Consider the following 115,343-nt stretch of genomic DNA (forward strand, 5'->3'; position numbering starts at 1 on the left):
TACTGGAACTTGTTGCAACCCGACTCTCGAAGTACGATACAGTCGACCTGGACATTCGCCCAGCTTTTCGCCGAATTGGTCGCCAATCAGTTAACAACAGGCAATCAAGGTCGAAAAAGTCCTCTCAATTCGGACTTTTCCGTAAATTCTGCCGAACTGACACATAGGCAAGCGTCCGATAAGTTTCAATGGTTACCACGGCGCAACCTTTGAAGAGTCATCCCCATCGCCGTCAGCGTGAACCCCTCGAACGGAGAATTTCATGTCACGTTTCTCAATGCGCAAAACACTCACCGGAGTAGCAATCGCTGCGCTTGCAACCAGCGGGCTCGTAATGACCGCAGGCACCGCGAGCGCCGATGCCACCCACCCGTCCTCGGCAACGGTCAACTCCTCCAACGTCCGGATCACCAAGAGCATCGTCGGCGACGGCGAAGTTGCACCCGGCGGCAAAGTCACCGTGCGCACGGTCATCTCCACGACCGGCCACCCCGAGCGTTATGTCGACCAGTTCGTCGATCGCTACCCCGCCACGTTCAAATACGTCCAGGGCACGGCGACGGTCAACGCTTGGCATTTGATCGGCGGTCAGAAGACCGAATCCGTCACGCCTTCGGTTGACACTGCCGCCCGAACCGTGAATGTGCCCAGCACCGGTTGGCTGATCTCGCCCACAGGCAGCAAGACCGTGACGATCGAGGCGCAGTACCTCGTCGCCGACGATGCACCGATCGGTTCGTACCAGGAAATATCGAGCTCGATCGGCATCTCGACGTTCAACACCGAGCAGAACATCAGCGGCGTCTACGCCAAGATCCGCGCCAAGAACCCCGGTGAGGCTGCCGCATCGGGCTCGGCAGATCTGGGCTTCGGCTCTTCTGACGGCGAGGGCGGAACCGGTTCGGCCGGCTCCTCCATCCTGGACAACCCGGCCGGCTTCATCTCCGACATCATCAGCGGTGTCCTGGCCAACGGCAGCTGATTCACCTGCTCCACCTGTAAACACTCCGTCGGGGAATGTGATCGAGGGTGGCATCGAGTCTTCGGACTCGGTGCCACCCTCGGTCTTTTGTCGCGACCGCACTCCGTCGTGCCCTGCGCCAAAGAACCAAATAGGAAAGCATTACCTAAGTCATTCGCGGTATGATCCACCGATGAGTTCCACAGGATTTCCGTACTGGGCTGTGCCGGCAGGCCGGTACGTTCCGCTCCCCTTCGCCATGACGACGTCCACCATCGGGCGCGATCAGAAGCGCGCGTGGCGTGAGATCCGCCATCCCGAGCACGAACTCCTGTGGGGCGCTTCCGGCGAGATGAGCGCGTACATCGACGACGTTCGTTGGCAGATCCCACCGACGGTCGGCATGTGGATTCCGGCTGGAACTCCACGGCGCATCACGCTCGGCGCATCCACCGAGGCTCGCTTCACCTATTTCCGGCCCGAGTCGTTCCCCCACCCGTGGACGAAGCCCGCGATCATCGGCATCGACGACGTGGTCAAGACGATGCTCATCCATCTGCACCAGCGAAACATGCCTACCGAGGCTCGCTTGCGGGCGGAATCCGTGGTCTTCGACACGCTCGCGCCCATCGAGGCGGCTGATGTCGCAGTGCCGATGCCCGCCGATCCCCGGGCCCTCGCCGTTGCACGCCGCTTGATCGCCGACCCCGCCGATCAACGCGGGCTTGCCGATTGGGCCTATGTGGTCGGAGGAAGCCCCCGTACCCTGAGCCGCGTGTTCTCTCAGGGAACGGGGATGTCCTTCACCGAGTGGAGGATTCAAGTTCGCGTCCGCGCCGCGATGTCCTATCTCGCTGCGGGCGTTCCTGTTTCGACGGTTAGCCGTCGCGTCGGATACGAAACCCCCAGCGCCTTCACCAGCGTGTTCCGCAAGGTCACCGGACGAACACCGAAGAACTATTACTCGGACGCGTGCGAATTGTCAGCCTAGCTGGTCAGAAGCCGTTCATCTTCGAGACCAGTTCGGCGAAGGCATATTTGACGCTCAGCGACGTGGGCGAAGCCAGTGCCATGACTCGGGCCAGACCGAGCTGCTGAATCAGCCTGCCGTCCTTGACTGCAGGCAGGTCGGCAAACAACTTGTCCCCCATCAATCCGGGGAGCCCCTGACCACTCGCGTCGTTGAGCACGATCACGTCCGCGTCCAGTTCGTTGTACTGTTCGCGCGATGCAGTCACCGACCCCTGGGTGTCCCCGCACAGCTCTGCGCTTCCGGCCGACTGCTTCAGTCCGAGCTGGGACATCAGGATGACTCTGCCGTCGTCGGCGCAGTAATTGGTGAGGCCGTCGATGTTTCCCGAGAGGAAGGTCAAGGTTTTCCCGTTCAGATTCGGGGACCCAGCAGCCAGGTCGGCTATGGAATCGTCAGTTTCCTCGATCAGCTCAGCCGCCCGCTTCGGTTGTCCGAGTACTGAACCGATGGTCGACATCTGCTCTTGCCACGTAGTCGCCCATGCGGTCTCCTTGAACGGAATCGTGGGTGCGATCTGAGAAAGACGTGCATAGTCGTCTTCGGTGATTCCCGAGACCACCGCGATGATCACGTCCGGCTCCAACGCCAGGATCTGCTCGAAAGGCACACCGGAAGTGCTGTCGAGCAACGTGGGTTCGACGTCGCCCAACAATTCTTCGTCCCACGGCAGGATTCCGTTCTCCAAGCCTGCCCCGCTGAACGACTCCATGGCGACGGGCGTCTTGCCCAGTGCCAGGACCGAATCCTGGCTGTTCCAGCCGATGGTCACGATCCGCTGAGGTTCGGTCTCGATGGTGGTCGAGCCGTACGCGTGATCTACGGTGACCGGCAGCGCACCGGTCTCGGCCAACTGCGTCGTGTCCTCCGACGCTGTTGACTCGGTGCTGCTCTGGCAGCCTGCGAGCAGGGCAATCGCGGCCAACGCAGCCACTATTCGGGTAGTGCTTTTCATCTTCTGTCAGCTCTCTTCGCAAACGTACTTGTTTCGACCAGGCAGGTATATCGAGACCTGATCCCGGTAATGGGGTGTCGATACTCCATCTGTCCGCTGCCGCGTAGCCCTTGGCATCTGCGAGCACTTTCCGCACCCGCTCCGGCTCTACCGTAGAACTGCACAACGAGTGTTCAGATCTGGGCGAGGAGTTTCACGAGTGTCAGCGCTGCCCGAAACTCGTTCCGGTCCGATGGAGATGATCAGAGTCGGATCGTTCTCCTCCGGACGCGGCCCGCGACTGGTTGCAGCCGTCACCGGCCAGGCGTCGTATCAGGTAGCTCAAGCCCTCATTCCGGTGCTGATCGGTACCGTCGTCGACCGTGCAATCGGAAAGTCCGACAGCACAGCACTTCTCGTGTGGCTTGCTGTGTTGTGTGCTCTGTTCGTGGGACTTGCTCTGTCGTGGCGCATCGCGGTTCGCCTGAACACGCAGGTCTTCGTCTACGGCGAACACGACCTACGATTGAACGCTGCCAGACGGGTCCTCGATGCCAGAGGCATGCAAGCTCAGCGCTCGACGGGTGAAGTTCTCACCATCTCCACCTCGGACGCCTCACACGTCTCGGGCTTCTCCTGGGTTGTCGCCGAACAGGGCTCAGCTTTTGCGGGGCTCGCCGCGGCAGTGATTTCGCTTGCCTTCGTCTCGTGGCCGCTCGCACTGATCGTCGTACTCATCACTGCTGCGCAGCTCGTATTCATCCACAAGATCAGCGGTCCACTGGACGAGCGTGTGTATGCAGAGCAGAAGAAGGCAGCCGAGGCAGGCATGCTTGCAACTGATTTCACGCTGGGTCTGCGGGTACTGAAGGGTTTCGGGGCTGAGCCCACGGCCCTGTCGCGATACGTCAACGCGAGCCGGGAGTCGATGAAGGCAGCGATCCGGACGGTCAGAGCAATGTCCAGCCTGACCGCGCTCAATTCCGGGGTCTCCGCGTTGGTGCTGGCTTCGGTCGCGCTTGGAGCCGCGTGGATGGCGCATCAAGGCACGATCACCGTGGGCAACTTCGTCACCGTTGTCGGCTTGAGCAGGGTCATTGCCGGTCCGATGGAAACTCTGGGGTTCTTCGGTGCAGAACTCGCTGCCAAGCGAGGCTCCGCACGCAGACTGTCCGAACTCCTGGCCGAGCCGCACCTGATCGAACTGCCGCCTTCCACCGCCCCGATCAGCGCTGTCAGAAGTGAAGACGCCCTGCTGATTTCGACGGACAACGGAACTGTCGTCTCAGCTCGCCGCGGCGAGGTGGTGGGCGTGCGCGCGGACGATTCCGCTCACCGACTGGCACGCCAACTCGCCTTTCAGACTCCGCTGGACCCCGACTGCTACTTCGTATTCGGCACCGATGCAACCGAACTCGGTCCGGACGGAGTTCGCGATCAGGTGTTCGTCTCCACTCATGAAGGGACCGTGTTCACCGGCACCGTCTTCGACAATCTGGCTGCACCGAACGTCGACTCGTCGGCAATGACGTCATCTGCGCTCGACGACGTGTTGACGCATCTGCCCGACGGCCACCTCTCCGAGGTAGGTGAGCAAGGAAAGAAACTCTCCGGAGGTCAGCGCCAACGACTTCTGCTCGCCCGCGCTTTGCATCAACCCCAGCCGATCCTGGTCCTCCACGAACCCACCACTTCCGTGGACTCTGTCACCGAGCATCGAATTGCACACTCACTGAGAAACTTTCCCGACAAGGCCATTGTGGTGATCACCTCGAGTCCGACCTTGCTCCATTCGTGTGACCGTGTCGTCACGATCGACCACGCCGCTCGGGACGGAGACTCGCTGTGACCGACACCCTTCCGGATACATCTGCTGTTCCGGCTGCATCTGCCTTGCCGATCGCGTCGACCACACAGACGGTCCACGCATTGATCGCACTGCTTCGGCCACGGGGGCGAGCGCTCGCACTCACGACCGTCGTACTTCTCTCCGCTACGGCCTGCGGCCTGTCCACCCCGGCGCTGCTCGGGCTCATGGTCGATGCGGTTACGGAGGGCAAACCGTTTGTCTCACTTCTGCGTATCACCGCATTCATGCTCGGTGCAGCGGCAGCAGGAGTTGCGCTGACCTGGTGGAGCACACAGCTTCTCGCGAATGTCGCGCAGAACGTGCTGGCCGATCTTCGTGAGGACGTGTTCGCCGCCACGCTCGCGCAGCCGTCGTCACTGGTCGAGGATGCCGGAACCGGTGATCTGATTTCCCGGGTCTCGGGTGACGTCGAAGCGGTCAACACCGTTATCGCACGGGTGCTGCCCGCAACGGTGTCCGCCCTGTTCATGATTTCACTGACGCTTGTCGGTGTGGGAGTGATCGATTGGCGATTCACCGTGGCAATCGTTGCCGTTGCACCAATTCACTATTTCGCTCTTCGCCATTTCCTCCGACGCTCCGGACCCGTCTACCGACGCTCTCGCGCTGCGCAGGCCAGGCGGGGACAGCAGCTCATCGAAACCCTGGGTGGTGCAGGTACTGTCACTGCCCTGCGTCGAACCGACGAGCACATCGGCCGAATCGCCGAGACCTCCGAGCATGCCATCAGCTTCGACATGCAGGCAGTTCGACTGCGCACCAACTTCTTCGCTCAACTCAACGGCGCCGAACTGCTCGGACTGGCCGCGGTCCTGAGCGTCGGCTACTGGCTCGTGACCACGGGATCGGTGTCCATCGGGGCCGCTACCGCCGCTGCGCTCTACTTCCACAGTCTGTTCAGCCCCATCGCGGTATTTCTCTCGAACATCGACGAATTGCAGGATGCGGGTGCCAGCCTGGCTCGCCTGATCGGTGTCACCGCGATGCCCGGGCGTCCCGCGAGCATTCCTGCCTCGGCTCGGTCCGCACCCATCGGAGTCGACGTGAAGCGGGTTTCTTACTCGTACGACAACTCCACCCCGGTGATCGATTCGATCTCGATCTCGATCGCACCGGGGGAACGAATCGCCGTCGTCGGCAGCAGTGGTGCCGGAAAGACCACACTCGCCAAACTGATTGCCGGCATCATTCCCGTCGGGGACGGGCGAATCACCGTCGACGGCACACCGATTGACGACCTGAGTGATGCCGAACTTCGGCACAAAGTCGTCCTGGTCAGCCAGGAAGTTCACGTGTTCGTCGGGACGATCGCCGACGATCTCCGGTTGTGCGCACCAGATTCGGACGATGCGAAGATCACCGAAGCCGTCGAAACGATGAAAGCTCAATGGATCCATGAGCTTCCGGACGGGCTCGAGACCAGGGTCGGGGCGGGCGGGTACCAGTTGACGGCGGCACAGGCACAGCACATAGCCCTCGTCCGGCTGGCTCTGCTCGACCCGCCCGTCGTCATCCTCGACGAGGCGACTGCCGAAGCCGGAACCACTGCAGCCGGTCTACTCGATCAGGCAGCCGAGCTCGCAGTCACCGGCAGGACTGCCGTGGTGATCGCACACCGCCTGAGCCAAGCAGTCCGCGCCGATCGCATACTCGTCATGAGCGGTGGCCGCGTGGTCGAGAGCGGGACACATGACGAACTGATCGGCGCGGACGGTTCCTACGCTGCACTGTGGGAAGCCTGGTCGGTACGGAGCTAGAACCCCGCCAGGCTCACCTGAAAGCCGTTACAACTCAGCTGCTACGACGCCTGCGGGCGATGTCCGCCAGGACGACTCCGGCGGCAACCGAGGCGTTGAGCGACTCGACCGGACCCGCCATCGGAATCGACAGGATCGCATCGCAGTTCTCGCGGACGAGGCGCGAAAGGCCCTTGCCCTCGGAACCGACCACGATCACCACGGGACCGCTGCCGTCGAAATCGTCGAGAGTGGTGTCACCTTCGGCGTCGAGACCGACGACCTGAACACCCTTCGACGCCCAGTCCTTGAGCGTGCGGGTGAGGTTGGTTGCCCGAGCAATCGGCAGACGAGCGGCAGCACCGGCGCTGGTACGCCAAGCGACAGCACTCACGCTCGCGCTACGACGCTCCGGAATCACGACGCCGTGTCCACCGAAAGCTGCGACCGAGCGCACAACGGCACCCAGGTTGCGGGGATCGGTGATGTTGTCCAGCGCGACGAGCAGTGGCGGCTCGGCGTGCTTACGTGCCTCGGACAGAAGATCGTCCGGGTGCGCGTAGCGGTACGGCGGAACCTGCAGAGCGATGCCCTGGTGAAGACCGTTGGCGCTGAGGCGATCCAGATCCGAGCGCGGCACCTCGAGAATGGAAATACCGGCGTCGGCAGCCCGCTGAACGGATTCCTTCAACCGGTCGTCGCTCTCGGTACCGACAGCCACCCACAGCGCCGTCGCCGGAACACCCGCGCGCAGGCACTCCACCACCGGGTTGCGACCGAGCACAGTCTCGGGACCGTCGAGAACCTTGCGGCCCGGCCCCGGACGGCCACCGCGGCCCTGGTTCTGCTTATCGTCGGCCCGGGCGGCGCGCGCTGCACGCTTCGCCGCTGGGTGCTTGGTGCGTGCCTCGGCGGGAGGCGTAGCACCGCGGCCGGCGAGACCACGCTTGTGCTGGCCACCGGAACCGGCAACCTGGCCCTTCTTGGTGCCGCCCTTACGGACTGCGCCGCGCCTGCTCGAGTTTCCAGCCATTGTTACTGCCCTGCCTTAAGGGACCATTCGGGTCCGTCGGGAGTATCGGTTACTTCGATACCCGCCTTGATGAGGCGATCGCGGACCTCGTCCGCCACCGCCCAGTTCTTTTCCGTACGTGCCTGCTGCCGACGATCGAGATCGGCCCGCACCAACACGTCCAAAGCTTCCATTGCCGTCTCGGTGTCGCCACCGGACTGCGTCCAATGCTCGTCGAGTGGGTCGACGCCCAGGATCGCGAGCATGGCCCGCACCTGACCGGCAGCCACCCGAGCCGCGTCGAGATCACCGGCAGCGAGCGCGGAATTACCCTCGCTCGCCTTGCCGTGAATCTCGGCCAACGCGATCGGCACCGACAAGTCGTTGTCGAGAGCCGCCGCGAAACCTTCGGTCCACGTACCGAGTTCGACGCCGCCCGCACGCTTGTGTGTGCGCAGGACGAACGACTCGAGCCCCTGGTAGGACTTCGCGCTTTCGTCCAACGCCTCGTCCGAGTACTCGAGATTGGAACGGTAGTGCGCACTACCGAGGTAGTACCGAAGTTCTTGCGGACGAACCTTCTTGAGCACGTTCGGCACCGAGAGAACGTTGCCCAACGACTTGGACATCTTCTCGCCACTCATCGTGACCCAGCCGTTGTGCAACCAGTACTGAGCGAAATCGTCGCCGGCGCACTTGGCCTGCGCAATTTCGTTCTCGTGGTGTGGGAAGACGAGATCGCGTCCACCACAATGGATGTCGAATGCGGCCCCGAGGTAGAACTCCGCCATGGCCGAGCACTCGAGGTGCCAGCCCGGACGGCCAGGTCCCCACGGCGTCGGCCACGAGGGCTCACCGGGCTTGACGGCCTTCCAGAGCGTGAAGTCGCGAGGATCGCGCTTGCCCTCGGCCGCACTCTCGCCCTGATGAACGTCGTCGAGTTTGTGGCCGGACAGTGCGCCGTACTCGGGGTAGCTCTGCACGTCGAAGTAGACGTCGCCGCCCGCCGCGTACGCGTGGCCGTTCTCGATCAGGCGTTCCATCATCTCGACCATCTGCGTCACGTGACCGGTGGCCCGCGGCTCGATGGACGGCGGCAGCACACCCAGTTGGTCGTAGGCCCACGTGAACGACCGCTCGAACGTCGCCGCCCACTCCCACCAAGGTCGACCGGCGCCGGCGGCCTTGTTGAGAATCTTGTCGTCGATGTCCGTCACGTTGCGCACGAAGGCAACGTCGTTGCCGTGCGCCAACAGCCAGCGTCGCAGCACGTCGAAAGCGACGCCGCTACGAACGTGTCCGATGTGAGGATCGCCCTGAACTGTCGCCCCACACAGGTACACCGATGCATGTCCGGGGGCCAACGGAACAAAATCCCGAAGGGCCCGCGTACCGGTGTCGTATAGGCGCAGGGTCACGACCAGCGATCTTACCTGTCGTGTTCGGTTGTCATGACCAACGCGGTGGCCATGGCGGCGATCCCCTCGCCGCGACCGGTCAAGCCGAGCCCGTCCGTGGTGGTCGCGGACACCGAAACAGGCGCGCCGAGAATGTCCGAGAGCACCTTCTGTGCCTCGCCGCGTCGCGGCCCGATCTTCGGTCGGTTGCCGATGACCTGCACCGCGGCGTTGCCGACGGTGAACTGGTTCTCTTCGAGCAGTCGACGAACCTCGGCAAGCATTCGAGCGCCGCTCACGCCGTCCCATTCGGGCCTGCCGGTGCCGAAAACCGAACCGAGGTCGCCAAGACCTGCGGCGGAGAGCAACGCGTCACAGAGCGCGTGGACGGCGACGTCGCCGTCCGAATGCCCCGAGCACCCGTCTGCTTCCTCGAACAGCAACCCGGCCATCCAGCAAGGTCGGCCGACCTCGATGGGATGAACATCCGTGCCGAGACCGACGCGCATCTATTTTCCGTCCTGTGAGTCCGCGCTCAACTCTGTCTCCGAGATCAGGAGCGCCCGTGCAAGGACGAGGTCGAGCGGAGTGGTGATCTTGAAGGCGAGAGCGTCGCCGGGAATCGTCTGCACCGAAACACCGAGACGCTCCACCAGAGCGGCGTCGTCGGTCGCGGCGACGTCACCGGCGTCGTACGCACTGCGCAGGACGTCGGTGGAGAAGCCTTGAGGAGTTTGAACCGCACGCAACTCCGAACGCAGAGGCGTTCCGGTGACTGCGCCGAGTACGTCGACCGACTTGATCGTGTCGGTAACCGGGAGTACCGGGATGACAGCGGAGCTGCCGGCTCGGAGAGCGTCGACGACGCGCGCGATCAACGCCGGCGGTGTCAATGCCCGCGCGGCGTCGTGCACGAGTACAAAATCTGCATCGCCGGCAGCACTGAGACCGGCTCGAACCGAATCGGTTCTTTCGGCACCACCACCGACGACGTCGACGTCCGATGCACGACCGAGGTCGGCTACGACGGATTCGACCAGTTCAGGCGGCACAATGACAACAACGCGGTCGATCGCTCCGGATTTCCGGAGTCCATCGACCGCGCGTGCAAGCATGGTGCACCCACCGAGTTCGACAAATGCCTTGGGCAATTTCTCGCCCAATCGCACTCCCCGACCTGCGGCAGGTACCAGGGCTACTACTGCCACTGTCAGCTTTGTTGTGTTGCAGTCAGGACGCGGCCGCGAGGACCTCGTCGAGAATGGTCTCTGCCTTCTCGGTGTCAGTGCCCTCGGCGAGCGCGAGCTCTCCGACGAGAATCTGACGAGCCTTGGCGAGCATGCGCTTCTCACCAGCGGAAAGCCCGCGGTCCTGCTCACGACGCCACAGGTCACGAACAACTTCTGCAACCTTGTTCACGTCACCTGAGGCAAGCTTCTCGAGATTTGCCTTGTATCGACGAGACCAGTTGGTGGGCTCCTCGGTGTGCGGTGCTCGCAGAACCTGGAAAACCTTGTCGAGGCCTTCTTGGCCGACCACGTCACGAACTCCGACGTACTCTGCGTTGTCTGCAGGAACCCGTACTGTGAGATCGCCTTGAGCGACCTTCAGAACCAGGTACTCCTTCTGCTCACCCTTGATGGTGCGGGTTTCGATAGCTTCGATCAGCGCCGCACCGTGATGGGGGTATACGACGGTGTCTCCGACCTTGAAAATCATGTGTCCCGTGCCCCTTTCGATTCCACTAGTTTAACACGTGAAAGAACCGACCACTCATCAACTGTGCAGGTCAGGGGCATCCTTGCTCAAGCGTAGGGGTTGACAGGGCTTGTTGTACGTGCATTCAACTGGTCTGGAGCACCCCTGCATAACCGACTGAAAGCCCACGCAGACAACCGTTGTGGCGACCCGACGGCCAGCCCGCGGGACCTTATCTACTACTCTGCCTAGTGGAGTGCGAACCTGACGCCGTGGAGGACAAATCGTGACTGCTATCCGTAAGCCGACTCGTCGAGTCGCTACCGCCATTGCACTGGCTGCAGGCGCAGCCATCGCGCTGTCCGCTTGCGGTTCCGGACAGGTGAGCCAGACCGCCGTCCAGCAGGCCGCCGTGAACGGCAACAGCGCCGACCTCGGTGAGATCGCACTGCGCAACGTGCACATCGCCTACCCCTCGTCCGAGGAATACAGCATCGAGCCGGGCGGCAACGCCGTGCTCGCGTTCACCGTCGTGAACGACAGCGCCGAGACCACGGACAAGCTCGTCAGCATCACCACCGATTACGCAGCACGCGTCATCGCAGGTGAAGAGGTAGGTGGCTTGACGATCAAGCCGCAGACGTCGCTGCAGGCCGGCCAGTTGCCCGCAGGCGAAGGTGCCGCGACCGAGGCAGAGACCCAGATCAAGAACAACGAAGAGAACGACGACGCACCCGCTGCGCTCACTCTCGTCGTTCTGCAGGACATCAAGGCAGGCGTTCGCCCCGGCTTGACCGTCCCGATCACCTTCAAGTTCGAGAAGGCCGGCTCGGTCACCGTCGACGTACCGGTCGACGCAGGCCCGCAGCTCGAGCGCAACGAGTCGGACAAGTCGCCCGACGTTGCAGAAGCCGGGCACTGAGCCCCGAATCACCAAGGCGCACACTGCGCTTCGCAGAACAACTTCAGAATCACACTAGAGGCGGGGTCCATGTCGGACCCCGCCTCTAGTCTGTCCCGGTGGCCAAAGTGAAATCGAACTACCGCTGCTCCGAATGCCAGTCGGTAGTGCCCAAGTGGGTCGGTAGATGTCCGGACTGCGATTCGTGGGGCTCGATGACCGAGGTCGCGGTAGTGGCACCCGTCGCCAGTCGCGCCGGCGCATCACTCGCCAAAGCGGGATCGAGCGCCGTGCTCCCTACGACGCCGGCCACGCCGCTGACACAGATCGACAGCACCTCGACGCAGGCCAAGCCCACCGGGATCGGCGAGTTGGACCGCGTCCTCGGCGGTGGCGTCGTACCTGGTTCGGTGGTGCTGCTCGCGGGCGAGCCCGGAGTCGGAAAATCGACGCTACTTCTCGAGGTCGTCTACCGCTGGGCGATGCGCAGCGCGGATGATCGAGCGTTGTACGTCACCGGCGAGGAGTCCGCCGGTCAGGTTCGACTTCGGGCAGATCGCACCAACTCTGTCCACGAACGGATGTATCTGGCGGCCGAATCCGATCTCGCGACCATCCTCGGCCACATCGAGCAGGTCAAGCCGACCCTGGTCATCGTCGACTCGGTGCAGACCATGCTTGCTGCCGACGTCGACGGAGTCGTCGGCGGCGTGACTCAGGTCAAAGCCGTCACCAGTGCCCTGACCTCCCTGGCCAAGGCCAGTGGAATCCCGGTGCTTCTGATCGGCCACGTCACCAAGGACGGCGCCGTCGCCGGACCGCGCTCGCTCGAGCATCTCGTGGACGTGGTTCTGCACTTCGAGGGTGACAAGCACTCCACGCTGCGCATGGTCCGCGGCGTCAAGAACAGATTCGGTGCGGCCGACGAGGTGGGATGCTTCGAGCTGAGCGAGCAGGGCATCAACGAGATCAGCGATCCGTCCGGCCTGTTCCTGCATCACCGCGAAGAAGCTGTGGAAGGCACGGCCGTCACCGTAATGATGGACGGTAAGCGACCGCTACTCGGTGAAGTTCAGGCCCTCGTCGCCGCCACGCCTCTACCGACACCTCGTCGAGCCGTCAGTGGGCTCGACACCGCCCGCGTGGCCATGGTTCTGGCCGTGTTGGAGCGCCGCGTCGGGGTGTCGATCTCGAAGGCCGACGTCTACGCGGCGACCGTCGGCGGTATGCGGATGACCGAGCCGGGTGCCGATCTGGCTCTTGCCATAGCGGTCGCTTCCGCTGTGAAAGCCAAACCTGTCCCCAAGGGGCTCGTCATCCTCGGCGAGGTCGGACTCGCCGGAGAGGTTCGACGAGTTGCCGGCGTGAACCGACGGCTGATCGAAGCTGCCAGATTGGGATTCACCAGCGCCATCGTGCCGGTCGATTCCGGCCCGAACATTCCCGGCATGCGCGTCAACGAAGTAGCGAACCTGGCCGAGGCACTCGCCTATGCCGGATTGATGGGCGGCAAACAAGCCCCGTCTCGCCCCAAGCTCACTCCGGTGAAGTGACCGGCCTGCGGCCGACTACCGCGTCAGACCGACGAGGTGCCGAACGGGGAAGTCGGTTCGCCGTCCACGAACTCCTTGGTCTTGGCGAAGTGTTCCGACGTGATGGTCAGGAACAGTCCGCGGGACGTTCCCACCACCGTGTCCGGATCCGCTGTCGGACCTTCGACGATCACCGCTTCCGCACTGGTGTAGACCTTGCGGCGCACAACGCCGTCGATGCGAGCCCGAAATTCGAGCACCGATCCCAACGGGATGGGCCGGGCGAAGTCGATCTCGAGGTGCCCGGTCACCACCGGCGAGCCGAGAGCCATGCATGCCATGCCTTGCGCCTCGTCGAAAGCCGTCGACAAAATACCGCCGTGAATGACCCCCGGACCGCCCTGATACTTCTTGGCGACCTCCAGACGGCCCGTCACTTCCAACCCGTCACCAGCCCTGAAACTCATCGCCATTCCCGCAGGCTGGTCGTCGCCGCAGCCGAAGCATTTCGACCAGTGCTGAGGCAACTTCTCGCCGGCGGCCGGAAAGAATTCGACCGGCTCCGGGACAGTCAGGTCATCAGGCAGGGTCCAGGTACTACTCATGGATAGGTAATCTAAACGGGGATCAGTCCGGTGCAGGCATCGGACCCGACCGAAGTGACATCGACCTCAGCAGGGAGTTTCTCAATGATCAGTGCGATGGCGGACACACAGTCGTCGTCGGCATTGCGAGAGACCATCGCCAGGTTGGCGCCGGGTACCGCTTTGCGAGACGGGCTCGAACGAATTCTGCGCGGCCGTACCGGCGCGCTGATCGTCCTCGGATACGACGAGGAGATGGAAGCGCTGTGTGACGGCGGATTCAACCTCGACGTGGAGTTCGCACCGACCCGATTGCGCGAGCTCTCGAAGATGGACGGCGCGGTAGTCCTCTCGACGGACGGCACACGCATCGTGCGCGCCAATGTCCAACTGGTTCCCGATCACAAGATTCCCACCGTCGAATCCGGCACCAGGCACCGTGCCGCCGAGCGCACGGCAATTCAAACCGGCTATCCCGTGGTCTCGGTCAGTCAGTCGATGTCGATCGTCAGTGTGTACGTCGGTGGTATCCGGCACGTCATCGACGGCTCGGCCACCATACTTTCGCGCGCCAACCAGGCCGTCGCGACGCTCGAACGATACAAGGCGCGACTCGACGAAGTGACACGGCAACTGTCGGTGGTCGAGATCGAGGATTTCGTGACTCTGCGCGACGCGTTGACCGTCGTACAGCGACTCGAAATGGTTCGCCGTGTGTCGATCGAAATCGAGCAGGATGTCCTCGAGCTCGGCACCGACGGTCGCCAGCTGGCATTGCAGCTCGAAGAACTGGTCGGCGACAACGACATTGCACGTCAACTGATCGTTCGGGATTACCTTGCCGGCCCCGAACCCATCGGCACCGCGGCGATGGACAACGTCCTCGTCGCACTCGATCGCGTCACCGACGCCGACCTACTCGATCTCACGACTCTTGCGCGTGTTCTCGGTTATCCGGGCACGATCGAAGCCCTCGACACTCCGATGACTCCTCGCGGATATCGCGTACTGATGCGTGTACCTCGATTGCAGTTCCATCAGATCCACCGGTTGGTCGGATCATTCGGCACTCTCCAGTCGCTGCTGGCCGCTACGGCTGCCGATCTGCAGTCGGTCGAGGGCATCGGCGGGCTGTGGGCCCGTCACATACGTGAGGGACTTTCCCGGCTCGCGGAGACGTCGATCACCGGATCGTTCAACTAGCGGGCCTGTTCGGGCTTGCCCGCTCTCACGCGATGTTGAACGGCTCCGGGGAGCTTCGCAGTGCGCCGAGCTGACCGACAACCGTGTACGCGCCTGCGCCCACCGGATTGCGCTCGGGGTTCTGCGCGGTCGCGCACTCGGGGGTCGACGTCGTGGCCGACCAGGCGACCTTGAACGCAGCTTGCTCGCCGGGAGCGAGATTGCGTACGTCGGCTGCGGGCTGGGGATAGCAGTCGACGTTGGACCACAAACGGGTCTTGCCGTCGATGCTGTAGACGAGCACCTGCTGCAGGCCGCCCGCCAGATCTCGATCACAGGGTGCCGAACCGATGTTGGTGATGACGATCGTGAAGGACGGCTCTTCACCGGGAGCGAAGGTCGCCTTGTCTGCGGTCGCCTTGACTGCCAACGACGAGTCCGCGCACTGACCAGCCGGGACCGGAGCGCCGGTGGTCGACGAGGACGATGCCGACGTCGACGATCCCGAAGCCTGCGTGCCCGAGCCACCTGATCCACCCGCAGCACCGCCACCCGAACCACCGTTACCGTCCGGCGCGTTGGAGCCGGAAGGGTTGGGGGTGAAGGAGACGTCCGTCGTCAGCGAGGAACTCGCAGCGGCCGAATTGGCCTCAGGAGTATCGCTTCCACCGCCGAAGAGGGCGGACGCCGCCCAGATGATCAACGCCAGTGCAATGACGGCGGCACCAATGGCCAGCGCCCGGCGACGCCAGTAGATCTCGGGGGGCAGTGGTCCATTCGGTTCCAACACGGACTCAACGGTAGTTGGCGCAGGGTCCACTAACCGTCAGCTGAGGCGGCGTGTCGGTACCCATTGTCTGCTACCGGGTATCACTGCCCCGGAAGATCTAACCCTCGACGGTCTCGACGCTCTCGCCGATGTCGCCGACCGCGCCCTGAACTCGCATGTGACCGTCGGACAATGTGTACGTGACGCCGACGATCGCGCACGCACCGTTGTCCACCTTGTCTGCGATGATCCGCGACCTCTGCATGATCAACGAGCCGGTCTCCACGACGTGTCGACCTTCGAGTTCGTCGACGGTGGACAAGCCCTCGTTGCGACCCATCAGGATGGAGGGAGCAACGCGCTCGACCACGCTGCGAATGAAGCCGTCGGGAACCGCACCCTTGTCCAGGGCGTCGAGCGTTGCCTTCACCGCACCGCAACCGTCGTGACCGAGGACGACGATGAGCGGCACGTTGAGCACGTGAACGGCGTACTCGATCGAACCGAGCACCGAATCGTCGAGCACGTGGCCCGCCGTACGCACGACGAACATGTCGCCGAGGCCCTGATCGAAGATGATCTCGGCGGCTACGCGCGAATCACCGCAACCGAACAGCACCGCGGTGGGGTGCTGCCCATCGACGAGCTTCGCGCGATCGGCGATTCCCTGGCTGGGGTGAATGGACGCGTCGTTGACAAATCGCTCGTTGCCTTCGCGAAGGGACTTCCAAGCGGAAATGGGGCTTGATCGTGGCATTCACTCATTGTGCACCCGTCGCATTTCGGACTCTCGCCGGGAAGGTTGCGTAGACGCAAACGGAAGCTCCGCGTCCACATTCACGCCTTGTGATGGCGTGCCCGAATTGGAACTTACTTCAGAGTCAGTTTCCTGATACCGTCTCCGAACGTGACCTGGAGCACTTCGACCTTCCGAGTGTGATCGAAGAAACCCGACCAGAACGATTCGGACGGAAAGGGGGATGGCGTGAGCACTGAAGTTGGAACAACCGGGGACGCAACGCCTGCCTCCCCCGCCAAGACGAACATGTTCTCGAACCTGCTGTCCGAGATCGGACTGCTGTTCACCTTCACCGTTCGCGTATGCGTCGCCGCTTTCACAACTCTGCGACACAAGCGCCTCGCCTGGCGTGAAGCGCTCGACCAGATGTGGTTTCTCGCCCACGTCACCTCGGTCGCTTCGGCACTGGTGATGATTCCCCTCGGCGTGGGCGTAGCTCTCCAGATCGGTTCGCTCGCAGACCAAATCGGCGCGGGTTCATACAGCGGTGCAGTCGTCGCGTTCCTCATCATCGGACAGGCCGGACCGCTGGTCTGCGCCCTGATCATCGCCGGCGTCGGCGGTTCCGCAATCTGCGCAGATTTGGGAGCGCGCACGATCCGCGAAGAGATCGATGCGCTCGAAGTACTGGGCCTGCCGGTGTTGGAACGCCTGGTCGTGCCGCGGATGATCGCAATTGCCGTCGTCTGCCTCCTGCTGAATTCGATAGTTCTCGTGATCGGTTTGGGCGCAAGCCTCTTCGTTCACGTCCTGATACTCGACGGCAACGCACAGAGCTTCCTGCGCAATCTCGTTCAATTCAGTCAACCGAGCGACTTCGCCGTCTCCGGTATCAAAGCCGTTGCCTTTGCTCTCATCTCGGGAATCGTGGCCTGCTACAAGGGCCTGACCGTCAAGCGCGGAGCTCAAGGCGTCGGCGACGCAGTCAACGAGACCGTCGTGCTCTCGTTTGTCCTCGTGTTCGTCGCCAACCTCGCAATTACCCAGTTCTACCCGCTGTTCGTCTCGGTGAAGGGTGCCTACTGATGCACCTGCCCATCGCAATTCGTGCCAAGCGGGCCAGTTCGCGCACCGTCGACGGTCTGAGTCGACTCGGCGATCAGTTCACGTTCCACGCGCGCGTCATCATCTCGATTCCGGCAACCCTCAAGCGATATTGGCGTGAAGTCGCCCGTCTCGTCGCCCAGGTGGCATTCGGTTCGGGCACCCTGCTCGCCGGCGGCGGCAGCGTCGTCGTGATCTTCGCGATCTCGTTCTTCGCAGGTTCCCAGATCGGACTCGAGGGCTACCGCGGACTCAACCTCGTCGGCCTCGCACCGCTGTCCGGCGTGATGTCCGCCATCGCGAATACTCGTGAGGTCGCACCACTCGTTGCCGCAATCACCTTGGCTGCCAAGGTCGGAACTGGATTCACCGCGCAGCTCGGAGCCATGCGGATCTCCGAGGAAATCGACGCACTCGAAGTCATGGCGATTCCCTCGCTGCGATACCTGGTCACCACCCGAATGATCGCGGCGCTCATCGCGGTGGTCCCGCTGTACCTGGTCGGACTGTTTGCTTCGTACATGGCAACGGCGCTCGCGGTGATCCGGGTCAAAGGCCAGTCGGAGGGAACATACGGCTACTACTTCAGTCTTTTCCTCTCTCCCAACGACATCTGGTTGTCGTTGATCAAAGTCATGGTGTTCGCGGTCGTCGTGACCCTCGTGCACTGCTACTACGGTTACACCGCGACGGGTGGACCTGAAGGCGTCGGGCGAGCAGCCGGGCGAGCGCTGCGCACCAGCATCGTCTTCCTGGCCTTCACCGACGTCGCCATGACCATCGCGCTCTGGGGACTCAAACCTCAGGTGCCCGGGTTGACCGGATGATCGTCACGGGCACCAGTCGAATTGCACTGGCACTGCGTGGTTTACTTGCGATTGTCCTGCTGATCGTCGCCTACGTCTTCTTGTTCAGCAGGGGCACGGACACGTTCAGTTCCACACCGCAGGTCAGTGCTGTCGTCCCCGCCAGCGCCGGCGCGCTGCGAGTCGGATCCTCGGTTCAGTACCGCGGCGTCGTCGTCGGTTCGGTCGCCGACATCGAGCCTGGCACCACCGCTTCCACCATCTCACTCGCAATCGACGAGGGTGCATTCGAGGACATACCGTCGACAAGTCAGGTGCGGCTGATGCCCCGCAACATCTTCGGCGACTTCTTCGTGGACTTGATTCAACCTGACGGTCTCTCGCGCGGTCCTGCTCTCGCGCCGGGTACCGAGTTGGTATCAGATCAGTCCGAAGTCGCGGTCCAGCTCTACCAATCGATCTCACGGATCTACTCGCTCGTTTCTTCCCTCGACCCCGCCGACATCAACGTGGCGCTTACGGCAGTCTCGGATGCGATGAGTGGCAAGGGAAACCAGATCGGTGAGTCTCTCGATTCAGTCCACCAAGCGTTGGTCGGTGCGCAGCCCGTCATCGACGGACTCGGTGACGACCTCGACGACATAGCCACGCTCGCCGACAGTCTCTCGACGAGTGCGCCCGACATGCTCGCCGCATTCGAGAACTCCATCACCACATCCAAGACCGTCGTCGAGAAATCCGACGGATTGGCGGGGCTTCTGCGAGCAGGCACCAGCACGGGATCTGCTGCCACGAGTCTGATCGGCGACAATCGCGACCGCCTGATCACCTTGGTCGACGACGCCGATTCCCTCACCGGTGCAATCACTTCGCGGCCGGACCACATCACCACCTTCTACAACGGCCTGCGCAATCTCACGATCAAACTCCCGCCCGCATTGGCGCACGGCCCGTGGCTCAGCACTGACCTGCGCCTGTCTGTCACAGATCTGTATCCGTACGGAAAGACCGACTGCCCACAATACGACGGGACCCGCGGCCCCAACTGTCCTGCCGCCGCGACCGCGTTCGGCGGAACCGTCGGCCCGGTCGGCAGCCCTGCCGAACAATCCCTGATCTCAGCTATCACCCAGGGCGGTACAGCTTTGGACACTCTCGTGGCGGGGCCGGTCTTTCGCGGCACGACGGTGGTGGGCGGATGAGCGTGAAGAAATCTCTGATCAGGTTCGGACTGTTTGCCGCGCTGTCGATTCTCGCCACCGTGGTTGTGGTGAGCACTCTGATCAACCCAGTCTCCGGGTCTAGTTCGCAGTACCGGGCCGTCTTCGTCAATGCCTCCGGCCTGGTCACCGGCAGCGATGTTCAGATCGCCGGGGTGCGAGTAGGGCGCGTCGACAGCGTCGAGTTGGTGAACAACCAAGCCGTCGTCGGCTTCGAACTCGAATCTACACAACGTATTCCGACCGACGGTCGGGCTGTGGTGAGGTATGCAGATCTGCTGGGGGCACGGACGATCTCGATCGAACCCGGACAGGGCGAACTCGTAGCCGGCAACTACCTCTCCCCCGGAGCCACAATTCCCGTGGAACAGACTCAGCCGGCGATCGACCTCACCGACATCCTCGGCGGTTTCCGTCCCCTGTTCGACGCACTTGACCCCGCAGAAGTCAACAAGCTTGCCGCACAAGTCGTCCAGGTATTCCAAGGACAAGGTTCCACCATCGAAAGCCTGCTGGAGCGCACAGTTGCCGTCACCGAGAACTTGACGTCCCGAGACGCGATCTTGGACCAACTACTGACCAACCTCGACCGGGTACTCACCGTCACGACGACGAATCGACCCAACTTCGTCGAGATGATCAACACGCTCGACACGCTGGTAGGCGGTTTGGCACAGGATCGCCAACAGATCTCGGCCGCAGTTGATTCCGCAGGTGCCCTGACTTCTTCCCTTCAGGACTTGGTGACGCGCGTGGAACCGGACTTGGCTGGCGCGCTGACTTCGATCGATCAGTCGGCCAGCGTCGTCGTCGACAATCGTGAGTCGCTGGCGACCGGTATCACCGCTTTCGATCAACTGTTCACCCAATTGGGAATCGCAATGAGCTACGGCAGTTGGGCGAACATCTACATCTGTAACTTCCGGCTCAGCGCGCTGGACCAATCGGTGACTCTCGGCGGCCCCGAGCGTTCGGCGGTGTGCCGATGAACTGGCTCACCGTCAAGAACCCGGTCCGCAACGGAATGATCTGCATTCTCGTCGGAGTCTGTGTCGTTCTGGCCGCACTCGTTGTCCCTCAATTGATCTTGAAGGTCAAGACCAACGAGTACAACGCCGTGTTTGCCAACGCCACCGGATTGACGCAGGACGATCCGGTCAACGTCGCGGGAGTCCCGAGCGGGGTGGTCACCTCGTTGGCGGTCAGCGGCAACTCTGTTGAAGTCACCTTCCGACTCGACGACGGCGTCACTCTCGGCGAAAACTCGCGCGCGGACATCAAGATCTCGACTCTGCTCGGCCGACGCTCGCTCGACATCACTCCGAACGGATCGCGCTCGTTACCCGGAGGTTCGACCATTCCCATCGAGAACACGAGTGTTCCGTTCACTCTCGACGATCTCGGACGAGGAGCACAATCCACTTCGGAAAACCTTGATCTGCAACAACTGCGAAACATGCTGACCGTGGTGTCCGACAACTCACCGGACGATCCCGAGCTCGTTCGCCGCTCGCTCGAGGGAATCGACGCACTCTCCGGAGTAGTCAACGACAACGACGTTGCGCTCCGTTCCCTTCTCACCGGAGCGCAGCAGACGACCGCAACACTGATCGAGCAGAAGGACACTCTGGAAACCCTTCTGGGAAATGCGGACCTGGTGATGGCCACGATCGCCGACCGGCGAGATGTGCTGAATGCGCTTGTACAAGACCTCAATCAGTTGAGCACCACACTTGCCCAGTTCCTGGGTGACAACCAGGCATTGGTCGACTCGGTCATGGGAGACATCCACGAGGTGACGGGAGTTCTTTCCGAGAACGAACAATCACTGACCACGTTGCTCGACAACTTCGCCCCCAGCGTTCGGTACGTCACCAATGCGACCGGTAACGGCAACTGGCTCGACCTCAACTCGCCCTCCACCCTCATCCCGGACAACTGGTTGTGCGTCGTCGGGCTCGTTCAGGGGTGTCGATGACCACGACCGTCAAGAAGCTCGCCGTGCTGGCAGCGATAATGATCTGCGCGATCGGTGCGGTCCTGTTCGTCACGCGTGACGAACACCAACTCACTCTCACTGCCGAATTCACCTCGACCGACGCCATCTTCACCGGCAACACGGTGACTATTCTGGGAGTTCCCAGCGGGAGGGTCGAGAGCGTCACGCCGGAAGGGTCCCGGGTACGAGTGGCGATGAGCCTGCCGTCCGGAACACGCATACCGGCCGACGCGCAGGCCTGGGTCCTTTCTCCTTCGGTCATCAGTGACCGCACGATCGAACTCGGCCCCGGCTACGAGGACGGTGAGTTCCTCGTGGACGGCGCAGTGATCCCTCTCGAACGAACTCACTCCCCTCTGACATGGGACCAGCTCACCGCATCGGTGAACGAACTGACGGTGGCGCTCGGCCCTGGCGCGGACGGCGGTGGGATCGGTGACCTCATCGGAGAAGGCGCCCACGCGTTGGACGGCAACGGGCAAGCATTCAACGATGCCGTTCGGTCCATCTCACAGGCTAGTTCGGTACTGGCGGGTGCAAGTCCCGACATCTCCGAACTCGTGAAGAACCTGAACACCCTCGTGCAGTTGATCGCGGACAACCAGACCAAGGTCGACTCGCTGTCGAATTCGGTGACAGTCACCGCCCGCGCGTTCAGTACCCAGCGAGAAGACATCAGCGGGGCGCTCGATTCCCTGACCACGTTGCTCGGACAGGTCTCAGCGCTACTCGCCGAACACGGCGAGGCGGTCACCGCCGATCTGGGTGCGCTCGCACAGTTGGCCGGTGCAGTCGCGACCAAACAGGACCAACTGCGCGAGATCATCGAAACGGCACCAACGGGATTCGAGAACGTCGCCAACCTCGTCACCGAAGAAGGCCGAGCCAGAGCGCGATTGAACGTCGCCACCGATCTCTCACAGTTCGACACGACGCGAGAACTGTGCGAGAAGATGCCGATTCCGCTGTGCACCGGGCCTGGGATCGTCAATCCCATCGAATTTCCTTCGGCAGGCAGCTCCGACCTGGCACGCATCCTCGGTGGGGGCAACTGATGGCGTCGAACAAGTCCGTGGTGAGCGTTGTCGTGGCACTTGTCATCGCGGCGCCGTTGACCGGCTGCAGTCTCAACTTCCAGCACCTCCCCCTCGGGCGCGGTCTGCCAGGAGCGTCGTACCCGCTGAACATGGAATTCGTCGATGCGTCATTACTCCCCGTCGGCGGCGAGGTGCGGATCGGCCAGGCAGTGGTCGGCAGAGTCACGTCGATGAGCGCGGAAACCTTTGCAGCCGTGGTACATACCGAAATCGAATCGAACATCGAACTACCCGTCGGCACTCGCGCTCGGATCGAGCTGTCCACTCCGATCGGCGACGCATTTGTCAACCTCGAAGTTCCGGTCGATCCAACGGGCCCCATGCTCGAACCAGGTTCCACCATCGCGCGATCGGAGACCGTGCGCGGACCCGATGTCGCACAACTGCTCGGCGCCGTCGGAACTCTGTTGAACGGCAGTGGGTTGGCGCAGGTCAAGAACATCGTCAGTGAGGCTGATCAGATTCTCGACGGCAGGGAGGAGACGATCCGCGATCTGCTTGCGCGCCTTGACACTTTTCTCGGAACACTTGACGACCGAAAGGAATCGATCAATTCGGCACTGAATTCCCTGAACCGGCTCAGCGCTCTGATCGGTGACGAGAGCGCCACCATCGACGAAGGCTTGCGAACACTCACACCCGCATTGGGCGTGATCGCCGACCAACGACAACCGCTCCTCGATCTTCTCGACGAAACCGATCGGCTCAGTACCGCAACCAATTCCGTGCTCGACCAGTCGGCCGACCAGATTTCCGAGATCACCGGACGACTGTCACCCATCCTCGACCAGTTCTCGGCAATGGGCCCGACACTGAGTGAGACCATGTCCAACCTGGACAACGCAAGAGTGCTCCTCGAGCGCGCCAGCCCAGGTGATTACGTGAACATCGACCTCGACGTCGATGTCGATGGCACCGTGACCGGGGTGCTCAACGAGATAATTCCGGGCGCCGCACCGCCACTGCCACCTCTGCCCGCCTCCGATCGGGAACTGCCGATCACGACACCCCTGCAAGGAGGAACGCGATGAAGAACCGAACCGTCTATTTCGAGATCGTCGCCTTTCTCCTCATCGCGGTGGTCAGCACGACGTACGTGCTCCGACAAGTAGGTGCTGGAGATCCTTTCACCGGAACATTCTCGGTCACCGTCGAATTGGAGAACGCGGCCGGAATCGCTCCGGGTTCGGAAGTGGCCTATCGCGGAGTCACCGTCGGCGACGTCGAGTCGGTGGAGGTGGACTCTGCCCAGGACCTCGTCGTGATGACGTTGAGCATCGCCGCCGACAAACAGATACCCAACGATTCGCATGTGGCCATCAGCCAGGACACCGCCGTTCCGGTATTGAAAGTTCAGTTGTCTTCGCAGACCGACGGCGGCCCGTATCTGGTTGAAGGTTCGGTTGTTCCGACTGAGCGCACTTCGATCCCGGTCGCGTTGGGAACCGTGATTGCGAATTTCAACGCTGCTGCCGACACCGTCGATCCGGCAGATCTGCGTACCCTCTCGCACGAACTCGGTGAGGGATTGAACGGATTGGGTCCGGATCTGCAGGCGCTCGTCGACAACTTCGACGTGCTTGCGCGCACTGTCCAAGCCGATCAACCGCGTGTCAACACACTCGTCGAGAACTCGCGCTCACTGTTCACTGCGAACGAGGAAAATGTTGACGCTCTTCCCGAAGTTGCACTCACACTTCGCCAATTGACAGATCAGGTACGAAACTCCGATCCGCAACTGCGCACACTCCTCGATCGAAGCCCGAGTGTTCTCGACAATCAGATACTGCCTCTCATCGAACAGAGTCGTGAGCCGTTCAGCCTGCTGTTGGCCAATTCTCTCGTCTCCACTCAGATCGTCACTGCACGGATGCCCGCCGTCGATGCCTTGTTGGTGGTGGTGCCCAAAGGATTCGAGAAGTTCGGAAGTATCGTCAAAGACGGACGGGCACAGCTTGATCTGATCACAGCACTCGGCCCGGTCTGTATCTACGACACGCCCCGGCGATCGGTACAGGACACCTCACCGACCACGCTCGACAAGAACCAACACTGCGCGGACCAGTCGGGCCGGATCCAGAATCGCGGTTCGCAGAACGTCCCCACCGGAACCGGAACGATCGACGGGGTTGCCGAATACGATCCTGCTCTCGGCACAGTTGCGGCCGGTGACGGAACGTCGATTCGTCTGGGCCTCAACGGTGGTCAGAACACCGTTCTCGGTGACAACTCGTTTGCCGCACTACTAGTACAAGGAACGCAATGACCGAGACACCCCAGTCCGAGACACCTCAACCCCAGACTCCCGAGAGTCCGACACCCACAATCGCCGAAAAGCCCAAGCGGCTTCGCAAGCAGACCTTGTTGATCGTTGCCGGCGTCCTGGTCGTGGTCGCGGCGCTCGGATGGGGCGCATTCGCGACCTGGCAGAAATCGGCCGACGAAGACGCGCGTACCAGCGCACTGGACAGCGGACGGCAATTCGCCACTGATCTTGCGACGTACAACTTCCAGAACCTCGATCAGAATCTTTCCGTGGTGCGTGACAACTCTGTCGGTGAGTTCGCCGGTCAGTACGCCCAGGTGGCAGCCAACCTGCAGAACATGATCGTGCAGTATCAGGCGACCTCGTCCGCTCAGATCATTTCAGCCGGGCTGGCGAGCAGTGATCGCGACAACGCCGAGGTGCTCGTGTTCCTCGATCAGACGATCACCAATACCAACTCCCCCGATCCGAGGATCGACCGTAACCGCATGCAACTTTCTCTGGTCCGCGAGGACGGCGAGTGGAAACTGAGTAACGTGCAGTTGTTGTGACTTCGTCGCGGCGTAGTATCTCCCCGAGCATTATCGAGCGATAGCTAGGGGACCACGTATGGCCACGAAAGATTCGGCGAAGGACGCCACAGCCAGTTGGCGACGGATCGAGCCGCTCGAGCTGACTCCTATCCTGGAAGCCGCCCTCGAAGGATTCTACGACAACGGGTTCCACGGTACTTCGATACGCGAGATCGCACGCCGCGTCGGCGTGACGATCCCCGCCCTCTACTACCATCACCAGAGCAAAGAGGGGATCCTCCTTGCTCTGCTGGAGATTTCGACCAGTGACGTCCTCGCTCGTGCCCACAGCGCGTACTCCGACGGCGGAGACGACCCTCGACAACAGCTCACCAACGTCGTCGAAGCGATCGTGCTTCGTATGACGACCCGCTCTCGGTTGGCAGCCCTCGAGGGGGAAGTGCGCTACCTCAGCCCCGAACACCGACAGCGATATCGTGTCGTACGCAAGGGCGTCGAAGAATTGGTGCTCGGCATAGTCACCGAGGGTTCGGAACGAGGTCTCTTCTCAGTAGCAGACGTGCCCGAGACCACCCGCGCACTTCTCGCGATGTGCCAGTCGATTCCGCGCTGGTATCACGCCGAGGGAGAACTCACCCCGGAAGAGGTAGCTCAGAAGTACGCCGTGATCGCACTGAATACGGTTGGATGCAAACCCGGCCGCAAGCGTGCACGTTGATTCTCATACTGTCCTGTATCGCGCCCGAAGTTCGCGCTTGAGGATCTTGCCCGTAGCACCCAACGGAAGTTCCGTAACTATCTCGATGGACTTGGGGCACTTGTAGCCGGCAAGTCGGCTTCGAACGAAACCTGAAATCGAGTCGGTATCGAGTTGATGCCCTGCAGCAGCAACTACGACGGCTTTGACCGCCTCGCCCCACAGTGGATCCTCCACTCCGATGACGGCAACTTGGGATACTCCCGGATAGTCGGCGATGACCGATTCGACTTCGATGGGATAGACGTTCTCTCCACCCGTGATGATCATGTCCTTCATCCGATCGGTGATGTAGACGTAGCCCTCGCTGTCGACCCGTCCCACGTCGCCGGTGTGGAACCACCCGTCGGTATCTATCGCAGCGGCAGTCTCTTCCGGCCGTCGGTAGTAACCTTCGGTCGTTTGCGGAGACCTGACATAGATCTCGCCGGCCTCGCCGACCGCAACTTCCTCGCCTGCCGGTGACATCACCTTCAAGTCCACCCAGGGGTAGGGTTTTCCGACCGAGCGCAGCAGTCCGACCTTCTCGCCGTCCACCGCATGGTCACAAGAATCAAGTTGTGTTACTGCTCCATGCGTTTCGGTCAGCCCGTAGACCTGGAACAGGGGCTTGCGGAACGTCTCGAGAGCTCGCTTCAAGACCCATGGTGTGATCGGGGATGAACCGTAAGCGATGGATCGGAGAGTTGCGAAATTGCGCTCTCGCGCGCCTGGTACGTCGACCAGCATCCCGATGACGGAAGGCACGAGAAAGGTATTGGTGATACTCATCCCTTCCAGTACTTCCAACAGACCGGCAGGTGTGAATTCTGGGAGAACGACGTTATGGGCGCCATTCGCAAGCCCCACGAGCGCCCAACCCAATCCACCGATGTGGAACAGTGGCATCGCACACAAGCTGACCGAGGATTCGTCGAATCCCCATGGCCCGCCGGTTCGCGTGCATGCCTCCAGGTTCCTGTTGGACGTGAGAACACCTTTGGGTTTTGCCGTCGTTCCGGATGTATACAGTTGCAGTACAACGTCGTCCAGGCTCCCGCTCCATCCCGGATCGACCGAACTTGCGCCTGCCGATCGCGCTTCGTAGTCGAACTCCTCGGAACCGTCGATCCTCACGACACGCAGCTTCGTCCCTCCCGATGCCTGCACCGCCGAGACCACACCCTCGAATTCACTGTGGAAGAACAACACACGAGCGTCCGCGTCGGCTAGCACCTCGGCAACCTCGGCGCCGGACAACCTCCAATTGATCGGGATTGCCACTGCCCCGATCTTCGCTGCCGCAAGTACGATCTCGACGACTTGAGTCGAGCCTCTGTCCACCACGGCCACCCTGGTTCCAGATCTACAACCCAGGTCGAGAAGAACGTTGGCCAGCCGACTGGTGCGGAGGTCGAGCTCGGCAAACGTCATCGACCCGTCTCGACCTGTCAACGCGAGGGCGTCTGGTCGTGCAGCAGCGTGGCGTCGAGACTCATCGGCAAGGCGATATTGCGAGCACATCGTGAAAAGCCCTTTCTGGATTGGACGTAACTTCCGGCCCGGGCGCGTGGACGACACCCGGGCGCTATCAGAACCGACGAACTCTCGACGAGCTATTGCATCGCCCCGATGTGTTTCATCACGTCCGGGTACCGACGTAAGTGGGCACCCCCGTTGACATCGAGAACCTCGCCCGTGATCCACGAAGAAGCATCGGAAGCGAGGAAGACCACCGCTTCGGCAACGTCGCGTGGCAACCCATTACGTCCGAGCGGAGTGTTCTCGGTGAAGTCCGCCTGAATAGCCGGCACACCGGTGAGACCCTCGACAAGTGGCGTTTCGACAAGACCTGGCGAAACCGCGTTGACGCGTATCCCCCGGTCTCCGAGTTCGAGTGCCGCAACCTCGGTGAGCATGGCGAGGCCAGCTTTGGCGGAGCAGTATCCTGCAAAACCTGCAGCCGCCTGCCGTGCGTTCAATGAGGTGATCGAGACGATCGATCCACCGGCAGTCATGGCACGCGCCGCGTGCTTGATCACGAAGAAACCTCCGGTGAGACAGATGTCAACGGTGCGCCGCCAAGTCTGCGCCTCCAAATCCGTTATGTAGCCCGGCAGATTCACCCCGGCACAATTGACCGCGATATCCAACCGACCATGCTGCGCCTCGGCCCCCTCGAATATCCCCTTGACCGATTCTTCGTCGACGACGTCGACCCGGACTGCTTCAGCTCGCCCACCGAGTTCTACGGCGCGTTTCCGCCCGCCTTCGATGTCGATGTCGCCTATCACGACGCTCACACCTTCGGCAGCCAGCAATTGCGCTGTTGCCCAACCGATACCGGATGCTCCGCCGATCACGACGGCTACTGCACCTTCCATTCGCCCCGGCATCAGCGAGGAATGTTCTCGTAGTACGGGACAACGATTTCGTCCGTACTCGTGACGTCACCGAGCATCATCGTCGTGATGGGGTGGACTACGTGCGGGTCCACCTCGACGTTGATACATGCGGGAACCCCTGCGTCGAACGCGCGTTTCATAGCGTCGGCGATGGAGGCGACATCCTTAACACGCTCTCCGTATCCACCGAAGGCCTCGGCAACCTTCTCGTATGCGCTGTCTGCGAGTTCGGATACGACAATTCCTTCGTCCCCGTACACCGCTTCCTGACCGTGGATCGACATCCCCCACACTGCATTGTTGAATATCACTGTCACAACAGGTATTCCATGACGGGCCATCGTGTCGAATTCCTGGATGTGGAATCCTGCCGCGCCGTCACCGGTAATGAGCACGACGGGTGATTCCGGTCGTGCTCGATGTGCGCCGATTGCGAAACCGGGCCCCACACCCAGACATCCGAGGTAGCCGAGCCTCAAGACACCACCAACCTCTTCGGCGGTAGTGAAGAACTCGCCCCACGACGGGGCCTCGGCACCGTCCATCACGAAAGTAGTACCGGGCGGGCAGGCTTCGACGATCGCGCGCGCTGCAAAGTACGGATGCGCCTTACCGCTTTCCGTCGCTTCGTCCTCGAAACCATGCCGGTGCGCATGTTTCGCACTGGTGGCGGCATCGACCCAGGCACTCCAATCGGGCCATTGACGTTGATCAGCAGCAGTTTTCAAAGCGATGAGCGCTTCTCGACAGTCGGCAAGTATCGGAACGTCCACGTCCTGCATACGCCCGATTTCGGACGCGTCGACGTCGATCTGCACCAACCGCGCACCGGGGAACAAGCTGGTGCGTCCGCCGGTGAACATCCCGGCTCGGGCACCGACAACGAACACCACGTCGGGGGTCGGATACCCAAGGGCAGGCAACGAGCCGATCGCCAACAGTCCGCCGCCGGCCAGTCGATGGCTTGCGGGTACCGCTCCATCGGACTTCCCGGGGTAGAACACCGGCACGTCCACCGTTTCCGCGAACGCCACCAGCGCCGCGCTCGCATGGGAGAAAGTGACGCCACCCCCGATCACAATGGCGGGGTTCGTCGCTTCACCGAGCAGATCGAGAGCGGCCTCGACCGCTGCAGCAGTCGGACCCGACCTCGCACTCACGGTGTAGTTCACCGGAAATCTCACGGTGTCTTCGTCGGCTTCACCGAACATCACGTCGATCGGCACTTCGAGCAGCACCGGACCCGGAATTCCGGTCGTCGCCTTACGAATTGCCAGAGCAACTATCTCGGGGACGCGTGCCGGATCGGTGATGCGGTATGCCCACTTGGTCACCGGAACAGCTGCGGCAATCTGATCGAAACCACCCTGAAGCGGATTCGTCTCGGTCTCACGCATCGGCGGAGCACCGACGACGAAGATAGTCGGCGTGCGATCGAGGAGTGCATTGGTCAGCGCGGTGTAGACATTGGTGAAGCCCGGGCCGGAGGTGACCACACAAACGCCGTAATTGCCCGTCACTCGCGCGTACGCATCCGCAGCGTGTCCCGCAGTGGCTTCGTGTCGGGTGTCGGTGAGCCGGATGCCGTGACGTCGACAGGCTACGAGGAAAGCATCCAAGTGCCCTCCGTGCAGGGTGAAGACCTCGGTTGTGCCCGCTTCAGCTAGTGCCCTGGCAAGTAATTCGCCACCGTTGACAATCATGTATTTCCTTCCGGAGTTTGCCGCTTGATTAACGATCGCTAAGTCATTTCACTGTATCGTGGGTCACAGTGCGACGCCAGAGTGGCATTATGCGAACACATGGCACGAAATTCCCCTCAAACCGATCGAATCGTCATGCTGACCGAACTGCTGGCATCCGACCCCACGGCGGGGCGGAGCCTCGCCGACATCGCACGACACCTCGGCGTCGCAAAGGCGACCTGCTACCCCATGGTCGTCGCTCTCGCCGAGGCCGGCTGGCTCGTCCGTCACCCGATCCGCAAGACCTACCAACTCGGCCCGGCGCTAGTCCCCATCGGCCAAGCCGCTTCCCGCGCAATCGATGTCGTCGATCTTTCACGCACCGTCATGCAAGAACTGGCCGACACATCCGAACTGGCCTGTCTCGGATTCATCCGATCCGGCGCCGACCTCGTTGTCGCCGAGGCAATTCAACCGATCTCCAAGCGCAGCGGAACTCTCGGCTTGCGCATCGGCGACAATGTGCTGATGGCACCTCCACTGGGTGCAGGCCTTGCCGCATGGTTCGACGAGAACGACCTTCACGAATGGTTTCTCCTCGGCAAGGAGGCATTGGACACGGAGGCCGCACTTCTACGGTCGGAGTACGAGCCAATCCTCACGGCCATTCGAGAGCGCGGGTTCGCCGTGGAATGCCTTCGCCAACAAGAACGTTCAATTTCCGACGCCGTCGCCGAGATGCGCGGCCCGGGAGTCGGCGGCCAGAGGGCAGCACTCGCACTGAGAGAAGCGCGACGTCTTCTGTCCGCGGATGTCGCGGTCGGAACACTCGACCTCGACGCCAATTATCAATTGCTGTCCGTCAATGCCGTCGCCTTCGCCCAGGACTCGACACCGGCGCTGATCCTCTGCTTGGTCGATGCCCCGTCCTCACTGACCGGGGAGCGGATCGCCGCACTGGGCAAACTTGTGCGTGAAGCCGCCGATCAGGTCACCACTCTCATGCACGGCCGGACACCTCGACCATTGACATCCACAGGCGGAGCAACATAGCTTGTGAGTCAAATGACTTATATAACGATCGCTAAGTCAATGAGTGTGGCGGTTTGCCTACGTCCACGTGAGCGCCCCGATCCCCGCACACCCACCCACCGCAAGGAGCCTGCATGATTCTCACTCACTCCGCCCTTTACATAGACGGAACCTGGCAATCACCGACGACTTCGGACGCCATCTCGGTGCACTCGGCCAGCACAGAAGAGAAGATCGGCAGCGTGCCGGGCAGCGCACCAAACGACGTCGATTCTGCCGTCGCGGCGGCGGGCCGGGCCTTCCGGACGTGGTCGCGACTCGAGCCTGCCGACCGAGCCGACGCCTTGGATCGATTTGCCGCAGCCTTGGGGCGTCGCGCCGACCTCACAGCCCGATTGGTCAGCCAGCAGAACGGAATGCCCGTATCGATCTCCACTGTCGCTGAAGGACAGGGACCTTCAGGGCTTTTGAGCTATTACGCCGCGCTTGCCCGCACGACCGAGCTCGAAGAACCCCGTCACGCGCTGGCCGGAACGGGAACCACCATCGTTCGGAAAGAACCGATCGGTGTTGTTGCCGCGATTGCACCGTGGAACTTCCCATCTCTTCTCGCAATGATGAAAATCGCCCCCGCGCTCGCATCGGGATGCACTGTCGTACTGAAGCCGTCACCCGAGACCTTGCTCGACGCGTTCGTCCTGGCGGAGGCCGCAATGGAGGCCGGTCTTCCTGCCGGTGTTCTCAACATCATCACCGGCGGACCCGAAATCGGCAAATACCTCGTCGCTCATCCGGGTGTACACAAGGTCGCGTTCACTGGCTCTACACCGGCAGGCCGACACATCGGAGCAACCTGCGGACAACTTCTGCGTCCGGTATCGCTCGAACTCGGCGGCAAGTCCGCCGCAGTCATTCTCGACGATGCGGACCTCGACGCGACGATGGCAGGTTTGGCGACGGCATCGTTGATCAACACCGGACAAACCTGCTACGCCTCGACAAGAATTCTCGCGCCCGTCGGACGCTACGAGGAAGTGCTCGATGCCGTCACCACAATGGTCGAGTCGCTGCCGGTGGGCGACCCGTTGGATCCCACCACCTTCATCGGCCCTCTCGTGAGCGCCGGGCAGCGCGAACGTGTCGAGTCCTTCATCGCCGCAGGCACTGCGGAAGGCGCACGGATCACGACCGGCGGATCACGACCGCGCACACTCGAACGCGGATGGTTCCTGGAGCCAACCGTTTTCGGTAACGTCTCCGCAAACCACACGATTGCAACCGAAGAGATCTTCGGCCCCGTACTCTCTGTCATTCCATACACCGACGAGGCACAGGCCATCGCAATCGCCAACGATTCCGAGTACGGCCTCGGTGGAACCGTGTGGACTGCCGACTTCGACCGCGGGATGGAAATAGCCCGCTCAGTCGATACTGGTTCGTTCGGGATCAACGGCTACACACTCGATTTCGGAGCACCGTTCGGAGGCACCAAGGCGAGCGGCATCGGTCGCGAGCTTGGACCGGAAGGCCTGGCCGCATACTTCCAGACCAAATCGATCTTCACCACGGCCTGATTCGTCACCTGCGCCATGAGTGGCCGGAAATCGTCGAGCACATGATGATTGCACACTTACTTAACGATCGTTAAGCTAGGTTCAATGCAGTAACCGCTACAGAAGATCAAGGAAGTATCCAGTGGCCGTGCGATCCAGTGACCAGTACCGAAAAGGGCTCAGCGACGATCGCCGAGTCTTCTACCGAGGCAAGAAGATTTCCGATGTCTACGCCGAACCCGAACTGACTCTCGCAGTGGACCATTCGGCACTGTGCTACGACATCGCCGACGATCGCCCCGACCTCGCGGTCACCGATGTCGACGGTGACCCAGTCAGCGCGTTCTACGTGGCGCCGACATCTGCGGACGATCTGATTCGTCGCGGCGCCCTGATCGAGGAAGTATCGCGGCGCGGCGGCGGAACCATCGTCCTCAAAGAGGTGGGCAGCGATGCGCTGTTCGCCCTTCTTCGTGCAACCAGCGGTGAAGGTCTCGAGAATGCGCGCGCTTTCTACAAGCGGGTCTGCGACGGCGATCTCGCACTCGCCGTCGCGCAAACCGACGTCAAGGGTGACCGGTCACTTGGACCGCGCCAACAGGCAGACCCAGACCTCTACCTGCACATCGTCGACGAGGACGCCGACTCCATCACCGTGCGCGGCGCGAAGTGCCACACTTCGTTCTCGGCGAACGCCGACGAGTTGATCGTGCTGCCCACCCGCGCGATGGGCCCCGAAGACGCCGATTACGCAGTGTCCTTCGCCATCCCGATCGACACACCGGGTCTCGAGCTGTACGTCTCTCCCTACGCAGCCGGAGAACGCAACTCCTTCGAATTTCCGATCTCCACGAAACACAAACTCCTCGAATCGCTCACCGTCTTCAACGATGTCCGAGTACCGAAGAATCGAGTCTTCCTCAACCGTCAACCCGAACTTGCCGGACCACTCGCGTTGGCGTTTGTCGATTACCACCGGTTCACCGCCATCAACTACAAGTTGCCCCTACTCGACATCATGGTCGGAGCAGCTTCACTGATCGCCGAGGCCAACGGCATCAGCAAAGCAGGCCATGTGAAGGGCAAGATCACCGAACTGATCACCTGGAGCGAGACCGTGCGCGGACTGGCTCAACTCGCCGCCGTTCGATCAAAGCCAGGAGCACACGGTGTCAGGCAACCAGATCCGCTTGCCGTCAACATGGCCAAATACCACTTCGCACATGGATTCCACAACGCGGTCGCCATCCTCACCGATCTCTCAGGTGGCCTCCTCGCCACCGGCCCCGGCGGTGAAGACTGGGACAATCCCGAAATTCGTGTAGTTCTCGAAAAATACTACGCTGCAGCAGTTCCTGCCGAAAAGCGTCTCCGTCTGCTGAACTTCATTGCGGATCTGACCGCCCGCGACTACGGCGGATATCAGTCAGTCCTGGCCACGCACGCAGAAGGATCACTCGAGGCCGAGAAACTGCAGATCTCACGCTCCTTCGATCCGACGAGGGCACGCGAATACGTCAGTGACCTCGCCGGAATATCCCACCTCTGACCATTCGTCCCGAGAGAACAACAAGGATTTTCATGATCTCGACAGCATTCACGGAAACGTTCGGCGTTCGCCACCCCATCGTCCAAGGTGGAATGCAGTGGGTCGGCAGAGCAGAACTCGTTGCAGCCGTTGCCAATGCCGGCGCATTGGGATTCATCACTGCACTCACGCAGCCGACGCCGGCCGACCTGGCGAACGAAATCGCCCGATGCCGCGACCTGACCGACCAACCGTTCGGCGTCAACCTCACAATTCTGCCGTCGATCACGCCACCGCCGTACGACGAGTACCGCCAGGTGATCGTCGACTCAGGCGTGAAGATCGTCGAGACCGCAGGTTCCAATCCCGGTCCTCACCTGCCGATCTTCCATGACGCCGGAATCAAAGTGCTCCACAAGTGCACAACAGTCCGGCATGCGGTCAAGGCACAGGATCTCGGTGTCGACGGAATCAGTATCGACGGATTCGAGTGCGCCGGCCATCCAGGGGAAGACGATGTCGCAGGCTTGGTCTTGATTCCAGCGGCCGCAGACAAGATTTCGATACCCATGATCGCTTCCGGCGGCTTCGCTGATGCACGTGGTCTGGTCGCCGCGCTGGCGCTCGGAGCAGACGGCATCAACATGGGTACGCGATTCATGTGCACCACCGAGTCTCCGATCCACCAGAACATCAAAGAAGCCATCGTCGCTGCAGACGAAACACAGACCGAACTGATCTTCCGACCACTCCGCAATACTGCACGCGTGGCAAGCAACATCGTCAGCCGAGAGGTTGTCGACATACTCTCCCGCGGCGGACAATTCGAGGATGTGCGCGACCTGGTAGCAGGAGCGCGTGGGCGAAGCGTCTACGAAACCGGTGATCCCGACGCCGGCATCTGGACGGTCGGCACATCACAGGGGCTGATCCACGACATCCCCACCGTCGACGAGTTGGTCCAGCGCATGGTGTCCGAAGCAGAGGTCATCATCGGGGCACGCTTGCGTTCGATGACCGAACGCGTTTCCGTCTAGGACAGGAGAGCAACCCATGCGTCGAACACTGTTCACAGCCGACCACGAGGCCTACCGAGAGACTGTGCGCGAGTTCATTGCCCGCGAGATCACGCCTCACTACGACAGCTGGGAAGAAGCCAGGCTCGTCGACCGATCAGCGTGGCTCGCGGCCGGCAAGATGGGTATCGTCGGCCTGGCCGTCCCCGAACAATACGGAGGCTCGGGTGAACTCGACTACCGGTACCGGTACGTGGTCGCCGAAGAGATCGCCCGTACCGGTACCACCTCGTTCGGCGCCGGACTCGGCCTTCAGGACGACATCGTCATTCCGTACATCGCCGACCTCGGCACAGACGAGCAGAAAGCACGTTGGCTACCGGGTATGGCTGCCGGTGAACTCATCTGCGCCATCGCGATGACCGAACCGGGTACCGGCAGTGATCTGCAAGGCATCAAGACCTCCGCCGTTCGAGATGGCGACGACTGGATCTTGAACGGGCAGAAGACATTCATCACCAGCGGAATTCACGCCGACATCGTCATCGTTGCGGCCCGCACCGATCTGAAAGCGGGGTCGCGGGGATTCAGCCTCCTCGTGGTCGAACGTGGGATGGACGGATTCACCCGCGGTCGCAAACTCCACAAGGTGGGGTTGGCGGGTCAAGACACAGCCGAGCTGTCGTTCGACAACGTAAGAGTCCCGGTAGGCAACCTCCTGGGCGAGGAGGGCGGAGGCCTCATTCATCTCATGGAGCGTCTTCCCCGTGAGCGTCTGTCGATCGCCGCGAGCGCAATCAGTTCCGCGCGTGCGGCCTACGAATGGACCAAAGACTACGCGTTCGACCGCACCGCCTTCGGCAAGCCGATCGGCGACTTCCAGAACACTCGATTCGCCCTCGCCGAGATGCTGACCGAGATCGACGTGACACAGGCATACGTCGACAACGCAGTCCTGGCCATCAACGACGACCAGCTGTCAGCAGTCGAAGCGGCACAGGCGAAGTGGTGGGCCAGCGAACTTCAGAAGCGCGTCGTGGATCGATGCGTACAACTACACGGTGGATACGGCTACATGATGGAGTACCCGATCGCCCGGGCGTACGTAGACAGCCGAATCCAGACCATCTACGGCGGAACCACCGAAATCATGAAGGAGATAATCGGTCGCGACATCGCAAAGAGTTGATCAGCACCGAGAACGACCGTGGTCCCGAACATCCTGTGTTCGGGACCACGGTCGTTGTAAGCGCCGTTCTCGCTTCGTCTATCCGAAAACTGCTGCGCGCTTTTCCTGAAACGCCGCAACACCTTCGGCAAAATCACCACTACCCAACAGGTCGATCTGGCCTATGCGCTCGCGTGTGAACGCATCACCGAGTTCGGTGAGCGTAGCGTCGTTGATCGCCTTCTTGGTAAACCGAAAAGCAGGGGACGACCCGGCGACCAATCGGTGCGTCAGGTCTGCCAATTCCACCGCGAAGGCGTCGTCCTCGCACACGTGTGAGACCAGGCCGCAGTCGAAAGCATCTCGAGCGGATAATCTTTCGGCCAGGAGCGCCATGCGCATCGCGCGCGCGCGACCGATCGACGCTGCCACCAGTGCGGTAGCTCCACCGTCCGGCATCAATCCCACCTTGGTGAACGCGAGCAGAAAGTAACTCGACTCCGCCGCGAGCACGAGGTCGCACGCCAAAGCCAGCGAAACACCCACACCTGCAGCAGGGCCTCGTACCGCAGCGACCACCGGAAACGGAAACTCTCGAATGGCCTGCACCAAGGTATTGGCGGCATCGATCGTGTCCGCCGACGGCGGACCGGACAACGTCACGTCCGCGAGGTCCGCGCCCGTGCAAAAGGCCTTGCCCTCTCCTTCGAGAACCGCCACCCGCACATCCGAGGATTGTGCGTGCTCGACGAAGATCGTGGCAAGTCTCTCCAGGGTTTCGGTAGTCAACGCGTTCATTCGCGCTGGCCTGTTGACAACTATGCGGAGCACCCCGCCGTTTCGGCTCGCGTAGACATCCGGTCGCGTTTCGGTCATTGAAATTCCTTGTCAGTCAGACTCGATCGAGTTGTGCTACAAAAGTTGATCTTCGCGATCCATCGACGATGAGTAGGGGGCAACGTAAGAACGATCGAGAGAGGCTGTCGCGACATTCCTCGCCTGTACTTCTTCCCCTCAGCCGCCCAGCCAATCCTTCGTCACGACGGTGGTGTCGGCCCCGGGTGGCCGAGCACCTGACGGCTGTGCAGTCCTGGAACGGGAGAACCGCGGCGCGGGTGCCGCCTGCACTATTCCGTCGGCCTCGACAAGAGTTCCCCGCTGGGCAAGATGCGGATGCAGCGCGGCTTCGGCGGGACTCAGGACAGGAGCAACACAAGCGTCCGTCGATTCGAACAGCGTTGCCCAGGCGTCTCGCGTGCGCGACGAAAACGCCTCCGTGAACCGTTCTCGGATTGTGGGCCAGCCCCTTCGATCCATCTGTTCAGGCAACGATTCCGGCGCGATATCCAGGCCTTCGAGGAGCGCCGCGTAGAACTGCGGTTCGAGGGCACCGACTGCTACGAACTTACCGTCCGAACATTCGTAGGTGTCGTAGAACGGCGTGGAACCGTCCAGGAGGTTGGTTGCACGTGAGTCACTCCACTGTCCGCTCCCTCGCAACGACCACATCATCTGCGCCAACACCGAAGTTCCGTCGACAATTGCGGCATCGACCACTTGTCCTTTGCCCGAACTCTCTCGCTCGTACAAGGCAGAGACGATTCCGACGATCAAGAACATGGAGCCACCGCCGAAGTCCCCGACGAGGTTCAGCGGAACCGTGGGTTTCTCGGCCGGACCGATGGCGTGCAGGACTCCGGTCAGCGCCAGGTAAGTAATGTCATGCCCCGCCCGCTGCGCGAGTGGGCCGTCTTGGCCCCATCCGGTCATACGTGCGTAGATCAGCCGGCTGTTGAGTTCGGTGCACACGTCGGGACCGAAACCCAGCCGCTCGGTCACGCCGGGCCGAAAACCTTCCAGGAGCACATCGGCTTTCGAGACGAGGGCCCTCACCAGCTCTCGGCCTGACTCGGTCTTGAGGTCGGCTTCCACCGACCGTCTCCCCCGCAAAAGTTGGTCCTGCTCCCGTGGCGAGATCTCGAGTCCACCAGACGGACGCTCGACTCGAACTACGTCCGCTCCGAGATCTGCAAGCATCATCGCAGCGTGTGGCCCCGGCCCCAACCCTGCGAGTTCCAGCACTCGAACACCGTGCAACGGGCCGCTCATCCGACGGACACCTTCCCTGAATAGCGCTCGCGCAGTTTCCCTTTGACTAGTTTCCCGGTCGGAGTTCGAGGTAGATCCGTACTGAACACGAGTCGCCTCGGCAACTTGTACTTGGCGATCTGTCCGCGCAAATGAGAAAGCAGTTCGTCGCGAAGCGCATCGCCGGCTTCGGCTTCGGGGACTGGCTCGACGACAGCCATCACTATCTCCCCCATCTCGTCGTCGGGCAACCCGATCACCGCCGCGTCCAATACCGAGGAATGCTCGATCAGCACGTTCTCGATCTCCTGCGGGTATATGTTCACACCACCCGAGATGATCATGAAGGACTTACGGTCGGTCAGAAACAGATAACCCTCCTCATCCATGAAGCCGACATCACCCGTAGTCGTCCAGGTCGGGTGGGCGGGATGCTGTGCTTCCTGGGTCTTTTCGGGCGCATTGTGATAATTGAAGGGCAACTCGTCACGTTCGAAGTACAGCGTACCCACCTCGCCGGAGGGTAGATCTTCGCCGTTCTCCCCACATACGTGGAGCACTCCCAGGGCGGCTCGCCCCACTGTGCCCGGCTTTCGCAGCCACTCGTCCGAGTGAACAATGGTCATGCCGTTGAGTTCCGTCGAGGAGTAATATTCATCCAGAATGGTTCCCCACCAATCGATCATCTTTCGCTTCACATCGACGGGGCACGGTGCGGCTGCGTGGACGGCAAGTCGCAGAGACGATATGTCGTAACGGTCTCGGGTTTCCTGTGGCAGTTTGAGCATGCGCACGAACATTGTCGGCACCCACTGGCTGTACGTGACGCGATAACGCTCGATGTATTCCAGGGCCTTTTCCGGATCGAACCGATTCATCATCACTACGGTGCCGCCCAGCGCCTGGACCGACGCGCACGTCCGGAGCGGAGCGGCATGATAGAGCGGCGCCGGGGACAGATAGATGTCGTCTTCGGTTACACCCCAAACACTTTGGTTCATTGTCGTCATCTGATCGCCGGGATCCTGTATCCGGCGATTCGGTAGAGCCGGCTTGATGCCCTTGGGACGGCCGGTTGTTCCCGACGAGTACAACATGTCGGCGCCGCGCGGTTGATCCGGGAGCGGTATGTCCGACTCCATGTCAGCCGCCTGGTCGAGGGAGTCGTATCCGTCTAGTTGACCGCCGAAGGAAAGCCTGGTCACCTGCCGGGGAACGAGGTCGGACAGCGTCTCTGCCAGTTCGCCCAGAGCAGCATCGACGATGACTACCTTTGCCTCGCAGTCCTCAACGATGTATGCACCTTCCGGAGCGGTCAGGTGCCAGTTGACCATCGTCAGGTAGACACCGGATCGCATAGCCGCCCAGTAGATGTCGAAGACCTGAACGTTATTGGTGGCGAGCACGGCCAGGTTGTCGCCTCGCCGCAACCCGAGTCCGTGGAGCACTCGCGCAATCCGAATCGAATTCGATTCCAGTTGCGCGAACGTCACCGCTTCACCGGTCTCGGCAACGATTACCGCGGCCTTATCCGGGTTTGTCGCAACATACGCTCCGGGATACATGGTTTACTCCAAGGTTCGTTCGCTAAGGTCATTTGTTCACAAAGTTGTTCGTGTAGAGATCATTCGAGAGACAGCGCGACTTTTCCTACCGCCGTACGCTCACTCAACGACTTCAATGCATCGGCGGCACGCGCCAAGGGGTAGAGGGTGGGCTCGGGCACCCTCAGAGCTCCGGACTCGAGCAGGGGGTAGAGCTCCTGCCATTGACGCGCCAGATATTGGGGATCGGTTTTCAGATATTCACCCCATCCTGCACCGGTAACCGAAATATTCTTCAGGAGAAGTCGATTGACTTTGACCGTGGGAATATCACCGCCGGTGAATCCCAAAACGACCAGGCGACCGTTCGGCGCAAGGCTGCGCAGGCTGTCGGTGAAGCGGTCACCACCGACCGGATCGAGAATGATGTCGACACCGCGCCCATTCGTGATCCGTTGGACGCGTTCCTTCCACCCGTCGACCGACACGACGTGCGTTGCCCCGGACTCCGCGGCGATTTTCTCCTTCTCGCCTGTACTCACGACAGCGACGGTCTCCAGACCCAGCGCTGACGCGACATGCAACGCGGCCGTACCCAACCCACCGGCCGCGCCGTGAATCAGGACGGTCTCGCCGGCACGGTATCGCGCGCGTTCGTCGAGGGCGAAATGCGCGGTCAGATAATTCAGGAGAAATCCCGAGCCGGCCGAGAGCGAGACCGCATCAGGCAGAGCAAAGACATTGGACGGCGCGACCGCAACGGTCTGCTGCCACGCGCCTTCCCCGGTCGTAAGCACGGCCACGCGCCGCCCGGGTGTGAAGCCGGACCCTGGCGGCGCGCTCCGAACGGTACCGGCGCCCTCAACGCCTAGCGCGCAAGGTAATTCGCGCACCGTTTGGTAGCTGCCCGTGGTCTGGAGAAGATCGGGGAAACTCACTCCGGCGGTGTGCAGATCAATTACCACCAGTGCCGGATCGACAGGTTCGTCGACATCGACCAACGACAGACCTCCGGGCCCCGTCGCCTCCACCAAGTGGACTGCTTTCATTCAAACTCCTCGGACTGGTCCCGGCGACTTCGTTGACAAACGGAATCCGCCGTAGCAACAGTTTAACGATCGTTAAGTAGGACTCTACGGCGACAGGCAGACCATGGCAATGACGTCTGACCGCGGGATGCCCCCGGGCCGTAGTCCTCGACGATGTTCGCGAAGCCACACTGGCAGAGAGCGGTTTTCGATCAGGTCGTCAGTACAGGTAATCCTCGCCGCTGGCGCGCACGGTTATGTCACTGATGCTGATACCCCATGGTTGATCGATGATGTGAACAACAGCGTCAGCCAGGTCGTCGGGCTTGATCAGCCAGTATTCGATGGAGTCGACGTCCTTCTGCCCGGGGCTGAGGGTGCCGTCGGTTAGATGCCCGACGTTCTCCATGTAGGTACCCGCACGTTGACCGGTGAGACCGAGGATCGCGTTCTCGTTGACGATCCAGCTCGCCAAGTTTGTTCCTGTCACGCCTGTGGGCTTGACCGTCGTCACCTTGATCTTGCCCTTGGCTTCGATTCGCAGTGAATCCGAGATCGTGGTGACTGCAGCCTTGGTCGCGCTGTAGACGCCGGAACCGTCGATGCCTGCGTTTCCGAAGATCGACGAGATGTTGACGACTTGACCGCGTCCCTGCTCGATCATCTGGTCGTATACGGCCGAGATTCCGTTCACGACGCCCTTGATGTTGATGTCGATTGCCTTGTGCCACTTCTGCCACGCACGTTCGTGATCGGCGAAATACGCGAGAGGCATGACGCCTGCGTTGTTGACGAGTACGTCGAGCGCTCCGTACTCCGAAATGCCGTGCTGCGCCGCAGCGATGACCTGATCCATGTCGGTGACGTCGGCAATCTTGTAGGTACCGGTGAATCCCGCGGCCGCGATACCGTCGAATACAGTCTTCAGGCCCGCCTCGTTGATGTCCACGCCGACGACTTTGGCGCCCTGCGCTGCCACCTTCTCGGCGATGAGTTGACCGAACCCACCGCCTGCACCGGTGATGAGAATGACCTTGTCCTGCAAGTACTGAGACATAACTGTTTCCTCTTGTTCTGGATCTCGGGTTCGTTGTGGGTCAGACGATGTCGATGGCATCGAGGACTGCGGCGACGGTCTTGCGGTCGCCGGAAACCTCGACGGCAGACCGCCATGCAGATCGAGTGGTCCCCCACCGCAGGAATTCGGTGGCCTGGGTGGTCGCGACGTTCTCCGGCACGTCGTCAGCTTCGGTGACGGTCACTCCCCCATCGCCATGAGAGATGACAAAAGTGCGCTCGGTGGCGCCGTTGAGGCGCAGTGCCACAGGCGATGTCAAGGCGGCGGCGACAGCTTCGCCGCACATCTGCGGGAGCCCCGCAACCATCCAGTCGATCGCCGGATCGACAGCGGCCGCCACGTCGATCTCACCGTGAGGAAACGGTCCGAACGGCGACAGAAGATCCGACGTCAAATGGACGAGATGGTCGAACGACACTGCGTCACTGAGCTGATGAAGGCGATAAGTCCCGAGGTCGAGCATCTCGAGTGTGTTGTTGCGAAGCTCCTCTGTCTGCAGCGCGGCCAACGTCGCGAGTCCCGCTTCGGATTGTTCCCGGTAGTAGTCCAGGATCTGCTCGTGCGGTAGATCGGCACGCTCGCGGACGGCAGCGTCGTTGAGCCGCTCGGACTTTCCACTGGGGTTCGGCGGGAACACCAGATCCGGATCGGCGATGAAGTTGAAGAAGAACGCCATGTGACCGATGAGATCGTGGACGCGCCAACCGTGGCACGCACTGTCTGCTTCCCACTCGGTGGTGCCGAACTGCTCGGCGATTTTCAGTGTGTTTTCTGCCAGCGCACGAGCGCCGGCGAGTCCTGCGTCGGACATGGTGGCTCAATTCTTACGAGGATGCGAGGAAAATGGATTTGAGCTGCTGGTACGCCGCGAGCCCTTCGGGACCGAGTTCACGACCCAGGCCGCTGGCTTTGACTCCACCGAACGGTGAACCCCAGTCGAGGTTGAAGGTGTTGACACCGAACGAGCCGGTCTCGACACGTCGAGCAATTGCGATACCGCGTTCCTCGTCGGAGGTCCATACAGTCCCACCGAGGCCGTACTCGGAGTTGTTGGCAAGCGCGACAGCCTCATCGACGTCGTCGTATGAAATGACTGACAGCACCGGCCCGAATACTTCCTGCCGTGCGATGGTGCTGTCGTTGTCGATATCGGCGAACACCGTGGGCTGCACGAAGAATCCGGTGTCGAGGTCGGCGGGGCGTCCGCCACCCGTGGTGACAGTTCCGCCCTCCGAGCGTCCCTGGTCGATCAAGGACAGCACACGTTCCTGTTGCCTTGCGCTCACCATCGGGCCGACGAACGTCGACGGTTCCATCGGGTCGCCGACCTGCAGACCCTCGGCCATTGCGGTAATGGCGTCGACGTACGTTCGACTATGGCTGCGGGGAACCAAGATTCGAGTCGACATATAGCACGTCTGCCCACTGTTGAGCAGGGATGCAGTTGCCAGACCGGTTACCGTCTCCTCGACATCCGCGTCGTCGAGGACCAGGGCCGCCGACTTGCCACCCAACTCCAAGGTAACGGGGCGAAGCATACCGCCACACACCGTGCCGATGTGTCGACCGGCCGCAGTGGATCCGGTGAAGGCTACCTTGTCGATCCCGGGATGCGCCACGAGATACTGACCGATCTCCGGTCCGCCAGTCACGATGTTGATGACACCCGCGGGAAGTTCTGCCGCAATGGCGGCCTCGGCCAATATATAGGAGTCCAAGGTGGTTTCGGGAGAGGGTTTCAGCACGACGGTGCATCCCGCAGCAAGAGCCGGGGCGATCTTGAACATCGAAAGCACAGCCGGGAAGTTCCAGGGCGCGATGGCAGCAACGACACCGATCGGCTCGCGTCGCACGATTGTCGTACCCGGCATCGGTTGGCTGGCCCGTCGCTCTTCGGTAGGCATCGACTCGGCGAGGCCTGCGTAATAGCGCAAAAGCTGGACGGGTGCGCCCCCCTCGGCGAAACGGGCGAGCTCGATAGGCATGCCGTTCTGGTGAGTGACCGCCGATGCGCGGTCTTCGGATCGTTTCTCGAGTTCGTCGGCGAACCTGCGGATGACACGCGCACGTTCGGCGGGGAAAAGATCGGCCCAGTCATTCCGTCGCAACGCTTTTCGAGCCGCTGATACAGCTGCGTCGACATCCGTCGATACGGAGGCGGGGAACGATCCTATCTGCTGCTCCGTGAAAGGTGATACGGCTCGGATGATTTCGGAAGTATCCGGCGCTCTCCACAGTCCATCGATGAACAGTGCAGTGCGGTCGGTGAGTGTTGTCATTTCTGGCTCCTCCAGGGATGGCGCTCGACGTTGAACCAGCCAACCTGTGTTGATCATCACTGCTCAGAGGACGAGAAAATTGACATCATGCGCCAATTTATTTACATTTCGACACATGGCAGATCTGATCAGTGCCTCGTCGCTGACGCGACTGCCCGAGTTGATCTCCGAACTCGGCGGAGATCCGTACGAATTCCTCGACCGTGTGGGCATCGATCCGGCCATCATCGGCGCGTACGACCACTTCTTGCCGTTCAGCGCCCTGTCCACGCTGCTCGGACTCTGTGCGGATGAATTGGAGTCGCCCGACTTCGCACTCAGGCTCGCAGGCAGACAGGACCCGGACATTCTCGGTCCGGTTGCCATCGCGGCCCGCAGTGCCGAGACAATCGGAGATGCGTTGCACGACGTCGCCCGATACGCGCACGTGTACAGTCCGGCGTTGGCGGTCGATCTGACAGTCGGCGACACCGAGGTGTCCTACGGACTCGACACCGTGCTGCATCGACTTCCGTATCGGTCCCACGTCGTGGAACTGGCGATGGGCGTAACGCTTCAGACGTTCCGGATGATGGCCGGCCCGGATTTCCATCCGACGCAAATCTCGTTTCAACATCCACGGATCTCCGAAATACGGAGGTACGTCGAGTATTTCGGTTGTTCCGTCGAGTTCAGCTCGGATCGGAATCTGTTGACCTTTCCGCGCGGAGTCATGCATCGCCACCTGCCCCGGGTGGATCCGTTGGCCTACGACTTCGCCGTGCGTTTCATGGCAGGTCGAGATCCGGATGTGGCGTTCCACGACGCGGTGTCGGCTTTGATCGTGCGTTCCCTGCCTGCAGGGGCAGCCACACTGAAGCAAGTCGCGACATTGATGATGCTGCACCCGCGAACATTGCAGAGACGATTGGCGTTGGAAGGCAAGGCGTTCGAATCGCTCGTCGACGATTCACGACGCGAACTCGCTCTCGGTCTTCTCTCGAACAGAGACGTGTCCCTCTCCGAAGTGTCACGCCAACTCGGCTATTCCGAACCGAGCACCCTCACTCGAAGCTGTAGGCGTTGGTTCTCCACAACGCCCCTGGAGAAGCGGAGGGCACTTACCCGCCGCGCTGGTTGACCGCATGAGCTACGACGCCGACGGTTCGAAGGTCGTAGCGGCTCACCACCGGGGGCGTGGGAGATGGGATGAGAACAGATCTGGCATTGCGTCACTGCAACGGTCAGGAAACACCGCCTCTCGCTTTTCCAGAAACGCCTCAACACCTTCACGAACGTCAGCCTGAGCACCGCGAGCATTAATTCCGATGCTCTCGACGCGATGCGCGACCATGGGATGTTCGACTCCCAGCATGCGCCAGATCATCTGACGCGACAGGGCAACCGATACCGGCGCGCTGTCACGGGTCAGGCTATGCGCGAGCGCCGTCGCCTCCCCTAGAAGATCTTCGCGCGAATGCAGTCGGTAGACCAACCCGGCCGAAAATGCTTCCGTAGCAGTGAAGATCCGTCCGGAGTAGATCCAGTCGAGGGCTCGCTGGAGCGGAACCAGTTTCGGCAGCAACCACGACGAACACGACTCGGGCACGAGTCCTCGCCGATTGAAGACGAAACCCATCCTGGCGTCGTCGGCGGCCAAGCGAAAGTCGGCCGCAAGAGTCATGGTGATACCCACGCCGACCGCCGGTCCGTTGATGGCCGCAATGATCGGCTTCAATGAATCGAACATCCGCAGGACGACGCGTCCGCCGCCGTCCCGACGTAGATCGTCACCGTCCGCGTCAGTTCCGTTCGACTCGGCGCTCCATTCGGTGAATGTCTCCGCTCCCGAGGACAGATCTGCCCCCGCGCAAAACGCGCGGCCCGCTCCCGTCAGGATCACCGCGCGCACAGCGTCGTTCGCGTCGGTGGAGTCGAATGCTTCGATGAGCTCGTTTTCCATCGTCGTGGTGAATGCGTTCAGCTTGTCCGGCCGATCAAGGGTGATCACGGCGATACCGTCTTCGATACTCATCGATACGTGTTCCACAGGTACCTCTTTCTCCGGGTGGCGATTAGCGAACGATAATCGGTATTCTGCCCATATCGGCAGTTCAAGACGGTTCCTTTCCATCAGGTGTGTCCCGCGACTGTTCGGCTCTAAGCTGGGCAAGACGCAGGCACCGAGGAAATGAGAAGGAAACCGAACAATGAGTGGGTCGAAGACAGTCGTTGTCCGGCAACTCATACTCGATTCCGCTGTCCGAAACATGAACGAGCGCGGCTATCACGGGACGTCCATGCGTGATATCTCCGCCGGCGCCGATCTCACTGTCGCGTCCATCTACCACCACTTCAAATCCAAGCAGGAAATCCTTCAGGAAATCATGATTCGGGCGCTCCACGACGCCATCAGCATGACCCGCAGTGCACTGCTGCGCTCCGGCGGCGACCCGAAAGACCAACTGCAAGCAATCGTCCGCGCTTGGGTCATGTTCCATACGACCAGGCGCGAAGACGCCCTCGTAGGAGCGACAGAATTGCGTAGCTTGGACGAATCGGGTCACCGTCTGGTCGTAGCCCTGCGCGACGAGCAGGAAGGCATGTTTCGCGACGTCGTCGAACGCGGCATTGAAGAAGGTGCTTTCCACACTCCATTTCCCCGAGATGCCGTGCGCGCCATTATCAACATGGGGCAGCAAGTCTGTGTGTGGTGGCGCGTCGACGGACCGATGAATGCGGAAGATATCGCGTCTCGGTACTGCGCATTGGCGACCGCGATGATCGAATCAAGCTGAGCTGGGCGACACCTCCGCCAAAGAAGATCTGAAGGCCCGAAGACCCGAAGGGCTCCAGGACAGAAGCCACATAACGCCGTCGATGTGCGAGACCAGCGTGCCTCGACTTTCGTCCGCACCCCGCCGCTCGAATCGGTATCTCCATTCCTGAGACCTGCATCACTGACTAATCATCATCTCAGGCGAACGATCGTTTGGCAACAGATTCCGAATCGCACCATCCCTGCGGAGAAAGTCGCTGCAAAAGCGCACTTTTCCCGACTATTGACATTTAACGATCGTTAGGTCAATGATGACTCGCAGCCGAACGATCGTTTGGCAAATTCGGAACGAAGGAGTGCGGGCCACATGACCACCTCCGCATTGCCACGAGATGACGCTGCACACGTCGCCGGCGGCCTCGACGTGGTCACCTTCGCCACCCGAATTTGCGAGCGCCTCCGGTACGGCAATGGCGGCGAGATATGACTTCTCGTATCGAAGAACCCACTCGCACTTGGATATTGCGTCACCACCTTTCGACCCCATACCCGGCGAGCACGATTCCGTCTGGTGCCGGCGCTCGGGACAAGCTCGTCGTCGGCCGCACACCGAACTTGCCGCAACTCACGTCCTGACCGAACTCAACTGAACGACCCCACAGAGAGCGAATCGCGATGACCAACAACACCGAATCTGCGGTGGAGCGCCCGGGCAGATCTCGGCGCGCGTCCTTTGCAGCCGCTATCTCCACTTCCCTGGAGTGGTACGACTTCTTCATCTACGCGACTGCCGCCGCGCTCGTGTTCAACTCGACGTTCTTCGCCACCGACAGCGAGGTGGTCGCTGCAATGAGTTCGTTTGCCACCGTCGCAGTCGGATTCATCGCCCGTCCTATCGGTGGTGTGCTCGCCGGTCATTTCGGTGACCGGTACGGCCGAAAGCCGGTGCTCGTTGCCGCCGTGGTCCTCATGGCTGTGGCAACCTCCTTGGTTGGTTTCGTCCCCAACACCAATGTCGTGTGGCTTGCCCCGGCCATTCTCGTGACGCTGCGAATCTGCCAGGGCTTGGCCGTGGGAGCACAGTGGGGCGGGGCCGTATTGCTGGCCACCGAGAACGCACCGGCGGACCGCCGCGGGCTCTTCGGCAGCTTCGCCCAACTCGGTGTTCCGATCGGTGTGGTGCTGGGCAATATCGTGTTCCTGGTCCTGACAGCAACTCTTGCGGCTGATTCGTTCCTCTCCTGGGGATGGAGGATCCCGTTCTGGATCAGCTTGGTCATGCTTCCAGTGGCATTCCTCATCCATCGCTATCTCGAAGAAACCCCCGAGTTCAAGGCACTCGCAGAAAAACTCGCCGAATCGCCGGTCGTTCGGAAGTCCCCCATTCTCGAAGTGCTCAAGAAGAATCCAGGCACAGTCCTCGCTGCAGCAGGCGCCAATGCCATCGGCGTGATCTTCTTCTACACGATGATCACCGGTTCGGTTCAGTTCGCGACCACCTACCTGGAGATACCGCGGTCGACGGTCCTCACCTACATCCTGATCGCATGTGCAATACAGATTCCCCTGGTTCCGCTGGCGGGATATCTGTCCGACCTCTACGGTCGCAAACTAGTCTTCGGCCTCGGCACCGCAGCCATGATGCTCTGGGGTATCCCGATGTGGCTGATGATCGGTGGATCCAGCCCGGACACGATCTGGCCGTTTGCCGTCGCGGTTATCGTCGGCGTAGTAGCAATGTCCCTCCAAACCGGCACGCAGGGAACACTATTCGCTGAACTGTTCCCACCGGAGATTCGATTCTCCGGCGCTTCACTCGGTTATCAGATCTCGCAATCATCGGAGGTTTCGCGCCGATGATCATGGTGATGCTGATCAACGGAAATCCGGACAACGCATGGAAGGTCGGTTCCTTCCTCGCCGCTGCCGGTGCTATCGGATTGATCTGCCTCTACGTGATCATTCGCCGATACTCCGGAACCTCGCCGACCGTCGCAAGCACCCGTGTGGAGACCGCGAACGCTCAGTACGCATCATGATCAACCTGGGGTGAGTGGTCTCGATGCCACTCACCCCAGGTTTTCGGGTACGAGAAATGACTGTCGGCGACTGCCGATAAAGTGGCCCCCACAAGTCGACGTGTCCTTCGTCGACCAGGAGCACAGGTTCGAGGAGTGTGTCGGTAGCAGTGGCAGTGGAATCTTCGGTGCTACTGAAGTGGTACTCCGAGACGGCTCGTGACCTGCCGTGGCGACGCGAGGGCGTCAGTGCCTGGCAGATCCTGATGAGCGAGATCATGCTCCAGCAGACGCCGGTGGTGCGCGTTGCGCCCATCTGGGAAGAGTGGGTGGAGCGCTGGCCGGTACCGTCCGCGATGGCAGCGTCGAGTCAGGCAGAAGTACTTCGCGCGTGGGGCAAACTTGGTTACCCACGACGCGCGCTTCGGTTACACGAATGCGCGGGCGTCCTGGCCGCCGAGCACGGTGACGTGGTACCGGAAGACGTCGACACCCTGCTCTCGCTACCGGGAATCGGTTCGTACACCGCCCGCGCCGTGGCGTGCTTCGCCTACGGACAGCGAGTGCCGGTGGTGGACACCAACGTACGACGCGTGGTTGCGCGAGCCGTCCACGGCAATGCGGAACCAGGCAATCCGTCCAACACACGCGACCTCGCCGACGTCGCGGCGCTGCTGCCACGGACACGAGCGCGCGCCGCCACCTACAGCGCCGCTCTCATGGAACTCGGTGCACTGATCTGCACTGCGCGGACGCCGAACTGCGAGAACTGCCCTTTGCCGAACTGCGCGTGGGTCGCTTCGGGCAAACCGGCACACACCGGACCGCCCAAGAAGGTGCAGAAGTTCGCGGGCACCGATCGCCAAGTTCGCGGAAAATTGATGGCCGTTCTGCGCGAGAGCCACCGTCCGGTCGAACGCGCGCAACTCGACATCGTCTGGCCGACCGATCCTGGTCAGCGTGACCGCGCACTACATTCCCTGCTGGTCGACGGACTGGTCGAGCAGACCGATGACGGCCTGTTTGCACTGGCTGGAGAAGGTACGCCCTAGCCCACTCGCATCGGGTCGCATGCTTCTGCTGGTTCGACGGTCTGGGGTGGTGTGACATCAGGATCCGAACGCCGAAACGCAGCGGGAACGACGGGTACCACCGGGTCGCAAGGCGGGAGCGTCAGGATCGGTAGGGCCGCTCCGGACGGTGGCCCGCTCGTCGGGTTCGCCGGCTCGGCGCCGACGTTCGGGCGATCAGTGGACACCGCTCGCGACCCGTCCGGCGACAGAGCGATCAGCAATCCCGTCAGCATGAGCAGGAGCGGCAGCACTATTGCCGCCGCCCACCGGATTCTGTTGACGGGCTGAACAGCCGCGCCGCCAGCGGACCTGACCTCACTCCCCCGACCGGCCGCTACCAGCGCAGCGCCTATCGCCAGTTGGGCGCGCTCGCCGAGATACAGGAAGCCGAGCCCTACCGATTCGGCGGCTTCGGCGGACAGCTGCCGAGACTCTTCCTTCACCAGCATCGCGACGAGCATCTTGGGCACGGGGTCTCGTTCAGCGACGAGCAGGTCCAATGTCGCAGCAAATGTCGAGCTGTCTGTAAGCAACTCGGCGGTTGCGTAACGGTGCGCCGAGTCCACGACGCCGGCGCTCGGATCGATGGCAGCGATCACAGTCTCACCGCTGTCCGGCCAGAATGCGAGAATCGGCGAAATACCATTCAGGGCGTCGACCGTCCGCAAGTAGGCAATGCGAGCGTCCAGACCGTTGACCAACTCGATGTTCTCGAAAGTGCTGGAGGACAATGAACCCGGGACAAATTCGCGCACGTCCGCGCGCTCGCACATCACTCCGACGACGGTGGGGCACAGGTTCGAGCGCAGGGCCCGACCGGTGGCGACCTCGGCAGCGGAGGCGAGCGCGCGTGCCGACGCTTGCGCAGAGGGAACAGTCCCGTTCGCGCCCCACGGATGACGGAACTCGTCGATCGAGCCCAGAAGGGGCGTGTCCGCATCTACGAGAGCTGTTGAAATGGAATTGTTTTCGAATACCACGCCCAGGCTTTCACGCACTGGATCCTCCATCGACTGTTTCCAACTGGTTCTGAACTGTTTCAGGTGTTGCTATCACTGTGGAGCTGTATCAGAACGTCAGGCCACCGACCGCCATTGCGCCTGGTTCCAACACCACGTCCACCGGCGCTCGGCCGTCGACCGTGACGCGATACGTCCCCGGCAGGAGTCCGACAAACGAGAAGCGACCCTCGAACGGTTTCACCGTCCGCGCTATCGCGTGCCCGCATTGATCGACGCCGTTGATCACCACCGCCTCCGAGATGCCCGACGTCACCAGACCTGAGATCCGACCATCTGCCGAGACAGCTGTCCCCTGGTCTCTCCGACCACCAACAGAATTCCCTTGTGGATCACACACTCCCGGGGTGGTCGCCACCCGCACGGTGACATCGTCCGACCGCACGCGAGCCGCCCCTCGATCTGCGGTGACCAGTGCAGCAATCGATAGACCGTCGGCGTCTTCCCGCTTTCCCGCAGTCATTGTCGCTGTCCGGGTGAAGTACCGGTCCGCTTCCAGATTGCCTATCAGGCAATGTAACCCGAACTCGTCGACACCCGAGCCATCTTTGCAGTAGTCAGGCACGGACGGTAGAACGAAACCTCGAGGCACCGGAAGCTGCACGACCACGTCCGAGAGCGGGTTGCCCCGGACGCCGATGTCTACGACATACGTCACCGGATCACCCTCTCGGACAATGCCGTTGGACGGTCCGGTATCGAGCCCTGGACCGTCACCGGGGTCGAAGGGCGGCGCACCGTCAATCGCCGTCAACTCGACGGTGAAGGGAGAAGCGGACTCTCCCTCGGCTGCCAATCGAACATCCGACTGCATCGGTAGCGCACCGAGCGCAGCTGCGCCGACAAGTAACACTCCTGTCACCACGACTACGCCTCGCACTCTTCGGGCGCACGCTCTCGGTCGGAGTCGGACCGTAACCGCCTTCGACCCCACCACTGACAGACGAGTTCTCACGACACTCCTTCGATGGCCGACCCTCGGGGCCCGGTCGGGCACTCTCGACCAGATTTGGCGAATCCCGAGCTACGTTCAATAGAAGTCGCTCGAGGGACTCGAAAGCCAATGGTGACGGCATGATTATGTGGGTGAACTTCTCTCACCCGGGGTGAAGTCGCGGGTGAATTGCCCGGGATGACACGCTCTGGATTCGCACCAGCTACGCTCCTCCATGTAGATAGATGGATCGAGACAATCCGCCCAAATCCGCCAATTAGCGTGGGGCGTGAAAGCAGAAAGGGTCCGCGTTGATGTTCGGGAGGGACGGCCACGACTGGGCAGCTATTCCCGAAAGGCGCACTCTCACCGAGTCGATTCCTCGGCAAGCACTGTTCGCGAAACTGGATCGACGCGCCGCTCTGACCATCGTCCGTGCACCGAACGGCCACGGGAAATCGTCGTTGATCGCATCGTGGCTGCGCGCCCATCTGGCATCCGAACGAATACTCGTCTGGGTCTCGGCCCCACAGCCCTCGTCGACATTCGAAGATTTCTGGGCCGTTGTCCTCGATCGAATCCACGCTGCCGGAATCGCACTGCCCGACGTCGACGATCTCGCCGATCCTTTCACCGCTGCCGCCAAATCCCTGAACGCCCTCAGCCGCCCCGTGCTGCTCGTGCTGATCAGGCCGGATCTGATATCGGAACCAGAGTTGGACGATCAGTTGATCGATCTCCTCACCCTCTGCCACAACCTGGACCTCGTGGTCACGCTCTCGGGATTCGGCATGTTCGCCGAGCCATACCTTCTCGACACGGATCACGAGGTCATCGGCGCCGATGAGCTGTTGTTCACGACATCCGATACCGCCCAATTGCTGGAACAGGCGGGGGTGCGCACGGCTGAGGGTGATGCAGAACAAATCACATCCCTGACGGGTGGGCTGCCCGCATTGGTTCGCGCCGCAGTCGCCGCCGTCAGGGACTCACGTAACAGCAACCGTGAGCGAGAGATCAAAACGAACACCGCGCAAGCGATAGACGATTACGTGACTGATTCCGTTCTCGCCACCGCTGAGCGCCTAAAGCAACATGAGTTCCTACTCGCGACCGCCTTTGGTCGATCGATCACCGTCGGCGTCGCCACAATGCTGTTCGAGTCCCAGCGCCCTGACACTGCCGAAACCGTTCATGAGATCCGCTCGCGACTGGTGACGCTGGAGACAGCCGGCTTGTTGTCGCGCGTCGAGGCCGAAGCCGACGAAACATGGGCATTGCCTCCCGCCATTCGAAGATCGATACTCGCGCACCACACCCGCGCGGGAATCGATCCGTCGCAACGTCTTTCATTCCTCGCTCACAATCGACTCGACAACGGTCATCACGCGTCGGCGCTGGACTACGCGGTCGAGGCACAGAACTGGACCCTGGCAGTAGACATCGTCGAACAACATTGGGTGACGATGATCGTGCATAACCTGGACTCGGTTCGCTCCGCCCTCCAACGGATTCCGGCGGAAGCTGCCGACAAGCACTCTGCCGTTGAGGCCGGGCGTGCCTTGTTCACGATGCATCCGAGCAAGCGATCCACGGTAGTCGACTTGCTACCCGAATCGCCGGCCGAACTGTGGGAACTCGGCGCCCAACCCAGCGCGAAGGACGCCTTGAGCATCGCCTGCGTTCAATCGATCATGCTCAGGATGGCCGGTGAATACGGGCTCTCGGCAGAGACCACCAGGCGGCTGTCTCACCTCAGCCGCAGTGCGCTGGAAAACAATCCGGAAGCGGTCAGCGCACAACTCCCCCTGATGCGACTTCAATGGGCGATCAATTTTCAATTGAGCGGCAGGTTCACCGAATCCACGATCAAGGCTCGAATGGCATACAACGGCGCCCTGTCTCACGGAGTCGACTTCATCGCTCGCAACTCTGCGGGTAGTGCCGCCCTGAATTGGGCTTTGGCAGGTGAGCCGCGGCAGGCCAGACACTGGTTCGAACTCGAACAGAAGCATCCTGACCCCGGGGGCTGGCTCGAACCTGTAGTCAAGATCGCCGGCTTGACGGCACGGGCTCTCGCCGCTCTCGACACACTCGACTTCGGTGACGCACGTATCGCACTGACCGAACTCGGCGTTCCGTCCGACACCGAGGAGCTATGGGCGTTCGTCGTCTATGCGCACAGCCAATTCGCCCTGACTCAGAGCAGTGCATCTTCCGCTCTGTCCTTGCTCCACAACGCGATTGGAGTGCATTCCAAGCAGTACACGGCCACGTCTTTCGCGCTTCCTCTGCTGCAATCCGCAGAAATCGATCTCCTGCTCGCACTCGGCGAGGGAAACAAGGCGACGGCTCTGGCCAAGGAAATTGCCGATCCTGCAGCCAACCCGTGGACGCTCGCGTCGGTGGCGCGTTTACGTCAGCGAATCGGCCAGAACGAGGCCGCTGTGGCGCTGTGTCATCAGTTCGACTGGTCTGGCGAATCCTATCCGCGGGCACAGATGGAATCGCTTCTGGTGCAAGCGGTTGCACACTCCGAGCTGGGTGAGCCACGCCTCGCCTCTCAGGAGTGGTCCAGAGCGTGCAGTATCGCGGACCAAACCGGACTTCTGCGTCCGTTCGCGACCATCGGATCGGCGGACGTCGAGAAACTCGAATCGATGGCAGTAACAAAATCGCGTGCACTCGCCGAGTTCTCGAAAAGTGCTCCTGCGGAATCATTTCCGGGATCCGTACGTATCGTGGAGCTGACCGAACGCGAACAGAAGGTCCTCTCACTCCTGGCGCTCGGCATGGGGTCGGCCGCGATGGCCGACAAACTGTACGTGTCCGTCAACACCGTCAAGACTCAACTGCGCACTCTCTACAAGAAGCTCGACGCACACAATCGAAACGAAGCGATCACGAAGGCACGTCAGCTGCGCCTGCTGTAGTCCCGGGTCGGATCTGATTCGGACTACATTCTGTAGGCATGAGCACCGATACCTGTGTCTTCTGCAAGATCGTCGCGCTGACCGAGCCGGCGATTCTCGTCCACGAGAGCGAGACGACTCTTGCATTTCTCGACGCCCGACCGGTGAGTCGCGGGCACACCCTGGTGGTCCCCAAGCGTCATGCAGAAAACCTCGATGCTCTCGAAAGCCACGAGGGCGCAGAGATGTTCCGCGTCGGCACGCTCATCGCCGGAGCTCTACGCCGCTGCGACATCGCCGCTGACGGAGTCAACTTTCTCGTCAACGACGGGCGTGCCGCGGGCCAAACCGTGTTCCACTCGCACCTCCACGTCGTCCCCCGTCATCGCGGCGACAAGGCGAAGTTCGCTGCCGGACTCCTGGCCAGGCGAGCCGTCGAACTGGAGCAGGTGGGCGCGTCGATCCGCAGTCAGCTCACCGTCTGAAGGAATTCCGTCACCACTTCGCGATAGCGCTGCGGTTGATCGTCGTGAACCAGGTGGCCTGCATCGGCAATACGTACGTACCGAGTTCCCGGTCTCTCGGCCATCTCTCGCATCTGTCCCTCGGGGGTGATGGTGAACTCTCCCTCGATCAGCAAGGTCGGCACGTCGATCGCCTTCCACTGATCCCAGAAATGCCTCGTGCCCCACTCCTCCGAGATGTCGCGGAAGGTCGACACCTCGCCGTGCAGGTACCACCCGTCGTCGCGGCGGTCGAAAGAGTCGAGAAAGTACTGGCCGGCGACGGGCCCGAAGAATTCCTTCATCGCGTCCTCGGAAGCAAACGGCTGCGGCCACGCCGAGATCATCTGAGCCCAATCCGCGGCGGTGCGTCCGCGAAAATCCGGAGCCATGTCTTCGAGGACCAGTGCACAAACCTTTTCGGGATGCGATGCGGCGAAGCACCACGCGTGCAGAGCCCCCATCGAATGGCCGATCACGATCATCGGCTCCTCGATGGACGCAACGGCAGATGCCAGGTCGTCGACGAATGCCTCGGTGGTCAGCTCTGACGGCGCGGGCCGGCCGTGACCGGCGGCGTCGAACGTGTAGACGTGGCCGAACTCGCGGATCCACGGCACCTGGCGTCGCCACGTCCTCGAGCTGCCCATGAGGCCGTGCAACAACAGAATCGGTTGTCCTGTTCCACCTTCGTCATGCAACACGAGTGTCACGGTACGCGGTGAAGGTGCGCGGGTAATGTCGCTTGCATGGCAGTCGTGAAGATCAATGCAATCGAGGTCCCCGAGGGCGCCGGCCCCGAACTGGAGAAGCGCTTCGCAGCACGCGCTCATGCAGTCGAGAACTCCCCGGGCTTTCTCGGATTCCAACTCCTCCGCCCCACCGCAGGTGAGAGCCGCTACTTCGTGGTGACGCAGTGGGAGTCCGAGCAGGCGTTCGCCGATTGGCGTGACGGCCCTGCCCGCGAAGCCCATTCCGGCGAGCGTGCGAAGCCCGTCGCTTCGGGTGCGTCGTTGCTCGAGTTCGAAGTTGTTCTGGACGTCGCCGCAAAGAGCTGATCTAGAACGATTGTGCCCGCCTTGGCGGGCACAATCGACGGTCATCTCGGCTTACGCGTTGACACGGTGCGGGCAGTAGTGCAAAAGTTCGCATGTAAACGCGATGGTCCGACAGGAATCCGGTGAAAGCCCGGAGCGGTCGCGCCACTGTAATTCGAGGTGAAGTGCCTTTTTCGGCACGACTATTTCGACAGCCAGACACTTCGGCCATCGCATGGACCTAGGGGACGCGAAAATCCCAGGAGGCTTCGATGGCTCTCGCCTATTCTCCCGATACGTCGATCGATTCGACTCGTCTTGCTTTCCTCGCCGCTGCAGTAGTTCTGTTCGCGATGCTCGCTCTCTACCTGGTCGGATTCGACCAGGGCGCTATCTCTCGCACCGGCATGTACATGCATGAATTGATGCACGACGGTCGACACTTGATGGGCCTGCCGTGCCACTAGTCGACAATTTCACGAAGCTTCTCATTCGTGGTTTGTTGGCTGGTTTGATCGCAGGCATCCTTGCCGGCGGAGTTGCATTCGTGCTGGGTGAACCGCACGTCAATGCCGCCATTGCGATCGAAGAAGCCAACAGCGCCACCGGTGAGGTTGCCGGCGAAGCCGCTGGGCATTCGCACGGTGACGAAGAAGAACCACTGGTGAGCCGCGACGGGCAGCGCGCCGGGCTGTTCCTGGCCACAGCGCTGGCCGGACTGGCACTCGGGGCGATCTTCTCGGTCGTTGCCAATTACGCTCGACGACTCACCGGAATGTCCGGGCCGTTGTTGGCGATCACCATCGCCGTCGGTGGTTGGCTGGCCATCGAGGCCGTGCCCTTCTTCAAGTACCCGGCCAATCCGCCGGCCGTCGGAGATCCCGACACCATCAACCAGCGCACACTGCTGTGGCTGGCCGCAGTGATTCTCGGGCTACTGTCCGTCACCGCGGCAGCAGCGGCGGCAAAGGCAGTTTCCGGGCACGAGTTCCTCAGCGTGCGCATCGCTGCTCCGGTGGCTGCGTTCCTGGTGATCGCCACGATCGGTTACGTCTCGCTTCCCGGCATCAACGAGGTGGGCGAGGACTTCCCGGCAACTCTGCTGTGGGAGTTCCGACTTTCCTCGCTCGCTACGCAGGCGACGCTCTGGCTCGTACTCGGGTTGGCATTCGCCTTCCTCACCGAGCGCGCGACCAAGAACACCGAAGTAGCAAAAAAGTACGCCCTTCGCTGATCCTGCTGTGCGCCTTTATTAACCGCGGGCGGTTAATAAAGGCGCACAGCAGTTCTATTTCAGCTCAGATGATGCACTTCCTGCAGTCCGTACACCGGCGTCGGGATGCCCTCGTAACGCGCCTTCAACTGCAACGCCAAGTACAGCGAGTAGTGGCGCGACTGGTGCAGATTGCCTCCGTGGAACCACAGCGCTTCCTGCTGCGTCGGCTTCCACATGTTGCGCTGCTCGCCTTCCCACGGTCCCGGATCCTTGGTGGTGTTCGACCCCAGGCCCCACACCTTGCCGACCTTGTCGGCGGTGTCCTGACCGATCAGATCCGCCACCCAGCCGTTCATCGAGCCGTAGCCGGTCGCGTAGACCACCACGTCGGCAGGCAATTCCGTACCGTCTTCGAGGATCACGCTGTTCTCGGTCAGCTCACGAATGTTGCCGTGCGCGAGCTTGATGTCCCCGTTCGCGACCAGTTCGGCCGCGCCGACGTCGATGTAGTAACCCGAGCCGCGTCGTAGGTACTTCATGAACAGACCTGAACCGTCGTCGCCCCAGTCGTGCTCGAAGCCCGCCTTCTCGAGGCGATCGTAGAAGTCCTTGTCGCGCTCACGGATTGCGTCGTACACCGGGATCTGGAACTCGTGCATGATTCGGTACGGCAGCGAACCGAACGTGAGGTCTGCCTTGTGCGTCGTCATGCCCGCGGCCAGTGCACGCTCCGAGTACAGATCGCCCAAGCCCAAATCCATCAGCGAATCCGACTTCACGATGTGCGTCGAGCTGCGCTGGACCATCGTGACGTCGATGCCGTTCTCCCACAGCGCGCCGCAGATGTCGTGCGAGGAGTTATTGGCCCCGATCACAACGACCTTCTTGCCCACGTACTGATCCGGGCCGGGGTGCTTGCTCGAGTGGTGCTGATCGCCGAGGAACTTGTCCTGCCCGGGGAACGTCGGAACGTTGGCCTTGCCGGACATACCCGTCGCCATCACCAACTGCTTGGGACGCAACGTCAGCTTCTCGCCGTTGCGGTTGACCTCGACGGTCCATTCCTGGGTCTTCTCGTCGAACGACGCGGAGGTGCAGGTCGTGGAACTCCAGTACGGAACCTCCATGACTTTGGTGTACATCTCGAGCCAGTCGCCGATCTTGTCCTTGGGCGCGAACACCGGCCAGTTGTCGGGGAACGGCATGTATGGCAGGTGGTCGTACCAAACCGGATCGTGCAGGCACAGGGACTTGTAGCGTCCGCGCCACTGGTCGCCGGGTCGCTCGTGGCTGTCGATCACGATGGCCGGAACTCCGAGTTGGCGCATCCGGGCACCGAGGGCGATGCCTCCCTGTCCGCCGCCGACGATCACGACGTAAGGCTGTGTGGTGTAACCGAGTTCGCGATCCTCGATCTCCTTCTGCTCGGCCCACGTGATGCGGTTCGGGTCTGCTCCGTGCTTCGCTCCACGAGGCCGGCGAGTGCCCTTACCTTCTTCGTGTCCCTTCAATTCCTGCAACGACGTCAGCAGGGTCCAACCTTCATCTCCTTTCAAACGAAGGTGCCCGTGCGCGCGACCGGTTGCAGTCTCGAATTCGATCCAGGCCGACGTGACGCCGTCGGCTTCGTCGGGTGTCTCGGTGGTCCGGAATCCCGAAGGATCGGTGTCGTCGAGACGCTCGGAGAGCATGTCGGCAATCTGCTCGCGACCTTCGACGGTCTTGATGTTCCAGGTGAACGACACCAAGTCTCGCCAGAAGCTGTCGAGTGCAAATTTGCCTGCCACACGCTCGATGTCACGAGCCGCGAGGGCCGACTCGAAATCCGCCAGCCAGGCGTCGACGCGTTCCTGAGGTGTCACCGCCGTCAACTTCACCTCGGGGGTGACTGCGGAATCGATGGTTTGCGTCATCACTTCTCCTTGTTTGTGAATGTGACACACAGCACATCCCATAAGTGGCCCCGGTCACAAGCGTTGCAGTCTGTTGCAATCAGCGGGCGCGGTGCCGCCGCCCGATACCGGTTACCCGCACCGATGTGCGGGCAACCGACTCACCCCTCAGCAGGCTTGAATTTGCCGAGTCCCAGCGACTGAAATCCCACGACGTAGAACAGCGTCCACAACACGGCCCAGTCCACGAAACCCAGTGCATTGCCGTGCAATCCGTCGACAACTGCCGGCTCGTGAAGAATGTGCTCTGCCGCAAAGCGGTAATAGAACAAGAATGTGACCACCGCGAGCGCAAACGTAAGCAGCGCGCGGATCGCCAGATTGACCCCGTCCGCAAAGCCCGTGGGCTTGTTACCGAAGGCGTTGGCCCAGAAGATCATCCAGAAGGCCCAGCACACACCGAGCTGCGCCGGGAACTGATGGACCACACCACCCAACTCGGCAACGGCATCGCTTCCCACCAACACCTTCACGACCGGAAGTGCCACGAAGTACAAGCCGGTTCCGACGGCGAAGTTACCGATCGTGGCTGCGAGCGCAGTCTTACCCCCGCCGCCGAACACTCGCCACGGCCAGTTGTCGAGCGTCTGGCCAGTCAGGATCACGACCACCACGACGCAGTAGAACCACCCGAGTACGGTGTCGACGGTCATCAACGGATCCGTGGCGGACAGCGACACGGACGGCAGACCGAACACGAAGTACAGCGCCAGCGTCGGGACGGCGACAAACGCGATCTCACACAAACCCACCAACGGCTGCTTCATCCCTAGGGAAGTCCACGGCCAATGCTGCCAGTTCAGGACCACCATCACCCAGGTCCCGAAGCCGAAGAGCACGAACAGCGCACCCGCGAAATATCCGAGGCCGCCCTCACGATCGGCCGCGAAATCCGGGTACAAACTCCCCAAACCGTTTGCCAGGAGCCACGTCACCACGACGGCGAAGACCGCGGTCGCGACCATGATCGCCAAGCCTTTCGCCGGCTGCGGGAGTCGATCGAAGCCGGCGAACTCGCAATTGAAGCCGATGAACACAACAAAAAGGATTGCCCAGAAAAGCGCCGCGTTGAACGGCAGAGGATAGAAACTCCAGGGACTGGTGGTCGGATCGGCCAGAAGGTACCAACTCGCCACGGCCAGCACGAGAACGATCACGAGGTTCGCGATCCCGAACCCGATCCAGCGGCGTGACGGTTGTCGGCTCGGCGTGGCCGGTTCCGTGGGTGTGTCGACTGTAGCGGTCATGTGCCCTCTCCCAGATTGTCTCGCAAGATGATTCGCGAAGTGGTGGCGCAACTATGGAACCGTCGCGCGGGGTACCGGGAGGGTTGCCGAGGGTTGCAACTGCTGTCCGATTTTCCGGAATTGCAACACGGTGCAACCCTTCCGCATTGTGGTCGCCGTCACATACAAATCACTCACCGGTTCACAACCGACTGGTTCACTGCTTACGAGGAGATCTGCATGAGCATCACGGGCAAGGTAGTACTGGTCACCGGCGCCGGCCAAGGAATCGGACGCGGAATCGCTCTCCGCCTCGCCCACGACGGCGCCGACATCGCGTTGGTCGACCTCGACCAGACCAAGCTGGATGCGGTTGCCGACGAGATCAGACAGATCGGTCGTCGTGCGACGACGTTTATCGCCGATGTCAGCGATCGCGCGCAGGTTCACGCCGCAGTCGAACACGCGCACAGTGAGTTGAGCGGATTCGACGTCATCGTCAACAACGCGGGAATCGCTCTCGTCGGCCCGATCTCCGATGCGACGCCGGAAGAGGTCTCCAAGATCTGGAGCGTCAACGTCGACGGTGTCCTGTGGGGAATTCAAGCTGCAGCGGCAAAGTTCCAGGCGCTCGGTCAGCGCGGAAAGATCATCAACGCGTCGTCCATCGCCGGTCACGACGGGTTCGCCATGTTAGGTGTTTACAGCGCAACAAAATTCGCGGTCAGGGCCCTCACTCAGGCTGCGGCCAAGGAATACGCGTCCGACGGAATCACCGTCAACGCGTACTGCCCCGGCGTCGTGGGCACCGACATGTGGGTGACGATCGACAAGAGGTTCGCCGAGTTGACCGGTGCGCCAGAGGGCGCCACCTACGAGAAGTTCGTCGGCGGAATTGCGCTGGGTCGAGCTGAAACCCCCGACGACGTAGCCGGTTTCGTCTCTTACCTCGCTGGGCCCGATTCCGACTACATGACCGGGCAGGCCGGTCTCATCGACGGCGGTCTCGTCTACCGCTGACCGAGGTGTCTTCACTGAAAGCGGTGTCTTCGCTGAAAGCGGCGTCTTCGCTGAAGAAGCGGTTGCCCGAGCCTGCGATGCCGCCCGGCGAGGATCCTCGCGACTACGCGAGGACCCTCGCCGCGGTGTACGACGCGACGATGGCCGGAGACCGCGCACCGGCCCGCCCCAGGGACGTGGTGCGCCAATCGTGGCAGCGCCTGCGCGAACTCGGTATCGATCCCGAGCACAGCCGGGTCGAACCGTCGATGGACGTCGCCGAACTCGATCTCCGTCGTCGTGAGTCCGGACTGTACGACGTACTCGACGACGTGACACGCGGACTCGAATCGGTCACCGCGAGCGGTGAGAACATCATGGTCGTCGCAGATCTTCGCGGAACTGTACTGTGGCGCAGCGGGTCCCATCGCGTACTGGACCAAGCTGCGCGTCTGGGATTTGTCGAAGGGGCGAACTGGGCGGAGGACAGCGTCGGCACCAACGCCATCGGAACGGCATTGGTGTCACGACAGGCGGTTCAGATCTTCTCGGCGGAACACTATGCGCGCAGCCATCATCCGTGGACGTGTGCGGGGGCGCCCATCCGCGATCCGCGGGACGACCGTGTCATCGGCGTCGTCGACATCAGTGGTCCTGCCAAGACCGTCCATCCCACGACGCTCGCTCTGGTCGACGCCGTCGCACGCCTCGCTCAATCACACCTGCGCGACAAGCATCGGGACAATCTCGATCAACTACGTTCTGTTGCAGGGCCGATGCTTGCACGAAGCGGATCACCCGCATTGGTGATCGACACCCACGGATGGGTCGCAGCGGTCGACGCGTTACCTCATCGCTCGCGCGTGCTGCTCCCCGCAGCTTTGGCTCCCGGCAGGGCATGGTTCCCGGCACTGGGCCTGTGCGAACTGGATCCGCTTCCCGGCGGGTGGCTGGTTAGACCGATCACCACCGGCGAGAGAATCAGCGCGCCCACGGTACATATCGATCTGCGCGATTCCGAGAACATGTCGGTGACCGTCACGTCGGGTTTCGGCGAATGGGCATACGCCCCCACCCAACGACATGCGGAGATTCTGTTCCTCCTCGGATCCGAGAGACGGGGACTGACTGCATCTCGGTTGGCGCAAGATCTGTTCGGCGACCCGGCCCGCACGGTGACCGCGCGGGCCGAGATGTCGCGTCTGCGAAAGAACCTCGCCGGAGTTGTTGCAGCGCAGCCGTACCGGTTCGTCGATGCAGCGCACGTGACGTTGTCCTGCCCCGTGAACGGCGCACATCTGTTGCCGTTTTCGAATGCCCCGGCGGTGCGTGCCGCTCGCCTTTCTCAGGCCGGTTCGGAGGCCTGAGTGAGCAACTGCAGAAACACCTCTTCGGGCTGAGCGCCGGACACGGCAACCGCACGGTTGGCGACAAAGAACGGAACGCCGCTGACCTGCAGTTGGCGGGCCATGGACAGATCTTCGCGGACAGCCTCCGCTGCGGCATCGGAGCCCAGTTGCTCGCGCACGACATCGGCGTCGAGGCCGACGCTCACGGCCAACTCGACCAGCACCTCACGGTCGTCGATCACCTTGCCGTCGCTGAAGTGCGCTTTGAACAGCGCTTCGAGGAGTTCGTTCTGCCGCTCACCCGCGAGATGCAGCAACCTGTGCGCATCAAACGTATTGGCGGCGATCACGGTTTCGAAGTCCAAGGTCAACCCGACCTCGGCGGCCGTCGCGCTGACGTGGGCGAACATCTGACGTACCTGATCAGGCGCCATCCCCTTCATTTCGACCAAGGCGTCGAGTTCGGTTCGGCCCTCTCCCACCGGCGTCTCCGGCGCGAGCTGGTACGAGCGCCAGATGACGTTGACGCGGTCCTTGTTCTCGAAACGATCCAGCGCCGAGAGGAACCTGGTCTTTCCGATGTAGCACCACGGACAAGCGACGTCCGACCACACTTCGATGGTCACGTCTTGGTCAATCACGATTTGATCAGTCACCGAAGGTGCAACAACGAACAGGGTAGGGATTAGTCCCGAGTCACGTCACAAGGCCACACCGGAACGCGATCAACGATGCACTCACGCGGTTGGGCACACCCAGCTTGGCGAACAGCGAAGAGATATGCGTCTTGACGGTGGTCTCACCGAGGTACAACCGCTCCGCGATGACGCTGTTGGCCGCGCCTGTCGCCAGGATTGTCAGCACTTCGCGCTCGCGCTCGGTGAGCGAAGCGAGCGGAGTCTGATCGGGCGCTTGCCGCCGCGGCGACGAGGCCACGATGGCGCGCAGAGAATCGCAACTGAACAACGAGTGGTCCGACGCCACTACCCGCACTGCCTGCTGGAACGCCTGCGGAGCTGCGTCCTTGCTCAGGAAACTGTGCGCGCCCGCCTCGACTGCCTGCACAACCATGTCGTCGACGTCGAAGGCGGTCATGGCAATGACCTTCGGCGGATTACTCATGGTCATCAATTCACGCGTGGCCTCCAAGCCACCGACCCGTGCCATCTTCAGATCCATCAGCACCACGTGGGGACGAAAACGAGTGACCTTGGCTGCGACCTGATCGCCGTCCTCGGCCTCGGCAACCACCACGATGTCCGGCGCTGCTTCCAGGATGTCCTTCATCCCGCGCCGAACCCACGCGTCGTTGTCGACGATCAAAACTGTGATGCGCGAGTCAGCGTCCATAGTGCGCTCAGATTACCCAGAGCCCCCGACAGTTAGAGGGTGGGAGGGCTACGACGACCAGGGCACCCAGCAACTGACGAGGAAATCGTCCCCCAACGCGCCTGCCTCCACCTTGCCGCCGATCTCTCGCGCCTGTTCGGCCAACCCGCGTAGGCCGGATCGTGAACCGATCGACGTCATGGGTGCAAGCTCGCTCAGCTTGTTGCGTGCGAGGATGCGGATTCCGTCGTGCGGCGACCCGGTCACGGAAATGACGAGCATCTGGTCGCTCGCGTACTTCTGGACGTTGGTCAACGATTCCTGAACGACGCGATAACAGACATGCCCCGCCAACATTCCGACATCACCCGGGAGCAACTCGGATTCGAGACGGCAGTGGATGCCTGCCGCGCGTGCACTGTTGACCAGGTCACCGATCGCGTCGATCCCCTGGTGCCCACCGTGTTCGCGGCGATCACCGCTTCCCCTGAGCACTCCGACGATTCCCTTCAATTCGTCCAAAGCCTCGTGCGCGGTGGTTCTGATCATCGCTGCGGTGTTGACGACCTTCTCGGGATTGTCTGCCGCGCTGACCTGCAACCCGCCGGCGAACAACGAGATCCGGCTCAAACTGGCCGCGATCGTGTCGTGCATGTCTCGAGCGATCCGCGTTCGTTCCTCGGTGCGAATCATCTCGTCGCGCATCACGTCGGTTTTCTCGGTGGCCAGATCCCGTACGTGCTCTGCCTCGACGAGTTCGGTTCTGGTCCGAATCAGGAGCGAGAGCGCCACGACAATGCCGACCATGACGGCAGCGACGAGCCACGGGATCCAGATGGCGACGTCGTATTGAACAACCACCGAACCGTCTTTGGGTTTCGCGGTGCCCATCGTGAGAACGGAGTACTCACGATTTCGAAAAGCGTCGTAGGTCAACGAAATTCCGCACACGACGAAGACAGCTGCCGCGGCTGCTGCAAGCCGAGGCCCACGCGCGATCCGAGCAACGGCGAACAACGCGATGAGCGCCGCCGTCGCATCGGTGGGGAAGAACAGCGGGCCGACCAGCGTGATCGCCAGAACCACCCAGGGATGTTGATGGCGCCAGACAAGCGATATCCCACCGGCCACGCCCAGGACGAACCCGATCCCGACCAATGCCGGTGGCATATTTCCCGACGCGCCTGCGATGCCCACCGTCATGAAGGAACAGAAAAGGCTGAACGCGACGGCGGCGGTAGTCCATACGCGTCGTCGCACAACGGTTCCTTTGGTGGTGATCACCGAGCAAGCGTATCCACCGCCACCGACGCCTCGAATCAGCCGAACGGGTGGACGAACCGTCAAGCTCCGACCGAAAGGATGAGGCTCCCCGATCTTTCGACCGAAGCGGTGAGCGGTCCCCACATCGTTGACTTGTGCCATACCAACTCTCGAAAGGCGCACATCATGCGATCACTCCGTACTCCCCTCGCCCTCCTCGCCGTCGGCGCAGCCCTGTTCGCAACCATCGCCTCGGGCGAGACCGACGAAGCGAAGAAGGTCGACGACAACGGTTCTTCCGCCGCACCCGCGGCTGCCTTCGGCATCGGTGACGTCGTCGAACTGGGCGACTGGCGCGTCCAGGTACACGGCGTTGTCGATCCCTATGTCTCGACCAATCAGTTCATCACCGCGGATCCCGGAAACCGCTACGTCGTGGTCGACACCGAGGTCACCAACAACAGCGACAAGCCGTCGACCGTGTCATCGATGATGTGCTTCGAACTGCAGGACTCGACCAACAAGTCGTACAACATCACGTTCACCGACAGCAGCACGTCGAGTGTCGACGGAGAGCTTGCGCCGGGTGCAGCCAAGCGAGGCGAATTGGCGTACGAGGTCCCCGAAGCCGCCACCGGTCTTCGCCTTCAGTTCAAGTGCGACCTGTTCTCGTCCGGCTCGGCAACCATCAACCTGTCGTGAACCGCCCGGGCGATCTGCTGCTGAGTCCGTGGGCGCTGGTCTCGGTGGCCGTCATCTTGGTCAACGACCACGTACTCAAAGGGGCATTCGGGAACACGATGACGGGCAAGCTGTCCGACGTCGCCGGCGTGTTCCTGTTTCCCTTGCTCCTGCTCTCGGTTCTCGAGGTGCTCAGACGAAAGCTGGCGGGGCGAGCAGCGATCGCCTGGTCCATCGCGGTCACGGGCATCGGCTTCGCCGCGGTGAAGACGGTCTCGCCGATCGGCGACGCGTACGAGTGGGTGATCGGGTTTTTCCGCTGGACCGCAGGAGGATTCCGCGGCGAGCTCTTGCCGATCGTGGTCTTTCGTGATCCATCGGATCTGTGGGTGCTCCCGATATTGTTCGCAAGCTACCTGGTCGTCACACACAACCGCACTCGGGCGCCGCAGGGGGCGCCCGAGCACGAGGTGATCAGTCCAGTGCCGCATCCAACGTGATGTCGACGCCGGTCAGCGCCTTGCTGATCGGGCACGTTTCCTTGGCCGCCTGGGCAACCTTGGCAAAACCGTCGGCGTCGAGGCCGTCGACCTCGGCGCGAACGGTGAGCTTGATTCCGGTGAGCTTGAAGCCGACCGTGTCGGGGCCCAGCGACACGTCTGCGGTGATGTCGAGGCTCTGCGGAGTTCCGCCGGCCTCGGCGATCAGTGCCGACAACTGCATCGCGTAGCAGGACGAATGTGCCGCGGCGATCAGTTCTTCGGGGCTGGTGGTTCCGCCGGCTTCCTCAGCTGCGCGCTTGGGGAACGACACATCGAAGGTCGCGACACCCGAGCTGGTGAGTTCGACCTGTCCCGACCCGGCTTCGAGGGTGCCGTTCCAGGCGGTGCGTGCGGTACGAGTTGGCATTGCTGTCCCTACTTCCGTCTTCACATGATTCGGTGAACGCCTTGCGATCACGAACCTACCCGCGATACGTGAAGTCACACCTACTGTTTCGGACTGCGCTACCCCAGGAGAGTCGCGGTCAGCAATTTCTCGACGCGCGCCTGCGCGGAGTTCTCCGAGGAAAAGTGCACGATCCTGCCGATGTCGAAGACCAGACCGAGCGCCGCGTGGACGAGGAACCGCGCTTGGACGATCGTCAACTCCGGCCGCGCCTCGACGCACAAGTGCGCCCACTCCTCCACGTTGAGCCGCTGGATGTTCCGCAACTCGGTCCGCGACCGGTCCGGCAAGCTGCCGATCTCGGCGAAATAGACTGCCAACAGTTCGCTTCTGCCGAACGACACCTCGACGTACATCTTGGCCAATGTCTCTACGGCCGCGAGTGGTGTCTCCGACTCCGCCAACGCCGAACCCAACGTCATCGTCAGGCGATCGGACGCCCGATAGAAAGCCGCGGCGAGTAGATCGGCTTTGCTCGCGAAGTGCCGGTACACGCTCGACGCGTTGATACCCGCTGCGGCGCCGATCTCCTCGATACTCACGTCGTGATAGCCGCGCTGATAGAACAGCAATACGGCTTCCTGAAGCAGCACTTCACGTTTCGACGTCCGGGCAAGGCCGGGTTTGCGTTCGGGCGCCTGTTTCTTGCCGCCGCCCTTCGCACCAACGGGCAACTCGACGCCGATGACCGACCAACAAGCTGTGAGAATCAACGATTCGATCTGCTTGGCGGACAACGCCGATCGATGACCGGTGATACTGGCGATCACGCTGAGCACAGCCGGTGCGATCAGCTCGACATCGGCCGGGTCCAGTTCCGGGCGCACTGCGGCCAACGGCTCGGCAATCCGAAGATTGAGCGTGCGCATTCCCTCCCGCAATTGCTCACGATCCTCGTCGACCAGGTACCGGCCCTCCCAACGGTAGAGCCCTCCCCTACGCCGATTCTCGATCGTCGCGCGGATGACCCCCACCATGGTGGAGTTCAACTGCTCGCGTGGATCGTCGTTTCCGTGTACCGCGGGATCGCTGGCATCCAGCAACGCCTGGGTCAGGTTGTTCACGGTGTAGACGAACAGCGCGTATTTCGTGGGGAAATGACGATAGAGGGCCGGCCCGGAGATTCCGACCTTCGCTGCGATCTCGTCGATGCCGACCGCGTGGTAGCCACGTTCACTGAATGCCTCCGCGGCAGCGGCCGCGATTTGGGCCTTCCGATTCTTCGGACGCGTTCGTGGTGCAGAGCCACTGCCGCTCACGGAGACGCGTGTCTGTCCGGGCACCTGACCCTCCACTTCCGTTGCTTTCTTCCACTGCCTTCGTCCGCTGCACCGCACTTCTACGGGCGCGAGTCCGAACGGACCATGTTAACGGTCGCGAAGGTCGCAATTCGCGCCCGGTACGGCTTCACCCGAAACCCTACAACGCGGCTGTCACGGCGGACGGATTCCGGAAAAAGAGTCTTGACACCCGCTCTCACACCGGTGTTATGTTAGTGATGATTCGCACAAACTTGCACGCAGTCCGCTGGCGGGCTCGTTCCATGCAGCGCAGGATTTTTCTTCGCCTGCAATAGGGTTCGATGCCGATTGACCGATCGTAAGAAAGTAGTTGTGAGCAGATGATTCGCACTCGCTTCACCGAGATGTTCGGCGTAGACCATCCGATCGTGCAGGGCGGCATGATGTGGGTAGGACGCGCAGAACTTGTTGCGGCCACGGCCAATTCCGGCGCCCTGGGGTTCCTGACCGGCCTTACCCAACCCACTCCGGAAGATCTCGTCAAGGAAATTGCTCGGACCCGCGATCTCACCGACAAGCCTTTCGGCGTCAATCTCACGATTCTGCCGTCGATCACGCCGCCGCCGTACGCCGAATATCGCCAGGCGATCATCGAATCCGGGATCAAGATCGTCGAGACGGCCGGTTCCAATCCGATCGATCATCTTCCGCATTTCAAGGACGCGGGCGTGAAGGTGATCCACAAGTGCACTGCAGTTCGTCACGCGGTCAAGGCCGAGAGACTGGGCGTCGACGCCGTCAGCATCGACGGCTTCGAGTGCGCCGGACACCCAGGTGAAGACGACATACCAGGGCTGATTCTGATTCCGGCGGCCACGCAGCAACTCACGATTCCGGTGATCGCGTCAGGCGGAATCGCAGATTCCCGCGGTCTCGTCGCGGCGCTTGCGCTCGGAGCAGACGGCGTCAACATGGGCACTCGATTCATGTGCACCGTGGAATCTCCTGTAGCGCAATCAGTTAAAGAACAGATAGTCGCCAACACCGAGCGTGACACCAAGCTGATTTTCCGAACCCTGCACAACACCGCACGCGTAGCAGCGAATGCGATCAGCGCCGAAGTCGTCGACATCGAGGCGCGCGGCGACGCGCAGTTCAGCGACATCCAGCATCTGGTCGCCGGGGCACGCGGGCGCAAGGTCTTCGAAGACGGCGATCTCGATGCAGGCATCTGGTCCGCCGGGCAAAGCCAAGGGTTGATCAACGACATCCCGACCGTCGCCGACATGATCGACCGCATGGTCTCGGAGGCCGAACACCTCATCACCTCACGGCTTTCCGGATTCGTCACCGCTGTGAGCGCGGCATGACCGCCACCGCCGAGACGGGCTTTCGCTCCGAAATCACCGACGGTGTACTGCGATTGACCTTCGACCGCCCGAAGCGGATGAACGCGATCGATCTACCCACGATGACTGCTTTCGCAGCCGCCGTCAGAGAGGGCGGCGCAGACCCGAGAGTTCGTACCATCGTGATCACCGGATCCGGTCGAGCGTTCTGCACCGGAGCCGATCTTGCGGCAGCGGCCCTCAACCCCGCAGACCCGAAAGTTGTCATGGATGCGGCGACTTCTCTGATTCGCGCCATCACCAGCGCCCCGGTCCCGGTGATCGCCGCGGTCAACGGCCCGGCAGCCGGCGTCGGAGTGTCCATCGCCCTGGCCGCGGACCTGACGTACGCAGCATCGAGCGCCTATTTCCTCCTCTCGTTCGTCAACATCGGCCTGATGCCCGACGGCGGCGCCAGTGCGCTGGTGCCGGCAGCGATCGGACGTGCCAGAGCGGCCGAGATGGCGTTGCTGGGCGAGCGGGTTTCCGCCGAGGACGCAGAGCGTTTCGGGCTCGTGTCCCGCACCGTCGCAGACGACGCGTTCGACGCACTCGTCGACTCGGTCGTCGATCGCACGTCGAAGGCTCCCCGACGCGCACTCGAACTCACCAAGCGCGCACTCAATGCGGCGACGCTGGACCGCCTCGATGCCGCGTTGGAGCTCGAAAATACCGGTCAGGCAGAACTTCTCACCGGCGACGACTTCAAAGAAGGCGCGATGGCGATGCTGCAGAAGCGCGCACCGCACTTCAAGTAGTCGTTGCGAATTTTCGTTAACAAAACCACTGTGAGAATCGACGGCTCACTGTAGCCTGAGTCACACAATCACCCACGCATGAGAGGAACCCATCGATGGCCTCCACCGATGCAGTCTCCGAGGCGCAGCGTTCACGCCGCACCAACTGGAACAATCAGATCGCCAGGCATGCGCAGATGATTCCCGATCGCACCGCGCTGCGATTTTTGGGCGATTCCATCACCTGGAGCACCCTCGACGCACGCGTCGAGAAGCTGGCAGACGCTCTAGCCCGACGCGGCGTCAGCTTCGGCGACCGCGTGCTCATCCTGATGCTCAATCGCCCCGAATACCTCGAGATCGTGCTCGCGACCAACGCATTGGGCGCGATAGCTGTTCCGGTGAACTTCCGTCTCACGCCACCCGAGGTCGCGTACCTGGTCAACGACTCCGGCTCCAAAGTCATTGTCGCCGAGGGACCATTGGCTCCACTGGCCGGAGCGGCGCGTGCCGCGTCAGAGGGTATCGATATCTCCATCACCGTAGGCGCCCCCGCCGAGGGTGACAGCCTGAACTACGAGGACCTGATCAGCGAGGCGGGCGAGCCGCACGCGTTCGTCGACATCCCGGACGACACTCCTGCACTCATCATGTACACCTCGGGAACCACCGGCCGCCCCAAGGGTTCGGTGCTCTCCCACTCCAACCTGTCTTCGCAAGCATTGACCTGTATCAGGGCCTTCCACCTGTTCAATGCCGATTCCATCGGCTTCTGCGCGTCGCCCATGTTCCACATCGCAGCCCTCGGTTCCATCGCGCCGAGCCTGCAACTCGGCACGACCACGGTGATCCATCCGGTCGGCGCATTCGACCCTGGTCAACTACTCGACATTCTCGAAGCCGAGAAGGTCACCAGCTTGTTCCTCGTGCCCGTGCAATGGCAGGCCGTGTGCGCAGTGCAGAAGGCGCAACCTCGAGCACTGTCGCTGAAGAACATCTCGTGGGGCGCCGCACCATCGTCCGATACGATCCTGCGGGCAATGGCCGAAACCTTTCCGGACGCGTTCAATGTCGCCGTCTTCGGTCAGACCGAGATGTCGCCCATCACTTGCGTTCTCGACGGTGAGGATGCGATTCGCAAGCTCGGATCCGTCGGTCGGGTCATCCCGACCATTTCGGCCAGGGTCGTCGACGAGAACATGGACGACGTGGCGCCCGGTGAAATCGGTGAAATCGTCTACCGCGGGCCCACGATGATGAGCGAGTACTGGAACAACCCCACCGCCACCGCTGACGCCTTCCACGGTGGATGGTTCCACTCCGGCGATCTCGTTCGAGTCGACGACGAAGGCTTTGTCTACGTCGTCGATCGCAAGAAGGACATGATCATCTCCGGCGGAGAGAACATCTACTGCGCCGAGGTGGAAAACGTTCTCTACGAACACGAATTGATCGTCGAAGCGGCCGTCGTCGGTCGCCCCGACGCCAAGTGGGGTGAGGTGCCGGTAGCGATCGTCGCGATGGCGCCAGGTTCAGCCGTGGACCTGACCATCGAGGAACTGAGCAGCTTCCTCAATGATCGTCTCGCGCGTTACAAGCACCCGAAGGACATCGTCGTCGTGGAAGCGCTGCCGCGCAATGCAAGCGGCAAGGTCGTCAAGGGCGAACTGCGAGAGAAGGTTCGAGCGGTCGACGCAGTTTCCTGACTCCACACGCAAACGGGTGGCACCTCCAGCGGGGTGCCGCCCGTTTGCGTGTGCCCGTCAAGCGCTCTGCGAATGCAACTTCCGATGCAGTTCTCGCACCAGCGGAACCAACTCCGGCACCGGACCTTCGACCGGGACGTTCGGCGCAACCTCGTTGACGGACAGAGACTTCACCGGCGCCGGGGCCGCACCCCACTCCGCGAGCCAGTCGCCGAGTTGAGCCGAAGAGCAGATGTAGACGATACGTCCGAGGCCCACCCATGCGTGCGCAGCCGAACACATCGCGCAGTGCTCTCCCGAGGTGAATACCGTTGCCGTCGAACGCTCTTCCGGCGTCAGATACTGAGCCGCCCACCGAGCCAGCTCGAACTCGGGGTGGCGAGTGTTGTCGCCGCCCGCGATCCTGTTTCGATCTTCCGCCAGAAATGTTCCGTCGGCCGCTGCCAGGACGGAACCGAAAGGTTCGTCGCCGGCATCCAATGCTTCCGTTGCCAATTCGACGCAACGACGCAGGTGACCCAGTTCGATGTCGTTCATGTGTACGCCCTCTCCCGTGATACACGAAACGGGCGGCACCGGTGAGGTGCCGCCCGTTCGTTACTTACTCTGCTGTACTACTCTGCTGCGCTTTCGCTTTCGCCGGCCTTGGTCAGCTCGATCGGCGGTGCGTCCGGCACGTCGATCGGCTTCTTGGTGGGCGTGAACGTGAACTTCGCGTCCTCGCCCGAGCCTTCGCCGTCCCAGTTCTCGACGTCGACGAGCACGATGTGGCCGGGTCCGATCTCTCCGAAGAGGATCTTCTCGGACATCTGGTCCTCGATCTCGCGCTGGATGGTGCGACGCAGCGGTCGTGCACCCAGTACCGGATCGAATCCGCGCTTGGCCAGAAGCGACTTGGCCTTGTCGGTGACCTCCATGGCCATGTCCTTGTTCTTGAGTGCCGCCTCGACGCGAGCGAGCATCAGGTCGACCATCTGAACGATCTGCTCGTTCGTGAGCTGATGGAAGACGACGATGTCGTCGATACGGTTCAAGAACTCGGGACGGAAGTGCTTCTTCAGCTCGTCGTGAACCTTGAGCTTCATGCGCTCGTAGTTCGACTCCGTGCCCGTTCCCGAGCTGAAGCCCAGGCCGACTGCCTTGGAGATGTCCGACGTACCGAGGTTGGACGTGAAGATCAGCACCGTGTTCTTGAAGTCGACGGTACGTCCCTGACCGTCGGTGAGACGGCCGTCCTCGAGCACCTGCAGGAGGGTGTTGTAGATCTCCTGGTGTGCCTTCTCGATCTCGTCGAACAGCACAACGCTGAACGGCTTGCGGCGCACCTTCTCGGTGAGCTGGCCACCCTCTTCGTATCCGACGTACCCGGGAGGGGCACCGAACAGACGCGAAGCGGTGAAGCGGTCGTGGAACTCGCCCATGTCGATCTGGATCAGAGCGTCGTCGTCGCCGAACAGGAAGTTGGCGAGCGACTTCGCGAGCTCCGTCTTACCGACACCGGACGGGCCGGCGAAGATGAACGAGCCCGAGGGACGCTTGGGATCCTTCAGACCTGCACGCGTACGACGGATCGCCTTCGAGACGGACTTGACTGCCTCTTCCTGGCCGATGATCCGCTTGTGCAGTTCCTCTTCCATGCGGAGCAGACGAGTGGTCTCCTCCTCGGTGAGCTTGAAGACGGGGATACCGGTCCAGTTGCCCAGAACCTCGGCGATCTGCTCGTCGTCGACCTCGGCGATGACGTCCAGGTCGCCCGCACGCCACTGCTTCTCACGCTCAGCGCGCTGAGCAACGAGGGTCTTCTCCTTGTCACGCAGGTTCGCAGCCTTCTCGAAGTCCTGCGCGTCGATCGCGGATTCCTTCTCGCGACGCGCGTCGGCGATGCGATCGTCGAATTCGCGCAGGTCCGGCGGTGCAGTCATCCGACGGATGCGCATTCGCGCGCCCGCCTCGTCGATGAGGTCGATCGCCTTGTCCGGCAAGAAGCGGTCGTTGATGTAGCGGTCGGCCAGCGTCGCCGCTGCCACGAGAGCACCGTCCGTGATGGAGACACGGTGGTGAGCCTCGTAGCGGTCACGAAGACCCTTGAGGATCTCGATGGTGTGCTCGACGGTCGGCTCGCCCACCTGAACGGGCTGGAAACGACGCTCGAGAGCGGCATCCTTCTCGATGTACTTGCGGTACTCGTCGAGAGTGGTAGCACCGATGGTCTGCAGCTCACCGCGGGCAAGCTTGGGCTTGAGGATGGAGGCCGCGTCGATAGCGCCCTCGGCCGCGCCCGCACCAACGAGGGTGTGCAGCTCGTCGATGAACAGGATGATGTCTCCGCGGGTGTTGATCTCCTTGAGAACCTTCTTCAGGCGCTCTTCGAAGTCACCGCGGTAACGGCTGCCGGCCACGAGCGACCCGAGGTCGAGCGTGTACAGCTGCTTGTCCTTGAGGGTCTCGGGGACCTCACCGTTGACGATTGCCTGAGCCAGGCCCTCGACCACAGCGGTCTTACCGACACCGGGTTCACCGATGAGAACCGGGTTGTTCTTGGTACGACGCGAGAGAACCTGCATGACGCGCTCGATTTCCTTCGAGCGGCCGATGACCGGGTCCAGCTTGCCTTCGAGGGCAGCTTGCGTCAGATTGCGACCGAACTGGTCGAGCACGAGCGAGGTGGACGGCGTGCCGGCCTCTCCGCGGGTGCCACCGGTTTCGGTTGGCTCCTTGCCCTGGTAGCCCGACAGCAGCTGGATGACCTGCTGGCGGACACGGTTGAGATCGGCACCGAGCTTGACCAGAACCTGGGCTGCTACGCCCTCACCCTCACGGATGAGACCGAGCAGAATGTGCTCCGTACCGATGTAGTTGTGTCCGAGCTGCAGCGCTTCGCGCAGACTCAGCTCGAGGACTTTCTTGGCGCGCGGTGTGAAGGGGATGTGACCGGACGGAGCCTGCTGGCCCTGGCCGATGATCTCCTCGACCTGGCTGCGGACTCCCTCGAGGGAGATACCCAACGACTCCAACGACTTGGCTGCAACACCTTCGCCCTCGTGAATGAGGCCGAGAAGGATGTGCTCCGTGCCGATGTAGTTGTGGTTGAGCATCCTGGCTTCTTCTTGAGCCAGGACAACAACGCGCCGCGCGCGATCGGTGAACCTCTCGAACATCGCTCTCCCTCACACTCTCCGGCGGGCAGGTTCGAGACCGGATGTCTCGTCCCTGGTCGCCGCGTTTCGCTCCGGCACTACAGACTGATCGCCTCGCCGGTCAGCGGACTGACGTCCACGAATCGACAAAGGTTGCACGACCCCACTTATTACTCTAGAGGGCGCGAAGTCCACCTGCTGCTCCTCCACCCGATTGGCGGCGGAAGCCGGACTGCTTACCGTTCACAACGTCGCAGCTGAGGGAATCGTTTCCCGGTTCCTGTACGCCTGAAGCGAACAGCGATTTTCGACGCCTGATCAGCCGAATATCGGGAGTACCCGAGTGCACGGCACCTCACGCGGATTCGACGGATCAAGCGCGTTGAGCGTCAGAGTCGCCGTTCGCTGCGACGCCACCAGCGCGATGTGATCCGACAGGTCCTGCTCGCAACCGTCCTGAACAACTATGTTCGACGCGTTCGACGCGGCCAGTATTCCGCTGCTGTACGGAACGACCACTTGATCGAACCGAGTCACGATGTTGGTGTACTCGACGTCATCGGAGTAGACGCCCGCGTCGCGCAGTTCGGTCACGAAGGTGGCGTTGTCGAAATCCGGTCCCCCGACGCCTTCCGGCGGCCCGACCTCCGAGCCGTCCCACAACGGAGCGATGGAGACGATCTTGGAAACCTTCGCGTCGCCGCCGAGAAACTTGGCGTAGTACGCACTGACCGTCGTCCCCTGAGAGTGTCCGATCAGGTCGACCTTCGAGGCACCCGTCGCAGAGAGAACGTCATCGACGAAGTCCGACAGCTGCCCTGCGCTGTCTCCGAGTGGTGCGAGACCGCCGGCTGCGGAAATCGGCCACGGCTGGTCCGTTCGATTCCCGAAGGTGAGCGCGAAAACGCAGTACCCGTCGTTGGCCAGTACGGGTGCGAGTACGCCCCAATTGGTCTGACGGTTGGCCGCCGTCCCGTGCACCAGGACGACTGGATCAGGATGAGCAGCGGAAGGCGTGCACGAGAAGTCGTTGGTGCCAGGGGCCGATCCGCCCGGGTTGGTCGCTTCGAGGGCGATTCCGCTGAAGAAACCGGACGGAACGGGAAGAGGTTCGTTCGCCGACGCAAGAGGTGCGGCGGTCGCGGCCACGGCACCCGCCAGAGCGAGCGCACCCACGCATGTTCGAATCCCCACCGAAGGCCTCCACATATTGATCAACCCACGACGGGCAATACCGAGTTGCACGGTACCGGCCGCTGATGCGCGGGATCGAGTGCATTGAGAGCAAAAGTCGCCGCGCGCAGCGACGCCGCGATGGCGAGATGATCGGAGATGTCTTGCTCACAACCGTCCTGGACGACGATGTTGGTTGCGTTCGGCCCGGGCTCCAGCCCATTTGTATACGGCAGCACCAGTTCGTCGTAGCGCGTCGTGATGTTCGTGTAGTGAACGCCCGGCGCGTAAACGCCTCCCGCACGGAGATTTTCGATGAACTCCGAACCGGCCCCCATGTTCAGGCACGCCTTGCAGATCGGGAATCCTGCCTGTGCCGCCTCGGATACCCCGAGTTCGCGAAGGCTGCGGCCGATACTTGCCTGCTCGTTTCCGAGGGTTCCCTTCCACAGCGATGCCACCGAGACGATGTTGTCCACTTTGTCGGCACCGCCGAGGAACTTCGCGTAGTACCCGTTGATGATCGTGCCTTGCGAATGCCCGACGAGATCCACCGACGTTGCGCCCGTAGCGCCCAGAACTTGATCGACGAAATTCGACAATTGTGCTGCGCTGGAAGGAATTTCCTGCATTCCACCGATGGCCGACAACGGCCACGGCTGCTCGGGGAAGTTGCCGTACGTCAGCGCGAAGACGCAGTAGCCCTCGTTGGCGAGCAACGGCGCATAGGTGGCCCAGTTGGTCTGCCTGTTTCCACCCGTTCCGTGAACGAGCACAACCGGATTGGGATGTTCGGCAGTAGGTTTACACGAAAAGTCATTGGATCCAGGAGCTGAACCGCCAGGATTTCCCAACTCCTGAGGAACACCGGCAAGGAAGGCATTGGGCACGGGCAACGGGGCCTGAGCCGAAGCCACGGAGGTGAACCCGACAAGCATCAGAGCGGCAAGAACCACGCCCCCGAACAACCCGATTCTGTGCACGACCGACTCCTCTACGAGAGATGCGAACCGTGCAGACGCTAACAAACTAGAACGCGTTATCAATCCGTTTCGGCAAAATGCGCCCGAATCCATTCGCGATCCATTTCAGACGGCCTTTTCGTAGGCTCGGCGCACCTCCGTGGAAATACGACCGCGGGCCGAAATCTCGAAGCCAGCACCCTTGGCCCATTCGCGGATGGCGGCACTCTGATCGCGGTCCGCAACGGGACGGGATTTGGTCACCGCTCCGTTGACCGATTTGGCGGAATTCGACTTTCTCGCATGAGGAATCCACTTTTTCAGTGCATCGCGCAGTTCCGCGGCGTGGGCGGCGGTCAGATCGATTTCGTAAGCAACTCCGTCGACGGAAAACTCCACAGTTTCGTCCGCGGGCGATTTTTTGTCCAGATCGTCAACCATCGTGACAACAACCTTTTTCACCACGACCATTCCTCCCCAGATCCTTCGATAAGCAGCGACAATAGCACCTGGACAAACGTCCTGTCTTGGCTCGTCCGGATGATTGGGACTGATCTCCGCCGGGTATGCCAGTCGACTTGTCTTGCGACAAAGACAGTGCCGATACATTCCTTGCGGCGCATCGGGGGATGCATCCAGACGGGGGAATCATGACAGACGACGACTCGAGAAAAGACCTCTACCGAGCGCAATCTTCGCCTCCAAGAACGGCACTCTCGCCAGCATCGCGTACAGCGGACCCACGAATTTCACCATCTCCGGACGCCCTGCGATCCGGTACACCGCAACCGTCACAAATATCCCGGCGGACAACGAATGCGATCCGCCCTCAGCACAATTCGATGTCGTCACCACACCCGGATACTCCACAGCCGAGGTCATGGTCTTCCTTGTCCAGTCGGATCAGGGACTACCTGACGCACTCAACCAGGGCACGATCTACCAAATCATCGCAACAATTCGAAAGTCCGAAACTCAGGCGACCACGCATGGATGAATCCTTTGCCGCAGGCGAATGTCGTTGGGAACAAATCGAATCCCAACTACGAGCGCTCCCCGCTGAGCTGATCGAGCTGAAGAATTCACCCAGATTCATCTGGTTTTCGGCACCGCCGATAGCCGACGACGACGCCGACTGTGAACCGTATCGAATACCTTGGGAGCGCCCCAACTGAAAAAGGTTCGGCCGCAACATGTGCGGCCGAACCTTGATCGAAGTAAAGCTAGCGAGCGGACGGACGAACGATCGGGAAGAGAATCGTCTCGCGAATACCGAGACCCGTCAAAGCCATCAGCAGTCGATCGATTCCCATGCCGGTGCCGGTGGTCGGCGGCATGCCCTGTTCCATCGCGGCGAGGAACTCCTCGTCCAGCACCATCGCTTCGTCGTCGCCTGCCGACGCGAGGCGCGCCTGGTCGACAAAGCGCTCACGCTGGATGACCGGGTCGACAAGTTCGGAGTAGCCGGTCGCCAACTCGAATCCGCGGATGTACAGGTCCCACTTCTCGGTGACACCCTTCTTGCTTCGGTGATCACGGGTCAGGGGCGACGTCTCGACCGGGAAGTCACGGACGAACGTCGGCACGTACAGCTGATCGCCGCACTGGTGCTCCCACAACTCCTCGACGAGCTTGCCGTGGCCGTAGCCCTTGTCCTTGGGAACCTCGAGGCCTACCTTCTCCGCCAGAGCGAGAAGCTCGTCGACCGTCGTATCCGGCGTGACCTCGGTGCCGATGGCCGCCGACAGCGACGGGTACATCTCGAGAACCTGCCACTCGCCACTGACGTCGTACTCGGAACCGTCGGCGAGGGTGAGGACCTGCGTGCCGAATGCTTCCTGCGCAACTTCCTGGACGAGTTCACGAATCATCTTCGCGGAATCGTCGTACGTGCCGTAGGCCTCGTACGTCTCGAGCATCGCGAACTCGGGCGAGTGAGTGGAGTCGACGCCCTCGTTGCGGAAGTTGCGGTTGATCTCGAAGACCTTCTCGATACCGCCGACGACGCAACGCTTGAGGAACAGTTCCGGCGCGATACGCAGGTACAGGTCGATGTCGAGGGCGTTGGAGTGTGTGACGAACGGGCGAGCTGCCGCGCCGCCGTGCAGCGTCTGCAGCATCGGCGTCTCGACCTCGAGGAAGCCGCGGCTCTCGAGCGCATTGCGCAGCGCACGGACAACAGCGACGCGCTTGCGGGCGTTGTCGCGAGCCTCGGGGCGAACGATCAGATCCGCGTAGCGCTGACGCACCCGGGACTCTTCGCTCATCTCCTTGTGAGCAACCGGCAGGGGGCGCAGCGACTTGGATGCGATCTGCCAGGCATCGGCCATCACGCTGAGCTCGCCGCGACGGGAGCTGATGACCTCACCGTGGATGAAGACGAAGTCGCCGAGGTCGACGTCGGACTTCCAGGCAGCCAGTGCCTCTTCGCCGACGCCGGCGAGGCTGATCATGGCCTGCAGCTGGGTACCGTCGCCTTCCTGCAGAGTCGCGAAGCACAACTTGCCGGTGTTGCGCATGAAGATGACGCGGCCGACGACGCCGACCAGCACGCCAGTCGCCGTGTCCGGCTCGAGTTCCGGGTACTCCGCGCGGATCTGCGCGAGCGTGTGGGTGCGATCGACCGAAACCGGGTACGCCTCCTGCCCCTGCGCGAGGATCCGTTCACGCTTCTCGCGCCGGATACGGAGCTGCTCGGGGGTGTCGTCGACTGGCTGGGCTTCTACATCACTCACGGGGTACAAGACTACTGGGCCGTGTCCACCGCGTTTGTTGCTGGTAGCACCGCGGCGACCGCGAGCACGATTCCCGACAGGAGGTACAGCGCAACCCTGACGTGATTCCACACCGTCCAACCCACCTCGTACGACGCCCATGCGGCTGCATCGGCAGCACTGACCGAGGCAAAAGCGTCGTTGCGGGGGACGTGGTAGATCGCTGTCACCGCGAAGGCCGCGAGCACCCCGACGCAACCGACAACGGCAAGGACCCAGCCGTCCGGTCTGGAGATCGCTGCCCAGATTCCGGCGGCGATCGCGGTGAGCGCCGATCCGACGAGGGGCAGCATCAAGGCGCTCCGCGGTGCTTCGACGTTGATCGCCTGCATCGACGTGATCGCGGCGTGTGCGTCGACCGACCGCAGAGCGGGCATTACGAAGGACGAGAACGCGAACAACGCACCACCGGCAACGAGCGCGCCGAGCGCAGTCACGCCGACGAGCAACTCCAAGAAGATCTCGGATTTCTTCACGACCAGACCCCCGTTCGAGCAGCCTCGGCGGCAAAAGTGGTGAAATCTCGAGCGGGTCGTTCCAGGACCTCTTCGACGACGCCGGTCACACTTTGATTTCGTCCGTCGAGAACCTCGGCAAACAAGTAAGTGAGCAACTCCACGACATCACTCGGGACGCCAACTTCTGCCATGCCGTCGGAAAACTGTTGCAGTCCAATTCTTTCGAATGACACCGCACGCCCCGACGCCGCCGAAATCGCCTCAACCGCCTCCGCGAAGGTGAGCAACTCCGGACCCGTCACCTCGAGAACTCGGCCGAGGAGGTCGGTTCGAGTCAATGCGGCCACCGCCACGTCAGCTAGATCGTCGACGTCGATGAACGGCTCCCCCACCTCGCCTACCGGAAGTGCAAGGCAGCCTTCCCGAATCGGATCGAGCAGATACCCCTCACTGAAGTTCTGGGCAAACCAACTCGCCCGCACCACAGCCCATTCCAGACCGGTGTCGGCCAGAACCTGCTCGGCTTTCTGCGCCGCCGGTTCACCGCGCCCGGACAGGAGCACCATGCGACGAACCCCTTCGCGGTACGCAAGCTCCGCAAGTTCCTCGATGTGGGTGCTCGATTCCGGCACTGCGAGGTCCGGCGCATAGGTCACGTATGCCGCTTCGACACCGGACATCGCGGGCTCCCACGTCGTCTGATCGTTCCAGTCGAAACGCGTCCCGGATGTTCTCGACGCGATTCGGGTACGGATTCCCACCGCCGTCAGCCTCTGCGCAACGCGCGCACCGGTCTTGCCGGTACCACCGATCACCACTGCCGATTGAATGTCGCTTGTTGTCGTCATGTACTCATTCGACCCCGCGACGGCAATACGATCCATAGCCGAAGGTCGCAAAAACATACGCCAGCGTCTACCGTCTAATCATGGATGCATTGTCGATGATGCTCGCCGGATCGCGGGCGGAGGGCGCTTTTCTGCTGCGCTCGCTGCTCGATCCACCGTGGTCATTACGTATCGAGGACCACGCACCGATCACCGTGCTGGTTCTGGTTCGCGGCACCGCAGTTGTCGTGTCCGACACCGGACAGACCGAAGATCTCGAGGCCGGCGACATTGCGCTCCTGCGCGGCCCCGATCCCTATACGGTCGCCGATCACCCGGACACCCCGGTCCACGTACTCATCGACGAGGCACAAAACTGCGCCGCGGTCGACGGATCACCGCTCGAGGACATGTCAGTTCTCGGCGTTCGCACCTGGGGCAACTCGACCAGCGGCCAGACCGTCATGCTCACGGGCACATACCGTTTGGACTCCTATGTCAGCCGTCAGATCCTCGACAGCCTGACACCCGTCGCGGTAGTGCGACGCAGCATCGAAACCGCGCCGATGACAAACCTTCTGGAACAACAGATCGCCGCCGACGGGCCAGGGCAGGAAGTGTTGCTGGACAGGCTCCTGGACCTGGTCCTGATCTCGGCGGTCCGTACGTGGTTCGCCGAGAACCAGAATCGATCACCGCGATGGATCAAGGCCTACGAGGATCCCGTCATCGGGCATGCCTTGCGGCTCATACACAATCGGCCGGAACACCCCTGGACGGTCGCGAGCCTGGCCCAGGAGTCCGGCAGTTCACGAGCGGCCTTCGCACGCCGGTTCACCGGTCTCATGGGGCTCGGACCCGTCGGCTATCTGACCGAGTGGCGCTTGTCGGTGGCGGCGGATCTACTCGCAGACCCGGCACGAACGGTGTCCTCGATCGCGCGAGAAGTGGGCTACTCGAGCCCCTTTGCGCTCACAACGGCCTTCACCCGCCATCACGGAATGAGCCCGAAGATTTACCGCCAGACCCGCTGTGCGCCTTTATTAACCGCCCGCGGTTAATAAAGGCGCACAGCAAATACCTCAATGAGCCGAAACCGCCGCCAACTCGCGGGAGCAATGACGAACTCCGCTGAGAGCACCGAGCAGTCCGGCGGCCTTGATCGCCTGGTACCCGCCCACGAGATCGGTTGCCTTGTGCAGACCCAACTGCTGCAACGACGCTGCGGCCAGGCTCGAGGTGTAGCCCTCGGAGCAGACGATTACCCACTCGACGTCGTGGTCGGTGGCCAACGCGAGGTGTGCGCTGCTGGTGGGGTCGAGTCGCCACTCGAGAACGTTCCGCTCGATCGCGAGTGCACCGGGGAGAGTTCCCTCGATGGCGCGCTGCGCCTGCGGGCGAATGTCGACGAAGATCGCGCCGCGATGGAAGGCTTCGGTGAGCTGGAAGACGTACATACGATCGATCTGTGCGCGAGCGTCGTCGAGCATTTGGTCGATGGTCATTTGGTGCCCCCCTCGGGCAGGTCGGTCAGCTCGGTACGGGTGCGACGAAGAGTCCGGTGATCCGTCACTTCGTAGAAGGACATTGCCGTCAGCGGCGGCGAGTAAGCGTGAACACTCAGAGTCGGTGCATCAGAGCTGATTTCGATCGGAGCACCAGGAACATCCGTCGAACGCACGACATCGTGAACCCAGCCGAGCGGGAAAGAAGCCTGATCGCCGGCGTCGAGCTGGCGTTCCACCAGGGCGTCACCGGCCCAACGGAATTCGGTGAGAGAACCACTGAGGACGGTCAATGCGCCGAACGAACCTGCGTGGTCGTGCAATTCGGTGTTGCGTTCGGGTACCCAGCTGATGAGCCACACATCGACGTCGTCGTCCGCATGCAGGCGAGTGGACCAACGATCGAGCGTCGGGAAGGCGTCGGGAATGAGGTGGTCGAAACGGCCGTCGAGCACGCCGTTCGCTCCCTCGTCGGTCAGTCGCAGCAAATCGGCCGGGCGAAGGCGGGTAGGCAACGACGCACCACTCGGACGGCGTCCGGACGCCCCACGATTAGCGCTACGACCTGCGGAAACAGCACGATCAGCAGCGAGAGTAGGGGTCAAAACAGAGAGATCTGCAGAATATGTGGATAGCACGAGCTAGCTCCAAGGAATGTGAATTGGTCAAGGCAGCGGTCAGCCTCGACAACACTCCTGAGCACCCATGCAGCGATTCACGAGCACCATTGTGGCATAACTTTTGCAATCGCGAAACTGCTGGAACGAAACCATCGATCAGGCGACCGGTCGTCGACCGGATCCACGACGCGCCTGATTGCGCTCGAAGACCAACCTCAGCCCCTCGAGAGTGAGGTCCCGTTCGAGGTGATCGATAGTGTCGGATTCGGGAATGATCAGCGGTGCGCTGTCCCCGGTTGCGATCACGGAGACGTCGTCACCACCGAACTCCGGCAGTTCGTCGCGTACGCGGTTGACCAATCCGTCGACGAGGCCGGCAAAGCCGAATACCGCACCGGACTGCATGCATTCGACGGTGTTCTTGCCGACCACCGAACGCGGGCGCACCAATTCGACCTTGCGCAGCGCAGCGGACTGCGACGCCAAGGCATCGGTCGAGATCTCGAGTCCGGGCGCGATGCAGCCGCCCAGAAACTCACCCTTGGCGGAAACGACGTCGACACAGGTCGACGTACCGAAGTCCACGACAATGCACGGACCCTCGTAAAGATGGTGAGCGGCAAGACTGTTGACGATCCGGTCGGCTCCCACCTCTTTGGGGTTGTCCACCAGCAGTGGCACACCGGTGCGAATACCCGGTTCGACCACCACATGGGGAACGTGACCCCAGTACCGCTCCAGCATCACGCGGATTTCACGCAAGACGGACGGCACTGTCGACAGCGCCGCAACGCCGGTGATCTCATCGACATGAGTACCCAACAGCCCACGGAAGGTCAACGCCAACTCGTCGGCAGTCATCCGAGGGTCGGTTCGCATTCGCCAGTCCTGCAACAGCTTCGAATACTCACCAGTCCCGGAGAACAATCCCAGAACGATATTGGTGTTCCGCACGTCGACCGTGAGCAGCATGGATTACACCAGGCTGGATTCGCGCGAGGCCTCGAGTGTCGACAGCATGCGCGGGGTGATCAGACCCGAACCCTCCGGCGCATGAGCCGGGTCGGAGCCGAGTTCGATCTGCTTGTTGTCGGCATCGACGAAGACGACGCGCGGGGAGTATTCCTTGACTTCCTGCTCGTTCATCACGCCGTAGGCGATGAGGATGACCAGATCGCCCGGCTTGACCAGATGCGCTGCCGCACCGTTGATTCCGATGACACCGGTTCCCCGCTCGCCGGCGATGACGTACGTCTCGAGACGCGCACCGTTGTCGATGTCGACGATGCACACCTGTTCGCCTTCGAGGAGGTCTGCGGCGTCCATCAGATCCTGGTCGACGGTGACGGAGCCGACGTAATGCAGGTCGGCGTGAGTCACGGTGGCGCGGTGGATCTTCGACTTCATCATTGTGCGAAACATATCCAGGTCCTTACTCGTGAAAAGTGCTCAGTGAGACAGCAGGTCGTCGATGGCGTCGGCGGATGGGTCGGTGTCACGCTCGAGGAACCCGGTTCCCACCGCGACACCGACGTTGTCGATCAAACGGGTGGTTCCGAGCTTGGCGGCCACTAACAGTCGGCCGTCACCTCGCTCGGGCGCGGGGCCCAGATCGACGCCCCGAACCTCGAGGTAGTCGACCTCGATTTCCGGAACAGCTGCCAGAACAGCGCGTGCGGTTTCCAGAATTGCTTCCGCTCCCCCGGACGCCGCGTGTGCACCGGCGATCAGAGCAGCGGAAAGCGCGACCGCTGCAGCGCGCTGGCCCTCGTCGAGGTAGCGATTGCGAGAGGACAACGCGAGGCCGTCGAACTCGCGGACCGTCGGAACTCCGATGATCTGTACATCGAAGTTGAGATCCCACACCATCTGACGGATGAGCGTCAGCTGCTGGTAATCCTTCTCACCGAAGTAGGCGTGATTGGGTGCCGCGATCTGCAGCAGCTTCGCCACAACCGTCAGCATTCCGGCGAAGTGAGTGGGGCGCGCTCCGCCTTCGAGTTCGCTACCCAACGGGCCCGGCACGATGGTGGTGCGCTGGCCCCGCGGGTACATCGTCTTGGCGCTCGGCGCGAACACCAATTCGACGCCCTCGGCGCGAAGCAGGTCGAGATCCGCATCGAGAGTGCGCGGGTACGCGTCCAGGTCTTCGCCCGCACCGAACTGGAGCGGGTTCACGAAGATGGAAACGATCACGACGGCGCCGGTGACCTTGGCCTGACGAACCAATTCGATGTGGCCCGCATGCAACGCACCCATCGTCGGAACGAGCGCCACCTGACGCCCGACACCTCGCAGTGCCCGCGAGACGCGCCGAAGCTTGTCCGGATCGTGGTGCACCGTCAGTTCGCCGCGCTTGTATCCGCCCTGCAGATCACTCACGACGGTCACCTCCCGTTTCAGTCAAGATGTCGAACAATTCGGTGGGGGCGCCCACCCGCTGGGCCGATCGCAAGGACATCGCCCGATAGCCGGCAGCGAGCTCCGGATCCAGTTCTGTCAGTACGCGCAAATGTGTGTCGACGGCAGCAGCGTCGCCGCGTGCCACCGGACCGGTCAACGCCGAGGGACCGCGTCGTAGCGCGTTGTCCAAGGCTGCCGACAGCAGCGGCTGCAGGACACGCTCGGCCACTCCACCCGGATCTCCGTCGACCAACTGTTGACCGAGCAGCTCGTCACCTTGCAACGACGCTCGCAGCGCCTCGACGGCGTCGACCACGAGCGTGACCAGGTGATTACTGCCGTGAGCCAGTGCCGCGTGGTAGAGCGCTCGGTTCTCCTCGCGCACTCGGACGGGCTCGCCGCCGATCTCGAGGACCAGTGACTGCGCGATCGCGTAACCGATGTCGTCGGCAGCAGTGATTCCGAAGCATGCCGACGACAGCCGTGCGGTGTCCTCGTCGTGACCGGTGAACGTCATCGCCGGATGGATAGCCAAGGGCAGCGCGCCGAGTTCGGTGAGCGGAGTCAGGATCGCGATGCCGTTGGCACCGGACGTGTGGGCGACGAGCGTGCCCGGCTTGACGGCTTGGGTGGCCGCGAGACCTCGCACAAGATCCGCAAGCTGGTCGTCAGGGACGGCAAGAATCAGCAGTTCTGAGCGAGCTGCGACGTCGGCGGCCGGAAGAATTTCGGTATCGGGAAGCCGCTTCACAGCGCGGGCAACCGAGGCACTGGAGACGGCGGAGCAAGCGCTGACAACATGACCGGCTCGCTCCAATGCGGCACCGACAGCTGTTCCGACCCGTCCTGCTGAGACAATTCCTACCGTCAAGCGCGCAGGTGCAGGCCCATTAGTGATCCCGAAGGAAGTCACCGGATTCCTCTCGTTCGTTCCAGTCCCGCTCGGCGGGTACCAGACGTTCTGCGTCCGAGGATATCCTTCGCCCGAACCGTCATGCCATGGCCGGGCGAGTGATCTGCGACTCAGTCCTCTCGGCGACGACGTCGACCGGAGCCTTCGGACGGGTTGTTCGAACTCAGGTTCGCCATTATTTCGGCGACGGTCAACCCGTTGGAATGAGCACCGCTCGCGGCATCTTCCGGAGCGGCACGGCGACGACGGCGCGGCTCTGCGTCAGGCTCCGCAGCGGGTTCGGGTTCAGCTTCCGTGACAATCTCGGGAACAACCTCGGGCGCCTCTTCGACGACAGCGTCTTCGATGACGGCGTCTTCGATGTTCGGGGCCTGGGCGGGAGCCTTGACTTCAGGCTCGACGGGCGCGACCGGCTCCGGATCATCCTTCACTGGAACGTCTTTCACCGTTCGTGTCGGCGAGGAACTCACAGTGGAACCTACTGGGGAACTCGCTGGGGAACTCTTCGGTGCCTGGTTCCCGCTCTGATTCTGTGGCTTCTGCGTCTCTTGTGGCTTCTGCGTCGGTATGACACGCGGCGCCACGAAGCTGCTGTCACGCCACGACGTCTCAGCGAACACGACGGTTGTCTCAGCAGTCACCGGATCGTCGTTGGGCGATGCCAAGCCGCCGACGTTCGGTGCCGGTTGGCTGGGTCCGTTCTGGCCGGCGCCGGGAACGTACAACCCCGACGGTGCCGGCTGGTACGCGCCGTACGAACTACCGCCAAGTTCCGGTACTCGCGTCGAATCGGTCTTGAGCGCGGTCTGTTCGGGCAGCAGTCCACCTTCGAACAGTGCTTCGAGGTTTCGGCGCAGCGCCACCAATTCGGCGCGCAGCCCGGCCAGTTCCTCAGCGTCCGCGGTCACCTCACGTCGCACGCGACCTTCGACGCTCAGTTCGTACTCACGTCGAGCCGAAATTTCACGTTCGAGCTGCAGTTCGTACACGGTCTGCAGATCGGCAACCTTGGCTTTGTCCAGTGCCGACTCACGCCGATACTTGGTCATGGCGATAGCGCCGAGGGTGGCTGCCCACAGAGCGACGACCAGTCCCACCCGAAGAAGCTGAACGCTGTTGCTGAAGATCAGAAACAGCGAAGCAATGACAGCAAGTGCCAGAAGAGCAGCAATGATCATCTGGCTCGCGCTGCGCTTGCTTCGGCGCGCAGACTTCGATCGACCAGAATTTGTCATGGTTGCCAGGGTACTTGCCGAGACCGGGGTCGCCACGTACCTCGGTGGGTGATTTGCCGACCAGGCTGTCAGTGCGCGGGCTCGTCAGGTGTATCTTCCGGCGTCTTGCAACAATGTTCGAGCCACAGAGCTGCCGCTACCAGCGCAATTGCGGCGCCCAACCCCACCCACGCGCCCGGCGTGTCGGAGGCTGCGGCCTGCAGAACCGAGCGCTGTGGGATGAGATACACCAGCACTCCGACCCAGACACCGACGGTAGCTGAACCGACCAAAGCGGATGCTTTGGCCAATGCCAGCGCTCGGGCGGCGGTGATGGGATGAAGCTGTCTGAGCCCGTCTCCGACCTGACGGTTCTTGACGCGTGAACGAATGACAAAAGCGAAGACGGCCTCGGCAACGGCCACGAAGTACAGCGACGCTCCCGCATAAACAGGGATCGGCGGCATCGAACCGTAGAACACGCGAATCAGAATCCAGGTGGCCACAGCGGCAACCGCAGCCAGGACCGCGAGTTCACTGATCCGGGTCGGCTTCAAACCCTTGCCTTCTTCGGTCACCGCGCAAGCACCACATCGGTAGTGCGCACACCTTCACGCTCAGTGCGATCGAGGCCGTCGAGAATTTGTGCCACCGACAACTTCTGGCCGTCGACGATCAGCGTCGCGTCAGGCTCGACGTCCAGCCAGGGAACGAGAACGAATGCCCGTAGATGCGCTCGCGGATGCGGAAGGGTGAGCACGGGATCGGAACTGACGACGCCTTCGCAGTCGACCACGTCCACGTCCAGGCTCCGGGGTCCCCAACGCTGTTCGCGCACCCGGTCTGCAGCTTCCTCGAGAGCTTGCGACCGGCGAAGCCACTCAGCGGCGTCGGCCTCGGGATCGTCGACCACCACCACCGCGTTGAAAAAATCCTGCTGCTCGACGCCACCCCACGGCGCCGTCGAGTAGACCGGTGAGACAGCAACGACGGCGCTGCCCAACCCGTCGACAACGGACTGCAGGTGAGCCACGCTGTCGCCGATGTTGGAACCGATCGACAGAACAGCGCGCGTCATGCCGATCTGGTCCGATGTGCGACGACGGCGACGTCCGCAAAAACCAGCGGAATCGGTGCCGACGGTTTGTGGACCACGACCTCGACGCTCTCGACTCGCGAATCTTTCATGACGTCGTCGGCGATCTCAGCGGCGACGGTCTCGATGAGATCGCGCGACGGGCCGGCGACGATGGCTGCGGCGGCTTCCGCCAACTCGCCGTAGTGCAGGGTATGGGTCAGATCGTCCGACGCCGCGGCGGGAGCCAAGTCCATCCAGACGGTGATGTCGATGAAGAAGTCCTGACCGTCACGCTTCTCGTGGTCGAACACTCCGTGATTGCCGCGAACCTTCAGCCCGCGCAATTCGATTCGGTCCCCCATGTCAGGCCCTTTCTCGTCCACGGTTCCAGGCGTCGACCACGGCAATGGCGTCGAGCGAGGCTTGTGCGTCGTGCACCCGAACTCCCCAGGCGCCCTCACGTGCTGCAAGGGCCGAGACCACGGCCGTCGCAGTCTCGCGGCCACCAGGCGGACGGGGATTGCCGTCGGGATCGCTGAGCAGAGACCCCAGGAACCGCTTGCGGGAAGCGCCGACCAGTATCGGGAATCCGGTCGCGTTGAACTCGGGTAGTGCACGCAACAGGGCCCAGTTGTGGTCGGCGTTCTTCGCGAACCCGAGGCCGGGGTCGAGGATGATCGACGACGAATCGACCCCTGCTTTCAACGCCAGATCGACCTGCGACAGCAGTTCGTCACGGACGTCGCGGACCACGTCGTCGTAGTGATCGGCGCTACCACGATGGACGTAGTCACCGGCCGAGCGCCAATGCATGAGGATCCAGGGCACTCCGGCGTCGGCCACAACGGATGCCATGTCGGGGTCTGCGCGACCGCCCGACACGTCGTTGACGATGCCTGCGCCCGCTTCGATCGCGGCGGCGGCGACGGAAGCACGCATCGTGTCGACGCTGACGCGAATTCCGGCTGCCACGAGTTCTTCGATCACCGGGGCAATACGGTCCGCCTCGAGTTTCGGATCGACGCGGGTGGCTCCGGGGCGCGTCGACTCGCCGCCGACGTCGACGATGTCGACGCCTATGCGTTGCAGTTCGAGCCCGCGAGCGATCGCCGCGTCACGATCGAGAAATTGACCACCGTCGGAAAACGAATCGGCGGTGACGTTCAGAATCCCCATCACGACCATCCGGGCCGGATCGCTACCTGCAACGGGAGCCGCGGACATCTCGCTCACTTACGAAGGATGAGGTCCAGCGCTTCGGACCGTGAGGCCGCGCTGGATTGCAGGAGCCCACGAACCGCTGACGTGGTCGTGCTGGCTCCAGGCTTGCGGATACCGCGCATCGCCATGCAGAGGTGCTCGGCTTCGATGACGACGATGGCTCCACGCGGGTCGAGCTTGCGCATCAAAGCATCCGCGATCTGGCTGGTCAGGCGTTCTTGAACCTGCGGACGCTTGGCGTACAGATCGACGACGCGCGCGAGCTTCGACAAACCGGTGACCTTGCCCGACTTTCCCGGGATGTAGCCAACGTGAGCAACACCGTGGAAGGACACCAGGTGGTGCTCGCACGTCGAGAACATCGGAATGTCTCGCACGAGCACCAATTCCTGGTGACCCTCGTCGAAAGTTGTGTTCAACGCGTCGTCGGGCTCGGAGTACAGACCCGCGAAGATCTCCTTGTACGAGCGCGCAACCCTGGCCGGCGTATCGAGCAGGCCTGGGCGCTCCGGATCTTCACCGACCGCGATCAACAATTCCCGTACGGCAGCCTCTGCCCGCGCCTGATCGAACGGGCGGCCCGTTCCGAGCGACACCAGTTCACTGGCCACATCATTCACCGACAACCGAACTCTCCTCGAGAATTGTTCACAGGTCCCCCGCCGCAGAGCCTAGTGGCGCAAGGTCAGCGGGATCCGTCCGGTCCGTCCCAGCGAGCGGTGCTCGGGCCGTCGTCCTCAGCCGAATGATGCGGCGGCGGAGTCTGCGGCTGTTCCGGTGCGGGGCTCTGCCACTGGTTTTCGCCGGTCGGGTTTCCCCGGTTCGGATCGGCGAAGGGTCCACCGTCCGGGTACTGCACCGGGTAATCGGGCTGCGCGGGGTAACGGCGGCCGGGGTGCGGCTGCTCGGGGTACGCCTGCTGTCCCGGGTGCGGTTGACCGTACTGCCCCTGATCGGGCTGGGGCTGACCGTGTTGGGGCTGACCGTACTGGCCCTGCGACTGGTTCGGCGGGGTCGGATTCTGTCCACCGGTGTACCCACCCGACTGCTGTCCGGGGTACGTCGGCGACGGGTTCTCACGCGGAGGCCAACCCGGTGCCGACCATCCGGCGGGCGCTCCGTAGTCGGGTGTTCCCGGTTGCGGAGTCTGCTGCGGAGCACTCGGCTGCGGGTACGAGGGCTGTGCGTAGCCGTTCGAGGGTCCCTGGTTGCCGTTGTTGGGGAGACCACCGTTGTTGGGGACACCGCCGTTGGGTGCACCGCTGCTGGGTGCGCCGCTGCTGGGTGCGCCTGCCTTGACGAGAACAGGTGCAGCAGCGGGCTCCGGCCACGTTTCGCCGCGCTCGATCGCGAGTTCGCGAGGAGTCTTCACCGGCGGACGATCCGAAGGCGTGCGCCCACCGAAATCGTTGAAAGCCGTGATACGCGGACGCTTTTCGACGCCGGCAAGGATCTTCTCGAGGTCCTTGCGAGTCAACGTCTCACGCTCGAGCAGTTCGGTAGCGATGAGGTCGAGCGCATCGCGGTACTCGTTGAGGATGGCCCACGCTTCGGTGTGCGCCGCCTCGATGAGGTTGCGCACCTCCTCGTCGATTTCGCGGGCGATCTCGTGCGAGTAGTCGGACTGAACGCCCATCGAACGGCCGAGGAACGGATCCCCGCCCTCCTGTCCGTAGCGAACCGCGCCGAGCTTGGCACTCATGCCGTATTCGGTGACCATCGCGCGTGCGATCTTGGTCGCCATGTCGATATCGGACGACGCTCCGGTGGTGGGCTCGTGGAACACCAGCTCCTCGGCGGCGCGTCCACCCATTGCCATGACGAGACGGGCGATCATCTCGGAACGCGTCATCAAACCCTTGTCGTCCTCGGGCACGGTCATCGCGTGACCGCCGGTGCGACCGCGAGCGAGGATCGTGACCTTGTAGACCGGCTCGATGTCAGGCATTGCCCAAGCAGCCAGCGTGTGACCGCCCTCGTGGTACGCCGTGATCTTCTTCTCGTGCTCGCTGATGATGCGACTCTTACGCCGCGGTCCACCGACAACACGGTCCACCGATTCCTCGAGCGAGGCTTCGGTGATGACGGTCCCGTTTTCGCGTGCGGTGAGCAGCGCAGCCTCGTTGATGACGTTGGCAAGATCGGCGCCCGACATTCCGACGGTCCGCTTGGCGAGGCCTTCGAGATCGGCGTTGGGATCGATCGGCTTGCCCTGCGAGTGCACTCGCAGGATCGCACGGCGACCGGCGAGGTCGGGGGCGCCGACCGGAATCTGGCGATCGAAGCGTCCCGGACGCAGCAGTGCTGGGTCGAGGATGTCGGGGCGGTTGGTTGCGGCGATCAAGATGATGCCGGTGCGATCACCGAAGCCGTCCATCTCGACGAGCAGCTGGTTGAGCGTCTGCTCGCGCTCGTCGTGTCCGCCGCCCAGTCCTGCGCCGCGCTGACGACCGACTGCGTCGATCTCGTCGACGAAGATGATGCAGGGGCTGTTCTGCTTGGCCTGCTCGAACATGTCGCGAACACGCGAAGCACCGACACCGACGAACATCTCGACGAAGTCCGAACCGGAGATGGTGAAGAACGGGACGCCGGCTTCGCCTGCGACAGCGCGAGCGAGCAGCGTCTTACCGGTTCCGGGAGGGCCGTACAGCAGCACACCGCGCGGAATCTTGGCGCCGAGCGCCTGGTAGCGAGCCGGGTTCTGCAGGAAGTCCTTGATCTCGTACAGCTCTTCGACAGCCTCGTCCGCACCGGCGACGTCGGCGAACGTGGTTTTCGGCATGTCCTTGGTGAGCTGCTTGGCCTTCGACTTACCGAATCCCATGACTCCGCCGCGACCACCGCCGCCCTGCATCCGGTTCATGACGAAGAAGAAGATGCCGAACAGAATGATCATCGGCAGCACGAACAGAAGGATCGACGTCAGCCAACTCTCCTGAGTGACCGTCGTGTTGAACTTGTCCGCTCCGGCGCCTTCGACCTTGTCGAAGATCTGCTCCGACGCACTCGCGGGGTACTTCGCCAGGATCTGCGTCTTACCGTCGGTGGCGTCGTTGCCGTTCTTGAGCCACAGACGAACCTGCTGCTCACGGTCGTCGATCTGCGCCGACTCAACGTTCTTGGCGTCGAGTTGGGATATCGCGACCGAGGTGTCGACGGTCTTGAAGTCGCGGGTGTCGTTGCTGAAGTAGCTGAAGGCATAGATCACCAACAGCACGACGGCTACGAGTAGCACGTTACGGAACACAGTCTTACGGTTCATACAGGTCGGCCGATGTGGCCGGTCCTTTCGAGAGTGCGGGTCTGCCAGGTCGCCTTCCGGCTGCCAACCGGACACCTGCAGGTTACCGCGATCGGCCCCATCGATGCCCGCCAGCGGCCGTGCCGCTTGGTTGGAACGGTCGTCACTGTGTTCAACGTGCGCATTGCCGATCAGGTTCCCGGGCTACGTCGCAGCACAGTTTCCTGTGAGCGAACATGCTCATAGTGGTTATCGTGCGCTTTTCCGACGCTCGTCCGTCGTTATTCGTCAGGCCGTTTCGGAGAGGATTCCCGCAACAGCGTCAGCGGCGCCCGATTGGTCACCGTCGATGATCCGGTGGGCGAGCTGATCGAGTCGCGCAGACAGTCGCGCCGAGGACTCGGGCACGTCCGCCTGCTTGGCGATGGTGTCGTCGAGATCAGCCAATAAGCCGCCACCGGCCAGGTGCCTGACGCAGCGCCATGTCTCGGCGAAGTTTCTCGCGGTCCCGTCGTCGGTCAACATCGCGACCCGAAGCGCAGCGTTGGGATTCGACGCCGCCGCCCGAGCCAGGCCGGCCATGATCGCTTCCCTGGCAGCAGTCAGTTCGTCGACGGTTCGGTCTTGCAACCGCACTCCCGAATCCGCAGACCTACCCGCGTCGGGCGTGGGAGCTTCGCGAATCACCGCTCCGTTACCGTGCTGAATTTCGACTCTGCCCCGAATCTCGAGGGCCACGAGCGCTTGAGCCAGCGACGCGCGACTCACGCCGAGTTCGGCAGCCAGGCTGCGTTCGGGAGGAAGCCGATCGCCGGGCGAAAGGCCTTGAGCCTCGATGAAATTCGAAATGTGCTCGGCCAACTGCTCATACAGACGCGGACGCTTCAATCGTCCGGGCAGGCCCGAGCGCGAGCCGGGCGATGACGTCGAATTCATGCCTCGGAGTGTACTTGACAAATGGAGCAGTGGAAGAGAGGCTAGGCCAATTCCAAGTGATGCAGACCACAAGCTGGTCGCGAACGGATTGAGAGTTCGATGGCAAATGTCATAGCCCTGTCAGTACTTGTCCTGGTGTTCGTCATATCCACCGTGAGGTCGGTGAACATGGGTGCGCTTGCTCTGGTGGCTGCCTTCGTCGTCGGAACACTGGTCTTCACTGTCGATACCAGCGAGATCCTCGACGGCTTCCCGGCCAGCCTCTTCGTCATCCTGGTCGGCGTCACCTACCTGTTCGCGCTGGCCAGAAACAACGGCACGGTCGACTGGATCATTCACGCGGCGGTCCGTGCGGTCAGAGGACGAGTGGCCCTCGTGCCGTGGGCGATGTTCGCGGTGTGCGCGGCCGTCACCGCCATGGGCGCGGTCAGTCCCGCTGCCGTCGCCATCATCGCGCCCGTGGCGATGGGCTTCGCCACCCGCTACCGGATCCACCCCATGCTGATGGGCTTCATGGTCGTCCAAGGCGCAACGGCGGGCAGCTTCTCCCCCATCGGAATCTTCGGTGTGATCACCAACGACGTCATGCGCCAGAACGGCCTCCCGTCCAGCCCGGCCTTGCTGTTCGTCTCGACCTTCGCAGCCGCGGCTGTTGTTGCCGCAATCGCGTACGTCTCGTTCGGCGGTCGCGCATTGATTGCACGCGGCGCCTCGGAGCGCGTGCTCGTCAGCGCAGTCGGCAACGCGTCGGGCGGTGGCGACACCATCACCGGTTCGGGTTCCGGCGACAGCTCGAAGGGTGGCGGCAAGTCCTCGGGTGGGACCGCTCCGCACGAGGGAGCACTCAATCTCGAGCGGCGACTCACCCTGCTCGGGCTGGCATCACTTGCACTCGGCGCCTTGGTCTTCGACCTCGACGTCGGATTCACCGCACTGACCGTCGCGGTACTTCTCACCCTGATCTTCCCGGCCTCCGCCCGCGGAGCCGTCGACAAGATCAGCTGGGGCACCGTCCTCCTCATCGGCGGAATCGTCACATACGTGGCCCTATTGCAGAACCAAAACACCGTCCAGTGGCTCGGGGATTCGGTAGCTCACGTGGGCATTCCACTTCTCGCGGCGTTCCTGATCTGTCTGATCGGCGCGATCGTGTCGGCGTTTGCATCCACCACCGGAATCCTCGGTGCACTCATCCCTTTGGCAATTCCCTTCCTCATGACCGGCCAGGTCAATGCAACCGGCCTGGTTATCGCACTGGCAATCTCGTCGTCTCTGGTCGATTGCAGTCCGTTCTCGACCAACGGCGCGCTGGTGGTGGCGAACGCCGCTCCGGAAGAACGCGACGTGGTGTTCGGGCTGACGATGCGGTGGGGCATGACCATCATGGTCGTGACGCCGATCCTCGCCTGGCTGCTGTTCGTTGTTCCCTGGTCCGTCTGAATCTTCGTTTGAAGAAAGGAAACTCGCAATGAACAGCGAATCCACACTTCTGCGCTCCCTCGACCCTCGCATCTTCGACGACCACGGAGCGGCGGTCAGTTTCGGCGAAGGCGCAACCCTCTCTCGCGCCGACCTGTTGGCCGCCGCCACCGCGGTCGCCGATCGAATCCACGGTGCACAGCGAGTGGCAGTACAAGCCGCCGCCGGCCTCGAGACAGTGGTCGCCGTCGCCGGCGCGCTGATCGCCGATGTTGCCGTGGTACCGATCCCACCGGACTCCGGTCCGCTCGAACGTCAGCACATCATCGCCGATTCCCAGGCCGAACTGATACTCGGAGACGGACCGTCGGATTCGAGTATCCCGTTGATTCCCATCAATATTCACGCGCGATCTGCGACGTCCTATCCCGAACCGAGCGCGGCAGCTACCGCACTGATCATGTACACCTCAGGAACCACCGGAGCGCCGAAAGGCGTCGTCCTCTCGCGAGCAGCGATCGCAGCAGATCTCGACGCACTTGCCCACGTGTGGAATTGGACTCCGGACGACACACTCGTCCACGGACTGCCCCTCTTCCACGTCCATGGGTTGATTCTCGGCGTGTTGGGCGCATTGCGCGTCGGTTCACCGCTGATTCATACCGTCAGACCAACTCCGGATTCGTATGCCGCAGCGGGTGGCTCGTTGTACTTCGGTGTTCCGACCGTCTGGTCACGCGTGTGCGGTGATCCCTCGGCTGCGGCAGCATTGCGATCCGCGCGCTTGCTCGTGTCCGGAAGTGCACCACTTCCGGTTCCATTGTTCGAGCGGATGAAATCGCTGACCGGATTGGCTCCCGTCGAGCGCTACGGCATGAGTGAAACCCTCATCACCGTCAGCACGACGCACGACGGCGAACGTCGCCCGGGTTGGGTCGGGCACGCTGTTCCCGGAGTCAGGACGAGGTTGCGCGGCGAGAACGGCGAATTGTCGGCGCACGACGGAGAGCAGCTTGGGCAACTGGAAGTTGCGGGAGCCGTGCTCTTCGACGAGTACCTCGGGAACCCCTCGAAGACAGCGGAATCCATGACCGAGGACGGCTGGTTCCGCACCGGCGACATCGCGGTGATCGACGACAGCGGATTCCACCGCATCGTCGGCCGCGAGTCGGTCGACATGATCAAGTCCGGTGGATACCGCATCGGTGCAGGCGAGGTGGAACAGGCACTTCTGGCATACCCCGGTGTTCGCGAGGCCGCCGTCGTCGGTGTGCCGGACGACGACCTCGGCCAACGCATAGTCGCCTTCATCGTCGGAGACGTAGCCGACTGCGCGGTGGTTTCGGACTTCGTCGCCGAATCACTGTCGATCCACAAGCGCCCTCGTCAGGTTTGTCTGGTGGACAGCTTGCCCCGCAACGCTATGGGCAAAGTCCAGAAGAAGCTGCTGACGCTCTGAAGGCAAGCCTCTTCCATCGAAGCGTGCTCGGTCACTGTCGGGTCACCACGACGGCGGCGTCAGCCATCCGATCGTGGAAGCCGCGGACGTCCGGTGCGCTACTGATCGAAACGATGATCGCGATCGAAATAGCGACTGTTACAAGAGAACCGAGAATGCTCGCGACACTGCCCAACGACATCGAATTCAGCATGCCGACGAGCTCGTCACCACTACCGAGCATGGCCAACGCCGAAACAGCCGATCCGAAGTACATGGGGATCACGAATGCATTCCGTTTGAAGGACTGCGCCAAGGCCGGACGTGCACCTCCTACCGAGCGAACCCCTATTCCGAGGGCGAGTTTGCCCAGGGTTACCCCGAATGCCGACTCTCCCCATACGAAGTACACGATCGAACCGATCCCGATCAGCTGGCCGATCAGACCCGAACTTGTCCGGTAGGAATCGAAGTCGAATCCGTTTCCGAGCGTCGCGGTGGAGATCATTCCGCCGACGACCGACACAACTGCGAGAATGGCAAAATCGATGAACCGCGCGGCAACTCGTATCCCGGCGCCGGCCGGCCGAAACCCACCAGGCAGGAGTGGAACGCCGGTCGGCCCATACCCCGGGTTCGGTTGCAGCACGGCAAATTGCGGCACGGCCGGTCGCGGTGCGGACGGTTGCACAAGGTCGCCACTGGAGCGGGCCTCCGGTCCGCTCGAAATGAACGTCTCGGTCGCAGGTTCGGGTTCGGGTCCGAGTAGACCGAATTGCCCAGCAGCCCTTCGGTCCAACGCTGCATCCACAGCCGGATCACCCAGCGCTTCGAGCCACGTCACAAGATCGTCGTACGTCGACGGATTCGCAGCGATCGCCGGCCGCAACTCCGGCGAACTCGATGCGATCTCGAACAGCACCGCCGCCGGAGTCCGCGGATCCGCAGCCTCGAGAGCACGTCTCGAAGGCTGCACGGGCACGGGCACGGGCACCGGCACGCGGTCAGGTTCAGGTTCAGGTAGACCGAATTGCCCAGCAGCCCTTCGGTCCAACGCTGCATCCACAGCAGGATCACCCAGCGCTTCGAGCCACGTCACAAGATCGTCGTACGTCGACGGATTCGCAGCGATCGCCGGCCGCAACTCCGGCGAACTCGATGCGATCTCGAACAGCACCGCCGCCGGAGTCCGCGGATCCGCAGCCTCGAGAGCACGCCTCGAACGCTGAACGGGCTGTCCGAGATTCGGTACCGCAGCTGTAACCGTGGTGGCCGACGCGAACAGTTGCACCCCCGCATACAAATTCCGAACAGCCGGTGAGACTGTGAGAGCGAGAGCAACCAGAACCACCAGCACCGCCATGGCGAGATCGAATATCCATGCACTGTAATATATTTCGCCATACATGGCCGACTGCACCACGAGACGAACGATCATCAGGACGAGCAAGCCGACACAGACTCCAAGACCAACCTCGCGTGACGGGCGAGGGTCGAGCGAAGAATACTGAAGCGACAGTGATCTGACTCCGACGACGGCAAGAATCCCGAAGAGTATCGCGAGAACAGCGAGCACCAACGCATCTCCCCACGGCACGATGCCAAATTGCGTTGCTGCCATTGCGATCTGAGAGAATCCAACACCGAAGCTCCACACCGCGATCAACAGCATGCCGTTTCGTGCCGCTGCGAGCCAGACGTATCCGGGGTGCGTCCCGTCGCCGACGGATGCAACACCGAATGGAATGAATGTAATTGCAGCTGCGGCAATCAAGAACGTGATGCCGTAGTACGGACTAGCCGTGACCGTGTGGAACAGCTCGACACTTGTGCCCTCGCTGATCGAGTGGAGTAATCCGGCTGCGAGGAGAGCGATGCCGAGCGCGGCGATGGTGAGGCGCCAGGACGCAAACCGTCTGGCGAGACCGACTGCCGCAACACCCACCACGACGATCGGAACGGCCGACGACACGAAGAGAACGATCAGGCTCTCGAATGTCTGCGGCCCGTCGTAATATCGGTAGCGACTGGCGGAGACCAGGATGTAGATCAGCGCGAGTAGCGCCGAGGCCACTGACGACCCCCAAGCCACAAACACAAGCGGCTTCACCAACGCCAACCATCGCGGCGCGGTTCGAGGGTCGATGCGAATTTCGGCCGCTCGCGGTTGAGCTGCGAGCAGGGCGCCGGCAAGCCCGAACCACGCTCCAGCGCCGACCCCGTTGCCGGTGAAAACACTCGAGCTCTCACTGAATCGGAACATTCCACGAATGACGTCGTAGACGACAAGACCCACGACAGTGGCAATGAGGGGTCCGTTGGCCACCAGACGCAGCACACGTATCTGCCCGACATTCCAATTCGGCCCGAGCATTCCGAGTCGCGCCACGTACGGCAGAGACAGGGACACCAGCGACAGCAGTGTCGGCAAAACCAGAAGCACCACAAGAGCACTCGAACCGACGCGGGTTATTGCGACGGTCGCACTCCACGGCAAGAAGAACGACACGAACAGTAGTACCGCGGCTGTCCCGTCGCGGGTGTAGTCACCGATCCGAATATCCTCGAACGCAGATCGCGCCGGTGAATAGCCCTGCGCCGGTGGATACACGCCGTGTTGCTGGGGCAAACCGTTAATCGATGGTTCACTGTGGTGACGCGAGTTGTCTTCGGTCATTCGCCAAGCTCCTCAGATGTGGGAAGTGCGCCGAACGGCTCAGGCACTATCGCCGATATTTGGTGGTCCCCGACGAATCGCGATCGTTGCTGACGATCTTGGCGAAGCATTGATCGTTGGCAATCCGCTTCGAATCGCACCACCCGTTGGCCGCATCCGCATCCGCAAACGTCAAGCCTGCGACGGTTATCCACCAACCCCGGAGATCGAAGGTCCGCCATTCGTCACTCCAGAGCAGACGCACCTCCGGATACATGAGACGAAGTTCGAGATGCTGTCGCAGGATCTGGGCAGCAGTCCAATGCACCTGAGCGCCATTGATATCCGCCGCATCGAGCCCAACCCGCTTGGAGGAGATCTGAGCCACCCACCTGTTCGCGAGGTCACCGATCACAAAGGGGCGATCGGCGTCGGCCTGAGCCCGGAGGGCGTCGAGACTCGCAGATTCGACATCGCCCGTTGTCGGCTGCGCGCTACGTGTGGGTCGGATCGGCGTATTGGTGTCACTTCTCGATGCCGGCCCGGACGTCAGGCTGGTATCACTCGTCCCCTCGTCCTCGCATTCGACGAGTTGAGCACCTGACGCTCTCGAATTGGTCAGACTCGAAGACTCACCGAGAGTGTTCGGCAGCCTCCAGAAACTACCGAGGTCGTACAGGAACTCGCGCTGGATCGAGTTCGTCGTGTTCGTCCCATCGGTTCGGGGAAGATAGATCGGCGCATCGGAGAAGTCGAACACCGCCGATGCAACGCTCTGGCCGGTGTCGGTGATCGACACACGAAGCGCGTCGGTGGAGACGATGTCTCCGCCGGGACATGATGCTTTCATTTCCATTAGAACGACGAGACCCTCTGCCTGCGTGCGGTATTCAACCGGCGTCAGGGTCGGTGTCCGTCCGCATTTCGTGACGTACTCGTTGCCTCCGTCGAATTCAGGGACAGCGGGCAGCCTGCCCGGTGTCCCTGACGGTCCGCCGGTCGGTGGGTAGTAGAGGAATTCGTCATTGGAGATCGAGGCGAGTCCGTCGTGGGCCTTCGACCAAGACCAGTGGTTGGTGTGGGAATCGAGTGACCAGCTGATGGAGCCGTCGTCGAGTTCAACGGCTAGTACCCTGCCGTCGTTAGGATGGACGAGAATTCGCTCACCGTCCGAGACCGAGTAAGAGAAGTAGTCACCGATCTTGGTCGACCACAACTGTTCCCCGGTGTCGATTCGGTAGGCCGAGAGCGTGTCCGAGTCGTTGCCCAACACGATGTCGCCGACGATCCGGCGTAGCGAGAAGTGGTCTCCGCCGATGACCGACCACAACTCGGTGCCGTCGTTCATGTCGTAGGCACCGTGCGAGCCGATGTACGGACGAGAGTTCGATGCCGAGACAAGCCACGGTGATGCCGGTGCGTCTTCGTCAACTCTAAATCTCTCGGCACCGTCACGGTCGGACACGATGCTGGAGTATCCGTCCGACGGAAATGGCATCGCGCAGAGGACGCCGGCAAAACCTTGTCCTGGAAGTGCCTCGTAGCCACCCAGATTCGGATTCGAAAGCAGTGCGCCATCGACCGCGTTGAGCGCCGTAGAACCGATGCTCGAGTAATAGACGATGCCGTCCACGATCTCGAACGAATGCGAATCGCCGGATCCGACGCAGTCGGTTTCCGGTGGAGTTGTCGTTGTCCACGCCGCGTCGAGATCGTTAGGCGTACCGCGCGAAATCACCAGACCGGACTGGCTACCGCCGACAGTGAAGACCGCTCCGTCGGAAACCTCGACCAAGGTGGCTGTATCGGCGTCGACACTCGAACGAATCGCCCCCGAGTCGAGCGAGAAGGAAACGACTCGAGCTGTTCCACCAGGGTTCCTGACGACACAAGGTAGGGCTGCATCGATCGCGGCGGTCGCACACGACACCGTGCCGGCGACCGGCGTTTGCCATCGAATGGATCCGCTCTCGGCGTCGACTGCTACAAGTTGGGACTGCTGGCCCTGCTGTGGACCGACCGTAGTGATCAGAGTCTGTCCCACGTCGATGAATCTCGCCGTTCCATAGCTCGCACCGAGCGAATCCGGCCACAGAAATCTTCCGCCCGGCAGAACCTCGTCAACGTCCAACGACCACCCTGGCGTCGGCTGCGTGGGGTAAGTGTTGACCAGCTGGCCTGCAACCGGTCCATCGGTGTCTCCCGACCGGAGAATCGTGACAACGGTGACGGCGCCTGCGGCGAGGGCCGCGACGGAGGTAAGGGATGCAACGGCAAGAATCCATCCTCGGCCACGAGATCGAGAGGGCGGAGGATGTCCGGCAACCGGAGCCTGCGGTGGTGAAGGCGGGGGTGGTGGGGGTGGTGGGGGCGGGGGCGGCAACGTCATCGGCTGTGTCTCCCTCTGTCGATCATTCGTCCGCTAGGCAAAGCACTACGACAGGACTCTCTTTGCGAACCCAATCGGCGGTGCACGAAGATGTGGACGTGCCGCGGCTGACTACCCGGTGAGTGGCGCTGCTCGAGCTGCACGAGACCGGACTGACGTATGTCTCGCTGGTCCCGTCGCCCTTGTCTGCCCCGAGCCTTCGTACGACGCAGTCACCTACCGAGGCATTGGCGATGACCGACGCCGTGTCGCTTCCGCTGTACGTCGGCGCCACCGTCCGGGATGTGGTGGTCGCATACGTCGGATAAGTCGTACTCGACGATTCAGATGTGTAGTAGAGAGAAGACGCGCTGTCGTAGTCGTCGAACGCGCGGGTGACTGCATTGGCAATGAGAAACATCCACACGATCGACAGCACCAGAAGCGCGGTGAAGATGTAGCCGATGACCAGGCCGGCGATTGCAAGTCCTCGCCCCTGCTCACCGGTTCGTTTGATCTGCGCCAGCGAAATGTGGCCGAGCACAATGCCGACCGGCGCCAGCACGAGCGCCCCGACCATGGCGGCAATTGCGAGGCCGTTCGTGGTCGGAGGTTGGTACAGAACGCCCTGCGGTTGGGCACTCCAGTACTGCTGCTCCCCACCAGGCGGGGGCGGTGGTGGCGGTGGCGGTGGTGGCGGAAGGGTCACCGAATAAGCCGTCGATAGCGCATTCCGTGAATCTAGCGACGCCTCGGAGAGCTGTCTGTCGTCCGTTCGGCGGACTGATGCAGAGGTGCCGAAATGTGAAGAGTTCTAACCGGCGAGCAGGCTCAGCCGCCGTAGACCTCAGGGTCCAGGGTGCCGATGTACGGCAGATCGCGGTACCGCTCGGCGTAGTCGAGGCCGTAACCGACGACGAACTCGTTGGGGATGTCGAAGCCCACGTCGCGGACGTCGACGTCGATCTTGACGGCGTCCGGCTTGCGGAGCAGGGTGACGACCTCGAGCGAAGCGGGATTGCGCGTCTTGAGGTTGCGCATCAACCACGACAGCGTGAGGCCCGAGTCGATGATGTCCTCGACGATCAGCACGTGGCGACCGGCGATGTCCTTGTCGAGGTCCTTGAGGATGCGGACGACGCCCGAAGACGAGGTCGAGGATCCGTAGGAGCTGACGGCCATGAATTCCATCTGCGACGGGATCGGCAGGGCGCGGGCGAAGTCGGTCATGAAGAAGACCGCTCCCTTGAGGACGCCGATCAGCAGGAGATCCCCTTCGGGGGCGCCTGCCGGGTAACGCTTGGCGATTTCCTCAGCCAGTTCCGCCGTTCGTGCACGGATCTGTTCTTCGGAGATCAGTACCGATGCGATGTCGCCCTCGTACACGCGTCAAACCCTTCGTCGGTCTTCGAATCCGAGGATCAGCCTGCCACGTCGCCGGGCCGCCACCAACCTCGCCTCCGGTGTTCCGCCCCCGATCGCGACGCCGCCTTGCCCCCGCCAGTCGATCACCAGGGCGTCGACCGCCCGTAACTGTTTGTCCGTCAATGCTTTTGCGCCGCCCTGAAGCAGCCAGGCCCGCAGAGCGCGTCGGCGGATTGCGGTGGGCGCTTCGGCAAGTGTGTCCACTTCCACTTCCCCGTCGACGACAGCCCGTAGAAGTAGGGCCTCGGCGTACTCGTCGAGCGCCTCGCCGTCCTCACGCAACTGCGTCGCGGTTCGGGCCAACGCCTCGGCAACTCCCCCGCCGAGAATTTCTTCGAGCAGCGGCAACGCCTCGTGCCGCAGACGCACGCGAGTGAACTCGGGATTGTTGTTGTGCGGGTCCTCCCACGGCGTGATGCCCAGGTCGACGCAGGCCGCCCTGGTCACCGACCGACGGATGCCGAGAAGCGGCCGTCCCCAGGGAGCATCGAATGCAGCCATACCCTGAATCGATCGCCCACCGGACCCGCGGGACAGTCCGAGAAGGACGGTCTCTGCTTGATCGTCGAGCGTGTGTCCGAGCAGAACCGGGAGGTCAGTCCTGGCGTCGCGCAGAGCGCTGTACCGAGCCTCACGCGCTGCGGCTTCGAGACTCCCACCTTCGGCTACGTCGACGGTCAGCACCGTCGCGGTCCGGCAACCCAGCGCCAGCGCCTGGTCTGCGGCCGAGCGCGCGACGGCACCAGAACCATCTTGCAGCCGATGGTCCACGATCAACGCGTCGACAGAATCGGTTTCCGCCACGGCTGCTGCGGTCAGCGCCAACGAATCGGCTCCCCCGGACAGGGCGACGACCACCCGGCGTCGTGGCTCGAATGCGACCGTCCACGCCCGCACGGCCTGTCGCAGCGCCAGGAGGGCAGGCGTCTCAGGCAGCAGCATCTAGCCGAGAACGCGCTTTACCCACGCGTCGGGATTGTCGATCTCGTCGAGCAACGGCAAGGTCTCGGGCCCGGTCCAGATGGTGTTGAACTGCTCCATGCCGACCTTGAGAACTACCGCGTCGACGAAGGCCTTGCCGCGTACGTACTGCGCCATCTTGGCGTCCATGCCGAGAAGCATCTTGATGATCCGCTGCACGGGGTTGGACTTGCGCTGCCGACGCTTGTCGAAGGCCGCGCGGATAGTTGCCACCGACGGCACCACGGCGGGGCCGACGGCGTCCATCACGTGGTCTGCATGCCCTTCGAGGAGGGTGCCGAGTACGAGCATCCGATCCAGCGCGTCACGCTGGGGTTCCGCCTGCGAAGCACGCAGCAGGCCGATGATCCCGCCCGCCGTCGCACCGTCACTGGAGTCGGGTTCCTTCCGCGAGCGCAGCTCTGCAGCAAGGCGCCCGACAACGTCGGTCATCGACTCGTCCACCGTCGCACCAAGCGTTTCGACGGATTCCTTCATGTACTCCGCTAGCCACGGTGAGGACGAGAACTGAACCCGGTGAGTGACCTCGTGCAGGCAGACCCACAACCGGAAGTCACTCGGATTCAGCCGAAGGGACCGTTCGACGGAGACGATGTTCGGTGTGACCAGAAGCAGGGTGCCGTGCTCGCCGGTGAACGGGTCGTACTGCCCGAGGATCGCCGAAGACAGGTACGCCAGCATGGCGCCGGCCTGCAAGCCCGCCGGCTTTCCGACGATGAGATTGCCACTGCCGTCAGGGTCGGCGCCGGTGAGATGCGCCATCGACCGCGAGGCCGCCGTGATCCACCCGGCCCGGTCCAGCACGTCAGCGGCCGGGACCGGTAGACCGTCGGCCAAACCGGTCACTTCACGAACTGGCAGTTCTGCGCGCTTGGACGCTTCGGCGAGTTCTGCGGTTGCCGTCTCGGCCGTGTAGCGAGACATCGCGGGGCCGCCGCGCGCCAGTTTTATCCCGGCTTTGGCGGCAAGACTCCAGTCGACGGCACCACCGAGCGGAGCCGAGGCTTCATCATCTTGTGGAGTCTTTTCGGCCACTATTGGCACCCGCAATTCCTCAATGCTCCGGCAATCGCGTCCAGGGCAGGACGGCTCACTTCTGGCGGCCGGTCATTGGACATCAGTGCGAAGGTGAGCACTCGCCCGTTCTGATCGACCACGAACCCTGACAACGCGCTGGCCGTCGAGAGAGTTCCCGTCTTGGCCCGTACCCAACCCGCACCGGTTCGGTTTCCGGACGCGTAGCGGTCGGACAAACTTCCTGTTCCGCCGGCCACCGGAAGGTAGTCCAGCAGCGGACGCAGTTTCGGATCACCGTCACCGGCCGCCGCCGTCATGACGCGATCGAGTACCTGAGCGGGAATGAGATCGTCGACGGAAAGTCCGCTGGAATCGTGCAGCGAAACCCCGGTGTAGTCGAACCCGGCGGCCTGCAAGGTCTTGCCGGTCGCGTCGACGGCTCCGGTGAACGAGGCTTCGATTCCGGAGGCAATCGCGACCTCACGCCCGATGGTCTCGGCGAGCACGTTGTCGGAATGTTCCATCATCTGCAGCAGCCGGTCGCTCAGCGGCGCCGACTGCACGGTGGCGATCGGCTTGGCACCGGCAGGCGCCGCGCCGAGACTCACGTTGGCGGGATCGACACCGAGGGCCTGAGCGAGCACCTTGCCCGCGTCCAACGCGGGCGTTTCCGAACGCGGCGACTCGTCTTGAGTGCCGTCGTACCGACCGCCTTCGATCATCACCGATTCGATCGGGGTGATGTAACCGGCCGCGATGTCAGCGGGGAACCATCCGGTGGCCATGTTGTCGCCCTTGAACAAGCTCGAGTCCACCACGACGCTGGTCACCGGCGTACCGGCAGCCTTGATCTGGTCGACGAGATCCGCGATGTGCGCTGCGTTGGCGTAGTACCCGCTCTGCCCCTTCGGCGTCGCCGTCAGCGTCGGGTCACCGCCGCCGACCAGAACGACCTGCCCGGGGCTCGTTCCAGGCACCACTGTCGTGGACAGCCTGTGGTCGAGCGGCAACTTCAGCAATGCCGCCGATGCGGTGAGCACCTTCGTCGTGGACGCAGGCGTCATCGGCGTCGACGGGTCTGCGCTCCACAGAATGTTTCCGGTGAGCGCATCAGCGACTACTCCGGTGAACTTCCCCAGATCCGGGTTGGCCACAGCCGGGCCGATCGCCGCTGCGATTCCCGACGCGCTCGGGATCGGTGCGTCCGTCGGGACGGGCACCACCTGAGGTGACGGCGTCACGAGCGCAGGCTGCGGCGACGTAGTCACAGTCGCGCTGCCGGCTGTGTCGTTCGACGTACCGAGTTTCACGACGACAACTCCGGCGACGGCCAGTACAACCACTGCACCGACCGCCAGAAGGATGCGGAAGTTACGCCGTCGACTCTCTTCCAACGAGCCGATCTTCTTCTTTCCTTGGCCCGCCAACGCCCCTCCGTCTGTGCTCTGCCTACTGGGTGGTCAGGCAACCTTATCCTTGACCCGATATCCTTCCGACGAATCATTACCGACACGACAGCGAGGAATCGGCGTGGAGTTCGACGTCACCATCGAGATCCCCAAGGGTCAGCGCAACAAGTACGAGGTCGACCACGTAACCGGTCGCGTCAAACTCGATCGCTACCTCTACACAGCTTTCGGCTACCCGGCCGACTACGGCTTCATCGAAAACACCCTGGGTGAGGACGGCGATCCGCTCGACGCCATGGTCCTGCTCCCCGAGTCGGTCTTCCCTGGCGTCATCGTCGAGGCTCGCGCAGTCGCGATGTTCAAGATGGTCGACGAGGCCGGCGGAGACGACAAGGTCCTCTGCGTTCCGGCCGGTGACCCCCGCTGGGATCACATCCAGGATCTGGGTGACATCTCACAGTTCGAACTCGATGCGATCAAGCACTTCTTCGTCCACTACAAGGACCTCGAGCCGAACAAGCACGTCGAGGCTGCCAACTGGGTCGGCCGCGCCGAGGCAGAGGCAGAGATCGAGGCTTCGATCAAGCGTCTCGCTGCCAACGGCGGTCACTGAGCTCGAGTTCTCAGGCCTTACGAAAATCCCCGCACATCGGAAGATGTGCGGGGATTTTTGTGCTGTTTTTACTCGCCCTTGCAGTTCCTACTCACCCTTGCAGTTCCTACTCACCCTGGAAGACTGGCGGGCGCTTCTGGAAGACGGCGGTGATGGCCTCGGTCAGATCCTGCGACGGCAGGAACGCCGCGTTCCAGGCTGCGACGTAGCGAAGGCTGTCGTTCACGCTCGCGCTGCGGGTGTGATCGAGCACGTCCTTGATCCCGTGGACCACGAGCGGCGGATTGAGCGCAATCTCCTTGGCGGTCGCGCGCGCCGCGGCCAGTACCGCGTCGGCATCTTCGAAAACGTCGTTGACGAGACCGATCTTCTCGGCGCGCGCTGCGTCGATGTCCTTGCCGGTCAGAGCCAATTCACGCAGGTGTCCGTCACCGATGATCGCGGGCAGACGCGCGAGGCTGCCCATGTCTGCGACGATCGCGACCTTGACCTCGCGGATGCTGAACTTGGCATCGGCACTTGCGTAGCGGATGTCCGCCGCCGTGATGAGGTCGACGCCGCCGCCGATGCACCAGCCCTGAACAGCTGCAACGACGGGCTTGCGGCAGTCTGCGACGGCATTGATGCCCGACTGCATGCGCTTGATCATGTCGTGGAACTTGGTGCGCGGGCCTGCCTGAGCCTTGTCCGCGAGGACGGCACCGAATTCACCGCTCATCGCCGGCAGGTCCAGGCCGAACGAGAAGTGCTTGCCGGAACCGGCGATGACGATTGCACGCACCTCGGGATCGGCGTCGAGGTCGGCGAAGATTTCGGGGAGTTCATTCCAGAAATCCGGCCCCATCGCGTTGCCCTTGCTCGGCCCGATCAGCGTCACCTGGGCGATGTTGTCTTCGCGCTCGACGGTGAACGCATTCCAGCTCTTCTGTTCAGTCATTACTCAAGAGTAACTAAAGGTCGGGCTCAGCCGAAGACCGCTGCCTTCATCCGAAGATTCCTGCCTCGTCAAGTACCAGTACGACGAGGGTGACGGCCATCAGGGCGAACATGATGAGCATCGCCATCCTGGCCGCCCGCTCACTCGTGGGCGGGAAAACGCGCTGCGCCGGATGCTCTGCTACGTACTCGGACAAGGACATGTTCCTGGCACGTGAGCGTGTCGGATTCTGTACCGCTGCTGTTGTAGCCATGTCGGTGATCCTTTCAACTACGCAATCTCAGTCAGGTACCCCAAAGGTGAAGTACCCGACTGAGTTCGACTTCTCCAATGTAGACCCGCAGATCGAAGAAGTCAGCGTGAGTTTCGTGCGAATTACCTGAGAGTTAGTCCACACAGGGAATGCCGCCATTCGCGTCCGCTCGGATAGGTGATCCCTGCGCTCCCGTGTCGGGAACTGTGCCGGCGGATACCGAGGAGTCCGACTGCGCCGGAGCGGCCGAGAACACGGTCTGCGCATTGTCCTCACCGATCAGTACAGACACTGATTCGGCCGCTGCCTGCTCGTTCGGCACTGCGGCCACGCCCAACTGCTCGGCCAGCGCCTCTGCGACGACTTTGGCGCCGACTCCATAGCTGACCACCGACTTTGCCGTCGCAGCTGCGGTGCTCACCTCTCCGACTTCGACTCCCGACGCTTTCATCGCCGCTGCCAACGCGGCGCCCAACCCGTCCGTCGCGGTTCCGTTGCGGATGTCCACAACTTCGTTCCCGGTCGAGATCGCGGTGTCCATCGCAGGTGCAGATGCCGAGTCACCTCCCGCGAAGATCCGCGACACTTCACTACGCAGACGCGCCGGATCGACCATGTTGACGTCCTGGCCGTCGACGGTCTCGTATCCCTCGATGGGCAGGGTGTAGAAGTCGATGTTCCCACCTGCGAGAGCGCTTGCCTGAGAAGCGAATCGGACGGGATCCATGGCAGAATCGATCACCACGTCCTTCTTCACCACGTCAGCCAGTGCCGTCATCTTCGGAATGTTTCCGATGACGCCGGAGCCCTTCAAGTTGGCGATCACCGCGCTGATGAAAGCCTGCTGCCGGTGGGTGCGATCCAAGTCCCCGTTGTCCAGGCCGTGGCGTTGACGGACAAACGAAAGTGCCTGTGACGGATCGAGAGTCTGAACTCCGGCCGGGAAGTTGGCGCCCGAGAAGTCATCCTGCACCGGATTGTTGAGGCACACCTGAACAGGGCCGATAGCCGAGACGACGTCGTAGAAGCCCATCAGGTTCACTTCGGCAAAGTGATCGATCGGAACCTTGAGCAGATTCTGCACGGTGGTCAGTGTCGACCGCCGACCGACTTCACGCGCTTGCTGTTCTCGTGCAGCAGGATCCGTCACACCGTCCGCTACGAGTTTGGCGTCCGCATCAGCCTTCGCCATTCCGTAGGCTTCCTTGATCTTGGCCATTCCATAGCCGGGTACCGCGACGTAATCGTCGCGTGGAATTGCCACCGCACTGGCCTTGCCACCATCGCCCGGAACATGGAGCAGGATAAGCGTGTTCGTGTTGTACCCACCCACATCGCTATCCCCTGCGTGCAACTTGTCGGTGACGAACTCTGCCGGCAGATCGCTGCCGTCCATCGCCTTGCGACTGTCGAGCCCGATCAACAAAATGTTGGTATCCCCGTCGAGTGAACTGCCGGCGTCGTCGCCGAGGGCGGAGAGCGCATCCGACCGGTACAGCCCCGACGTCAGATCCGACTGCACGTACCACCCGATTCCGACGCCCACCAGAATCGTCGTCGACAGGGATGCCGCCGCCAGCTTGCGCCCTACCGAGAGCGTCGACCGCTGCGGTTGACGCCTACGCCTGTGCCTGGTTGCCGAGTGTCGAGGTCGCGGTTCCACGGCCGACACGCTATCCACCGTTCCTGAGTAGAACCTGTCGATACCGGACACAGCTGGTCATTCGCTGAAAGAACGCTGAGAATGAAGTCCGAATTGGGCAAATCTGCTCTAGGCTCCGCCCTGTGGACCGCCGACGCTTCCTCAGTGCCCTCGCAGCAGCAACTCTGACCGGAACCGCCGCAGTGACCATGGGAACCGCTTGTTCGTCACGTTCCGTCGGGACGGCGGTCGCCGCAGCCGACGAGCCAGCAGACCCCGCCGCTGTTCCGAATCTCCCGCCTGCCTTGCTGCCGCCTCCACCGCTGTCTGCCCGGGTGCCGCTGCCCGCCGGCGGATCGTTGACCGCCCTGCCCGGCGGCGGGGATCTGTTGGCCCTGACGGTTGACGACGGAGCCAGCTCCGAAGTCGTGCGCCTCTACACACAGTTCGCAAAAGACACCGGCATCCGTTTGACGTACTTCGTCAACGGGCAATACAACTCGTGGACCGAAAACGCCGGACTTCTCAGACCTCTTGTCGAGAGCGGACAAATTCAGCTCGGCAATCACACCTACTCGCACCCGGATCTGACGTCAGTGTCGAAGCAGCAGATCGCCGACGAGCTGACGAAGAACGGCACGTTCCTGCGCAACACCTACGGCGTGGATGCGGCGCCGTACTTTCGGCCGCCGTATGGAAGGCACAACGCGACAGTCGATTCCGTGGCCGCGAGCGTCGGCTACACCGTACCCACCCTCTGGTACGGGTCGCTGTCGGATTCTTCGTTGATCACCGAGGAGTACATCCTGCAGATGGCGAACCAGTACTTCAATCCGGGGGCCATAGTGATCGGACACCTCAACTATCTGCCCGTGACCCACGTGTATCCGCAACTGGTGGACATCATCCGAAGCCGGAACCTGCGGACGGTCACGCTCAACGATGTCTATCTGAAGCCGTGACGCCGTGGTGACCGCAGCCGACAACGAGGTTCCGGCCGACAACAGGGCTCCGTCTGTGAAACAACGCACCGAGGCCTGGCTGCTCGCGGACATCACCGAGGAACCCGCCGGACATCTGGGGCCACACCGGATGGCGCCGAAGAAGGAGAAGCGCCACCCGTGGTGGAAGGTGATGTGCCTGACGGGTGTCGATTACTTCTCCACTCTCGGTTACCAACCCGGTATCGCGGCACTGGCGGCCGGCACGTTGGCTCCCATCGCGACAGTCGTGTTGATTCTGCTGACGCTGTTCGGTGCGCTCCCGGTCTACCGGCGAGTGGCTCGCGAGAGTCCGCATGGCGAGGGGTCGATCGCCATGCTCGAGAAGCTGCTACCCAAGTGGCGCGGCAAGATCTTCGTTCTCGTGCTTCTCGGATTCGCGGCCACCGATTTCCTCATCACTATGACGCTCTCGGCCGCCGATGCCACGGCGCACCTCGTCGAGAATCCTTTTGCTCCAACCTTTCTCTCCGGACACACCGTCGCCGTCACCCTTGTTCTGCTCGCGCTCCTCGCCGCGGTATTCCTCCGCGGATTCACCGAAGCTATCGGTATCGCTGTCGGATTGGTCGCCGTCTACCTCGCCTTGAACGTGGTGGTCATCTCCGTAGGTTTGTGGCACATCGCGACCGCGCCGTCGTTGGTCACCGACTGGACGCGCGCCATGACCACCGAGCACGGAAACCCGGCGATGATGATCCTGATCGCGCTGATCGTCTTCCCGAAGTTGGCTCTCGGTCTGTCCGGCTTCGAAACCGGCGTCGCGGTCATGCCGCAGATCAAGGGCGATCCGCACGACACCGAACAGAATCCACGTGGCCGCATCAAAGGCGCACGGCGCCTGCTCACCACTGCGGCGCTGATCATGAGTGGATTCCTGCTGACGTCGAGCCTGGTCACCACCATCCTGATCCCAGAAAACGAGTTCCAACCCGGAGGCGCTGCCAACGGTCGCGCGCTTGCCTTCCTCGCGCACGACTATCTGGGTGAGATCTTCGGAACCGTCTACGATCTCAGCACGATCCTGATCCTTTGGTTTGCCGGTGCGTCGGCAATGGCAGGGTTGCTCAATCTTGTTCCGAGGTATCTCCCCCGCTACGGCATGGCGCCGTCGTGGGCCCGCGCCGTGCGTCCGCTGGTCCTCGTGTTCAGCGTCATCGCCATCACCGTCACGATCTACTTCGACGCCGGTGTCGACGCTCAGAGTTCCGCGTACGCAACCGGTGTCCTCGTGCTCATCTCGTCGGCGACCGTCGCCGTTGCCCTGTCCGCTCGCAAGCACGGTCAGCGAAAACTGTTCGTAGGGTTCAGTTTTGTCGCAGTTTTGTTCGTCTACACGACGATCGCGAACATCTTCGAACGTCCAGACGGTGTGAAAGTGGCGTCGTTTTTCATCGCCGCGATCATGGTGGTGTCCTTCCTTTCCCGGATCTCGCGAGCCTTCGAACTACGGGCAACCTCCGTCGAATTCGACGAGACTGCACTGCGATTCATCGCCGAGGCAGCCGAGAAGGGTTACCTCGCGATGGTGGCGCACGACGTCGATCGTCTCGACGAGGACGAGTATCGGCAGAAGGAATCGCAGCAGCGCGCCGAAAGCAACATCCCGGAGGCGGAGTCGATCATCTTCATCGAAGTCAACGTCACAGACTCCTCCGAATTCAGCACCGATCTTCTCGTCCACGGACGACAGCGCGGTGAGCACCGGATCCTCTGGGTCGACAGCCCTGCCGTCCCCAACACCATTGCGGCGGTTCTCCTGCGGACGAGAGACATCACCGGCGTGATTCCCGACGTCTACTTCGAGTGGACCGAGGGAAACCCGATCATGTACCTGCTCCGATTCCTCTTCATCGGTGAGGGCGAAACCGCTCCGGTGACCCGTGAGGTCCTCCGCCGCGCCGAACCCGACCAGTCCCGCCGGCCACACGTCCACGTCGGTTGACGCCGCACTCCCACCGACCGCTCACGCGGGTACAGGTGCGCCGTTGCTCGCACAGCCAGCTTTGTTTATTGCTTCGGGCACAACCGACCTCGGCCACGAGGTTCGAGCATCCTGCGAGAACGCATCCGGTGAACATCTGCACCCTCAGAAGTCGGCGAATATCAGTGACAAGCAGTTGGGAGCAGGACGGGCTTACCGGGGCGGGGAGTGGTTGAACGCGATTCTTCGTTCGATCTATGGTCCGGAGGAGACACTTAGTGGACAATGCGAACATGACGACCGGCGCGCCTGCTCAAACCGTGCACTTTGATCAGAAGCATTACACGGCAGTGGTTTCTGGCGCGAAAGTTTCCACCGTCCGCTGGCGCGAAGACATTCACGAAGGGCCGGCAATTTTCATCTTCGATAATCACCCGACCGCCCGCCCCCTTGCAGGACAGGTCACCGCTGTAGAAACGTACGATCTCGCTCATCTGTCGCCGCTAGCAGCCCGCCAGCCACCCGGCACCGACATGACGAATTTCGCAAGACAACTCCGGGTCAACTACTACCCCGAGATGCCTGAAGACGCTGTTGTTCAGGTGGTAGTCATAGCCACTGGTGACCGTGGGGATTCGTCACTACCCACGACGTAGTGTGACCGAACTCAGCCGTCGAAAACGTCTGTTGTATTTCCGTGTGCGTCGAGGTCTGCGCTGCCGGCGCCGACCCACTGACCGGAGTCAGTGTGGGTGCGGCTTTGAGAAGCCGATCAGGTCGTTGCGGCCCATTCTGGCTGGGTTGATCGGTCCAGGCGCTCTGGCACTCGTCCGAGGTCAGCGTTGTCGTGGATCCTCTGCGACAGGACCGCCTTCGTTTTCCCACCGATCCAGTGCGCGTTTTTCCTGCTTGGCGGCGGTGTCTTTGCGTGATCCGAGCGATTTTACGGACTTGAGTAGTTCTGTGAGTCGGCCCATGACCGGACCATACTCGACT

General features: G+C 62.1%; 108 protein-coding genes, 1 pseudogene and 1 riboswitch. Of the genes and pseudogenes, 45 read left to right on the plus strand and 64 right to left on the minus strand.

Going from position 1 to position 115,343, the window contains the following annotated elements:
* Positions 1 to 262: 262 nt before the first annotated feature.
* Together ACKAMS_RS08805 and ACKAMS_RS08810 are read left to right on the plus strand one after the other, a co-directional pair.
* Positions 263 to 982, plus strand: coding sequence for a hypothetical protein (locus tag ACKAMS_RS08805; RefSeq protein WP_408988896.1), 720 nt, complete (start codon positions 263 to 265; stop codon positions 980 to 982).
* Between the two features lie 172 nt (positions 983 to 1,154).
* A complete protein-coding gene (locus ACKAMS_RS08810) occupies positions 1,155 to 1,952 on the plus strand; it encodes an AraC family transcriptional regulator (RefSeq protein WP_019746842.1) in 798 nt (265 codons plus the stop codon).
* Positions 1,953 to 1,956: 4 nt separating this feature from the next.
* On the opposite strand, the gene ACKAMS_RS08815 is transcribed toward ACKAMS_RS08810, so the two are convergent.
* A complete protein-coding gene (locus ACKAMS_RS08815; RefSeq protein WP_029537512.1) occupies positions 1,957 to 2,946 on the minus strand; it encodes an iron-siderophore ABC transporter substrate-binding protein in 990 nt (329 codons plus the stop codon).
* A gap of 199 nt (positions 2,947 to 3,145) precedes the next feature.
* Between ACKAMS_RS08815 and ACKAMS_RS08820 the strand changes: the two genes are divergently transcribed.
* Both ACKAMS_RS08820 and ACKAMS_RS08825 read left to right on the plus strand, forming a co-directional pair.
* Positions 3,146 to 4,774: an ABC transporter ATP-binding protein gene (locus ACKAMS_RS08820; RefSeq protein ID WP_020968390.1), complete on the plus strand. Its 1,629-nt coding sequence runs from the start codon at positions 3,146 to 3,148 to the stop codon at positions 4,772 to 4,774.
* Complete coding sequence (locus ACKAMS_RS08825; RefSeq protein WP_141487802.1) at positions 4,771 to 6,552, plus strand: ABC transporter ATP-binding protein; 1,782 nt, start codon at positions 4,771 to 4,773, stop codon at positions 6,550 to 6,552. The genes ACKAMS_RS08820 and ACKAMS_RS08825 overlap by 4 nt, the downstream gene beginning before the upstream one ends.
* Before the next feature lie 34 nt (positions 6,553 to 6,586).
* Here the strand turns inward: ACKAMS_RS08825 and rlmB are convergent, their stop codons facing one another.
* From rlmB to carD, 5 genes are read right to left on the minus strand one after another with little or no spacing between them, the layout of a single operon-like run.
* A complete protein-coding gene (gene rlmB, locus ACKAMS_RS08830; protein WP_019746838.1) occupies positions 6,587 to 7,564 on the minus strand; it encodes a 23S rRNA (guanosine(2251)-2'-O)-methyltransferase RlmB in 978 nt (325 codons plus the stop codon).
* A 2-nt stretch (positions 7,565 to 7,566) separates the two neighbouring features.
* Positions 7,567 to 8,961: a cysteine--tRNA ligase gene (gene cysS, locus ACKAMS_RS08835; protein WP_003945830.1), complete on the minus strand. Its 1,395-nt coding sequence runs from the start codon at positions 8,959 to 8,961 to the stop codon at positions 7,567 to 7,569.
* 11 nt (positions 8,962 to 8,972) lie between these two features.
* Complete coding sequence (gene ispF / locus ACKAMS_RS08840; protein ID WP_019746837.1) at positions 8,973 to 9,449, minus strand: 2-C-methyl-D-erythritol 2,4-cyclodiphosphate synthase; 477 nt, start codon at positions 9,447 to 9,449, stop codon at positions 8,973 to 8,975.
* Entirely contained in the window at positions 9,450 to 10,148 is a 699-nt protein-coding gene (ispD, locus tag ACKAMS_RS08845; RefSeq protein ID WP_019746836.1) for a 2-C-methyl-D-erythritol 4-phosphate cytidylyltransferase, read from the minus strand.
* Between the two features lie 22 nt (positions 10,149 to 10,170).
* On the minus strand, positions 10,171 to 10,659 hold the full coding sequence (gene carD, locus ACKAMS_RS08850; protein ID WP_003945666.1) for an RNA polymerase-binding transcription factor CarD: 489 nt from the start codon (positions 10,657 to 10,659) through the stop codon (positions 10,171 to 10,173).
* A 265-nt stretch (positions 10,660 to 10,924) separates the two neighbouring features.
* Here carD and ACKAMS_RS08855 point away from each other — a divergent pair, with 265 nt between their 5' ends.
* Together ACKAMS_RS08855 and radA are read left to right on the plus strand one after the other, a co-directional pair.
* A complete protein-coding gene (locus tag ACKAMS_RS08855) occupies positions 10,925 to 11,560 on the plus strand; it encodes a copper chaperone PCu(A)C (RefSeq protein ID WP_003945942.1) in 636 nt (211 codons plus the stop codon).
* Positions 11,561 to 11,658: 98 nt separating this feature from the next.
* Entirely contained in the window at positions 11,659 to 13,092 is a 1,434-nt protein-coding gene (gene radA / locus ACKAMS_RS08860) for a DNA repair protein RadA (protein WP_003945739.1), read from the plus strand.
* A gap of 23 nt (positions 13,093 to 13,115) precedes the next feature.
* Here radA and ACKAMS_RS08865 read toward each other — a convergent pair whose 3' ends face one another.
* Complete coding sequence (locus ACKAMS_RS08865) at positions 13,116 to 13,676, minus strand: PaaI family thioesterase (protein WP_019746834.1); 561 nt, start codon at positions 13,674 to 13,676, stop codon at positions 13,116 to 13,118.
* Between the two features lie 96 nt (positions 13,677 to 13,772).
* Here ACKAMS_RS08865 and disA point away from each other — a divergent pair, with 96 nt between their 5' ends.
* Entirely contained in the window at positions 13,773 to 14,858 is a 1,086-nt protein-coding gene (disA, locus tag ACKAMS_RS08870) for a DNA integrity scanning diadenylate cyclase DisA (RefSeq protein ID WP_024487741.1), read from the plus strand.
* Between the two features lie 25 nt (positions 14,859 to 14,883).
* Here disA and ACKAMS_RS08875 read toward each other — a convergent pair whose 3' ends face one another.
* Both ACKAMS_RS08875 and ACKAMS_RS08880 read right to left on the minus strand, forming a co-directional pair.
* On the minus strand, positions 14,884 to 15,627 hold the full coding sequence (locus ACKAMS_RS08875) for a DUF4232 domain-containing protein (protein ID WP_019746833.1): 744 nt from the start codon (positions 15,625 to 15,627) through the stop codon (positions 14,884 to 14,886).
* A 97-nt stretch (positions 15,628 to 15,724) separates the two neighbouring features.
* Positions 15,725 to 16,363, minus strand: a complete 639-nt coding sequence (locus ACKAMS_RS08880; protein ID WP_019746832.1) for a carbonic anhydrase — start codon at positions 16,361 to 16,363, stop codon at positions 15,725 to 15,727.
* Between the two features lie 228 nt (positions 16,364 to 16,591).
* On the opposite strand from ACKAMS_RS08880, the gene ACKAMS_RS08885 reads away from it, so the two are divergent.
* Genes ACKAMS_RS08885 through ACKAMS_RS08930 form a run of 10 tightly spaced genes read left to right on the plus strand, consistent with a single transcriptional unit; the run spans position 16,592 to position 26,088 of the window.
* Positions 16,592 to 17,431 carry an ABC transporter permease gene (locus ACKAMS_RS08885; RefSeq protein ID WP_232816805.1) on the plus strand — a complete coding sequence of 280 codons (840 nt, stop codon included), beginning with the start codon at positions 16,592 to 16,594 and terminating at the stop codon, positions 17,429 to 17,431.
* Complete coding sequence (locus tag ACKAMS_RS08890) at positions 17,431 to 18,276, plus strand: ABC transporter permease (RefSeq protein WP_019746829.1); 846 nt, start codon at positions 17,431 to 17,433, stop codon at positions 18,274 to 18,276. The genes ACKAMS_RS08885 and ACKAMS_RS08890 overlap by 1 nt, the downstream gene beginning before the upstream one ends.
* Positions 18,273 to 19,457 carry an MCE family protein gene (locus ACKAMS_RS08895; RefSeq protein WP_084326794.1) on the plus strand — a complete coding sequence of 395 codons (1,185 nt, stop codon included), beginning with the start codon at positions 18,273 to 18,275 and terminating at the stop codon, positions 19,455 to 19,457. Before ACKAMS_RS08890 ends, ACKAMS_RS08895 begins: the two co-directional genes overlap by 4 nt.
* Positions 19,454 to 20,464 carry an MCE family protein gene (locus ACKAMS_RS08900; protein ID WP_020968382.1) on the plus strand — a complete coding sequence of 337 codons (1,011 nt, stop codon included), beginning with the start codon at positions 19,454 to 19,456 and terminating at the stop codon, positions 20,462 to 20,464. The genes ACKAMS_RS08895 and ACKAMS_RS08900 overlap by 4 nt, the downstream gene beginning before the upstream one ends.
* Positions 20,461 to 21,453, plus strand: a complete 993-nt coding sequence (locus ACKAMS_RS08905) for an MCE family protein (protein ID WP_408988897.1) — start codon at positions 20,461 to 20,463, stop codon at positions 21,451 to 21,453. The genes ACKAMS_RS08900 and ACKAMS_RS08905 overlap by 4 nt, the downstream gene beginning before the upstream one ends.
* Positions 21,450 to 22,529, plus strand: a complete 1,080-nt coding sequence (locus tag ACKAMS_RS08910; protein WP_031332813.1) for an MCE family protein — start codon at positions 21,450 to 21,452, stop codon at positions 22,527 to 22,529. Before ACKAMS_RS08905 ends, ACKAMS_RS08910 begins: the two co-directional genes overlap by 4 nt.
* Positions 22,529 to 23,602: an MCE family protein gene (locus ACKAMS_RS08915; RefSeq protein WP_408988898.1), complete on the plus strand. Its 1,074-nt coding sequence runs from the start codon at positions 22,529 to 22,531 to the stop codon at positions 23,600 to 23,602. The genes ACKAMS_RS08910 and ACKAMS_RS08915 overlap by 1 nt, the downstream gene beginning before the upstream one ends.
* Positions 23,599 to 24,837, plus strand: a complete 1,239-nt coding sequence (locus ACKAMS_RS08920) for an MlaD family protein (protein ID WP_019746823.1) — start codon at positions 23,599 to 23,601, stop codon at positions 24,835 to 24,837. Before ACKAMS_RS08915 ends, ACKAMS_RS08920 begins: the two co-directional genes overlap by 4 nt.
* Complete coding sequence (locus tag ACKAMS_RS08925; RefSeq protein WP_142006430.1) at positions 24,834 to 25,388, plus strand: hypothetical protein; 555 nt, start codon at positions 24,834 to 24,836, stop codon at positions 25,386 to 25,388. The genes ACKAMS_RS08920 and ACKAMS_RS08925 overlap by 4 nt, the downstream gene beginning before the upstream one ends.
* Before the next feature lie 58 nt (positions 25,389 to 25,446).
* Complete coding sequence (locus ACKAMS_RS08930; protein ID WP_069146941.1) at positions 25,447 to 26,088, plus strand: TetR/AcrR family transcriptional regulator; 642 nt, start codon at positions 25,447 to 25,449, stop codon at positions 26,086 to 26,088.
* 3 nt (positions 26,089 to 26,091) lie between these two features.
* Here ACKAMS_RS08930 and ACKAMS_RS08935 read toward each other — a convergent pair whose 3' ends face one another.
* The 3 genes from ACKAMS_RS08935 to ACKAMS_RS08945 form a co-directional block, all read right to left on the minus strand.
* The gene (locus tag ACKAMS_RS08935; protein WP_408988899.1) at positions 26,092 to 27,630 is read right to left on the minus strand and encodes a long-chain-fatty-acid--CoA ligase; all 1,539 of its coding nucleotides are present in this window, start codon (positions 27,628 to 27,630) and stop codon (positions 26,092 to 26,094) included.
* Between the two features lie 92 nt (positions 27,631 to 27,722).
* Positions 27,723 to 28,502, minus strand: a complete 780-nt coding sequence (locus tag ACKAMS_RS08940) for an SDR family NAD(P)-dependent oxidoreductase (RefSeq protein WP_408988900.1) — start codon at positions 28,500 to 28,502, stop codon at positions 27,723 to 27,725.
* Complete coding sequence (locus tag ACKAMS_RS08945) at positions 28,502 to 30,214, minus strand: thiamine pyrophosphate-binding protein (protein ID WP_047888204.1); 1,713 nt, start codon at positions 30,212 to 30,214, stop codon at positions 28,502 to 28,504. The genes ACKAMS_RS08940 and ACKAMS_RS08945 overlap by 1 nt, the downstream gene beginning before the upstream one ends.
* A gap of 99 nt (positions 30,215 to 30,313) precedes the next feature.
* Between ACKAMS_RS08945 and ACKAMS_RS08950 the strand changes: the two genes are divergently transcribed.
* The 5 genes from ACKAMS_RS08950 to ACKAMS_RS08970 all read left to right on the plus strand — a co-directional run bounded on the left by ACKAMS_RS08950 (position 30,314) and on the right by ACKAMS_RS08970 (position 36,514).
* On the plus strand, positions 30,314 to 31,249 hold the full coding sequence (locus ACKAMS_RS08950) for a helix-turn-helix domain-containing protein (RefSeq protein WP_064111553.1): 936 nt from the start codon (positions 30,314 to 30,316) through the stop codon (positions 31,247 to 31,249).
* A 113-nt stretch (positions 31,250 to 31,362) separates the two neighbouring features.
* Positions 31,363 to 32,802 (plus strand): aldehyde dehydrogenase, encoded by a 1,440-nt coding sequence (locus tag ACKAMS_RS08955; protein ID WP_133727731.1) that lies wholly within the window; start codon positions 31,363 to 31,365, stop codon positions 32,800 to 32,802.
* Between the two features lie 127 nt (positions 32,803 to 32,929).
* Positions 32,930 to 34,330, plus strand: coding sequence for a 4-hydroxyphenylacetate 3-hydroxylase N-terminal domain-containing protein (locus ACKAMS_RS08960; RefSeq protein ID WP_264613857.1), 1,401 nt, complete (start codon positions 32,930 to 32,932; stop codon positions 34,328 to 34,330).
* Between the two features lie 32 nt (positions 34,331 to 34,362).
* Complete coding sequence (locus ACKAMS_RS08965; RefSeq protein ID WP_069146935.1) at positions 34,363 to 35,346, plus strand: nitronate monooxygenase family protein; 984 nt, start codon at positions 34,363 to 34,365, stop codon at positions 35,344 to 35,346.
* Between the two features lie 16 nt (positions 35,347 to 35,362).
* Positions 35,363 to 36,514 (plus strand): acyl-CoA dehydrogenase family protein, encoded by a 1,152-nt coding sequence (locus tag ACKAMS_RS08970; protein ID WP_047888209.1) that lies wholly within the window; start codon positions 35,363 to 35,365, stop codon positions 36,512 to 36,514.
* A gap of 78 nt (positions 36,515 to 36,592) precedes the next feature.
* On the opposite strand, the gene ACKAMS_RS08975 is transcribed toward ACKAMS_RS08970, so the two are convergent.
* The 7 genes from ACKAMS_RS08975 to ACKAMS_RS09005 form a co-directional block, all read right to left on the minus strand.
* Positions 36,593 to 37,369, minus strand: a complete 777-nt coding sequence (locus ACKAMS_RS08975; protein ID WP_264613855.1) for an enoyl-CoA hydratase — start codon at positions 37,367 to 37,369, stop codon at positions 36,593 to 36,595.
* A 138-nt stretch (positions 37,370 to 37,507) separates the two neighbouring features.
* On the minus strand, positions 37,508 to 38,602 hold the full coding sequence (locus ACKAMS_RS08980; protein ID WP_264613854.1) for a CaiB/BaiF CoA-transferase family protein: 1,095 nt from the start codon (positions 38,600 to 38,602) through the stop codon (positions 37,508 to 37,510).
* Positions 38,599 to 40,146: an acyl-CoA synthetase gene (locus ACKAMS_RS08985; protein WP_069146932.1), complete on the minus strand. Its 1,548-nt coding sequence runs from the start codon at positions 40,144 to 40,146 to the stop codon at positions 38,599 to 38,601. Before ACKAMS_RS08985 ends, ACKAMS_RS08980 begins: the two co-directional genes overlap by 4 nt.
* A gap of 59 nt (positions 40,147 to 40,205) precedes the next feature.
* Positions 40,206 to 41,174 carry an NADPH:quinone oxidoreductase family protein gene (locus ACKAMS_RS08990; RefSeq protein WP_019749696.1) on the minus strand — a complete coding sequence of 323 codons (969 nt, stop codon included), beginning with the start codon at positions 41,172 to 41,174 and terminating at the stop codon, positions 40,206 to 40,208.
* A gap of 199 nt (positions 41,175 to 41,373) precedes the next feature.
* Positions 41,374 to 42,210: an SDR family oxidoreductase gene (locus ACKAMS_RS08995; RefSeq protein ID WP_019749697.1), complete on the minus strand. Its 837-nt coding sequence runs from the start codon at positions 42,208 to 42,210 to the stop codon at positions 41,374 to 41,376.
* 40 nt (positions 42,211 to 42,250) lie between these two features.
* Positions 42,251 to 43,042: a maleylpyruvate isomerase N-terminal domain-containing protein gene (locus ACKAMS_RS09000; RefSeq protein WP_019749698.1), complete on the minus strand. Its 792-nt coding sequence runs from the start codon at positions 43,040 to 43,042 to the stop codon at positions 42,251 to 42,253.
* A 13-nt stretch (positions 43,043 to 43,055) separates the two neighbouring features.
* Entirely contained in the window at positions 43,056 to 44,510 is a 1,455-nt protein-coding gene (locus ACKAMS_RS09005; RefSeq protein WP_408988901.1) for an aldehyde dehydrogenase, read from the minus strand.
* Positions 44,511 to 44,625: 115 nt separating this feature from the next.
* Here ACKAMS_RS09005 and ACKAMS_RS09010 point away from each other — a divergent pair, with 115 nt between their 5' ends.
* Positions 44,626 to 45,630: an AraC family transcriptional regulator gene (locus tag ACKAMS_RS09010; protein WP_019749700.1), complete on the plus strand. Its 1,005-nt coding sequence runs from the start codon at positions 44,626 to 44,628 to the stop codon at positions 45,628 to 45,630.
* A gap of 42 nt (positions 45,631 to 45,672) precedes the next feature.
* Here ACKAMS_RS09010 and ACKAMS_RS09015 read toward each other — a convergent pair whose 3' ends face one another.
* Positions 45,673 to 46,524, minus strand: a complete 852-nt coding sequence (locus tag ACKAMS_RS09015; RefSeq protein WP_408988902.1) for a crotonase/enoyl-CoA hydratase family protein — start codon at positions 46,522 to 46,524, stop codon at positions 45,673 to 45,675.
* A 175-nt stretch (positions 46,525 to 46,699) separates the two neighbouring features.
* Between ACKAMS_RS09015 and ACKAMS_RS09020 the strand changes: the two genes are divergently transcribed.
* The 3 genes and pseudogenes from ACKAMS_RS09020 to ACKAMS_RS09030 all read left to right on the plus strand — a co-directional run bounded on the left by ACKAMS_RS09020 (position 46,700) and on the right by ACKAMS_RS09030 (position 50,338).
* Positions 46,700 to 47,287 carry a TetR/AcrR family transcriptional regulator gene (locus ACKAMS_RS09020; protein ID WP_408988903.1) on the plus strand — a complete coding sequence of 196 codons (588 nt, stop codon included), beginning with the start codon at positions 46,700 to 46,702 and terminating at the stop codon, positions 47,285 to 47,287.
* A gap of 656 nt (positions 47,288 to 47,943) precedes the next feature.
* Positions 47,944 to 49,307 (plus strand): annotated as a pseudogene (locus ACKAMS_RS09025) (MFS transporter).
* A 149-nt stretch (positions 49,308 to 49,456) separates the two neighbouring features.
* Positions 49,457 to 50,338 carry an A/G-specific adenine glycosylase gene (locus ACKAMS_RS09030; RefSeq protein ID WP_024487744.1) on the plus strand — a complete coding sequence of 294 codons (882 nt, stop codon included), beginning with the start codon at positions 49,457 to 49,459 and terminating at the stop codon, positions 50,336 to 50,338.
* On the opposite strand, the gene ACKAMS_RS09035 is transcribed toward ACKAMS_RS09030, so the two are convergent.
* A complete protein-coding gene (locus tag ACKAMS_RS09035; RefSeq protein WP_408988904.1) occupies positions 50,335 to 51,357 on the minus strand; it encodes a hypothetical protein in 1,023 nt (340 codons plus the stop codon). The two genes, ACKAMS_RS09030 and ACKAMS_RS09035, sit on opposite strands and share 4 nt — an antisense overlap.
* 70 nt (positions 51,358 to 51,427) lie before the next feature.
* Positions 51,428 to 52,243 carry a hypothetical protein gene (locus tag ACKAMS_RS09040; protein WP_020723634.1) on the minus strand — a complete coding sequence of 272 codons (816 nt, stop codon included), beginning with the start codon at positions 52,241 to 52,243 and terminating at the stop codon, positions 51,428 to 51,430.
* A gap of 383 nt (positions 52,244 to 52,626) precedes the next feature.
* Between ACKAMS_RS09040 and ACKAMS_RS09045 the strand changes: the two genes are divergently transcribed.
* Positions 52,627 to 55,245 carry a LuxR C-terminal-related transcriptional regulator gene (locus ACKAMS_RS09045; protein ID WP_408988905.1) on the plus strand — a complete coding sequence of 873 codons (2,619 nt, stop codon included), beginning with the start codon at positions 52,627 to 52,629 and terminating at the stop codon, positions 55,243 to 55,245.
* Between the two features lie 38 nt (positions 55,246 to 55,283).
* A complete protein-coding gene (locus ACKAMS_RS09050; protein ID WP_019746817.1) occupies positions 55,284 to 55,709 on the plus strand; it encodes an HIT family protein in 426 nt (141 codons plus the stop codon).
* On the opposite strand, the gene ACKAMS_RS09055 is transcribed toward ACKAMS_RS09050, so the two are convergent.
* Positions 55,694 to 56,431 carry an alpha/beta fold hydrolase gene (locus ACKAMS_RS09055; RefSeq protein ID WP_029254422.1) on the minus strand — a complete coding sequence of 246 codons (738 nt, stop codon included), beginning with the start codon at positions 56,429 to 56,431 and terminating at the stop codon, positions 55,694 to 55,696. The genes ACKAMS_RS09050 and ACKAMS_RS09055 overlap by 16 nt on opposite strands.
* 45 nt (positions 56,432 to 56,476) lie before the next feature.
* On the opposite strand from ACKAMS_RS09055, the gene mhuD reads away from it, so the two are divergent.
* The 3 genes from mhuD to ACKAMS_RS09070 all read left to right on the plus strand — a co-directional run bounded on the left by mhuD (position 56,477) and on the right by ACKAMS_RS09070 (position 57,998).
* Entirely contained in the window at positions 56,477 to 56,785 is a 309-nt protein-coding gene (mhuD, locus tag ACKAMS_RS09060; protein WP_007726927.1) for a mycobilin-forming heme oxygenase MhuD, read from the plus strand.
* An 87-nt stretch (positions 56,786 to 56,872) separates the two neighbouring features.
* Positions 56,873 to 57,012, plus strand: a riboswitch (cobalamin riboswitch).
* A 24-nt stretch (positions 57,013 to 57,036) separates the two neighbouring features.
* Positions 57,037 to 57,231: a CbtB domain-containing protein gene (locus ACKAMS_RS09065; protein ID WP_003945915.1), complete on the plus strand. Its 195-nt coding sequence runs from the start codon at positions 57,037 to 57,039 to the stop codon at positions 57,229 to 57,231.
* Positions 57,222 to 57,998, plus strand: coding sequence for a CbtA family protein (locus tag ACKAMS_RS09070; RefSeq protein ID WP_019746815.1), 777 nt, complete (start codon positions 57,222 to 57,224; stop codon positions 57,996 to 57,998). Before ACKAMS_RS09065 ends, ACKAMS_RS09070 begins: the two co-directional genes overlap by 10 nt.
* Before the next feature lie 59 nt (positions 57,999 to 58,057).
* Here the strand turns inward: ACKAMS_RS09070 and ACKAMS_RS09075 are convergent, their stop codons facing one another.
* Complete coding sequence (locus ACKAMS_RS09075) at positions 58,058 to 59,893, minus strand: NAD(P)/FAD-dependent oxidoreductase (protein WP_020968370.1); 1,836 nt, start codon at positions 59,891 to 59,893, stop codon at positions 58,058 to 58,060.
* A 140-nt stretch (positions 59,894 to 60,033) separates the two neighbouring features.
* Positions 60,034 to 61,179, minus strand: a complete 1,146-nt coding sequence (locus ACKAMS_RS09080) for a hypothetical protein (RefSeq protein WP_408988906.1) — start codon at positions 61,177 to 61,179, stop codon at positions 60,034 to 60,036.
* 219 nt (positions 61,180 to 61,398) lie between these two features.
* On the opposite strand from ACKAMS_RS09080, the gene ACKAMS_RS09085 reads away from it, so the two are divergent.
* Complete coding sequence (locus ACKAMS_RS09085; protein WP_020906092.1) at positions 61,399 to 62,178, plus strand: acetoin reductase; 780 nt, start codon at positions 61,399 to 61,401, stop codon at positions 62,176 to 62,178.
* A gap of 77 nt (positions 62,179 to 62,255) precedes the next feature.
* Entirely contained in the window at positions 62,256 to 63,524 is a 1,269-nt protein-coding gene (locus tag ACKAMS_RS09090) for a GAF domain-containing protein (RefSeq protein ID WP_047888222.1), read from the plus strand.
* On the opposite strand, the gene ACKAMS_RS09095 is transcribed toward ACKAMS_RS09090, so the two are convergent.
* From ACKAMS_RS09095 to ACKAMS_RS09105, 3 genes are read right to left on the minus strand one after another with little or no spacing between them, the layout of a single operon-like run.
* Complete coding sequence (locus ACKAMS_RS09095) at positions 63,503 to 64,147, minus strand: DsbA family protein (RefSeq protein WP_232816808.1); 645 nt, start codon at positions 64,145 to 64,147, stop codon at positions 63,503 to 63,505. The genes ACKAMS_RS09090 and ACKAMS_RS09095 overlap by 22 nt on opposite strands.
* 55 nt (positions 64,148 to 64,202) lie before the next feature.
* Positions 64,203 to 64,856, minus strand: coding sequence for a response regulator transcription factor (locus tag ACKAMS_RS09100; protein ID WP_019746809.1), 654 nt, complete (start codon positions 64,854 to 64,856; stop codon positions 64,203 to 64,205).
* A 48-nt stretch (positions 64,857 to 64,904) separates the two neighbouring features.
* Entirely contained in the window at positions 64,905 to 66,260 is a 1,356-nt protein-coding gene (locus ACKAMS_RS09105; RefSeq protein ID WP_030534796.1) for a sensor histidine kinase, read from the minus strand.
* 24 nt (positions 66,261 to 66,284) lie between these two features.
* On the opposite strand from ACKAMS_RS09105, the gene ACKAMS_RS09110 reads away from it, so the two are divergent.
* Together ACKAMS_RS09110 and ACKAMS_RS09115 are read left to right on the plus strand one after the other, a co-directional pair.
* A complete protein-coding gene (locus ACKAMS_RS09110) occupies positions 66,285 to 66,800 on the plus strand; it encodes a DUF4352 domain-containing protein (protein ID WP_019746807.1) in 516 nt (171 codons plus the stop codon).
* Positions 66,797 to 67,279 carry a hypothetical protein gene (locus ACKAMS_RS09115; RefSeq protein WP_020906087.1) on the plus strand — a complete coding sequence of 161 codons (483 nt, stop codon included), beginning with the start codon at positions 66,797 to 66,799 and terminating at the stop codon, positions 67,277 to 67,279. Before ACKAMS_RS09110 ends, ACKAMS_RS09115 begins: the two co-directional genes overlap by 4 nt.
* Here the strand turns inward: ACKAMS_RS09115 and ACKAMS_RS09120 are convergent.
* Both ACKAMS_RS09120 and ACKAMS_RS09125 read right to left on the minus strand, forming a co-directional pair.
* Entirely contained in the window at positions 67,254 to 67,688 is a 435-nt protein-coding gene (locus ACKAMS_RS09120) for an OsmC family protein (protein ID WP_003945839.1), read from the minus strand. The genes ACKAMS_RS09115 and ACKAMS_RS09120 overlap by 26 nt on opposite strands.
* 98 nt (positions 67,689 to 67,786) lie before the next feature.
* The gene (locus ACKAMS_RS09125; protein WP_408988907.1) at positions 67,787 to 69,010 is read right to left on the minus strand and encodes a TetR/AcrR family transcriptional regulator; all 1,224 of its coding nucleotides are present in this window, start codon (positions 69,008 to 69,010) and stop codon (positions 67,787 to 67,789) included.
* A 338-nt stretch (positions 69,011 to 69,348) separates the two neighbouring features.
* On the opposite strand from ACKAMS_RS09125, the gene ACKAMS_RS09130 reads away from it, so the two are divergent.
* From ACKAMS_RS09130 to fadD5, 3 genes are all read left to right on the plus strand, one after another.
* Positions 69,349 to 70,338 (plus strand): nitronate monooxygenase family protein, encoded by a 990-nt coding sequence (locus ACKAMS_RS09130; protein ID WP_019746804.1) that lies wholly within the window; start codon positions 69,349 to 69,351, stop codon positions 70,336 to 70,338.
* Positions 70,335 to 71,114: an enoyl-CoA hydratase gene (locus tag ACKAMS_RS09135; protein WP_019746803.1), complete on the plus strand. Its 780-nt coding sequence runs from the start codon at positions 70,335 to 70,337 to the stop codon at positions 71,112 to 71,114. The genes ACKAMS_RS09130 and ACKAMS_RS09135 overlap by 4 nt, the downstream gene beginning before the upstream one ends.
* 95 nt (positions 71,115 to 71,209) lie before the next feature.
* Positions 71,210 to 72,799 carry a fatty-acid--CoA ligase FadD5 gene (gene fadD5, locus ACKAMS_RS09140; protein WP_020968361.1) on the plus strand — a complete coding sequence of 530 codons (1,590 nt, stop codon included), beginning with the start codon at positions 71,210 to 71,212 and terminating at the stop codon, positions 72,797 to 72,799.
* A gap of 57 nt (positions 72,800 to 72,856) precedes the next feature.
* On the opposite strand, the gene ACKAMS_RS09145 is transcribed toward fadD5, so the two are convergent.
* From ACKAMS_RS09145 to ACKAMS_RS09185, 9 genes are all read right to left on the minus strand, one after another.
* The gene (locus tag ACKAMS_RS09145; RefSeq protein WP_019746801.1) at positions 72,857 to 73,336 is read right to left on the minus strand and encodes a nucleoside deaminase; all 480 of its coding nucleotides are present in this window, start codon (positions 73,334 to 73,336) and stop codon (positions 72,857 to 72,859) included.
* A gap of 77 nt (positions 73,337 to 73,413) precedes the next feature.
* Entirely contained in the window at positions 73,414 to 75,957 is a 2,544-nt protein-coding gene (locus ACKAMS_RS09150; RefSeq protein WP_003945604.1) for an ATP-dependent Clp protease ATP-binding subunit, read from the minus strand.
* A 297-nt stretch (positions 75,958 to 76,254) separates the two neighbouring features.
* Positions 76,255 to 77,145: an alpha/beta fold hydrolase gene (locus ACKAMS_RS09155; protein ID WP_269138594.1), complete on the minus strand. Its 891-nt coding sequence runs from the start codon at positions 77,143 to 77,145 to the stop codon at positions 76,255 to 76,257.
* 5 nt (positions 77,146 to 77,150) lie between these two features.
* The gene (locus ACKAMS_RS09160) at positions 77,151 to 78,092 is read right to left on the minus strand and encodes a triacylglycerol lipase (RefSeq protein ID WP_019746799.1); all 942 of its coding nucleotides are present in this window, start codon (positions 78,090 to 78,092) and stop codon (positions 77,151 to 77,153) included.
* A gap of 105 nt (positions 78,093 to 78,197) precedes the next feature.
* Positions 78,198 to 78,536, minus strand: a complete 339-nt coding sequence (locus ACKAMS_RS09165; RefSeq protein ID WP_003945673.1) for an Lsr2 family protein — start codon at positions 78,534 to 78,536, stop codon at positions 78,198 to 78,200.
* A 183-nt stretch (positions 78,537 to 78,719) separates the two neighbouring features.
* Positions 78,720 to 78,953, minus strand: coding sequence for a hypothetical protein (locus ACKAMS_RS09170; RefSeq protein ID WP_070386735.1), 234 nt, complete (start codon positions 78,951 to 78,953; stop codon positions 78,720 to 78,722).
* A 341-nt stretch (positions 78,954 to 79,294) separates the two neighbouring features.
* Positions 79,295 to 80,806, minus strand: coding sequence for a lysine--tRNA ligase (gene lysS / locus ACKAMS_RS09175; RefSeq protein ID WP_003945834.1), 1,512 nt, complete (start codon positions 80,804 to 80,806; stop codon positions 79,295 to 79,297).
* A gap of 11 nt (positions 80,807 to 80,817) precedes the next feature.
* A complete protein-coding gene (locus ACKAMS_RS09180; protein ID WP_259117686.1) occupies positions 80,818 to 81,321 on the minus strand; it encodes an anthrone oxygenase family protein in 504 nt (167 codons plus the stop codon).
* On the minus strand, positions 81,318 to 82,151 hold the full coding sequence (locus tag ACKAMS_RS09185) for an NAD(P)H-binding protein (protein WP_408988908.1): 834 nt from the start codon (positions 82,149 to 82,151) through the stop codon (positions 81,318 to 81,320). The genes ACKAMS_RS09180 and ACKAMS_RS09185 overlap by 4 nt, the downstream gene beginning before the upstream one ends.
* Before the next feature lie 80 nt (positions 82,152 to 82,231).
* On the opposite strand from ACKAMS_RS09185, the gene ACKAMS_RS09190 reads away from it, so the two are divergent.
* The gene (locus ACKAMS_RS09190) at positions 82,232 to 83,191 is read left to right on the plus strand and encodes an AraC family transcriptional regulator (RefSeq protein ID WP_166501758.1); all 960 of its coding nucleotides are present in this window, start codon (positions 82,232 to 82,234) and stop codon (positions 83,189 to 83,191) included.
* A gap of 21 nt (positions 83,192 to 83,212) precedes the next feature.
* On the opposite strand, the gene ACKAMS_RS09195 is transcribed toward ACKAMS_RS09190, so the two are convergent.
* The 14 genes from ACKAMS_RS09195 to ACKAMS_RS09260 form a co-directional block, all read right to left on the minus strand.
* Positions 83,213 to 83,635, minus strand: a complete 423-nt coding sequence (locus ACKAMS_RS09195; protein ID WP_003945445.1) for a rhodanese-like domain-containing protein — start codon at positions 83,633 to 83,635, stop codon at positions 83,213 to 83,215.
* Positions 83,632 to 84,150, minus strand: a complete 519-nt coding sequence (locus ACKAMS_RS09200) for a cysteine dioxygenase family protein (protein ID WP_019746792.1) — start codon at positions 84,148 to 84,150, stop codon at positions 83,632 to 83,634. Before ACKAMS_RS09200 ends, ACKAMS_RS09195 begins: the two co-directional genes overlap by 4 nt.
* 261 nt (positions 84,151 to 84,411) lie before the next feature.
* Complete coding sequence (locus tag ACKAMS_RS09205; RefSeq protein ID WP_019746791.1) at positions 84,412 to 85,227, minus strand: type III pantothenate kinase; 816 nt, start codon at positions 85,225 to 85,227, stop codon at positions 84,412 to 84,414.
* Positions 85,228 to 85,230: 3 nt separating this feature from the next.
* Entirely contained in the window at positions 85,231 to 85,677 is a 447-nt protein-coding gene (gene panD, locus ACKAMS_RS09210; RefSeq protein ID WP_003945761.1) for an aspartate 1-decarboxylase, read from the minus strand.
* A 27-nt stretch (positions 85,678 to 85,704) separates the two neighbouring features.
* The gene (gene panC, locus ACKAMS_RS09215) at positions 85,705 to 86,637 is read right to left on the minus strand and encodes a pantoate--beta-alanine ligase (protein WP_170320391.1); all 933 of its coding nucleotides are present in this window, start codon (positions 86,635 to 86,637) and stop codon (positions 85,705 to 85,707) included.
* The gene (locus ACKAMS_RS09220) at positions 86,630 to 87,571 is read right to left on the minus strand and encodes a Rossmann-like and DUF2520 domain-containing protein (protein ID WP_019746789.1); all 942 of its coding nucleotides are present in this window, start codon (positions 87,569 to 87,571) and stop codon (positions 86,630 to 86,632) included. Before ACKAMS_RS09220 ends, panC begins: the two co-directional genes overlap by 8 nt.
* Positions 87,572 to 87,681: 110 nt before the next feature.
* Positions 87,682 to 88,806 (minus strand): DUF6779 domain-containing protein, encoded by a 1,125-nt coding sequence (locus ACKAMS_RS09225; protein WP_378665722.1) that lies wholly within the window; start codon positions 88,804 to 88,806, stop codon positions 87,682 to 87,684.
* A 68-nt stretch (positions 88,807 to 88,874) separates the two neighbouring features.
* Positions 88,875 to 89,342: a DUF3180 domain-containing protein gene (locus ACKAMS_RS09230; RefSeq protein ID WP_153213529.1), complete on the minus strand. Its 468-nt coding sequence runs from the start codon at positions 89,340 to 89,342 to the stop codon at positions 88,875 to 88,877.
* A gap of 17 nt (positions 89,343 to 89,359) precedes the next feature.
* The gene (folK, locus tag ACKAMS_RS09235; RefSeq protein WP_030534807.1) at positions 89,360 to 89,863 is read right to left on the minus strand and encodes a 2-amino-4-hydroxy-6-hydroxymethyldihydropteridine diphosphokinase; all 504 of its coding nucleotides are present in this window, start codon (positions 89,861 to 89,863) and stop codon (positions 89,360 to 89,362) included.
* Entirely contained in the window at positions 89,860 to 90,225 is a 366-nt protein-coding gene (gene folB, locus ACKAMS_RS09240; protein ID WP_019746785.1) for a dihydroneopterin aldolase, read from the minus strand. The genes folK and folB overlap by 4 nt, the downstream gene beginning before the upstream one ends.
* Before the next feature lies 1 nt (position 90,226).
* On the minus strand, positions 90,227 to 91,087 hold the full coding sequence (gene folP, locus ACKAMS_RS09245) for a dihydropteroate synthase (protein WP_029254407.1): 861 nt from the start codon (positions 91,085 to 91,087) through the stop codon (positions 90,227 to 90,229).
* A gap of 5 nt (positions 91,088 to 91,092) precedes the next feature.
* Positions 91,093 to 91,710: a GTP cyclohydrolase I FolE gene (gene folE, locus ACKAMS_RS09250; protein ID WP_019746783.1), complete on the minus strand. Its 618-nt coding sequence runs from the start codon at positions 91,708 to 91,710 to the stop codon at positions 91,093 to 91,095.
* A 59-nt stretch (positions 91,711 to 91,769) separates the two neighbouring features.
* Entirely contained in the window at positions 91,770 to 94,349 is a 2,580-nt protein-coding gene (ftsH, locus tag ACKAMS_RS09255; protein WP_408988909.1) for an ATP-dependent zinc metalloprotease FtsH, read from the minus strand.
* 267 nt (positions 94,350 to 94,616) lie between these two features.
* Complete coding sequence (locus tag ACKAMS_RS09260) at positions 94,617 to 95,264, minus strand: FadR/GntR family transcriptional regulator (protein WP_007727006.1); 648 nt, start codon at positions 95,262 to 95,264, stop codon at positions 94,617 to 94,619.
* Between the two features lie 99 nt (positions 95,265 to 95,363).
* Between ACKAMS_RS09260 and ACKAMS_RS09265 the strand changes: the two genes are divergently transcribed.
* Complete coding sequence (locus ACKAMS_RS09265) at positions 95,364 to 96,704, plus strand: SLC13 family permease (RefSeq protein ID WP_003945503.1); 1,341 nt, start codon at positions 95,364 to 95,366, stop codon at positions 96,702 to 96,704.
* Between the two features lie 28 nt (positions 96,705 to 96,732).
* Positions 96,733 to 98,142, plus strand: coding sequence for an acyl-CoA synthetase (locus tag ACKAMS_RS09270; RefSeq protein WP_408988910.1), 1,410 nt, complete (start codon positions 96,733 to 96,735; stop codon positions 98,140 to 98,142).
* A gap of 31 nt (positions 98,143 to 98,173) precedes the next feature.
* Here ACKAMS_RS09270 and ACKAMS_RS09275 read toward each other — a convergent pair whose 3' ends face one another.
* From ACKAMS_RS09275 to dacB, 7 genes are all read right to left on the minus strand, one after another.
* Positions 98,174 to 100,798, minus strand: coding sequence for an RDD family protein (locus ACKAMS_RS09275; RefSeq protein WP_408988911.1), 2,625 nt, complete (start codon positions 100,796 to 100,798; stop codon positions 98,174 to 98,176).
* Between the two features lie 46 nt (positions 100,799 to 100,844).
* Positions 100,845 to 103,166: a PQQ-binding-like beta-propeller repeat protein gene (locus ACKAMS_RS09280; RefSeq protein WP_408988912.1), complete on the minus strand. Its 2,322-nt coding sequence runs from the start codon at positions 103,164 to 103,166 to the stop codon at positions 100,845 to 100,847.
* Between the two features lie 22 nt (positions 103,167 to 103,188).
* The gene (locus ACKAMS_RS09285) at positions 103,189 to 103,854 is read right to left on the minus strand and encodes a DUF4190 domain-containing protein (RefSeq protein WP_166501754.1); all 666 of its coding nucleotides are present in this window, start codon (positions 103,852 to 103,854) and stop codon (positions 103,189 to 103,191) included.
* A gap of 122 nt (positions 103,855 to 103,976) precedes the next feature.
* Positions 103,977 to 104,531 (minus strand): hypoxanthine phosphoribosyltransferase, encoded by a 555-nt coding sequence (gene hpt / locus ACKAMS_RS09290; protein WP_019746778.1) that lies wholly within the window; start codon positions 104,529 to 104,531, stop codon positions 103,977 to 103,979.
* 3 nt (positions 104,532 to 104,534) lie between these two features.
* Entirely contained in the window at positions 104,535 to 105,512 is a 978-nt protein-coding gene (gene tilS, locus ACKAMS_RS09295; RefSeq protein WP_020968342.1) for a tRNA lysidine(34) synthetase TilS, read from the minus strand.
* On the minus strand, positions 105,513 to 106,586 hold the full coding sequence (locus ACKAMS_RS09300) for a zinc-dependent metalloprotease (RefSeq protein WP_019746776.1): 1,074 nt from the start codon (positions 106,584 to 106,586) through the stop codon (positions 105,513 to 105,515).
* The gene (gene dacB / locus ACKAMS_RS09305; protein WP_021333820.1) at positions 106,586 to 107,995 is read right to left on the minus strand and encodes a D-alanyl-D-alanine carboxypeptidase/D-alanyl-D-alanine-endopeptidase; all 1,410 of its coding nucleotides are present in this window, start codon (positions 107,993 to 107,995) and stop codon (positions 106,586 to 106,588) included. The genes ACKAMS_RS09300 and dacB overlap by 1 nt, the downstream gene beginning before the upstream one ends.
* A gap of 103 nt (positions 107,996 to 108,098) precedes the next feature.
* On the opposite strand from dacB, the gene ACKAMS_RS09310 reads away from it, so the two are divergent.
* On the plus strand, positions 108,099 to 108,590 hold the full coding sequence (locus ACKAMS_RS09310; protein WP_003941181.1) for an inorganic diphosphatase: 492 nt from the start codon (positions 108,099 to 108,101) through the stop codon (positions 108,588 to 108,590).
* A gap of 106 nt (positions 108,591 to 108,696) precedes the next feature.
* Here ACKAMS_RS09310 and ACKAMS_RS09315 read toward each other — a convergent pair whose 3' ends face one another.
* From ACKAMS_RS09315 to ACKAMS_RS09325, 3 genes are all read right to left on the minus strand, one after another.
* Positions 108,697 to 109,527 (minus strand): crotonase/enoyl-CoA hydratase family protein, encoded by an 831-nt coding sequence (locus ACKAMS_RS09315; RefSeq protein WP_021333819.1) that lies wholly within the window; start codon positions 109,525 to 109,527, stop codon positions 108,697 to 108,699.
* A gap of 46 nt (positions 109,528 to 109,573) precedes the next feature.
* Positions 109,574 to 109,780 (minus strand): hypothetical protein, encoded by a 207-nt coding sequence (locus tag ACKAMS_RS09320; RefSeq protein WP_408988913.1) that lies wholly within the window; start codon positions 109,778 to 109,780, stop codon positions 109,574 to 109,576.
* A 133-nt stretch (positions 109,781 to 109,913) separates the two neighbouring features.
* Entirely contained in the window at positions 109,914 to 111,443 is a 1,530-nt protein-coding gene (locus ACKAMS_RS09325) for an LCP family protein (RefSeq protein WP_408988914.1), read from the minus strand.
* 122 nt (positions 111,444 to 111,565) lie between these two features.
* Between ACKAMS_RS09325 and ACKAMS_RS09330 the strand changes: the two genes are divergently transcribed.
* The 3 genes from ACKAMS_RS09330 to ACKAMS_RS09340 all read left to right on the plus strand — a co-directional run bounded on the left by ACKAMS_RS09330 (position 111,566) and on the right by ACKAMS_RS09340 (position 115,003).
* A complete protein-coding gene (locus ACKAMS_RS09330) occupies positions 111,566 to 112,384 on the plus strand; it encodes a polysaccharide deacetylase family protein (RefSeq protein ID WP_279219602.1) in 819 nt (272 codons plus the stop codon).
* A 4-nt stretch (positions 112,385 to 112,388) separates the two neighbouring features.
* Positions 112,389 to 114,368 carry an amino acid permease gene (locus ACKAMS_RS09335; protein ID WP_113682061.1) on the plus strand — a complete coding sequence of 660 codons (1,980 nt, stop codon included), beginning with the start codon at positions 112,389 to 112,391 and terminating at the stop codon, positions 114,366 to 114,368.
* 257 nt (positions 114,369 to 114,625) lie between these two features.
* Positions 114,626 to 115,003, plus strand: coding sequence for an ASCH domain-containing protein (locus ACKAMS_RS09340; protein ID WP_408988915.1), 378 nt, complete (start codon positions 114,626 to 114,628; stop codon positions 115,001 to 115,003).
* Between the two features lie 180 nt (positions 115,004 to 115,183).
* Here ACKAMS_RS09340 and ACKAMS_RS09345 read toward each other — a convergent pair whose 3' ends face one another.
* Positions 115,184 to 115,324: a hypothetical protein gene (locus tag ACKAMS_RS09345; protein ID WP_154606704.1), complete on the minus strand. Its 141-nt coding sequence runs from the start codon at positions 115,322 to 115,324 to the stop codon at positions 115,184 to 115,186.
* Between the last annotated feature and the right edge of the window lie 19 nt (positions 115,325 to 115,343).

The organism is Rhodococcus sp. 5A-K4 (assembly GCF_046097995.1).
GTDB classification, from domain to species: Bacteria; Actinomycetota; Actinomycetes; order Mycobacteriales; family Mycobacteriaceae; genus Rhodococcus_F; species Rhodococcus_F erythropolis.

Excerpts from the sequence above, each read along its gene's own strand:
- ACKAMS_RS08805 (WP_408988896.1), top strand. The coding sequence starts at position 263 with ATGTCACGTTTCTCAATGCGCAAAACACTCACCGGAGTAGCAATCGCT.
- ACKAMS_RS08810 (WP_019746842.1), top strand. The coding sequence starts at position 1,155 with ATGAGTTCCACAGGATTTCCGTACTGGGCTGTGCCGGCAGGCCGGTAC.
- ACKAMS_RS08815 (WP_029537512.1), bottom strand. The coding sequence starts at position 2,946 with ATGAAAAGCACTACCCGAATAGTGGCTGCGTTGGCCGCGATTGCCCTG.
- rlmB (WP_019746838.1), bottom strand. The coding sequence starts at position 7,564 with ATGGCTGGAAACTCGAGCAGGCGCGGCGCAGTCCGTAAGGGCGGCACC.
- ispF (WP_019746837.1), bottom strand. The coding sequence starts at position 9,449 with ATGCGCGTCGGTCTCGGCACGGATGTTCATCCCATCGAGGTCGGCCGA.
- carD (WP_003945666.1), bottom strand. The coding sequence starts at position 10,659 with ATGATTTTCAAGGTCGGAGACACCGTCGTATACCCCCATCACGGTGCG.
- ACKAMS_RS08865 (WP_019746834.1), bottom strand. The coding sequence starts at position 13,676 with ATGAGTAGTACCTGGACCCTGCCTGATGACCTGACTGTCCCGGAGCCG.
- disA (WP_024487741.1), top strand. The coding sequence starts at position 13,773 with ATGGCGGACACACAGTCGTCGTCGGCATTGCGAGAGACCATCGCCAGG.
- ACKAMS_RS08880 (WP_019746832.1), bottom strand. The coding sequence starts at position 16,363 with ATGCCACGATCAAGCCCCATTTCCGCTTGGAAGTCCCTTCGCGAAGGC.
- ACKAMS_RS08890 (WP_019746829.1), top strand. The coding sequence starts at position 17,431 with ATGCACCTGCCCATCGCAATTCGTGCCAAGCGGGCCAGTTCGCGCACC.
- ACKAMS_RS08895 (WP_084326794.1), top strand. The coding sequence starts at position 18,273 with ATGATCGTCACGGGCACCAGTCGAATTGCACTGGCACTGCGTGGTTTA.
- ACKAMS_RS08900 (WP_020968382.1), top strand. The coding sequence starts at position 19,454 with ATGAGCGTGAAGAAATCTCTGATCAGGTTCGGACTGTTTGCCGCGCTG.
- ACKAMS_RS08905 (WP_408988897.1), top strand. The coding sequence starts at position 20,461 with ATGAACTGGCTCACCGTCAAGAACCCGGTCCGCAACGGAATGATCTGC.
- ACKAMS_RS08910 (WP_031332813.1), top strand. The coding sequence starts at position 21,450 with ATGACCACGACCGTCAAGAAGCTCGCCGTGCTGGCAGCGATAATGATC.
- ACKAMS_RS08915 (WP_408988898.1), top strand. The coding sequence starts at position 22,529 with ATGGCGTCGAACAAGTCCGTGGTGAGCGTTGTCGTGGCACTTGTCATC.
- ACKAMS_RS08920 (WP_019746823.1), top strand. The coding sequence starts at position 23,599 with ATGAAGAACCGAACCGTCTATTTCGAGATCGTCGCCTTTCTCCTCATC.
- ACKAMS_RS08925 (WP_142006430.1), top strand. The coding sequence starts at position 24,834 with ATGACCGAGACACCCCAGTCCGAGACACCTCAACCCCAGACTCCCGAG.
- ACKAMS_RS08930 (WP_069146941.1), top strand. The coding sequence starts at position 25,447 with ATGGCCACGAAAGATTCGGCGAAGGACGCCACAGCCAGTTGGCGACGG.
- ACKAMS_RS08935 (WP_408988899.1), bottom strand. The coding sequence starts at position 27,630 with ATGTGCTCGCAATATCGCCTTGCCGATGAGTCTCGACGCCACGCTGCT.
- ACKAMS_RS08940 (WP_408988900.1), bottom strand. The coding sequence starts at position 28,502 with ATGCCGGGGCGAATGGAAGGTGCAGTAGCCGTCGTGATCGGCGGAGCA.
- ACKAMS_RS08945 (WP_047888204.1), bottom strand. The coding sequence starts at position 30,214 with ATGATTGTCAACGGTGGCGAATTACTTGCCAGGGCACTAGCTGAAGCG.
- ACKAMS_RS08950 (WP_064111553.1), top strand. The coding sequence starts at position 30,314 with ATGGCACGAAATTCCCCTCAAACCGATCGAATCGTCATGCTGACCGAA.
- ACKAMS_RS08955 (WP_133727731.1), top strand. The coding sequence starts at position 31,363 with ATGATTCTCACTCACTCCGCCCTTTACATAGACGGAACCTGGCAATCA.
- ACKAMS_RS08965 (WP_069146935.1), top strand. The coding sequence starts at position 34,363 with ATGATCTCGACAGCATTCACGGAAACGTTCGGCGTTCGCCACCCCATC.
- ACKAMS_RS08970 (WP_047888209.1), top strand. The coding sequence starts at position 35,363 with ATGCGTCGAACACTGTTCACAGCCGACCACGAGGCCTACCGAGAGACT.
- ACKAMS_RS08975 (WP_264613855.1), bottom strand. The coding sequence starts at position 37,369 with ATGACCGAAACGCGACCGGATGTCTACGCGAGCCGAAACGGCGGGGTG.
- ACKAMS_RS08980 (WP_264613854.1), bottom strand. The coding sequence starts at position 38,602 with ATGAGCGGCCCGTTGCACGGTGTTCGAGTGCTGGAACTCGCAGGGTTG.
- ACKAMS_RS08985 (WP_069146932.1), bottom strand. The coding sequence starts at position 40,146 with ATGTATCCCGGAGCGTATGTTGCGACAAACCCGGATAAGGCCGCGGTA.
- ACKAMS_RS08990 (WP_019749696.1), bottom strand. The coding sequence starts at position 41,174 with ATGAAAGCAGTCCACTTGGTGGAGGCGACGGGGCCCGGAGGTCTGTCG.
- ACKAMS_RS08995 (WP_019749697.1), bottom strand. The coding sequence starts at position 42,210 with ATGTCTCAGTACTTGCAGGACAAGGTCATTCTCATCACCGGTGCAGGC.
- ACKAMS_RS09000 (WP_019749698.1), bottom strand. The coding sequence starts at position 43,042 with ATGTCCGACGCAGGACTCGCCGGCGCTCGTGCGCTGGCAGAAAACACA.
- ACKAMS_RS09005 (WP_408988901.1), bottom strand. The coding sequence starts at position 44,510 with ATGACAACACTCACCGACCGCACTGCACTGTTCATCGATGGACTGTGG.
- ACKAMS_RS09010 (WP_019749700.1), top strand. The coding sequence starts at position 44,626 with ATGGCAGATCTGATCAGTGCCTCGTCGCTGACGCGACTGCCCGAGTTG.
- ACKAMS_RS09015 (WP_408988902.1), bottom strand. The coding sequence starts at position 46,524 with ATGAGTATCGAAGACGGTATCGCCGTGATCACCCTTGATCGGCCGGAC.
- ACKAMS_RS09020 (WP_408988903.1), top strand. The coding sequence starts at position 46,700 with ATGAGTGGGTCGAAGACAGTCGTTGTCCGGCAACTCATACTCGATTCC.
- ACKAMS_RS09045 (WP_408988905.1), top strand. The coding sequence starts at position 52,627 with ATGTTCGGGAGGGACGGCCACGACTGGGCAGCTATTCCCGAAAGGCGC.
- ACKAMS_RS09050 (WP_019746817.1), top strand. The coding sequence starts at position 55,284 with ATGAGCACCGATACCTGTGTCTTCTGCAAGATCGTCGCGCTGACCGAG.
- mhuD (WP_007726927.1), top strand. The coding sequence starts at position 56,477 with ATGGCAGTCGTGAAGATCAATGCAATCGAGGTCCCCGAGGGCGCCGGC.
- ACKAMS_RS09065 (WP_003945915.1), top strand. The coding sequence starts at position 57,037 with ATGGCTCTCGCCTATTCTCCCGATACGTCGATCGATTCGACTCGTCTT.
- ACKAMS_RS09075 (WP_020968370.1), bottom strand. The coding sequence starts at position 59,893 with ATGACGCAAACCATCGATTCCGCAGTCACCCCCGAGGTGAAGTTGACG.
- ACKAMS_RS09080 (WP_408988906.1), bottom strand. The coding sequence starts at position 61,179 with ATGACCGCTACAGTCGACACACCCACGGAACCGGCCACGCCGAGCCGA.
- ACKAMS_RS09085 (WP_020906092.1), top strand. The coding sequence starts at position 61,399 with ATGAGCATCACGGGCAAGGTAGTACTGGTCACCGGCGCCGGCCAAGGA.
- ACKAMS_RS09090 (WP_047888222.1), top strand. The coding sequence starts at position 62,256 with ATGCCGCCCGGCGAGGATCCTCGCGACTACGCGAGGACCCTCGCCGCG.
- ACKAMS_RS09100 (WP_019746809.1), bottom strand. The coding sequence starts at position 64,856 with ATGGACGCTGACTCGCGCATCACAGTTTTGATCGTCGACAACGACGCG.
- ACKAMS_RS09105 (WP_030534796.1), bottom strand. The coding sequence starts at position 66,260 with ATGGCACAAGTCAACGATGTGGGGACCGCTCACCGCTTCGGTCGAAAG.
- ACKAMS_RS09110 (WP_019746807.1), top strand. The coding sequence starts at position 66,285 with ATGCGATCACTCCGTACTCCCCTCGCCCTCCTCGCCGTCGGCGCAGCC.
- ACKAMS_RS09120 (WP_003945839.1), bottom strand. The coding sequence starts at position 67,688 with ATGCCAACTCGTACCGCACGCACCGCCTGGAACGGCACCCTCGAAGCC.
- ACKAMS_RS09130 (WP_019746804.1), top strand. The coding sequence starts at position 69,349 with ATGATTCGCACTCGCTTCACCGAGATGTTCGGCGTAGACCATCCGATC.
- ACKAMS_RS09135 (WP_019746803.1), top strand. The coding sequence starts at position 70,335 with ATGACCGCCACCGCCGAGACGGGCTTTCGCTCCGAAATCACCGACGGT.
- fadD5 (WP_020968361.1), top strand. The coding sequence starts at position 71,210 with ATGGCCTCCACCGATGCAGTCTCCGAGGCGCAGCGTTCACGCCGCACC.
- ACKAMS_RS09145 (WP_019746801.1), bottom strand. The coding sequence starts at position 73,336 with ATGAACGACATCGAACTGGGTCACCTGCGTCGTTGCGTCGAATTGGCA.
- ACKAMS_RS09150 (WP_003945604.1), bottom strand. The coding sequence starts at position 75,957 with ATGTTCGAGAGGTTCACCGATCGCGCGCGGCGCGTTGTTGTCCTGGCT.
- ACKAMS_RS09155 (WP_269138594.1), bottom strand. The coding sequence starts at position 77,145 with ATGTGGAGGCCTTCGGTGGGGATTCGAACATGCGTGGGTGCGCTCGCT.
- ACKAMS_RS09170 (WP_070386735.1), bottom strand. The coding sequence starts at position 78,953 with ATGACCTCGGCTGTGGAGTATCCGGGTGTGGTGACGACATCGAATTGT.
- ACKAMS_RS09185 (WP_408988908.1), bottom strand. The coding sequence starts at position 82,151 with ATGACGACAACAAGCGACATTCAATCGGCAGTGGTGATCGGTGGTACC.
- ACKAMS_RS09190 (WP_166501758.1), top strand. The coding sequence starts at position 82,232 with ATGGATGCATTGTCGATGATGCTCGCCGGATCGCGGGCGGAGGGCGCT.
- ACKAMS_RS09195 (WP_003945445.1), bottom strand. The coding sequence starts at position 83,635 with ATGACCATCGACCAAATGCTCGACGACGCTCGCGCACAGATCGATCGT.
- ACKAMS_RS09205 (WP_019746791.1), bottom strand. The coding sequence starts at position 85,227 with ATGCTGCTCACGGTCGACGTGCGGAACACCAATATCGTTCTGGGATTG.
- panD (WP_003945761.1), bottom strand. The coding sequence starts at position 85,677 with ATGTTTCGCACAATGATGAAGTCGAAGATCCACCGCGCCACCGTGACT.
- ACKAMS_RS09225 (WP_378665722.1), bottom strand. The coding sequence starts at position 88,806 with ATGACAAATTCTGGTCGATCGAAGTCTGCGCGCCGAAGCAAGCGCAGC.
- folK (WP_030534807.1), bottom strand. The coding sequence starts at position 89,863 with ATGACGCGCGCTGTTCTGTCGATCGGTTCCAACATCGGCGACAGCGTG.
- folB (WP_019746785.1), bottom strand. The coding sequence starts at position 90,225 with ATGGGGGACCGAATCGAATTGCGCGGGCTGAAGGTTCGCGGCAATCAC.
- folP (WP_029254407.1), bottom strand. The coding sequence starts at position 91,087 with ATGTCCGCGGCTCCCGTTGCAGGTAGCGATCCGGCCCGGATGGTCGTG.
- ftsH (WP_408988909.1), bottom strand. The coding sequence starts at position 94,349 with ATGAACCGTAAGACTGTGTTCCGTAACGTGCTACTCGTAGCCGTCGTG.
- ACKAMS_RS09260 (WP_007727006.1), bottom strand. The coding sequence starts at position 95,264 with ATGAATTCGACGTCATCGCCCGGCTCGCGCTCGGGCCTGCCCGGACGA.
- ACKAMS_RS09265 (WP_003945503.1), top strand. The coding sequence starts at position 95,364 with ATGGCAAATGTCATAGCCCTGTCAGTACTTGTCCTGGTGTTCGTCATA.
- ACKAMS_RS09270 (WP_408988910.1), top strand. The coding sequence starts at position 96,733 with ATGAACAGCGAATCCACACTTCTGCGCTCCCTCGACCCTCGCATCTTC.
- ACKAMS_RS09275 (WP_408988911.1), bottom strand. The coding sequence starts at position 100,798 with ATGACCGAAGACAACTCGCGTCACCACAGTGAACCATCGATTAACGGT.
- ACKAMS_RS09280 (WP_408988912.1), bottom strand. The coding sequence starts at position 103,166 with ATGACGTTGCCGCCCCCGCCCCCACCACCCCCACCACCCCCGCCTTCA.
- tilS (WP_020968342.1), bottom strand. The coding sequence starts at position 105,512 with ATGCTGCTGCCTGAGACGCCTGCCCTCCTGGCGCTGCGACAGGCCGTG.
- ACKAMS_RS09315 (WP_021333819.1), bottom strand. The coding sequence starts at position 109,527 with ATGACTGAACAGAAGAGCTGGAATGCGTTCACCGTCGAGCGCGAAGAC.
- ACKAMS_RS09320 (WP_408988913.1), bottom strand. The coding sequence starts at position 109,780 with ATGGCTACAACAGCAGCGGTACAGAATCCGACACGCTCACGTGCCAGG.
- ACKAMS_RS09345 (WP_154606704.1), bottom strand. The coding sequence starts at position 115,324 with ATGGGCCGACTCACAGAACTACTCAAGTCCGTAAAATCGCTCGGATCA.